Consider the following 114,046-nt stretch of genomic DNA (forward strand, 5'->3'; position numbering starts at 1 on the left):
TGGCCAGGTAGTCGCCGCGCAACTTGAGCGTCGGCGCCCCGAGCAAGGCGCCAAACAGGGCCGCCACCAGCGCCGCCAGCGGCACGATCGCCCATACCGACAGGTGGATGCCGTTCTGCCGGATCTCCTCGCCGAACAGCGTCGCCAGCCCTTCCCCGAGTGCAGGATAGTTGTAGACCAGCGATTCGAGCAGGGCCGCGAATTGCGGCGAGGCGAACAGCCCGGTCAGATAGGCGCCGACAGCGAAGAAGGCAATGTAGCCGAGGTCGAGCAGGCCGGCGAAGCCGACCACGATGTTCAGGCCCAGCGCCAGCATGATGTACAGCAGCGCCAGGTCGATGATGCGCACCCAGGAGTTGCCGTACTGCGAAGCAAAGAAGGGAAAGGCGATCATCAGGGCCAGCAGCAGGGCCATGTTGATGCGCGCCCGCTGCGGCTGGTGCTGGAGGTCGAAAGTGATCAGGGACATGTCGCCTCCTTACGCGCGGTCGGCAACGCGCTCGCCCATGATGCCGGACGGACGCACGGTGAGCACCAGGATCAGCACCACGAAGGCGAAGATGTCCTGGTAATGGCTGCCGAGGAAGCCGCCGGTCAGGTCGCCGATGTAGCCGGCGCCGAGCGCTTCGATGATGCCGAGCAGCAGGCCGCCGATCATGGCGCCGTAGATGTTGCCGATCCCGCCCAGCACGGCGGCGCAGAAGGCCTTCAGGCCCGGCAGCACGCCCATGGTGAAGGAAATCGTGGCGTAATTGGCGCCCCACATCACGCCGGCCACGGCCGCGAGTGCGGCGCCGATGGCGAAGGTGGCGACGATCACGCGGTTCGAATCGACGCCCATCAGCCCGGCGACGCGCGGGTTTTCCGCCACGGCGCGCATCGCCCGCCCCATCTTGGTGCGTTCGACCAGCAGCACGAGCGCAAACATCGCAATGGCCGCCAGCGCCAGCAGCAGCACCTGGGTCTGCGAAATCATGGCGCCGGCGATCATGATCGGCTCGGAAGGCAGCACTTGCGGGAACGGCAGCGGGTTGCGGCCCCAGAACGGCATGGCCATGACAAAGGTCTGCAACAGGATCGACACGCCGATGGCGGTGATCAAAGGCGCCAGGCGCGGCGCATTGCGCAGGCGGCGGTAGGCGATGCGTTCGATCAGCACGTTCACCAGCATGGCGACGGGAATCGCGCCGAGGATGGCAATCGCCAGCTGCAGGTAGCCCGGCAGGCCCGGAAAATGGCTTTCCAGCGCATGCAGGATCGACAGGCCGACCATGGCGCCGATCATCAGCACGTCGCCGTGGGCAAAGTTAATGAGGTTCAGCACCCCGTAGACCATCGTGTACCCGAGCGCGACCAGTGCGTACATGCTGCCTAGCACCAGCCCGTTGAGTATCTGCTGGACAAAAGTCTCCATCGTTTCGCTGCCTTTTTTCTTTCGATAACAAAAACGGCACTTCGAGATTCCCGAAGTGCCGCTCCATGGCTTGACGTCGTTTCACCTGGCAAGGAAGCTTGCAAGCTCCGTGCCAGTAGGGCTAACGCGACGGTGCGCCCCCTCCCCTCAGGGAAAAACAGTTGCCGCGACAAAAATTCCGAGCGTCGCCATCATAGCCAGCTTTTTGAAAAACCAACAACGGAAACTTGCCTTGGCCGCAGTGTTATCGAAAGAAAATCTTATGCCACCTCGGCGCGCACGCCGTCCAGGCCCTTCGGCAGCGGGAAGGTCACGTTCTCTTCCACGCCTTCGAGTGCGCGCACGCTGGCTGCGCCCAGGGCCTTCAGGCGGTCGATCACGGCCTGCACCAGCACCTCGGGCGCCGAGGCGCCGGCCGTGACGCCGATGCGCTTCTTGCCTTCGATCCAGGACGGGTCGATCCTGGATGCGTCGTCGACCATGTAGGCCGGCGTGCCCATCTTTTCCGCCACTTCGCGCAGGCGGTTCGAGTTCGAGCTGTTCGGGCTGCCGACCACGACCACGACTTCCACCTGCGGCGCCATGAACTTCACGGCTTCCTGGCGGTTGGTGGTGGCGTAGCAGATGTCGCCCTTCTTCGGCTCGATGATGTTCGGGAAACGCGCTTTCAGGGCGGTGATGATTTCCAGCGTATCGTCCACCGACAGCGTGGTTTGCGAGACATAGGCCAGCGCTTCCGGATTGGCCACCTGCAGCTTTTCCACGTCCTCGACGGTCTCGACCAGGTGCATGCCTTCTTCCGCCTGGCCCATGGTGCCTTCGACTTCCGGGTGGCCGTCGTGGCCGATCATGATGATCTCGGCGCCCTGCTTGCGCATCTTCGACACTTCCACGTGCACCTTGGTCACCAGCGGGCAGGTGGCATCAAAGATCTTCAGGCCGCGCGCCTCGGCTTCGGCGCGCACGGCTTTCGACACGCCGTGGGCCGAGAACACCAGGGTATTGCCGGCCGGGACGTCGTCGAGTTCCTCGATGAAGATCGCACCCTTGTTGCGCAAATCGGCCACGACGTAGGCGTTGTGGACGATCTCGTGGCGAACGTAGATGGGCGCGCCGAACTGCGCCAGGGCGCGTTCGACGATCTCGATGGCACGGTCGACGCCGGCGCAAAAGCCGCGCGGCTGGGCAAGCAGAATCTCGTTTTCCATGGTGTTTCCTTTTACAGGACCGAAATCAGTTTCACTTCGAATTGCAGGGACTGGCCGGCCAGCGGGTGGTTGAAGTCGAACAGCGCGGCATCGTCGCCCATCTCGCGCAGCATGCCGGCAAAGCGCCCGCCGCCCGGCGCGGCGAAGTCGACCAGGTCGCCGGCCTTGTAGTCGGCATCCGGCACCGAATTTTCGTCCAGCGTGGCCTTCGAGACCCACTGGATCAGCTCCGGGTTGCGCTCGCCGAAGGCGTCCGCCGCACTCAGGGTGAAGGTCTTGTGCTCGCCTTCCGCCATGCCGAGCAGGCGCTCTTCGAGGAAAGGCGCCAGCTGGCCCTGGTTCAGCATCAGGGTCGCAGGGTTGGTGCCGAAGGTGGTGACGATGTCGGTGCCATCGGCACTCGAAAGACGGTAGTGCAAGGTCAGGTAAGACGATTCGGTAACGACAGCCGGGGAAGCGTTGGACATGTTCTTTATTCTGGCAAGCAAAGCGCTATTGTAAGGCCTGACGCCCTTTCCTGCCTCGCGGCGCTGCTTTTTTTGGCAGCAAAGATGCGTCAGGAAATCGATCGGCGGTCGATTGTCGTGCCCACGCATCGGCATGATGACAAGCAAACATTTGAATTTCCGTGCGTTTGCGCGGAGCACCGGACCCGGCAACTGCTATCTTCTGGATGATTTCTATTAGGAAATTTCAACTATGGAGGAAGCGACATGACACCCAACGATGCGGAGATCGAGTATGCAGGATTCTGGCAGCGCTTCGGCGCCATGTTTCTCGACAGTCTGTTGATCTACATTCTCAGCCTGGTACTGCTGCTGGTTGTCTACGGCGGCATTTACCTGGACGACCCGACGGCCTATTGGGGGCCCGCCAGCCTGCTGATCTCGTATGGGCTGCCGCCTTGCCTGATCCTGAGTTTCTGGATCAACAAATCGGCGACACCGGGGAAAATGGCCGTCGCCGCCACCATTGTCGATGCGCGGACAGGCGGCAGGCCCACCACGAAACAATTCGTGATCCGCTATCTCGCCTACGGGCTGTCCACCCTGCCCTGCTTCCTCGGCTACCTGTGGATCGTCTTCGACCGGCGCAAGCAGGGCTGGCACGACAAGCTTGCAGATACGGTGGTCGTGCGGCGCAAAGCAGGCACGACGGCGCAGGTGCAGTTCGAGAAGCCGCTGAGCGAACCGGCAGCCTGAGCGCGCTGTGCCGGCGGCGGGACGCCATTGCCCCGTATTGCGTCCTGCCGCGCCGGATGCTACCGTTGCTCCGCGCGGCCGCCCGGCCGCTTTTCCTGGAGCCGGACAGTGGTCGATGAAACGCAGTATGAATACGCAGGCTTCTGGATCCGCGTTGCCGCGGCCGTGATCGATTCCATCCTGGTCATGTTCATCACGATTCCCTTGTTGCTGGCCGTGTATGGCCGCGACTACTGGGTGAGCGAACGCTTCATCCAGGGTCCGGCGGACTTTGTCATTTCCTATGTCTTGCCGGCGATCGCGGTGATCGCGTTCTGGATCGCGCGCGGCGCAACGCCGGGCAAGATGCTGCTCTCGACCCAGGTGGTCGATGCCAGGACGGGCGCCACACCCACGGCCGGCCAGTCGATCGGACGTTACTTCGGCTATTACGTCTCGACCATTCCGCTCGGCCTGGGGCTGCTATGGGTGGCCATCGATCCGAAAAAGCAGGGCTGGCACGACAAGCTCGCGGGCACGGTCGTGATCCGGCGCAAACAGACCACCCAGCCGGTGTCGTTCACGCGCCAGCCCTGAATGGCGGCGCACGCCGCCGACATCCGCGCCAGATCAGCACCGTCTTTTTCGCGCTGCCCATAATGCGTGGCGGCGAGCCCTGCCGCGCCAGCGCGCCGGCCGCCCTTCCCTTTTCTACAAGGCACAAGGAGCACCATGGGTATCAACGATTGGCCGGAACAGGACCGGCCGCGCGAACGGCTGGCGCGCGAAGGCGCGGTGGCGCTGTCGAATGCCGAGCTGCTGGCGATTTTCCTGCGCGTGGGCGTGCGCGGACGCAGTGCGGTCGAACTCGGCCAGCACATGCTGGAACACTTCGGCTCCTTGCAGCGCCTGCTGCATGCCACGCCTCAGGAATTTTCCGAAGTAAATGGCCTGGGTATGGCCAAGTACGCCCAGCTGCAGGCGGTGATGGAACTCTCGCGCCGGGCCATCGCCGAGCAATTCTTTCGCCAGGCCTTATGCTCGCCCGACGTGGTGAAGAACTATTTGCGCGGCAAGTTCGGGCTGCAAGCTTATGAATCCTTCGTCGTGCTGTTTGTCGACGTCAAGAACCGCCTCATCGATTCCCAAGAAATGTTTCGGGGAACCCTGACGCACACCAGCGTGTATCCGCGCGAAGTGGTCAAGGCGGCGCTGCGCCGGAATGCGGCCGGCGTGATGCTCGCGCATAACCACCCGTCCGGCGAGTGTACGCCCAGCGACGCCGACCTCAGCCTGACGCATTCCCTGGTGCAGGCGCTGGCCCTCATCGATGTGCGTGTACTCGACCATTTTGTGGTGGCCGGTACACAGGTGCATTCGTTTGCCGAGCACGGCCAGCTCTAGTGTTGTGTTCAGTTAACTGCGTGAAAACAAGGCGCTAGCCGCGTTTTTACAATTGTTAAATCAGAGAAGTAGATCAAGACACCATTGTTTTTCGCAAGTGATTGATTTGCCGTCGCTTTTCACGCTATACTCTCGTTTTTCCGAATTCGGAAGTTTATTCTTAAGGAGTGCGCTATGGCACGTGTCTGCCAAGTTACTGGCAAGGGAGTTATGGTTGGCAACAACGTCTCCCACGCAAACAACAAAACGAAACGCCGTTTCCTGCCTAACCTGCAGAACCGTCGCATCTACGTCGAATCCGAAAACCGTTGGGTCTCGCTGCGTTTGTCGAACGCCGGCCTGCGCGTCATCGACAAGCTGGGCATCGACGCCGTTCTGGCCGACATGCGCGCTCGTGGCGAAAAAGTCTAATTAGGGAGCTATCATGGCAAAAACTGGCCGCGACAAAATCAAGCTGGAATCGACCGCAGGTACCGGTCACTTCTACACCACCACCAAAAACAAGCGCACGATGCCGGCGAAGATGGAAATCATCAAGTTCGACCCGAAAGCACGTAAGCACGTTCCTTACAAAGAAACCAAGATCAAGTAATCGATCCGGTTTCGGTAGTAAAAAGCCGCCCACGCAAGTGTGCGGCTTTTTTTATTGGTATCGCCCCGTCAGGAATACGCTGGGCAGGGGCGAAAAAAGAGCGGGCCATGCCCGCTCTTCTCTTTTAAAGCTGCAGCAGCTCAGGCCTTGTTGGCGCGCTTGCGTGCCACGACGCCGGCGCCCAGCATGGCGATGCCGAACAGGGCCAGCGAGCCTGGCTCAGGCACTTCTGCCGCCAGCTTGAACTGGCCGTTGTTCGACAGCAGGAAGTATTCGCCCGGCTTGTTGGCATAGGTGCCCTTGCCGCAGCCATTGCCCTTGAAGCCAGCGAATTCGCAGACCAGCTCAGGAACCAGGTTCTTGGCCGGCTTGGCGACGTTGTTGGCGTTGGTAAAGGCGAAGGACAGCAGCGATTCGGTGGACAGGTCCTTGCCTTTGCCATCGAAGAAGTAACCGGCTTTCAGGGCGCCCACGTCGGCCGATGCAATCACGCTGACCTGGCCGTTCGAGATTGGCAGGCCGCTGGCATCCACGATGCCGCCACCGCCGGCCAGCACATTGAACTTGGCAATCTCGGTTCCCTGGTTGGCGCCATAGATGCCGGTGGTCGAACCGTATTGGTTGACCGCGTTCTGGTAGATGCTGATGGTGCCGCCGGTGAAGGTGAAGGCGCCATTGAAGCTGCCGGTACCCGTGGCCTGGAAGACGGCGCTGATGTTGCCGCCAGCGAAGGTCAGCGGGAGCAGTTGGCCATTGCTGTCGGCCTGCACGATGTTGAAGACAGCGTGCTCGACAAACGAGAACGAAGTGGTGCTGGTCGGGGTCAACTGGATGAAGGCATTGCCGTTGACGTCGAGGTATTCGTTGATCACCTGGCCATTGGCAAAACCGCCGCCAGTCGGGTTGAAGACCCAGTCGTTCATGACTGCGCCGTTCACGGCGGCGTGGGCGTTGGCAAACGAGAAGGCCAGGGCAGCGGCGCAGGTCAGTTTCTTCAGGAATTTCATAATCTGCTCTTTATCGAAGGAAATCGGTTTTGCGGATACGAAATTGAAAGCAATTCCTGTGCCATAAATCTATTTACCATTGGAATCAATTACTTGCGGGAATCTCCAATATCTCAAGCGCAAGCTCTGTAAAGAAACTCGACAGTATCCATGCAGGCCGCATACGAAGCCGGGCCTGCCTCACAAACAACAACGGCTCCCGCAGGAGCCGTTATCGTTTAACGCCGGAAGCGCTTATGCGTAGCTACGCAGGCGCAGCGAGAAATCCTGCAGCGACTTGATGCCGGAGGCTTCGGCACGCGCGCACCAGTCCTGCAACTGCTGCAGCAGCTGGTCGCGGGTCGAGTGCGAACGTTCCCAGATGGCGCCGAGTTCCACGCGCATCTGGTGCATGGTTTCCAGGGCCTTGCTGTGCTTGAACAGTTCGATCAGCTGGGCCTTTTGCGACACTTCCAGCTTGCCCGGCTCGCGCTGCAGCAGCTTGCGCGAGGACTTCAGGAAGCGCGCTTCCAGTTCGGCCTTGTGCTTCAGGTGCTCGAATTCCTCGCGGAAGGCGTGCTTGACCGACTTGGCATATTTCGCCATCACGTCGTAGCGGTTGGTAATCACCGATTGCAGGGTTTCCAGGTCGGCGACAACCTTGTCCTTGGCCAGCTTCGGCTTCGGCGCGACTTTCTTCACCTTGGCCAGGCCAAGCATTTCCATGGCGCGAATATAAGCCCAGCCGAGGTCGACTTCATACCACTTGCTCGACAGCTTGGCCGAGGTGGCATAGGTGTGGTGGTTGTTGTGCAGTTCCTCGCCGCCGATCAGGATGCCCCAAGGGAAGATGTTGGTGGCCGCATCGTTGCAATCGTAGTTGCGGTAGCCCCACCAGTGGCCCAGGCCATTGATGATGCCGGCCGCGGTGATCGGAATCCACAGCATCTGGATGGCCCAGATGCTGATGCCGATCACGCCGAACAGCACAAAATTGATGACCAGCAGCGCCGAGACGCCGGCCCAGCTGTACGGGGTGTACACGTTGCGCTCGATCCAGTCGTCGGGCGTGCCGTGGCCGTATTTTTCCAGCGTTTCCTTGTTCTTGCTTTCAGCGCGGTACAGCTCGGCGCCTTCCAGCAGCACTTTCTTGATGCCGCGGGTTTGCGGGCTGTGCGGGTCTTCCTCGGTATCGCACTTGGCGTGGTGCTTGCGGTGGATCGCCGCCCATTCCTTGGTCACCTGGCCGGTGGTCATCCACAGCCAGAAGCGGAAGAAGTGGCTCGGGATCGCATGCAGTTCCAGTGCGCGGTGGGCCTGGTGGCGGTGCAGGTAGATGGTGACACCGGCGATGGTGATATGGGTCACCACCAGCGTGTAGATCACGACTTCCCAGGCGCTCAGGCCGATGAGACCGGTGGTCATGAATTCCAGCACCGAATGCAGGATAGTACTAAAGGTCATTACTGCTCCAAGTTAAGGTCAGACTGTGCTGCGCGCCGATCTTTCTGTGAGGCAGTCGCGCGAGGCAGCGCGAACGCGCCGGCCAAACAACCCCGCATTCTACGCACTTTCTCATGACGCACGGCACGGACAGCGCATATAAATGCGCTTCGTTGGCTATCGTGCGCCATTCCGTTAGCGGATATGCATCAAGTGGATGGCGGAAGCTGGGGCGGCAGGCCCAGGCGGATGGCGCCGGCATGCACCAGCGCATAGATATTCCGGTTCACGGCCGAGATCACGCCCCCGCTGCCCTTCTCCGGATCGACGATCGAAAAGCCCAGCTCGAGCTCGTAGCCATGCGGCCCGAAGGCGTTCAGCTGCACCGATGGCGCCGGCTCGGCCACCACGCGCTCGACTTCGTCAGCCTGGCGCGCCAGCAGCGTCATCACTTCGTTCAGGTCGCTGTCGTAGGCCACCGTGATCTTGGTGTTCAGGCGCACCGCCTTGTTGGTGCCGGACTGGTTCATCACGACGCCGGTGATCAGCATCTCGTTCGGCAGCAGGGTTTGCGTACCGTCGAGCGCCTGCAGCACCGTATAGCGGGTGTTGATGCGCGCCACACGGCCGGCATACTTGTCGACCGTGATCGGGTCGCCGATCGACAAGCTGCGCTCGAACAGGATGATGAAGCCAGACACATAGTTACTGGCAATACGCTGCATGCCGAGACCAAGGCCGACGCCGAGCGCGCCGCCGAACACCGACAAGACCGTCAGGTCGAGCCCGACCAGCCCAAGGCTGACCAGCACCGACACCAGGATCAGCACCGCGCGGCCCATGCGCGCCAGCACCACGCGCAGCGAGCTGTGCATGCCTTCGAGGCGCATCAGGCGTTCTTCCAGCGCGGCGCCGGCCCACAGGGCCAGCATCATCAGGACCACGACCGAGATGACGGCTTGCAGGATGTCGAGCAGGGGAACCGGCTTGCGGGTGCCAAGCGGCACCGTATGCGTTTCCAGGAAGCGGATGATGTCAGGCCATTGCCCGGTGAGATAGAGCGCGACGCCCACCCAGACCACCAGCGCCAGTATCTTCTCGAAGGTCTGCAGTGCCGTTCCAAGCGGGCCACGCCGTGCAAACACGCGTCGCAGCAGGAAGAATGCGATGCGGATCAACGCCATCGACGCGAACAGGGGCAAGGCCACGGCCAGCAGGTGCACGTTCTGGTAGCGGGCCAGGATGATCTTGGCCAGCCACACGCCGGCGGCGATCAGGAGCGGCGCCAGCACACGGCCGAAGCCTTCGACGCCGAGGCGGCGGATCGCCCCGGCGTTGTCGTCCTCGTGCAGCCAGCTGCGCCGGATCAGGCGCGCCAGCAGCAGGCCGGCCAGCACCGCGGCGACGATGGCCAGCGCCTGCCACAGGATGCGCGGGTTACTGATGTCCTCGAGCAGGTCCTGCAACAGGTCGGTCAGCGGCATCGTTTGCACGTTGTGATTTACTCCGCCTCGGCTTCAGGCGCGGCGGCCTTTGGCGCTTTCGCCGCCATCGGCTTACGCTCGAGCACGGCGGCGAAGAAGCCGTCGGTCTGGTGCTTGTGCGGCAGGAGCTTCAGGTAGTCGCCCATTTCCAGGTCGATTTTTTGCTCGGCCAGGACCTTGTTCATCGGCACCAGCTCGAAGTCCGGGTGCGAAGCCAGGAATTGCTCGACGATGACATCGTTCTCTTCGTTCAGCAGCGAGCAGGTGGCGTACACCAGGCGGCCGCCGCCCTTCAGCAGGCGCGCGGCGCCGTCCAGGATCGAAGCCTGCTTTTCCTGCATCTCGGCGACGGCGCCTTCCGGCTGGCGCCATTTCACGTCCGGGTTGCGGCGCAGGGTGCCCAGGCCCGAGCACGGCGCATCGACCAGCACGCGGTCGATCTTGCCGGCCAGGCGCTTGATCTTGGCGTCGCGCTCGTGTGCGATCAGCACCGGGTGCACGTTCGACAGACCGCTGCGCGCCAGGCGCGGCTTCAGCTTCGACAGGCGCTTTTCCGACACGTCGAAGGCGTACAGGCGGCCGGTGTTGCGCATGGTCGCGCCCAGGGCCAGGGTCTTGCCGCCGGCGCCGGCGCAGAAGTCGACCACCATCTCGCCGCGGCGTGCGGCCAGGATCTGGGCCAGCACCTGGCTGCCCTCGTCCTGCACTTCGATCGCGCCTTCCTTGAACAGCGGCAGGCCTTGCAGGTTCGGCTTTTTCTTGACGCGCAGGCCGAGCGGCGAATACGGGGTCGGTTCGGCCACGATCGGCGCCTCTGCCAGCTTGGCGATCACCTCGTCGCGATTGGCCTTGATGGCGTTCACGCGCAGGTCGAGCGGCGCCGGGGTGTTCAACACGGCGGCCAGCTCCTGGGCTTCGCCTTCGCCGAACTGGGCCACCAGCTTGTCGTACAGCCACTGCGGCATGTTGGCGCGCGCCAGCGGCGGCAGCAGAGCGCGGTCGATTTCCTTGATGCGGTTCAGGAAGGCGGTTTCGTCTTCCGTCAGGCCGCCGAGGGCATCGATGCCGACGGTTTCCGACAGGCCCAGCAGGGCCAGGCGGCGCATCGACGGCGTGCCGCCGGTGCCGCCGAAATCGGTGAAGAAGGTCTTGTTGCGCAGCACGGCGTACACCGCTTCGGCAACCACGCCGCGTTCGCGCGGTCCAAGGCGTTGGTGGTCCTTGAAGTAGCGCGACAGGGTGACGTCGGCCGGGGCCGTAAAGCGCAAGATCTCGCGCAGCACCTCTTCGGTGTTGCCGAGAATTGCTGGTGGCAATCTCATGAAATTCCTTGAATCAGATACGTATAAAAATCAGGCGGGCTGTGCGATGCGCACGTCGCCTTGTTCGATGCTCAGCCTGTCTTCGACGAACAGGCGAACGGCGTAGGGATACAGCTTGTGTTCTTCCAGCAGCACGCGGGCCGCCAGGGTGGCTTCGGTATCGCCGGGCAGCACCGGCACCCGCGCCTGGGCCACCATCGGGCCATGGTCCAGCTCGGCCGTGACGAAATGCACGGTCGCGCCGTGCTCGCCCTCGCCGGCTTCCAGGCACTTGCGGTGCGTATCGAGCCCGGGATGGGCCGGCAGCAACGACGGGTGGATGTTCAGCATGCGCCCTTCGTAATGCGCCACGAAAGGCGCCGTCAGGATGCGCATGAAGCCGGCCAGCACGACCAGGTCGGGCGCGAAGCGGTCGATTTCGCGCTGCAGGGCGGCGTCGAAACTGGCACGGTCCGGAAATTCCTTGCTTGGCACTACCGCGGTTGCGATGCCGTGCGCCTGGGCAAACGCCAGACCGGCCGCGTCAGGCTTGTTGCTGATGACTGCCGCCACCCGTGCCGGCCACCCTTCCGACCGGGCCGCCCGCACGACCGCTTCCATGTTGCTGCCGCGGCCGGAGATGAGGATGACGATGTTTTTCATAGCGCGCATTGTACCGTATGCGCGTGGCACAACTGTGGTATGGAAAAGCCGAAATTGGCCGCATCCGGACCACCAAGCGGCGATTACAGGCCAGTTGCGTCGATCTCGAAGGAATAGAATACGCGGAAAGGGACACGCTTTTCGGCCCAGAATTCGGCCGCGTCGCGGAACACATCGAGCAGGGTCTCGCGGGCTTCCTTGTCGAACTTCTGCGTGTTGGGCAATTGCTCCAGTACGACGAGAAAGCCCGGCTGGGGGCCGGCGCCGTGGATCGTCTCGGTCAGCGTGGTACGCAAGGCGTCGAAATTCTTGCTGGAAGGCTTGGGGAAATGGAAGTGCTCGCCGATGCGGGCGCACACCTGCTGCTTGGTCAACGTGTTGGCGCAGTGCGCATACAGGAAATGGTGGCCCATGCGCGCCGCCTCCGCCTGCAGTTCCGGCACCCGATAGGCCCGAATGGACTGCACAAGATTGGACGGCACTCTCATCAACAAACTCATTTTTCCCTCAAGTCGACCTGGTGTGGTGGTTCGAATCGCCGGGACTGCTCACCATGCACGCCCCGACGGCAACGCTGTTCTCCTAAATCGTTTCCACGCGCCAATAAACCCTATTTGTGTAAGGGTAACGTTTTGTAGTTACCGAAGCAACCCGAATGTGACTTTGCAGCAGAAAATTGAAAAAACCTGCCGCATTTGCGCCCGAATCGGCGGGATTTGACGTGTTTTGTCATTCTGGCGCGCCTCGGTTGCCCCGCCGTTCGCTGTTACATTTTGTTGCCACGTAGATTGGTTTTACGGTTCAAGCAGGATTAACATACAAGCGTGGATGAAAACGATCCCCCAACTAACCGCACCGAACGAACGAGGTTCAGCATGAACATGACAAGCAAACTGATGATTTCCGCCCTGGGCCTGGCCACGCTGCCGCTGGCCCAGGCTGCCGACTTCGAGGACTTCGGCCGCGTGGTGCGGGTCCAGCCACGCGTCGAACAAATTCGCCAGCCGCGCCAGGAATGCCGTACCGAATACGTGCAGGTGCCGGTGCAGCAGCAACGCGGCAGCGGCGGCTCGGTGGTCGGCGGCATCGCCGGCGCCCTGCTCGGCAGCCAGGTCGGCAGCGGCAACGGTAAAGTGGCGGCAGCCGCCGCCGGTGCGATCGCCGGCGCCATGGTCGGCGACCGTGTCGAAAACAACGGCCGCAACTACGACCAGGGCGTGCAGGAACAGGCCGTGCGCCAATGCCGCACCGTCGATTCCTTCGAATCGCGCACCACCGGCTATGACGTGACCTATGAATACCGCGGCCAGAACCACACCGCCTTCATGAGCCGCGATCCGGGCAACCGCATCCGCCTGCGCGTGTCGGTGGAGCCGGACCAGCAATACTAATCAGTTGGTTTGATTCGTTCAGTCAGCACTTCTTGCATCGGTTCGGAGAACGCCCCCTCCTTCTCCGCACCGCCTTACGATCCCGTTGCGCTTGCGCAGCGGGAACCCCTCCCCCGATAATAGGCCGATTCAACAGGTCGCCCTATGCTCATCAAACGTAAATCCATCGAACTCGCCGAATCCTCGCGCCGGCCAGCACGCAAACCGAAATTCGCGCCCGTGACGCTGTCCGAGCAGGACGGCGTGCGCTATCTCCACTTCGGCACCGAATGGGTGCAGGGCGCCATGCGCATCCGGAAACCGGATTGGCCGGAACTCGAATACGCCCAACAGATGATGGCCTGGATGCTGTTCATCGACTCGCCGCGCCGCATTGCCCAGCTGGGCCTGGGCGCCGCCACGCTGACCAAGTTCTGCTACCGCCAGTTTCCGCACGCCCTGGTGACCGCCGTCGAACTCAATCCGTCGGTGATCGCCATCTGTAACACCATGTTCAAACTGCCGCCCGAGGACGAGCGCTTCAAGGTGCTGGAAATGGACGCGCTCGATTTCGTCGAGGACCCGGAAAACCATGGCGCGTTCGACGTGCTGCAGTGCGATCTGTATGACGCCACCGCGAAGGGCCCGGTGCTCGACACGCCCGAGTTCTACCGCGCCTGCTACGATTGCCTGGCGCCGGGCGGCATCATGACGGTGAACCTGTTCGGCGACCATCCGAGCTACAACAAGAATCTGAAAGCGATGAAATTCGCTTTCGACAGGGTGATCTGCCTGCCCGAGGTCCACGACGGCAATGTGGTGGCGCTGTGCTTCAAGACCGCGCCGCAACTCGACAGCGCGGCGCTGGCCGCACGTGCGGCCCAGATCGTGGCGAGCACCAAGCTGCCGGCCAAATCCTGGTTAAAAGGTATTCAAGCAGGTATCGAAGCATCGCGCTGATCGCGCATTGAACAGAGGGATCAATGAACGCCAACGCACCGCAAACCGCTTCCCTCCCCCGCCCGTCCCAGCGGCCAAAGCGCCTGGATTTGCAGGCGATCTTTTCCTGGCTGCTGGCCGACGGCATCGTCGAGAAAGACAAGGTCAAGGCGCATTTCGCCCAGGCCCAGGGCATCCTGAAAAGCGCGGCCGGCTCGATGCATCCGCTCACGGCGGTGGCGCAATGCAAGCTGCTGTCGCACCAGCCGCCGCACCGCCTGCTGACCCTCGATATTCTCACCGAATGGTGCGCCGCCAAGGTCGGCCTGCCCTTCATTCGCATTGATCCGCTGAAAATCGACTTTACCCGCGTGGCGGACGTGATGTCGGCCAGCTATGCAGCGCGTTTCAATATCCTCCCGGTCGACATCAGCGCCACGACCCTGACCGTGGCCACGGCCGATCCATTTGCCATCGAATGGGAAAACGAGATCGCCCGGATTTCGCGCCGGCGCATCGAACTGGTGATGGCGAACCCGCTCGACATCGCCCAGTACATTTCGCAATTCTTCAGCCTGGCCAAATCGATCCGCGACGCCAGCAAGACGAATGCCCAGGATGTCGCACTGCGCAACAACTTCGAGCAACTAGTGGAACTCGGCAAGGCGAATAAACAGTTCGACGCCAACGACCAGCACATCGTCAACATCGTCGACTGGCTGTGGGGCTATGCCTTCGAACAGCGCGCATCCGATATTCACCTCGAGCCGAAACGCGAATTCGCTGCGGTCCGCTTCCGCATCGACGGCGTGCTGCACCAGGTGTACCAGGTGCCGGCGGCGGTGATGCTGGCGATGACCGCGCGCATCAAGCTGCTCGGCCGCATGGACGTGATCGAAAAGCGCCGCCCCCAGGATGGCCGCATCAAGACGCGCACCCACAGCGGCCAGGAAGTCGAACTGCGCCTGTCGACCATGCCGACCGCCTTCGGCGAAAAGCTGGTGATGCGGATTTTCGATCCGGAAGTGGTGGTCAAGACCTTGCCGGAACTCGGTTTTCCGCCATTGGATGCCCAGCGCTGGGATGCGCTGACTGCCCGGCCGCACGGCATCATCCTCGTCACCGGACCGACCGGCTCGGGCAAGACCACGACGCTGTACACCACGCTGAAGGCGCTGGCAACCAACGAGGTGAATGTGTGCACGGTGGAAGACCCGATCGAGATGGTCGAGGCCGCGTTCAACCAGATGCAGGTGCAGCCGGGCATCGACCTCTCGTTTGCCGACGGCGTGCGTGCGCTGATGCGGCAAGATCCCGACATCATCATGGTTGGCGAGATCCGCGACCTGGCCACCGCCGAGATGGCGATCCAGGCCGCGCTGACCGGTCACCTTGTCCTGTCGACCCTGCACACCAACGATGCGCCGTCCGCCATCATGCGTTTGCTGGAACTGGGCGTGCCGGATTACCTGCTGGAAGCGACCATGATCGGGGTGATGGCGCAGCGCCTGGTGCGGACCCTGTGTTCGGAGTGCAAAGCACCGGATGGCGAGCTCAGCGACGATGTCTGGCAAAGCATCGGCGGCTCGTGGAACCTTCCGAAGCCGGAAACGGTCTATCGGCCTATAGGATGTCCGGAATGCCGGCAGACCGGTTATCGTGGGCGGACCGGCTTGTACGAGTTGCTGACGGTGTCGGAAGCGTTCACGCAGCTGATCGGCGCGTCGGCGGACCTGACGGCCTTGCGCCAGCAGAGCGTACTCGATGGCATGAAGCCGCTGCGCATCGCCGGCGCCATGAAGATCATGGAGGGTGTGACCACGGCGGAAGAAGTGCTGAAGGTGACGTCGGCCCTGTCTGGCGGGTGATGTTACGTTACCTCTGGCGCAAATCGAAATCGCCGGCTATAATGCTGCCTCTTTCGGGTCGTTAGCTCAGCTGGTAGAGCAGCGGACTTTTAATCCGTTGGTCGCAGGTTCGAATCCCGCACGGCCTACCACGAATACAGCAGTAGCAAATGAAGGCATCATGAGTGATCATGATGCCTTTTTTGTTTGAAAATTTGACCGTCTTCCAGTGCCCATACGGGCTATCGAAAAACTAGCGTTCTCATCTGTGAGTATACAAGCAGCAAATTGCGTCTAGTTTTCGAATAAAATCCATTGCATACTCTATATAAGTTCTCTGTATAGCTGAGAAAAAAATATTACTCGCCGCCCGTGGTCCGTATCGAGCTTACTATTGAATCCCAAAGCTGTATTGCTTGCTCGTCGCTTAATGTTGTTCTTGTAGGCGTACCATCTTCAAGTGGTTGAGCAGAATCGAGCGTCACACTAAGTTTTGGGAATGTTCTTCCAGGCTTGTTACGCATCGTTTCCAGAACAAACTTTAATGTTTTAGCATCGTCGTCTTCGCTCAGCTTAGCCCAGCCTAGCCATTCCTGTGCACGCATTCCTACGACCAAGCGCTCATCTTTCCTGAGCACCTTGTGCTGCACATCGAATTTTTTCAGTAACGAGTCTGGACCTGACATTCTCTCTATCAGGGTCAAACGATCGTCAGGAATATAAGTATTAATATCCACATTCAGATGCATTCCTTTATGATTCCGAAAATCGTAGCTGGCATATTCGTATGAATAAACGCCACGCAACATGAGAGGACCCAAGCAAAAATTCAATGAACTTTCTTTCACGTTAGACTGATCAAGTTCATGAATGCGTGTCGCAAGTTGAACCAAGCGCTCTTCGGCCCTAACAAAGTTCCGACCATATGAATCCAAACGAATAAGAACCAGACTACCGCCGCGCAAAAATCTTATTTCGCTCTCATAAGCATCCTCTAATTTTCTTACTCGAAACATGATAGCATCGCCACCTAGGTCCTTTTCATATTCGAATACATCTACATTTTCAGAACTATTTTCTTGCAACTCGACGCGACGCTTACGAATCTCGCGATTAAACTCAGCTGTCGTCATCTTGGTTGAGTAAACAATAATATCAAACTTACTTTCCTCACCTGCCAAGCCAGCTTCTTTGAAAACACCATTCACCACAGTTGCCCCAGTGTACGAATCTGGCACTTTAATCAGATTTCTTCCGATGCAGTGTTCTACCCACGCTTCATTTTCTGACATCACTTCTTCCTCCCTACTTTCCGTACAACCAAAAGATATTGCACCCAGCAAGCATATCAAACCGATCTTGATCATGTTAGGTCAGCCAGTGCTGCCAATTTAGTGATAGCGTAATAGGTAACCACCTGCGCGCTTTGGTAATCACGATACGCTGGCTCATGCTCAATTCCTGCCAATTCAAATTGCTGTTTTATACTCATTACACCTGATCGACGGGGAGCTCGGCCAGACTGCACAGGAACAGTACCATCACCAGCACTATCATAGCTGGCGCAACGTATTTCCCATTCAGAAGTTTCAACCGTTCTGACAACCGATGAATCTCCTCTATCGGTCGTTCTTACAATACGCTCCCCACCCACATATAAGTTATTCGAGCCATCAGTCCTAATATCTTCATGCTCCAACGCCGGCAGTTGTGCAACATCAATGTTCCGACTTTGCGCGGGCGTTACTCCCTTTTTGGTAATCCAACGAATCTTTGAATAGCTTCCCAAATCCGCGCCCCCACCGTAAAACACATAAGTGTTATTGTGGTACTTTCCCGCGATTGACCTGTGAAATTCTCTTGCTATTTTTACATTTATGGAAAATTCTTTCCAGTTTATCGGCATTCCTTGGTTCGGATTTAACCACTCTTCTCTAACCAACCCCCACCAGCTTTCCTTCTGAAGATATATTTCTTCATATGGATCCTGCTGGGGTAGCGTCTTGATTACGCGCCCGACAGGATCGGTTATTTCAAGCCAGCTACTACCGTAAGTTTCAGATGGCAATAACTGCAGAGCACCTGGGGCCTGCGCAAAAACTGCAGTAACCTCTTGCCCATTCGAACCGATCACAAGACTCGCACCAAAAGATTCGTCTCGCATACCTATTTTGCATCGTCTATATGCCACTGCTGCGCCAGTTGCTGGCATCACGCCATGGACAATGCCAACTATTTTCTCCGTCATATCCGGCAATATGCTGCAAGCCCGTGCGACCAATCCCCCCATCGAATGCGTGACCAAGATAACTTGTGAGCACTTGACAGCACCGACGCTATTCTCATCAATTACTGCATTAATTCTTTTTTTCAGGGCTGTTGCGGCAGCTTTATTGGACTCAAGCCAGTTATAACCAAATGCGTAAATAGGAAACCGGGCCTTTGCACGCTTCAGCAAATCGTCGGATTTTATCGGTTCGACCGGATGGCCTTTCTCAGCATTTTCTGGAAGATTCACCATTTTCATGGTTAATCCTGCAGGTAATTTCAGGGCAAGCTTTTCTCCTATCGTCATATCACCTTTTAGCGAGGCTGCCGAAAAATCATTCCAAAACATCGGATTTTGTTCGCTATTCATTTTTCTTTCGAGCCACACCAGAAATTTGTGGTAACTCGCCTCAGAGACCTCCCCCCATCCTCGCTTGATATAATCTTGCGCATTTCCTATCGAACCAGCGCTTTCCTTCGGAACCGCGCCTAGTTTGTAAACTTGAGTACGACGTGGGTGCAGCAAGACCTGTCGCTCAGCTGCGGTTTTCTGAGACCAGTTGTACGCCAATCCAGCAGGAATGTCCTTAATGCTGTTGAGTAACCAAATAGGGGAGCCTCCTGAGTTCGCCAGATTCGACCCCATTATTCCGGGAACAAAAATGATCGGTATTACCCGAAGTGGAGGCATGGAAATTTTGACCAGATCGGCTAAGGCAGTATCCGTCAAAGTCCATTCGGTTTGAAACCGATTATTTTTGGTTGGATATAACTGTGCGTAACGCTGCGCTCTCAGATTTTTTGTTTCCAAAACACTCTCCTTCTATTTACCTAAACGTCCGAGTATTGCAATCAACAATCGTTCGGGAGCAAAGGCTTGTTGCAGCGAAATCATGCCATTATCATCCGTTACTCCTTCAACTCGGCCGCCATCAGGCTTCGTGATAGCGTATCTCATATTCTTGACAGGATCTCCAGCTACATCGACAAGCTGGAATTTTTCATCGAAACGCATGTCTCCACGCGGGAGAGCGGGCATTTGAAAATTGCTTAATGCAGGGGCGTCAAAGCTCTTCTTCCCCGCACGCACCACAATCTTCCCCGGGCACTGCACCGTAATATTCCCGCCCTCGATCGTGATATTCGCCCCACCCGCCGTCGACAAGCTGATCTTCTTCGCCGCCGCCCAATCGACATGCGCATGTGCACTGATCACATTCACCTCATCGCGCGCCTGCACCGTGAGCACATCTCCCTGCGCCTGAATATCGATATCGTCCTTCGCCGCAATCAGCTGCAATCCGACGCCGCCCTTCCCCGGCTTCACCGCGCCGCCCAGCACACCGATCGCCTGCCCGGTATGCACGCGCATCTGCCCGCCGCTCACAAACTGCGTGTCCTGCCCGCTCATCAGGGACACGGTTTCGCCATTCGACAGCTGCAGGCTCTGCCCGGCGCTTGCGCCGAACCCGTCCTTGGCTGCAATCGCGATCATCGCCGCGGTCGAGTGCGGCACCTTGTCCGCCCCGGCCGCGGTGTTGCGCGCGCTGACGTCGGCCAGCGCCTCCGGCAGGGACGCAGTCCCCACCATCCCGGACATCGCCGCTAGCAAAGCCTTCACCGGCGCCGACTGCTCGTCCAGCAAGCTCGCATTCGCCTTGTGCGCGCCAAGATGTGCCGCCAACCCGACCGTTTGATGCGTCACTGCAGCCGAACTGAAGCGTTCCGCCAGTTGCGCCGCTTGCTGCAGCAACCCAAGCGCGGCAGTGTTTTCTCCCATAGGATCGCGCGCCGCCGCCGTATGGCCGATCCCGTAGCTCGACACCAGCAAGCCCGCGCCCGCACGCACCGCCCCATACGCGTCGGTACGCAATTCCGCGCCCAGACCGCGGAAGCTGCCTCGATAGTTGTCCGCCGCATGGATCAGGTGCCCCAGGTTCAGCTCGGTCGCGGCATGCGTGCACTTCAGTTGCACCCACCCCTGGCCATCGGTATCGTCGAACAGCAACTGGCTATAGCCGCTGCCGCCGAACTCCTTGCTGCGAATGCCCCATTGCGCAGCCGCATTGCGATGGCCGGCGTCGGCGGGAGAGGCGCCATGCCATACCGGACTGTTGCCGCCGACGAGATTGCCCTGTGCTGAAGGCGAGTGGTCATTTGCCGACTTGAAAACGGCCGAGCGGTCGCCGGTATCGCGCCGGCCACCCGGCGTCGGGGCTATCCCGCCTTCACCCTGCCCGTTATAGAGCGCGCCGACGATGATCGGGCGGTCGATGTCGTTCTCCAGGAATTGCACAAGCACTTCCTGGCCGATGCGCGGCAGGAACTGGCTGCCCATGCCGCCGCCGGCCAGGCGTTGGGCGACGCGCACCCAGCAGCTGGCGTTGCCGCCGTCCTGCCAGTGGAAGCGAATGCGCACGCGCCCCAGGCGGTCGCAATACAGTTCGTCGGCGCCGTTCGGCTGGTCGCTGCCGTCGGCGCCGATCACGATGGCGCTTTGCGAACCGTGCGCTGTCGGCCTGGCCTTGCTGCGGCCATCGCCGCCAGGCAGTAGCGGGCGCCATGGAACATCGGCGGGGATGGCCTCGAAGCAGTTCGCATAACCGGTCTCGCGCGCCTGCGCGATGGCCAACATGACATCCTGCGGCCAGTCGCGCTGCACGCTTTCTTCAAGCAGCTCGGGAATCGGCCCGAACAGTTCGGCCAGCGCATGCTGGGCCGGCGGCGGCATGTTGTTGACGCCAACACTGAGCACGCGCGTGAGGGCAAATACCGGGTTGTTGCCGAGTGCACGCAGAGGCAAGCCGGTAACCGTCAGCCGTGTACCCGCGCGCAAGGTGCGCACAATCGATCGGCCCTGCCAGCGTTCGGCGCGTGCTTCCTTTCCTTCCATCTGCAAGTCGGCGTAGTGGCGCGCCTGCGCCAGCGTCGCAAAGGCGTCCTGCCCTGGCACGTCGAATGCTTCCAGTTCGGGAAGATTGCGCGGGCGTTTCAAGTGGCTCGGCGAACCGATGGCGACGATCTGCTTGGCCTTGTAGTCATAGCTCAGCAAGGTGGTGAGCGAAGATTGCAGGCGGCGCTGCGTTGTCAGCGCCTGTATCGTATCGTCCTGCTCGACGGCGCGCGCCGCGTGGTAGCGGATGCCGCCGCTTGCCGCGCTCGACAGATCCTGCGGCAAGGCGCGCGGGTGGCTGCTGTCGGCAAACAGCACCAGCATCGGACCGCCTGCGTCCTGCTCGATGCGCCAGCCGAGTCCCTCCTCGGCCAGGATACGGCGCACGAAATCGAGGTCGGACTCGCGGTATTGACAGCAATAGTTGCGTGGCGGGACGTCGCGCAGGAAGGTGTTGGTATCGATGCTCCAGCGCCAGCGCGCCAGCGGCCGGTAGCTTGAGAACACGGCGTCGACGATGTCGGTCACGCGCTTGTTTTGCCAGACGCGGCTGTTGCGTACCTGGCCCAGGCGCCAGATCCAGGGCGACAGGCGAATCCGGTAACGCGCCAGGCCGCCATCGCTGCCGAGCATGGCCAGTTCGCAGATCTCGCCGCCGAAGCGCTCCCGGCTGCCGTCGGCCAGGCAGACGTCGAGTGCGGCCGGTTCTCCCAGCAGGGAATCGAGATCGATATAGGCGCTGGTCGACAGTACGATGATGTCGCGTACGCCGACTTCCTGCAGTCCGTCAGAGGCGGTGAACGCTTCGACCAGCAGGCTGCCGGGCGGCGGCCCGGAGCGGCCTTCGTCGATGACGAGTTCGTAAAGCCGGCGTGTGCTCGAAAACTCGGACAATGCGGCAGCGATTCGCTGCGTCAGTGCCATGCTCATGACGGGATGGACTCCTCGGTAACCGATGCGGATAGATGACATCGTGCAAAAGTGCAGAAAGGCATCCGCCATGATGCCGCCCGAGTCCGGCATTACTTTGCGTCAAGTCATTGTTGAGCGAGATCACAGGAGGCTGTGACAGGAAACCCACAGGCAAGGGGCGCTTTGCGGAGGGATAGCTCGGGCAATAATTTCTAGACAGAAAGACCAGTCGAGTATTACACTCGACGCTGTCGTTTTGACAACCTCACCCAACAGGAAGACCTTGCATGAACGAACTCTCCCGGCAGTTCCGCCTCCTCGTCGCCATCCTCATGCTGGCACTCGCCCTGCCCGTCTTTGCCGGCGATGCGGCGCAAGGCCAGGACGAGCGGATGCCGTCGTCGGACTACATCGGCCAGACGCTCGACGGCAAGAAGGTGCTGTTGTCCGAGCATGCCGGAAAAGTCGTCGTGGTGTCGTTCTGGGCCACCTGGTGCCCCTACTGCCTGAAAGAGCTGCCGATCCTGAACGGCATGCAGAAGTTGGCCGGCAAGGAGCAAATGCATGTGGTCGCGATCAATACCGAGGAACGCGCCGTCTTCAGGAAGGTAGTGCGCGCACTCGACAAACTGGACTTGTCGTTTGCCTACGATCCAGACGACCGCGCGCAGAAGGCCTACAAGGTCAATGGTATCCCGCACATGATGATCATCGGACGCGACGGCAAGATTCTGCACGTCCACCGCGGCTACGACGACAGCATGCTCGACCAGATTGTCGCTGAAATCAACGCCGCCCTCGCTGCGCCGGCGATCCCACCGGCCGAGGCCGGCACCGAGACCATCCAGGCCGCAGTGCCCGCCCCGGCATCAAGCGCAGACGTTTGACGGTGCAGTCTGGCGCGCGCGTGCCAGATTGCAATGATGCTAAAGTGTTCACAAAATCGGAACACAAGGCACACCATGAAAGCGCTTCATAAACTCAGTACCGTCGGCTACGTTCTTGCCGCCCTGCTCTTCTTTACCTGCGGTTTCGCACTGATCGTGCTGGCCGGGATCGAAATCTGGACCGCCATCGCGCCCGGGGAAGACCACCCCGTCAAGGAACGCTTCCAGGTCATCCTCGAATGCGTCGGCCTGGTCACCATCGCGGTGGCCGCCCTCGAACTCGGGCAAACCGTGCTTGAGGAAGAAGTCCAGCGCACCGTGCACACCAGCGCGCCGACCCGCGTGCGGCGTTTCCTGTCGCGCTTCCTGATCGTGGTGGTGGTATCGCTCGCGGTCGAGTGCCTGATCGGGGTCTTCCAGTTCCTGCATACGAAACCGGACATGCTGCCCGAGGTCGCCTCGATCGGCATTGCCGCCGGCGTGCTGCTGGCAAGCTGGGGCTTCTTCATCCGCCTGAACGTCGACGCCGAGAAGCTGGAGCCGGAAGCGATGCACGAGGCCCAGGAAGAAGACAAGGAAGTCGAGACCTGAGCTATGCCTGGCGCCCCTTGCGGCTGAAGCGCAGCGGCACCAGGCGCCGCATCGGCGCGCCGACCACCGCGCGGAAGCGCGGGCTGTGCAGGCAGACGCCGCCCGCCAACCCGACCAGGCAGCCGAGCACGGTATCGACGAAGCGCGCGCCGATCAGGGCGGCGGCCGAACCCTGGCCGAGCACGGCGGCTTCGGCCAGCAGGATGGTCAGCGGCGTGATGAACACGGCGGCCAGCGCGTAATGGCGCACGATGATCGATTCGATGATGAAGGTCAGCGCCATCATCAAGAGCGCGATGCTCCATCCGTTCAAAGGCAGCAGCAGCAAGGCCCAGGCCAGCAGCAGGCCGACCGCCGTGCCGAGCGTGCGGTGCAGTTGCCGGCTCCAGACCGCGCGCAGCGACGCCCCCTGGATCACGGCCAGGCAACTGACCGGCACCCAGTACGGCTTTTCCAGTTGCAGCAGCTGGGCCAGGGCCAGCGCCAGCCCGACGAACACCCCGATCACGACCGAATCGAACACCACGAAATCGAAGGTGGCAGGCGGCAGCGGCGCCACCGGCAGCGGCGCGCGCCGGCGCAACATGAACAAGCTGTAGAAAAAGGCGATCAGGCAAGCCGACAAGGCGCCCAGGAAGATCAGCCCGACGCGCAATGGCAGCTCGGCCGGCTGGGCTGGCGTATAGGCGCCGATCTACGCGGCCATCACGAAGAACAGGCTGCCAGGGGGGATGACGCGGTAGAAGCGGCAGATCATGGTGACCAGGATGCTGATAAAGATCAGCATCGGCATTGTGGCTGCGGTCAGGAAATGGCTTAGCACACCGAGCGCATAGCAGGCGGACAGGCCGAAGGCGGCCGCCATCATCACCACCATGCGGTGCGACATGGGCGTGTTCGGCAGGTAGACAAAGACCAGGCCGCCCAGCGACGCGACCAGCCCGACGTCCATGCGCCCGAGCCAGGCGCCGAACAGGAGCGGCAGGCCGGTGCACAGCGCCGCGGCGAAGGGCATTTGCCAGGCGCGGTCGCTGGCCTGGAGCGTGGTGAGTCCGCGCAGCTCATCCTGCAGGAGCGCGCGCACCCGGGTGCGTGGGGGCGGTCGCGTCATGATGAACCGATTGTGGCATGACCGGCGTGGATGAGACGCACGCTCCCAAAGCATGAAAGATGCGGTGCCGTATTGCGATTTCTCACGATTTGCACGAAACCCTTGGCGTCTTGCCAGAGTCCGGCTATAATCTTGCCTTCTTCGGGTCGTTAGCTCAGCTGGTAGAGCAGCGGACTTTTAATCCGTTGGTCGCAGGTTCGAATCCCGCACGGCCTACCAAAGAATTTTAGTAGTAAAGCATCGACGAAAACGCCAACCAGCACGGTTGGCGTTTTTGTTTCTGCATTTCCGAACCCGATCCCGGCACAAGCATGCCCCAGACCATCCTCGCCCCCGTCCACCACGAACTGCTCATCAAGAAGAGCCGTTTCATTGCCTGCGTGCAGCCGATGGCCGATCGTGCCGGCGCGCAGCAGGTCGTGGCGGCGCTGCGTGCCCAGCATCCGGGCGCGGCCCATGTGTGCTGGTCCCTGCTGGCCGGCGGGCAATCGGCGGCGGTCGACGATGGCGAACCGAGCGGCACCGCCGGCCGCCCCATGCTCGACGTGCTGCGTCACCAGGACCTGGAAGGCGTACTCGCCACCGTCGTGCGCTACTTCGGCGGCGTGAAACTGGGCGCCGGCGGCCTGGTGCGCGCCTATACCGACAGCGTAGCCCAGGCCCTGCTGCAGGCGGAAAAGATCGCCATCATCCGCAAGACGGTCCTGCGTTGCAGCGCGCCCTACCCGTTGGAGGGCCTGGTGCGGCGCGAGATCGACGCCGCCGGCGCCGTCCTGCTGGAGGTCGCACACGGCAACGACGTCGTGTTTGCCTTCAGCCTACCCGAAGCCGAGGCCGCCGCCTTTGCCGCGCGCCTGAACGAAACCGGGCACGGCCGCATCGCCTGGCTGCGCGACGAAGACGAAAACGAAGGCGGGCGCGCCTGAAGCGGCGCCGCTATCAGCCATTCGCATACCAGACATCACGACACGAAAGCTGACTGGCCGGGCGCCAGCCGCTATAGTGGCCGACCACCTTCGACCGTCTGCAACGCGTCGCGGGCAACCTACAAGAAAAGAATCCGTATTTTGATGAAGAAAAGCCTGTTTCCCCTGGCCCTGGGCGGGTTCGGTATTGGCATGACCGAATTCGTGATGATGGGCATCCTTCCCGACATCGCCACTGGCCTGGACATTACCATTCCCCAGGCCGGCTATCTGATCTCCGCCTATGCGCTGGGCGTGGTGGTCGGCGCGCCGACCCTGGTGGCGCTGGTTGCCGGCCGTCCGCCGCGCAGCGTGCTGATCTGGTTCATGCTGATGTTCGCCGTGTTCAACGGCCTGTCGGCGCTGGCGCCGAACTTCGGCCTGATGATGGCCTCGCGCTTCCTGGCCGGCCTGCCGCATGGCGCCTTCTTCGGCGTCGGCGCCGTGGTGGCCAGCCGCCTGGCCGATCCGGGCAAGGTGGCGGCAGCACTGGCGACCATGTTCACCGGCCTGACCCTGGCCAACGTGCTCGGCGTGCCCTTCGGTACCTGGCTCGGGCACAACGTCAGCTGGCGCCTGGTGTTCCTGGTTGTGGCCGCGATCGGCCTGGTCACCGCCCTCAGTCTGAAGCAGCTGGTGCCTTATTTCGAGGCCACGCCTAGCGCCGGCCTGAAAAAGGACCTGAAGATCTTCCGCAAGCCGAGCCTGTGGCTGGCCCTTGCCATCACCTCGATCGGTACCGGCGGCTTCTTTGCCTGGTTCAGCTATATCGCGCCGCTGCTGACCGACATGGCCCGGTTTGCCCCAGGCCAGATTCCGCTGATTATGACCGTGGTCGGTGTCGGCATGACGGTGGGCGTGACTCTGGGCGGACGCCTGGCCGACCGCTTCGCACCCTTGCGCGCGGTGGCCCTGCTGCTCGCCAGCATGACGATCCTGCTGCTGTTGAACGGTTTGCTGGCCACCTCGCAGCCGGCGATGCTGGTGCTGGCCTTTGCCACCGGCGCGAACGCGCTGGCGCTCGGTCCGCCGATCCAGATGCTCCTGATCGGCCATTCGCGCGAAGCCGAGATGCTCGGCTCCTCGCTGGGCCAGTCGGGCTTCAATATCGGTAATGCCACTGGCGCCTTCCTCGGCGGCATTCCGCTGACCCTGGGCTACTCCTACGCTTCGCCGCAATGGGTGGCTGCCGGCATGGCCGTGGCCGGCGTCGGCCTGGCGCTGTGGATGCTGGCGCTGGAAGCCAGGCCTGCTCCTCAGGCCGCCTTGCGGCGATAAGCGAGGCCGGCCGCGATCAGGCCGGCGCAGACCAGGGCCAGCGAGCCCGGCTCGGGTACTTCGCCAAGCGGGTCGCCGCCCGGCGGCAGAGTGAAGCCGGGCACATCGACGTTCTGGAAGTAATGGTTCGAATTCACCTGGATCGTCGAGTTCCAGGTGTCCACGATCACAGTGCCGTTGATCACGCCCCAGTTGGCATTCACCGTGGCGTACGGCGCCAGCACGCTGCCGATCACGCCCTTCACGTTGACGTTCTTCGCTTCGTAGAAATTGAACAGCACGTTGTAGGCGCTCAGCGGCTCGAAGCTGATGCCGCCCTCGTTGAAGGTGCCGATGTCGCCGCTGATGTTGAAGATCAGGGTCTGTCCCGGCGTCAGCTTTTCCAGCGTCCAGCTGCTCGAGGTGCGGAACAGGTCGGACGAGACATTGAAGACCTCGACGCCGCCCGTACCGCTGCCGCTCACCTTGACGCCACTCCACAGGGGATTCACGGCGCCGGTGGCGTCCAGGCCGGCTATCGTCTGGGTCAGGGTCTTGTAGTATTGCTCGGTGGCTGCAAAGTCGACCGGATTGGTCGGCAAGGCCGTCGGCGTGGCCGCCGATTGCATGGTCGTGGTGCCGCCCACGTACACGCCGCCATGGTTGATCGAACCGCCGTTCACCGAGAGGTTGCCGCCGACGATCGCCGCGTAGTTATCGAAGGCCGGCCGGTTGTTCGCGTTGATCGAATAGCTCGACACCGTAACATTTCCACCTGCCACCACCGCGCCCTCGACGTCGCTCGACGGCGCCGTGAAATCGTGGATGGCATACAGGTTGGCGCCACCGATGATGCTGGTCAGGTCGATGACGCCGGCATGGGCGCTGGCGCCCAGGGTACAAGCAAGAACACTCACGACAAGCTTGGCAATGCGCATGGTGCATCCCTTTTGGAAATTTTTGTTTCCAAATGGTATCACTGAAATATTGCGAATTATCACATGCCTTCAATATTTTGTATTGACACGGAAACAAGCTACCCACGCCCTATCGCTTGACCTTGTCCATCAAGCTGCACAGCAGCTCCACCGGCAGCGGAAACACGATCGTCGTGGTCTTGTCTCCCGCGATGGTGGACAGGGTCTGCAAATAGCGCAGCTGCATCGCCCCGCTCTCGCGCGCCAGCACTTCGGCCGCCTGCATCAGTTTTTCCGACGCCTGCAACTCGCCTTCGGCATGGATGACCTTGGCGCGCCGTTCGCGTTCGGCCTCGGCCTGGCGCGCAATCGCGCGCACCATCGATTCGTCGAGGTCGACGTGCTTGATCTCGACGTTCGCCACCTTGATGCCCCAGGCGTCGGTCTGGGCGTCGAGCACCTGCTGGATGTCGATGTTCAGGCGCTCGCGCTCGGCCAGCATGTCGTCGAGCTCGTGCTTGCCGAGCACCGAACGCAGCGTGGTCTGGGCCAATTGACTGGTCGCTTCCATGAAGTTGGCCACCTGGATGATGGCGCGCTCGGGATCGATCACGCGGAAGTAGAGCACCGCATTCACCTTCACCGAAACGTTGTCGCGCGAGATGACGTCCTGCTTCGGCACGTCGAGCACCACGGTGCGCAAATCGACCCGCACCATTTGCTGCAACACCGGGATCAGCAGGATCAGTCCCGGCCCCTTCACGGCCCAGAAGCGCCCCAGCTGGAACACGACGCCGCGCTCGTACTCGCGCAGGATGCGCACCGACAGCGCGAACAGCATCGCCAGCAGGATCAGCAGGAAGCCGGCGCCGAAACCCAGTTCGAACAGCATCGCATTCTCCTCGCAGCGCTGGAAAAATCCCGTCCGCCCTCTACATGTTGCCGGCAGGCGGCGCCCGTGCGCTGTTCGACGCATCGAAAGGCACGACCCGCAATACCCGTCCGCTGCGCCCGACCACGCGCACCCGCTGCCGTTCGTGCAGCGGCGTGTCCGTGACCACGCGCCAGGTTTCGCCGCCCACATTCGCCCAGCCCTCGCGCACGGCGTCACCGAGCATCTCGGCGATGTCTCCTTCCAGCCCGGCGGTGACGCCCGGTGCGGGCCGGCGCCGCGTGCGCAGCGCGACCTGGGCAGTGGCGCCGACCAGCAGCGCCGCCGTGATGCCGACGCTCGCCACGAAGCCGAGCGGCATGCCGAAGCCGGGCGCGTCGCTGTCCATCAGCAGCAGCGCACCGATCACGAAGGCAAGCACGCCGCCGAGCCCGATCACGCCGAAGCTGGGCAGGAAGGCCTCGGCCACCATGCAGGCCAGGCCGAAGAGGATCAGCGCCAGCCCGGAGTAATTGATGGGCAGCAGCTGCATGCCATACAGCCCGAGCAGCAGGCAGATCGCGCCCACCACGCCAGGCAGCACCGCGCCCGGGCTCATGAACTCGAACAGCAGGCCGTACATGCCGACGGTCAGCAGGATCAGCGCCACGCTCGGGTTGGCGATCACGGCCAGGAAGCGCGTGCGCCAGTCGGGCGCGGCATCCAGCACGCCCGCGCCGGCCACCTGCACCGTCCAGTCGGCATTCCGGACGCGCACGACACGGCCATCGGCCAGCGCCAGCAGCTGCGCCACGTCGCGTGCGACCAGGTCGATGACGCCGGCGGCAAGCGCGTCGCCGGCCGACAGGCTGAGCGACTGGCGTACCGACTCTTCGGCCCAGTCCGCATTACGCCCGCGCAGTTGCGCCAGCCCGCGGATGTAGGCGGCGGCATCGTTGACGGCCTTGGCTTCCATGGCCGACGGCGCCTTGTTCTTGCCGGACTCGGGCGGGCCAGGACTGGCGGGACTGACCTGCACCGGCGTGGCCGCGCCCAGGTTGGTACCGGGCGCCATGGCCGCGATGTGGCAGGCATACAGGATGTAGGTGCCGGCGCTGGCCGCGCGTGCCCCGCTTGGCGCGACGAAGCAGGCCACCGGCAGCAGTGCAGCCAGGATGGCGCGGATGGTGCTGCGCATGGCGGTGTCGAGCCCGCCGGGCGTGTCGAGCTGGAGCACGACAAGGGAACGCCGCTGCCGGGCGGCGCGGGCGATGCCGCGTTCGACGTAGTCGGCGTAGGCGGGGCCGATCGGGCCGTCGATCGTGAGCAGGGAGACGGAAACAGCCGTCGAAGCGTCGACTGAAGGGGTGACGGAAGAGGCGACCGAAGCAGGCGCGGATGGGCGTGACTGCGCCTGCGCGCAAGCCGGCGCCAGCGCCAGCAGGCAGACCAGGCACAGCAACTGCAGGAATGACGACGCCGTCTTCCGACGGACCGCACGACCGGCCACGTTTCCTCCGCACGAGATGAACTCTCATGCGTTAGAACGGCTGGCCCCGTCCCTGGTTCCCGCCGCAACGCTGGGCTACATCAGACCAGCAGCGGCCCGCCCATGATCGCCTGGGTTTGCGCCGCTTCGGCGCGGATCTCGGCCAGCATCTCTTCGTCGAGCACGAAGTCGATGGCGCTGTCGCCGTGGGCCGGCGGCGCGGGCGGCGCCACGCCCAGCGGCGACGGCACCGGCGCGTACTGGTTCGCCAGCAGCAGAGTGTCGAGCAGGGTCGAAGGCGGCATGTTGATCCAGCCGCGGCGCAGTTCGCCGATGGCGTCGGCCACCGGGGCCGGCACCGACAACTTCTTCAGCACCTCGACGGCGACCACGTCCTCGCACAGCTCGCCCCACTTCTCGGGGTCGTCGTCGAGCAGGCCGGGGAATTCGTCGGCGCGCGAGAGCAGGTAAAAGCCGCCGACCTCGTGGATGATGCCGGCGAACAGGGCGGTGTCCGCGTTGACGAAGGTGACGCGCCGCGCCAGCGCCTGGGCCAGGGCCGCCACGTGCACCGTGTGCTCCCACAGCTGCTCGGCCTTGGCGCGCAGGCCGGGGTCCTTGATGCGGTTGCCGAACTGGCGCACCACCAGGCTGGCCACCAGGGCCTGCAGGCGGCGGTAGCCGATCCGGATCACGGCCGCGCGCACGTTGGTCACGGGCGGGCCGCCGCTGCCGGAAAACGCGGCCGAATTGGCCAGCGCCACGGTGCGCGCGGCCAGTTGCGGCTCGGCCAGCACCAGGCGGATGGCTTCGTCGAGCGGACAGTCGGGATCGTCGAGCGCCTGCTGCAGGCGCAGCACGGCGTTCACGCTGGTGGGAAAGGTAATGTCACCGCGGGCCGCCTGGGCCACGATGAATCCAAAGGCTTCGAGTTTATTCACCCGAAAATTATACTCTGCCACCCCGGTTGGGTAAGGGCCGAGCCGCCGTTGCCGCCTGGATTAGCCCCGGGCGAGGAAAAAATGCGACAGCGAGCGCCAACACGGCTGCCCCTGAGCGCGGCCGTGCCGGGCGCGGCGCAGCGTGGGCAGTCGGCCGCGCTGCGCATCATGCAAGCTGCCGTGCGGCGCTTACTTGACCTTGATCGCGCTCTTCACGTTCGTCACGCCATCGACTTCCTTGGCCACCTTGACGGCCTTGTCGGCCTCGGCCTTCGATTCGACGAAACCGCTCAGCATCACCACGCCCTTCTCGGTTTCGACGTGGATCGCCATCGATTTCAGGTCGGGTTCCTTGAAGATGTTGGCTTTCACCTTGGTCGTGATCGCGGTGTCGGACGCGGCCACGGCGGTGCCACGGGTAGCATCGCGCGCATTGTCGGCAACCTTGTCGGCGGCCTTGTCGGTCGCGCGGTCGGTGCGGTCCGCCACGGTGGACCCGGTATCGCGGGTTTTCTCGCCGGCGGTCTGCATCGCGTCCTTCGTGTTTTCCCTGGCGCTGGCAGCAGCCTGGCGGGTCTTGTCGCCGATGTTGTCGACCGCGCTTTCGGTCTTCTGGGCGATGGTCGAGCCGGCCGCGCGCAGGCGTTCGCCGGCGCCGTCCAGGCCGGTCTTCTCGGCCACGGTGGCAGCGGCGGCCTTGGTCTTGTCGACGGCGGTCGCAGCCACTTCCTTCGTCTTGTCGACAGCGTTCGAGGCAGCGGCGCGCGTGTTGTCGGCGGCGCGCTCGGTGGCGTTCTCGGCGCGCTTGGCCATGGTGGTCACGTTGCCCTTGCTGTCGACCAGGCAGCCGGCGGTCGCGCCGCCGGTGGCCTGCTCGCACTTGGCCACCGCTGCGGCCTTGGCCGGGTCCTTGGTGTCGGTGCTGGCGATCAGGCCGGCGCTGCCGCTGGCGCCCAGGGCGGTCGAGCCGTCGCGCCCGGCCTTGGCATCGGCCAGCGCGGCGGTGTGCACCGACTTGGCATTGTCCATGCAGCTGTCCTTGTCGGCGCCGCTCTTCGCATCGCATTTTTCCTTGGCGAGGTCGTAGTCGGCATCGGCGACCTTTTCGCGCGCATGGGAACGGGCCGATTCGCTGTTCTCGTGCCTGGCTACGGCCTGCGATTCGCCGCGTGCGCGGGCGACCTTGGCTTCGGCCATGCAGATGTCCTTGTCGTTGCCCTTCATGGCGTCGCACTTGGCGCTGGCCGTCTTGTAGTCGGCAGACACTTTCTGGACGGCGTCACGGTAACCCGCCGCGTCCTTCGTTTGCGCCTGGGCAGCGGGGGCAACGGCGAAGCTGGCGCCGACGGCGGTGGCGAGCAAGGTGGAAAGCAAGGCGTTCATGGCAGTGTCCCTCGTGTCGGTTGTTGTGATGGCGTCATTAAACGCCCCACCCCCTCCAACTTCTGTGCGACAGCGTACCGTTGCCGGAAAAACCATACATGCCCTGAGCCAGCGCAGCCGGACGCCGGCCAGCGCTACTCGGCGCTCAACAGGCCTTCGCGCCAGAGCGGCGCCGCATCGTCGAAAGGCGCGCCGGTGTCGGCCAGGCGGCTGGCGTCGCGCGCCAGCTCCACCCACAGGCGGGTGTCGTGGCCGCTGCGCGCCACCGGCTGCTCCCTGCGCACGGCCTCGAACCAGGCATGCACGCGGCCATAGGCTTCCGGGTTGCGCTGGCGGGTCCAGGCCAGGGCCGCCAGGTCGGCGTAGGCTTCCTCGCGCCGCGTCTCGCGCATCGCCTTCGAGGCGGCCAGCAAGGCGCTGCTGGCAGCGCGCTCCTCGCCCACTTCGACAAAGCCGGCCGGCAAGGCATTCCAGGCGCCGCGTGCATGGCGCCAGCAATGCGCCACCTCGTGCGCCGTCATGGCTTCGATCAGTTCGCCGCGCTGTTCTTCCGGTACGCCGTCGAGGATGGTTTCCGCCTGGGGATTGCCGCGCAGCGTCAGCACCAGCTTGCAGCGGCCGCCGTCGTAGCCCATCGCCAGCGGCACGTCGTTGGCGCGCGGCCGCGGCTGCACCACGATGTCGAGCGGCAGCCCCAGCTTTTGCGAGTAGGACAGGACCGGCGCCGCCGCCTGCAGCCAGCGCTGCTCGAGCGCGGTGAGTTCGGCGGACTGGGCGCAGGCGCCCGCAAACGCGTTGGCAGCCAGGACGGCTGCGGCGAAATGCTTGGACATGGAAGACTTCCGGCTGGATGAAATGCTCTAAGGCAATTCTAGGACCGAGAATATCTTCCCATTCAGAAATTTTTTGTCCGTGTTCAAACCGGCAACGCCAGCGCCCCTTTGTGCGGCGGCAACGCAACAGTTTGCCGTTCCGGCTGTGCCATTTTGAAGACACTCACCAGCTGCGCCAGGGCCGCTGCCTCGTCCTGCAGCGAATCGGCCGCCGCTTCGGCTTGTTCCACCAGGGTGGCGTTCTGGCGCGTGGCCTCGTCCATGCGGCCGATGGCAAGGTTCACCTGGCCGATGCCGGCGCTCTGCTCGGCGCTGGCGGCGCTGATCTCGGCCATGATGTCGGTCACCCGCTTCACGCTGCCGACGATCTCGTCCATCGTGCTGCCGGCCGCGTCGACCAGGCGCGCACCGGCGTCGACCCGTTCCACCGAACTGCCGATCAGGGCCTTGATTTCCTTGGCGGCAGCAGCCGAGCGCTGGGCCAGGTTGCGCACCTCGGTCGCCACCACCGCGAAGCCGCGCCCCTGCTCGCCCGCGCGCGCCGCTTCCACGGCCGCGTTCAGCGCCAGGATGTTCGTCTGGAAGGCGATGGTGTCGATCACGCCGATGATGTCGACGACCTGCTTCGACGATTCGTTGATCGAGGCCATGGTCTCGACCACCTGGGCGACCACGGCGCCGCCGCGCACCGCCACCTGCGAGGCCGACTCGGCCAGCACGTTGGCCTGGCGCGCATTGTCGGCGTTCTGGCGCACGGTGCCGGTCAGTTCTTCCATCGAGGCGGCGGTGTCCATCAGGGTGCGTGCCTGGCGCTCGGTGCGCTGCGCCAGGTCGTGGTTGCCGGCGGCGATCTCGGTCGAGGCATTCGCGATGGTCAGCGTCCCGGCGCGCACCTGCGACACGATGTCGACCAGGCTGTCGCGCATGCCCTGCATCGCGAACAGCAGGCTGGAGCGGTCGCCGGGCGCGGTGCGGATGCGCACGCCCAGTTCGCCGGCAGCGATCCGGCCGGCGATGTAGGCGGCGTAGCCCGGCTGGCCGCCGAGCTGGCGCAGCAGGCTGCGGCTGATGTACCAGGCGGCCAGCGCGCCGGCCGCCACGGCGAACGCACACAAGGCCAGCATCCAGGCAAAGAAACTGCCGGTCAGCGCACGCGCTTCGGCGGCGGAGTCCTTGTTCAACTGCTCCTCGAGGTCGATCAGGCGGTTCACGCCGGCCAGCCAGGCGACGAACGCCGGCGCCGCCTGCTGCGCCAGCACGGTGTGCGCACCGTCGACGTCGCCGCCCAGGCGCATGGCGATCACCTGCGCGATCAGCGGCTGGGCATGGCGCTCGTTTTCCTTGATCGCGGCCAGCGCCTCGCGTTCCTGCGGCAGGATGTCGGTGCGCGCGCTGAACATGGCGTCGAGCGCGACACCGGCTTGTTCGTAGTTGGCGGCGAGCTGGTCGATCTGGGCCAGGGCCGGACGGGCAGCGGCGGCATCGTCGGCCAGCACCACGTCGCGCAGGGCGATTGCCCGGTCGTGCACGCTGCCACGGAAATTGATGGCATGGCGCTGCTTGACGTTGTTGACGTCGTTGATGCGGTTGAGGGTGGCATCGATGGTGCCGACACGGCTGACCGCGAGCGCGGTCAGCAGCATCATGAGGGCCAGCACGGCACCGAAACCGAGCGTCAGGCGGGTGCCGATCGTCATTCTTGAAGAAAACATGAGAGTCTCGCTAGTCGTCCTGCGCAGCGCCAAAAAGGTGCGAGGCATTATTGCCCGCAGGAAATGGGCGCGACTATAGCAAACCGTTCTTCAAAAAATCGGCTGTTTTCTAATCGTGCGCAGCTTTTTGACAACAAACCATGTCAAAAACTGCGCACGAGCCGTTTTTACTTGCCGGCGCCGGTCAACGAGGCCGCCGTGACAAAGGCCGGACGGATATCGTTCGGCACCGCCTTCATCTTGTCGAGCGCCTTCTGCACGTCCGGACGGATGACGACATAGCGCGCCATCATTGCCTTGGCGCGCGCGTAGTCGCCGGTCGCTTCGATGGTCAGGAACTCGCGGTCGAGGTCGATCACCGCCTGTTTGATCTTCTTGAAGTCGACCGAGAAGGTGCCGTCGCCATGCGAGACAAAAGCGCCCTTGTCGAGCAGGTAGTTCACCTGGATCGCCATGCCGCGCGCGTGCGAATCGGTCAGGCCGAAGTGCAGCGTGCGGAAGCACGACGCGAGGAAGGTGTTGTACAGCTTGCGCTCGGCCGCCTCGCCCTGCCCCAGCGTGTCCTTCAACTGCCCCTTGTCCATCATGTAGGCCAGGGCCCAGAGGCCGGTGACGTCGGCCTTGGCTTCCTCGATGGTCGAGTAGGTCTCTTTCAAATCCTGGCGCGGCGTCGATTCCTTGCCGCCCTGCTTGGTCACGTGCGGTCCCAAGCCGTGGGTGATCTCGTGGGCCAGGATGTGGGTGAAGAAGGAATTGAAGTCGAGGTCCTTCTGGTCTTGCGGACGCAGCACCAGCTTGGTGATCGGCATCAAAGTCGATTCGAACTTCGCTTCCTGGATATTCTTCAGCATCACACGCTTGGAACCGCGCTCGCGGATGATGCGCTCGTCGTTCGGCAGGTTGTAGGCGGCGGTCTGCACGCCCATGTTGCCGTCGCCGGCGCCGTAGACCTGGTTCACGACCACCATCGGCGCCATCGCCCCGACCTTCGGGTTGCGGTACTGCTTGTCGATCGGCAGGTTGTCTTCCAGCTCCTGCATGTGCTTGCCGAAGAAGTTCAGCTTTTGCGTTTCCTGCGGATCGCGCACGCTCACATACGCCTCGAAGGCGGCCTTGTAGCCGAACAGTTCGTCGTTATAGGTCTCGTAGGGGCCGATGGTGATGTCGACCGGGCTGTCGAGGTCCATCCAGGCGAAGTCCGAGGCCAGGTAGTCGTTCGACAGGAAGGCGTCGGCGCGCAGGCTCAGGAATTTCTTCAGCGAGGCGTTGTCGGTGTGGGCGGCCGCTTCGCGCAGCAGCTTGGCCAGTTTTTCCAGCTCCGGCTTGTATTCCTCGGAATATTTTACGGTGCGGAATGTGCCGGCCTTGTCGCCGCGGATGACGGTGAAGTACCACTGGGCGGCTTCCTTGTCTTTCGCCGGCAGCGCGTTCATCCAGGCTTCCAGGGCTTCCTTGGTGGCCCCGGCTGGATAGAAGTTGGCGGCGTCGGGCTTGCGTGCGGGGATGCCGATGCCGGCGTACTCGGCGGGCATGAAGGAGCGGTTGCCGTCGATGATCGACCACGGTCCCTTGTTCAGCCAAAAGTAATCCTGGCGCGCCTTGCCGAGCGGGGAGTTGTCCTTTTGCAGGGCGGCCCACAGGGCTTCGTTGCTGGTCCAGCGCTGGCGCAGTTGCAGGGTGTCGACGATCTTCGCGGCTTCCACCAGCTTGGCGATGGCGGCGCGGTCGCCTTGCGAGAGTTTGGAGGTGTCGGCGCGCAGTTCGATCGGGGCGAAGCGTTTCGCCATGGTGTTCAGTTCGGCGACGCTGGCGGGGCCAGGTTTGGTGGCGGGTGCGTCGGCGGCGGTGACGGCGCCGGCGGCGGCCAAGGCCAGGACGAGTGGAGCGAGAAGGTATTTCATGTGTCCCCTGTTGGTGTAGGTGCAGCAGGAGATTGTAATACCGTTTGATTGCACCACCGACGTTGACCGTACGGTGGGGTGTTTGAAGCCGGGGGCTTCAAACACGAAGTGCCCACGCGGTTACGTGCTTATCCTTGCACCTGCTGCGGTGAAGCGTCGCTCGCGACATCGGCCAAGGCCAAAACGGTATGCATGGGTTTCGCCCATTGCATATTTCGCGAGCGAGTCGGTTCTGATACAGGTGCAAGGATATGCACGCAACCGCGTGGGCACTTCGTGTTTGAAGCCCCCGGCTTCAAACACCCCACCGTACGGGAAGGGGCGCAGGCCAGGGATATTTTTCTGGCCAGCTTACGATACTATTTACCGCACCGTCGCCAGCGCCGGCGCCTGGCTCCAACCACCACCCAGCGCACGCGCCACGGCCACCGACGCCAGCAAACGCTGGGTCCGGATCTGCGCCGCCGCGCGGTCGGCCGCCAGCGTGCTGCGCTGGGCGTCGATCACGTCGAGGTAGGTCGACACGCCGCGCTCGTAGCGCGCCTGCGCCACCAGCAGCGCGCGCGCCGCGGCTTCCTGGGCCTGGGCCTGGACGTCGCCCTGCTTCTGGCGCTGCTGCACGTCCGACAGCGCGTCTTCCACTTCGCGCAGCGCCGTCAGCAGGCGGTTCTCGTGGTTCGCCACCGCCTCTTCGTAGCGCGCCTGGTACAGCGCCAGATTCGCGCGGTTGCGGCCGCCGTCGAACACCGGCAAGGACAAGGCCAGCGGTCCCACCGAGAACTGGCGCGCACTGCCGCCGGCCAGGTCACGCAGGGATTCCGACGCATAGCCGAAGTTGCCGGTCAGGGTCAGCGAAGGATAGAACATGCCCTCGGCCACGCCCACCTGCGCGTTGGCCGCCTTCAAGTTCGCCACGCTCGCCGCCAGGTCGGGACGCTGGCCCAGCAGGCTGGCCGGCAGGCCGACCGGAATGGCGGGCGGCAGCGGCAGCGCGGTCTTGGCGGCGCTGGCCACCAGCGGCGTGCTCGGCGAGACGCCGACCAGGGTCGCCAGCGCGTGCTCGACCGCGTTGCGCTGGCGCTGCACTTCGTGCAGATCGGCTTCGGCATTCGCGCGCTCGATGCGGGCACGCGACACGTCCAGCTCGTTCGACAGGCCGGCATTGAAGCGCGCCTCGATCAGCTCCTGCGCTTCGCGGCGGGCGGCCAGGGCATCGACCAGGATCGCCTGCTCGGCATCCAGCCCGCGCAGCTGCCAGTAGCTCTGTGCCACCTGGCCGGTCAGCATCAGCAGCACGGCGTCGCGGTCGTCCTGGGCGGCCAGGGCCTGGGCGTCGGCCGCTTCCACGATACGGCGCACACGGCCCCAGATATCGAGCTCGTAGGACAGTGAGGCGCCGACCGTGTAGTTGTTACCTTCGATCGAACGGCCGCCGAGCGCCAGGCCCTGCGCCGTCTCGGCCGAGGTGCGCGAATTCGAGATGCCGGCGTTCACCGACACGTTCGGCGCCTGGCCGGCGCGCACCACGCCGAGCTGGGCTTGCGCCTGCAGCAGGCGCTGGCCGGCGGCTTTCGCGCCCGGGCTGTCGCGCAGGGCGCGCGCTTCCAGTTCGCTCAGGGTGGCGTCGTTGAAGACGGTCCACCAGTCGGCCGGCAGGCGCGCAGCATCGGCAGCGCCGACAGGGGCAGCGGCGGCATGGCGGAAGGCGGTTTCCTGCGCGCCTTTCGGGGCCACGAAGTCGGGACCGATCGTCGAGCAGCCGGACACCACTACAGCGGCGGCGATGGCAAGCGCCGCGCGGCGCGGGAGGTTCTTGGCAAAGGAATCGAACATCGTTTTTCTCTTCAATCGAATAGGGTTCAATGGCCACCGCCGCCGGCGCCGCCGGGGGACTTGACCTTGTCGGCGAGCCAGACCACGGCGATGCACGAGATCAGGATCAGGCCGACGATCCAGAAGCCGTCGTTGTAGGCCATCACATACGATTCGCGCCGCACGATGCGGTCGAGCGCGGCGAGCGCCTGGTTGGCGGCCGTGGCCGGGTCGATGCCGCTGGCCATGAAGGCTTGCGTCATCTGGTCCAGGCGCTCCTGGGTCGCCGGTGCGTAGGTCGACACCGACTCGCCGATGCGCGCCGAGTGGAAGTGCTCGCGGTTGGTCAGCGAGGTCGCCAGCAGCGCGATCCCGACCGAGCCGCCCAGGTTACGCGTCATGTTGAACAGGCTCGAGGCCGACGGCATGTCCTTCGGGGCGATGCCCTGCATGGCGAAGTTCGACAGCGTCAGCATCACGAAGGGCTGGCCGATGGCGCGGATGATCTGGGTGACCATCAGCTGGTCGTAGCCGGTGGTGGCGTCCATGAAGGCGTTCATCAGGCAGGAGCCGCCGAACAGCAGCAAGCCAAAGCTGCACATGATGCGGTTGTCGACCTTCGACGACAGGGCGGCGGCGAACGGCATCACGATCAACTGCGGCAGGCCGACCCAGGCGATCACTTCGCCGATCTGCATCGGCGTGTAGCCGGCGATCTGGCCCAGGTACAGCGGCAGCAGGTAGGACGACCCGTACAGGCCCATGCCGGTCACCGCCGACAGCGCGGTCGCGACCAGGAAGTTACGCTGGCCGTAGAGGCGCAGGTTCACGAACGACTGCTGGCGGACAAAACTGTTCGCTACCCAGCCGAGGATGCCGATCAGCGCCAGCGCGGCAAAGCTGATGATGAAGCTCGAATCGAACCAGTCCTTCGAATTGCCCTCTTCCAGGAAGATGGTCAAACAACCCAGGCCCATCGCCATCAGGAAGATGCCGAGCCAGTCGGCGTGCACCAATTGGCCGATCTGCGCCTTCTCTTTATCCAGTCCCCACATGATGCCGGCGATCAGCAGCACGCCCGGCACCCAGTTGATGTAGAAGATCGAGGGCCAGTTGTACAGCTCGGACAGGTAGCCGCCCAGGGTCGGGCCCATGGCCGGCGCCAGCGTGGCGGTAAGGCCGAAAATCGCCATGCCGACCGCGCGCTTCGACGACGGCAGGCGCGTCATCACGAGCGTCATCGCCATCGGGATCAGGGCGCCGCCGGTGAAGCCTTGCATCATGCGGAAAGCGATCATGCTTTCCAGGTTCCAGGCCGCGCCGCACAGGGTCGAGAAGACCAGGAACAGCGCGGTGGTGCCGATCATGTAGTTGCGCACCCCGAAGGCGCGCGCGAACAGCGCCGTCATCGGGATCACGACGATCTCGGCGCACAGGTAGGCGGTGGAAATCCAGGAACCCTCTTCCTGGGTCGCCGACAGCGTGCCCAGGATGTCGCGCAGCGACGAGTTGGTGATCTGGATGTCGAGCACCGCCATGAAGGCGCCGAGCATGCCGGCGGCGACCGCGATCCAGGTGCGCAACCCGATGGCGGCGCCGGCAGCCGGCGCGCCCGGGAAGGCGGCTGGCGCGGCCTTGGTCGTAGTGCTCATGGGTGGTCCTTGGCGTAGTGGCTCAAGCGATCAGGCTCAGGCGATTACTTGGCGGCCGCGCGCATTGGCTCGGCCTGGGTGGCTTCGGCCTTCTGGCGCAAATCGATCTCGGCAACCACCGACATACCCGGCACCAGGCGGCCGGACAGGCGTTGCACGTCCTTCTGGTCGAACACGATCTTCACCGGCACGCGCTGCACGATCTTGGTGAAGTTGCCGGTCGCGTTATCGGCCGGCAGCAGCGCGAACTGGTTGCCCGAGGCCGGCGAGAAGCTGTCCACGCGGCCGACCAGGTGCTCGTCCGGCAGCGCATCGACGGCGAGCTCCACTTCCTGGCCCGGCTTCAGGCCGGCCAGCTGGGTTTCCTTGAAGTTGGCGGTGACCCAGACCTTGTCCTCGACCACGGCGACGAGTTGCTGGCCCGGCTGCACGCGCGCACCCACTTCCACGCTGCGGCGGCCGATACGGCCGTCGACCGGCGCCACGATGCGGCTGTAGCCGACCTGCTGCTGCGCGTCCTTGAGTTGCGCCTGCAGCACCTTGATCTGCGCGTTCAGCACGTCGCGCGCCGAGCTGGCGGCGGCGATGTTGGCCTTGGCGGCGTTCGCGGTATCGCGGCGGGCGGCGACATCGGCGGTGGCGGCGGCGCGCGCGGCGTTCGCGGCGTCGACTTCGGCCTTCGAGACCGCCTTCATGGTGGTGTTGTACAGCTGGCCGAAGCGCTCGGCGTCCTGGCGCGCACGCACCAGCAGGGCCTGCGACTGGCCGACCTGGGCGGATGCGGCTTCGGCTTGCGCCTTCACCTGTGCGACCTGGGCGTCGGCCTGGATCACCTGCTGTTTCGCGCTGGCGATCTGCGCCTCGATCTGCTCGACGCGCACGTGCTGGTCGGCCGGGTCGAGTTCGGCGATCGGGTCGCCCGCCTTCACATGCTGGTTGTCTTCCACCAGCACGCGCGTGACCACGCCGGCGATGCGCGACGAGACCGGGTGCACGTGGCCGGCGACGTAGGCATTCTCGGTCTCGACGAAGTTATGGCTGCGGTACCACATGCGGCCGCCGGCGACGGCGGCTGCCAGGGCGATCAGGCCGACCACGACCAGCACGCGCTTGTTGGGCGGGGTCTTGCCGGCGGCGGCAGGTGCGTTGGAAGCGGCAGGAGGAACGGCACCGTGCGGGGCTGGCGCGCCGGAAGTCTGCGGTTGGGACATGAAGGCAACTCCGAAAAGGGAATAAGTGTTGTCCTACATTATTCGGCATCTTCCCAAGTTCGTCAAGAAATGAAACGGTTGCATTTCATTTGTTGGTGATTTACAGTGGCGGCATGAGCAAACCATCGCAAGCACTCGCATCCACTGAAGAAAGCCTGCCGGCAGAGATGCCGACGGCGGCCTGCCCGCGCAGCGCCGGGCGCCCGAAGGCAGGCGACGTCGAAGCCCGCACCCAGGACCTGATCGACGCCGCTGCCCGCCTGTTCCTGGCCAACGGCTACACCCGTACCAGCCTGGAAGCCATCGCCCGCGCCGCGCGCGTTGCGGTGCGCACCATCTATGTGAAGTTCGGCGGCAAGGCCGGCCTGCTGAATGCGGTGCTGATGGCGCGCCGCGACCAGTTCTTCCGCATGCGCGACATGGACAAGGACATGCGCCCCTTCCGCGAGGTGGTCGGCGACTTCGCGCACCAGTTCTTCGACCTGCTGTCCAAGGATCAATTGATTGCGATGCAGCGCGTGGTGATTGCCGAAGCGCCGGGCAACCCGGAACTGGCCGATACCTTCTATGGCGCCGGGCCGCGCCTGACGCGCGAAATGATCGACCGCTTCTTCGCCCGCGCCGACGTGCGTGCCCAGTTGCGCGACGACCTGCCCTTCCCCCAGCTGCCCGCTTTCCTGATCAGCATCATCGCCGGCGACAGCGTGCAGCGCTTCGTGTTTCCCGACGCCCAGCCCGAACCGGCCGAGGCGCACCGCCTGCTCGATGAGCGGTTGAACATGTTCTATCGTGCGGTCTTGCGATAGCGCCATTTCCTACCGATACTGCTGAGCAAATGTGCGTCAGCGCACCGAACGCAGGCATGCTTGTGTGAGAAGCTGATTCCCTTATCAAGGAGGATGTCATGGATCTCAACAAGAACATCACAGCGTTGAATCGCGGGGAGGCAGCATGAGCAAGACCTCCCGTTATGAATGGCGCGACCAGCAAGCCGCGCTGCACGAACGCATGAAGGGTTTCCTGCAAAACCCGGGCAACGAACAGCTGGAAGCCGTCGTCGCCGAAATGCGCGCCTATGCGAATGCGGCCAAGACCGGCCAGATCGATATTCCACAGACCTGGACCAGCTACAGTTGACTCTGACCGACAAGCGCTAACGCGCACGCCGCCCCACGCAAGTCGGGCGGCTTTTTTTTGTCGTCAAACAGCGGGGGTCAGCGCTGCTGGCGAATGCGCGACGGTGCGGGAGCGCATCTGCAGCAAGGTCAGTGCATAGGCTGCCACCACCACGACCGCCGATGCCGTTACCAGCTGTGCCGGAAACGCGAACCATACCGCGACAAGGCCGGCCGTGCGCAGCACGGCATGCTGGTAGCCAAGCGGGTGGGCAATAATCCACGAATACACCATCCAGTGCAGGCCCAGCCCGATTCCCAGGCTGAGCGGTACGAATTGCGGTGCATGCAGCAGCAGCGGAATATGCAGCGCCCACAACAGGTTGACCATCATTACGCACACGCCCATGAGCTTGGCGAGCGGGTTTGTGTTATCGATTAATTGCTCGCCACGCAGCCTTGCAATGGCAAGCGCGACCGGAAAGATAGCGCCGGTCGCGAACACCAGCGCCAGCACCGCCGTCTTCGGCGGCAGCAAGAGGCCAAGGGCGGCCACGACGGCCCATACGGCCATGCCGGCAAGCGGCATCGATAACGAACGCCTGGAACGGATATCGAAATCAATGCGAAGGTCTTCCAACGTCTGCATCAGTGCCCCTGGCTGGTTGTCAATACAGCAGCAAATCTAGCACGACACTTTCAAATTGCAAAGGAAAAGTAGGACAGGCATCGCGCAGGACAGCAAGGCGACCCGCCAGCGCGGCCGCGGCCTCCTGCTTCGAAACAAAAGCCTGGCCAAACCACGTGTCGTGCCAAGCCCGCTCCCGCTGTTTATTTACCCAGCAGGAAGACCAGCGGCGCCTCCAGACGCTCGGCCCAGGCTTTTTCGTTGTGGTCGTCGGCCGGATACACCTTGCTCAGGTAGTGGGCGTCGGTATAACCCTTGTCGCGCACGATCTGGTCGACGAGGGTCTGATACGGCGCATACAGCGCGTCGAGGCCGACGCCGCCATGGTCCTGGTACAGCTTGTGTCCCTGCGGCGGCGGCAGTTTGTGGTTCAGGTAGTTGTAGGCGGCCAGCGGCAGGGCGGCGTTGTGCCTGCCGGTGCCGGGCCAGTGCGTCGACAGGCCGGCCGCGCCGCCGAATACCTGCGGGTATTCGCTCATCGCGTACACCGAAATCAGGCCGCCCATGCTCGATCCCATGATAAAGGTGCCCGCCGCATCCGTGCGCGTGGCGTACCTGGCGTCGATGACCGGCTTCAGTTCCTGCACCAGGAAGCGCAGGTAATCGTCGGCTTCCGGCGCGTGCTTCAGGCCGTCGCGCACGAAGGCGGCGCGTGCTTCCGGCGTCATCTCGTCCAGGAATTTCTCGGGAAAGTATTCGAAGTAGCGGTTCTGCGCGATGTTGAAGACACCGACGATGATCGTGTCCTCGACCTTCCCTTCGCGCATCAAGCGCGCCAGGGTCTCGTGCACATGCCAGGCGGTCTTGTTCCAGGTGGTGGACGAATCGAACAGCATCTGGCCGTCGTGCATGTAGAGCACCTGGAAGCGCTTGCCGGCGCGCGCCTTCTCGGCATAATCGCCGGGAACCCACACTTCCACCGGACGCGCCTCGACGAACTTCGACGGCGCCAGCGCCAGGCGCTCGAGCTTGCCAACGGTAACGCGTGCGGCGGCCGGCGCAGCCGATGCCGATGGGGCAGGCGCGGCAGGTGCGGCCGATGCCGGCAAAACAGCGGACAACACGGACAGGCAAAGGCAGGTCTTGGCGAAGGACTTCACAGGGTCTCCCGATCATTATTGATGAGCTGACATTATGCCCACGTCCTCACTCAGCGCAAACGAAGCGCCGATATTGCGCGGCGTCTCGAACTGATTGCGTCCCGGCTCGCCACGCCCGGCGCGCCACATGTGACCAAACCATGGAATAGTTGTCCTCAGAGGCAGTGGTGCACACGAATGACGGCTCCCGGGCCAAAACACCAAATTTGTCTATACCGCACACCGTTGAAGATGTTAATTATTGTTTAGTTAAGATTCCGGTATGATGCAATACGAAATCATCAATTTCACACATCCACATTTGGCGGAGGAGTGCGCATGGGTACGCAAGCAGAAAGATTCGCCAGGTGCGAGATCGACAACCCGAAAGACATCGCGGGCGCGGAGCTGGACATGGTTCGCCAGGAACTCGAAGACCGGCTCGCCGCCCTGCTTGCCGACGCCGGCCCCAGCAGCGACCGGCTGGCCGCCGCCATGCGCAGCGCCGCCCTCGGTTCGGGCAAGCGCATGCGTCCGCTGCTGCTGATGCTGGTCGCGCGCGACCTCGGCTGCGATTCGCCGGCCCTGATCGACGTCGCCTGCGCCGTCGAGCTGGTGCACGCGGCCTCGCTGGTGCTCGACGACATGCCCTGCATGGACGACGCCCAGCTGCGCCGCGGCAAGCCCACGATCCACGTGCAGTACGGCGAAGACGTCGCCATCCTGGCTTCGATCGCCCTGCTCAGCCGCGCCTTCGGCATCCTCGGTTCGGCCCAGGACATCCCGCCGGCGGTGCGCGCGCGCCTGGTGGCGCGGCTATCGGAAACCATCGGCGCCCAGGGCCTGGTGCGCGGCCAGTTCCTCGACCTGCAGGCCAGCGCCCGCTCGGCCGAGGACATCGCCACCACCAACGAACTCAAAACCGGCGTGCTGCTCGGCGCGGCGGTCGACATGGCAGCCATCATTGCCGAAACTGACGACTGCGTGGCCCGCTCGCTGCGCGCCTTTGCCCTGGCCGCCGGCCACGCCTTCCAGCTGCGCGACGACTTCCAGGACGGCCCCGGCATGGATTCCAAGGTCACCGGCAAGGACACCGGCAAGGACGTCGGCAAGGCCACCTTCATCAACACGCTCGGCTTCGACGAAGCGCGCCGGCGCCTGATGGACCACCTGCACGAAGCCGACCGCTGCCTGACCGATGCCATCGGCAGCAAACAGGGCACGCGCCGCTTCGTCGACAGCCTGTTCGGCGGCGGCGCGGTGCGCCATGTCGCCAGCAAGCAGCCGGACTACGCCGTACACCACTGACATGGCCGCACGCGTCCCGTCGAATCAACCCGTGTAATCAAGGAATCAGGCATGGCCCACTTCGGCGTGGTCGCACCGGCGTTCTACAGCCACTACAACGCAATGGCGGCCCTGTCCGCCGAGCTGGCCGCGCGCGGCCACCGCATCACCTTCCTGCACCAGCAGGACGCCGGCGCCTACCTAAAGGACCCGCGCCTCGGCTTCCACGCGGTCGGCCGGGACACCCACCCGGCCGGCACCCTGGCCGCTTCCATCGAACGCGCCGCCAATCCGGGCGGGCCGCTGGGCCTGCGCCGCGTGATCCAGGACATGGCGCGCACCACCGATATGCTGTGCCGCGAACTGCCGCCCGCCATCGAGGCGCTCGGCATCGACGCCCTGCTGTGCGACCAGATGGAAGCGGCCGGCGGTTTGGTGGCCGAGAGCATGGGCCTGCCCTTCGCCTCGGTGGCGAACGCGCTGCCGGTGAACCGCGAACCCGGCATCCCGCTGCCGGTCATGCCCTTCGATTACGAGGACAGCGAGCGCGCCCGCCACATGGTCGAGGGCAGCACCCGCGTCTACGACTGGCTGATGGCGCCGCATGCCGAGGCCATCGCGGCGCAGGCGCGCAGGCTGGGGCTACGGCCGCGCAGCGCCATGCACGAATGCCTGTCGCCGCTGGTTCAGGTCAGCCAGACCACCTCCAGCTTCGACTTCCCGCGCAAGGAACTGCCGCCGCATTTCCACCACGTCGGCCCGCTGCGCTTCAGCCAGGGCACGCCCCCGCCCGGCGACGGCCGCCGCATGCCGGATGTGGCGCCCGACCGCCCCTTCGTGTTCGCTTCGCTCGGCACCCTGCAGGGCGGGCGCTTCGGCCTGTTCAAGCGCATCGTGCAGGCTTGCCGCAAGCAGGGCGTGCAGCTGCTGGTCGCCCACTGCGGCGGCCTCGACGAGCGCCAGGCCCAGGCCCTGCGCGCTGCCGGCGCCGACTGGGTGGTCGCCTTTGCACCGCAAGCAGAAGTCCTGGCGCGCGCCGACGTGGTGATCTCGCACGCCGGCTCGAACACGGTGATGGATGCGATTGCCGCCAGCACGCCGATCCTGGCGCTGCCGATCGCCTTCGACCAGCCGGGCGCCGCGGCGCGCATCCGCCATGCCGGCATCGGCCTGTCGGCCTCGCCGCGCTTCGCCAGCCCGGCGCAGATGGCGCGCCTGCTGCGCCGCCTGCTCGACGAACCCGGCTTCGCCCAGCGCATGGCGCCCCTCGCTGCCGACCTGGCGCGCGCCGGCGGCACGCCGCGTGCGGCCAGCCTGATCGAGGACGCGCTGGGCCTGCGGCACCGGCCTGTGCATGCCCACGCCCACGCCGGCCTGCCGGCGGATACGCAACCCAGCGTGGCCAGCCTTGGATAAACGGCCCATGGCAAGCGCCCCGGAATTCGACCTGATCCTTGTCGGCGGCGGCCTGGCCAACGGCCTGATCGCCTGGCGCCTGCACGCCCAGCGCCCGGCCCTGCGCATCCTGCTGCTGGAAGCGGCCGAGCGCATCGGCGGTAACCACACCTGGTCCTTCCACGACGGCGACCTGCCCCCAGGACAGCAGGAATGGATCGCGCCGCTGGTCGCCCGGCGCTGGCCGCGCTACGACGTGGTCTTTCCCGACTACGCGCGTACCCTCGGCAGCGGCTACGCCAGCGTCACGTCCGACGAGTTCGCGCGCGTCATCGCGGCGGCGCTCGGCCCCGCCTTGCGCACCGGCGTGCGGATCGCGTCGCTGACGCCAACCTCGGTCACGCTGGCCGACGGCAGCACCCTGCATGCACGCGCCGTGATCGACGGCCGCGGCGTGCGCGCCACCGAACGCCTGGCGCTCGGCTACCAGACCTTCCTCGGCCAGGAAGTGCGCCTGGCCGCGCCGCACGGCCTCACCGCCCCCATCATCATGGACGCCAGCGTCGAGCAGCAAGGCGGCTACCGCTTCGTCTACGTGCTGCCCTTCGACGCCCACACCCTGCTGATCGAGGACACCCATTACGTCGACACCGGCGCCTGGGAGCCGGAACGCCTGCGCGCGAACATCGCCGCCTATGCGCAGGCGCGCGGCTGGCAGGTCGCGGAGCTGCTGCGCGAGGAACACGGCTCGCTGCCCATCGTGCTGGCCGGCGACTTCGACGCCTACTGGCAGGAGCTCGATGGCCAGCCCTGCGCCGGCCTGCGCGCCGGCCTGTTCCACTCGACCACCGGCTATTCGCTGCCGCATGCGGTGCGCCTGGCCGAACGCATCGCCGGCCTGGCTGACCTGGACGCGCCGCAGCTGTTCGCCGCGATCCGCGACGAAGCGCACAAGGAATGGCGCGGCCAGCGCTTCTTCCGCCTGCTGAACCGCATGCTGTTCCTGGCCGGCAGTCCCGACAAACGCTGGCGCGTGATGGGGCGCTTCTACCGCCTGTCGCCGCGCCTGATCGCGCACTTCTACGCCGGCCGCCTGCGCCTGCGCGACAAGGCGCGCATCCTCAGCGGCAAACCACCCGTCCCCCTGCTGGCGGCCTTCGAGGCGGCCCGCAAGATCCACCCTCGTCAGATCAGGAAACCCGAATGAACCAACAACAAACCGCCGTCGTCATCGGCGCCGGATTCGGCGGCCTGGCCCTCGCCATCCGCCTGCAGGCGCGCGGCATCCAGACCACCCTGCTGGAAAAGCGCGACAAGCCGGGCGGCCGCGCCTACGTGTATGAAGACCAGGGCTTCGTGTTCGACGCCGGCCCCACCGTGATCACCGACCCGTCCTGCATCGAGGAGCTGTTCGAACTGGCCGGCAAGCGCATCGAGGACTACGTCGAGATGCTGCCGGTCGAGCCCTTCTACCGTTTGTGCTGGGAAGACGGCAGCCATTTCGATTACCTGAACAACCAGGAAGCCCTGGACCGCCAGATCCACGCGCGCAACCCGGCCGACGTCGAGGGCTACAAGCGCTTCCTGGCGTATTCGAAGGCGGTGTTCGAGGAAGGCTACATCAAGCTCGGCACCGTGCCCTTCCTGTCCTTCCGCGACATGATCCAGGCCGGCCCGCAACTGGCGCGCCTGCAGGCCTGGCGCAGCGTCTACGGCATGGTGTCGCGCTTCATCCAGGACGAGCATCTGCGCCAGGCCTTTTCCTTCCACTCGCTGCTGGTGGGCGGCAACCCCTTCGCCACGTCCTCGATCTACACCCTGATCCACGCGCTGGAACGGCGCTGGGGCGTGTGGTTCCCGCGCGGCGGCACCGGCGCACTGGTGAAGGGGCTGGTCAAGCTGTTCCAGGACATCGGCGGCCGCTTCGAGCTGAATGCGCCGGTCGCACGCATCGAAACGAGTAACGGCCGCGCCACCGGCGTGCGCCTGGAAGACGGGCGCCTGTTCGCGGCTGACGCCGTGGCCTCGAATGCCGACGTGGTGCACACCTATGCCAAGCTGCTCGGCCACGATGCGCGCGGCACGGCCGAAGCGGAAGCGCTGAAGAAGAAACGCTTCAGCAACTCCCTGTTCGTGCTCTACTTCGGGCTTGACCACCATCACGCGCAACTGCAGCACCACACGGTGTGCTTCGGCCCGCGCTACCGCGAACTGATCAAGGACATCTTCAACGGCGAATCGCTGGCCGACGATTTTTCGCTCTACCTGCACGCGCCCTGCGTCACCGACCCGTCGCTGGCGCCGCCCGGCTGCGGCAGCCATTACGTGCTGGCGCCGGTGCCGCACCTGGGCAATGCGCCGATCGACTGGGAAGTCGAAGGGCCGCTCTACCGCGACCGCATCTTCGCGTATCTGGAAAAACGCTACATGCCGGGCCTGCGCAGCCAGCTGGTCACCAGCCGCATCTTCACGCCGCTCGACTTCCGCGACCAGCTCAATGCCCACCACGGCTCGGCCTTCTCGCTCGAGCCGATCCTCACGCAAAGCGCCTGGTTCCGCCCGCACAACCGCGATGCCGAACTGGCGAATGTCTACCTGGTCGGCGCCGGCACCCACCCCGGCGCCGGCGTGCCGGGCGTGATCGGCTCGGCCAAGGCCACGGCCGGCCTGATGCTGGGCGAGGTGGCGGCATGAGCGAAGCGCTGATGCAGCATGCGACCCAGACCATCGAGGTCGGGTCGAAGAGCTTTGCGGCGGCGGCGAAACTGTTCGATGCCGAGACCCGGCGCGGCGTGCTGATGCTGTACGCCTGGTGCCGCCATTGCGACGACGTGGTCGACGGCCAGGAGCTGGGCTTCGTCCCGGCGGCCAGCGCACCGGCGCCGCACGACGCTGCCAGGGAGCTGGCCCTGCTGCGCGACCAGACCCGCCGCGCCTACGCCGGCGAAGCCATGCGCGACCCGGCCTTTGCCGCCTTCCAGGAAGTCGCGCTGAAGCACGGCATCGAGCCGCGCTACGCCTACGACCACCTGGCCGGCTTCGCCATGGATGTCGAGCAAGCGCGTTACGAGACCATCGAGGACACCCTGCGCTACTGCTACCACGTGGCCGGCGTAGTCGGGCTGATGATGGCCTCGATCATGGGCACGCGCGACCCGGCCGTGCTCGACCGCGCCTGCGACCTGGGCCTGGCCTTCCAGCTGACGAACATCGGGCGCGACATCGTCGACGATGCGCAGATTGGCCGCTGCTACCTGCCGGCCGCCTGGCTGCGCGAAGCCGGCATCCCGCAGGACGAGATCGCGCTGCCGCGCCACCGCGCGGCGCTGGCAAAGGTGGCCGCGCGCCTGGTCGACCATGCCGAACCGTATTACGACTCGGCCTGCGCCGGCCTGGCCGCGCTGCCGCTGCGCTCAGCCTGGGCGATCGCCACGGCGCGCCTGGTGTATCGCCAGATCGGGATCGTGGTCAAGCGGCGCGGGCCGCACGCCTGGGACGAGCGTGCCGGCACGGGCAAGCTCACCAAGCTCTGGCTGCTGCTGCGCGGCGGGCTGGATGCCCTCAGTTCACGGATTCGGACGACGATGACGCCGCGCCCTGCCCGGCTGTGGTCCCGTCCTGCTGCTGACTCTGCTGTTGCTGTTGCGCCGGCTGGCGGCGCTGCAGGCGGCCGCCATGCAGTGCGTGCAACTGCTGTTTGAGGCTGTCGGCCGAGGGCGCGTACAGGAAACCGAACGACACCGCGCCGTCCTTGCCGTCCACCGCGTGGTGCATGCGGTGGGCCTGGTAGAGGCGTTTGAAGTAGCCGCGTTTGGGCACGTAGCGGAAAGGCCAGCGATGGTGCACCAGGCCGTCGTGGGCGACGAAGTAGAGCAAGCCGTAGGCCGTCATGCCGGCGCCGATCCATTCGAGCGGATGGTAGCCGCGCGTGCCGGCGTAGATCAGGGCAATGGCGATGCCGGCGAAGACGACCGCGTACAGGTCGTTCTTCTCGAACCAGCCGGTACGGGGTTCGTGGTGCGACTTGTGCCAGCCCCAGCCGAAGCCATGCATGACGTACTTGTGCGCGACGATGGAGAAGACTTCCATGAACACGACTGTGAGCACGACGATGAGGGTATTGAGCAGCATGGTTTGACGGATAGACTGTAACGAAACGACAAGAAGCCGGGATACCCACAGCCTACCATGGCGCACACCGCGCACGGCTGGGGAATCGGCGCCACTTCCACATGAATAAAGGACGATACATGGTTTCCAGGATGGTTTTTGCTTGCTCCCTGTTTTTTGCGCTGACGGCGGGCGCCTCCGCCGCCACGGTCGAGGTCCGCGTATCGGGCGTGGCCGCCGGCAAGGGCAAGGTGAATGTCGCGCTGTGCGACAAGGAGCGCTTCCTCAAGCAATGCGGCTACAGCGGCTCGGCCCCGGCCAAGGGGGCGGAGACGGTGGTGACGCTGAAGGACATCCCGGCCGGCACCTGGGCCGTGCTGGCCTACCAGGACGAGAACGAAAACAATGAGCTCGACCGCAGCTTCATCGGCGTTCCGAAGGAGAACTACGGCTTCAGCCGCGACGCGCGCGGCAAGTTCGGGCCGCCGGGCTTCGAGGATGCCGCGATCGAGGTAAAGGACGGAACGACCGTGGCGCCGGTGAAGTTGAAGTAAGCCGTGACAATTGACGAGATTCCTGCCGCTCGCGCAATGCTAGAGTTTGCATTCACAAGCAAACCGTCTATCAAAGGGAGTCGAGAATGAGAAATCCGTGTCTGCTGGCCGGCGTGATCCTGCTGCTGGCCGCCTGCGCCACCCCATCCGACACCGAACCGGGCAAACAGTCGCGCAAGGAACGCGCGGCCGATGCCTATGCCCCGACCGGCACCCTGATTCCCCGCAAGAAGACGGAGCGCGGCGCAGTCAACACGAGCGAGGTCGACAAGCAGGCCTTCGAGAACGAGCGGATGAACAGCAACGGCACCAACAACGGCGTCGGACGCTAGGGCCGCCTAGGCCCACCTAGGCCCTATCGATCACCCGCATCAGGAAATGCATCTTGCGCGGCGCCCGGTGGCGCTCGTGGATCTCGCGCGTCAGCACTTCAACCCGCCTTGGCTGCAGCGCCAGCTGGCGCACGTCGATCGGCGCGCCGGCCGCCAGGTTGCCCGCGAACTGAGCCGCCAGCTGCTGCGACACCGTTCCGGTCAGCGTCACCGGCACGCCGTGCAGCGTCGTCTTCAGCTCGAAACTGCGCGATTCGGGCAGGACGAACACCGTCCCGACATATTCGTTGCCGTGCTCTTCCATGGTTGTCTCCACCAATGACCGTCGCATCTTCATCATAGCAAGCCGGCGGCGCAGTTCAACATCGGCAATGCTGCAACTCGCGCTCGCGTGATGCATCTGGCGCCCGCACCGCGGCCTTTCGTCGCATCCTGGAACCGCCTGCGATCCGCCCCGCTACAGTGGCCTCACCCTACAACGCCACTGGAGACCGCAATGACCACCCGCCGCCTCGCCCTCTGCCTCGCCGCCTTCTTCGCCGCCTGCACCGCCCACGCGGGCGATCTCACCATCACCGTCGACGGCGTCAAGAGCAACGACGGCCAGATCATGGTCGCACTCTACGATTCGGCCGACGGCTTCCTGAAACGCACGGTGAAGACCGGCGCCGCCCCGGCCGCCAACGGCAGCACCAGGCTCACGATCAAGGACGTGCCGGCCGGCAACTACGGCTTTGCCCTCTTCCACGACGCCAACAGCAACGGCAAGATGGACAAGAACATGATGGGCATCCCGTCCGAGGACTATGCCTTCAGCAACAATGCCCTCGGCAACATGGGACCGCCCTCGTTCGACCAGGCGCGCTTCGCCGTGCCGGCCGCCGGCGCCGCCATCACCGTTTCGCTGCGCTGAGGCCGCCATGGAGCGCCGCTCTTTCATCCAGGCCGGACTCGGCCTGGGCGCCCTCGCCCTCACCGGCAAGGCCCGCGCCGACGCCGCCACCTATGCCCGCTTCCACGCCGCCCTGGCGCGCGACAAGTCGCTCGCCGTCTACGCCGACCAGCAGGGCGAACAAGCCGGCCTGGCCGTCATCGAAGGCCGCCTGCCGAAGGACCTGCAAGGCAGCTTCTACCGCAACGGCCCGGGACGCTTCGAGCTCGGTGGGGAACGCTACCACCACTGGTTCGACGGCGACGGTTTCGCACAACGCTGGACGCTGCATGATGGCAAGGTGCGCCACCATGGACGCTTCGTCGAGACCAGGCGCTTCCGCGAAGAGTCGGAAGCCGGCCAGTTCCTGTATCCGGCCTTTGGCACCATGTTCACCCGCCGCGGTTTCCGCGACAACGACACCATGAACGCGGCCAACACCAACCTGTTGCCCTTCAACGGCCGCCTGTACGCGCTGTGGGAAGGCGGCTCGGCCACCGAGGTCGACCCGGAGTCCCTGGCCACGCTCGGCATCAAGACCTGGCGCGACGACGTCAAGTCCATGCCCTTCTCGGCCCACCCGAAACTCGATCCGGCAGGCGGCATGTGGAACTTCGGCGCCCTGCCCGGCGCCAACAAGCTGGCCTTGTACCGCATCGGCGCCGACGGTTCGCTGCTGAATACGAACGTGATCGCGGTCCCGCAACTGGCGATGGTGCACGACTTCGCCGTCAGCGCGAAGCACCTGATCTTCGTGGTGCCGCCCTACGACCTGCGCGACGACCGCAGCCTGAGCCTGGCCGAGCGCCACGTTTGGGCCGGCGCTACGCGTCCGACGCGCATCGTGGTGGTGGCCAAGGACACGCTGGCCCTGCGCCAGGTCTTCGAACTGCCGCCGCAGATGGTCTTCCACCTCGGGAACGCCTGGGACGACGGCGATTGCACCCGTTTCGACGTAGTGCTGCACGCGGGCGATGCCCTGGCCGGCCTCGGCAGCCTGATGATCGGCACGCGCCAGGACAATGCGCCTGGCCGCAGCCAGGCGGTGCAGGTGTGCCTCGACTATGCCAGCGGCCAGGCCTCCACGGCACGCCTGCTCGGCACCAGCGAGTTCCCGCGTGTGATGCCGCAGGTGGTCGGCATGCGCCACCGCCGCCTGGCCCTGCTCAGCTGCGACCGCGCCAACCGCGAGCTGGGGCTCGATACCGTGAACCTGGTCGATACGGACAACGGCAAGGTCGACAGCTACCGCTTCGGCGCCGGCTGGCAGGTCGAGGAACACGTGCTGGTCCCGCGCCGCAATGCGCGCCATGAGGCCGACGGCTACCTGGTCGGCGTGGCCCAGGACACCCGGCGCGGCGTTGGCGTGCTGACCGTGTTCGACGCGGCGAATGTCAAGGCCGGGCCGCTGGCCCTGGCCAGCTTGCCCTATCGCACACCGCACTGCTTTCATGGTAATTTCTTGGCTACTTGATCAGGTCTCTCATCATGTCTCCCGAACACATCGACACACCGCCACGTAGCGTGCATCCGCTCGAAGTTCTGGCGCCGCTGCGCCGCATCCGTCCCTCGCCGCAACGCGACCTGCTCTATACCCTGGTATGGAACTGCCTGATCGGCCTGGTGCTGACCGCTACCGATCAGTTATTTTCCACGCGTCCGCCTCCGCTCGGACGCAACCTGGCGGCGATGATGATCGGCGCCAACGTGGTCGGCTTCCTGATCCACGGCGCACTGTATGCACTACGCCGCTATGCGCCGGAAAAGCTGGCAGGTTCGCGCGTGCAGGCGCGTTCGGCGCAGATGGCGGTGTCCTGCCTGGGCGCCGTGGTCGGCATCGCGCTCACCAAGATGCTGCTGTCGCAGGCAAATCCGCTGCAAGTGCTGAAGATCGGGCCGATGGCGTCGGTTGCCATCTATGCCGTAATCACGGCCGTGATCATCCGGGTGATGCTGTTCATCGGCGAGCGCCGCATCGAACGCGAGACCCTGGCCGCGCGCCAGCAGGAGCAAATTGCCGCCGCCGGCCGCATGCTGGCCGAGGCAAGACTGCGCGCGCTGCAGGCCCAGATCGAACCGCACTTCCTGTACAACACGCTGGCCAACGTGGTCAGCCTGATCGACAGCCAGCCGGCGCAGGCGCGGCGCATGCTGGAGCGCTTCATCGACTACCTGCGCGCCAGCCTGGCCGCCAGCCGCGCCGACGCCGCCACGCTCGGCGGAGAGCTCGACCTGGTCCGCGCCTACCTCGACGTGCTGGGCGTGCGCATGGGCGCGCGCCTGCGCTACCGCATCGAGGCCGACTCGGATACGCGCCAGCTGCCGATCGCGCCGATGCTGCTGCAGCCGCTGGTGGAGAACGCCATCATGCACGGCATCGAACCGAAGCTGGAAGGCGGCGAGATCCTGGTGCGCGCGCAGGTGATCGACGACGCGCTGTGCGTGGAGGTGAGCGACAGCGGCATGGGTCTCGGGCATGCACCGCCACGTCCCGGCGGGGGTGTTGGCTTGTCGAACCTGCGCGAGCGGGTGCGCCAGCTGCACGGTGCAGGCGCTCAGCTACAATTAATCGAAAACCAAGCCTGCGGCGTGACTTCGCGCCTGCTGCTGCCACTCACGAAGGTGACACCATCGACTCCCCCCGCGCCCTGATCGCCGACGACGAACCGCATTTGCTGGACTACCTCGCCGCCCAACTGGCCCAGGCCTGGCCCGAACTGCGCGTGACCCGCGCCGCCAACGGCATCCAGGCGCTGGAGCTGATCGACGAGCTGGCGCCGGACGTCGTCTTCCTCGATATCCAGATGCCGGGGCTGACCGGCATCGAACTGGCGGCGCGGCTGTGCGCCGGCGGTCGTCCGCCACGGGTCGTGTTCACCACTGCGCACGAGCAGTATGCGGTGCACGCCTTCGAGCATGCGGCCTTCGATTATTTGTTGAAGCCGATCGGGCTGGAGCGGTTACAGCGCACCGTGGACAGGTTGCGCGAGGCCTTGCGTTCGTCGGCGCCAGCGCCGGCGGTGGCGCCGGATGCCTTGCAGGCGCTGCTGCGGCAATTGGGCGTTTCCGCGCCTGCGGCGTCGCCCGCACCGGCGCCGCTGCAGTGGATCCGCGCGGCGCAGGGGCAGGAAACGCGCTTGATCGCGGTCGACGAGGTGATCTACTTCCAGAGCAACGACAAGTACACCAGCGTATTCCTGGCAGATGGCGAGAGCTTGATCCGCACGCCGCTGGCGAAGCTGAAGGAGCAGCTCGATCCGCAGCAGTTCTGGCAGATTCATCGCGGGGTGATTGTGGCGGCGAAGCATGTCGCCGGGACGCGCACGGATTTTCGCGGGCGCTTGCACGTGAAGCTGAAGGGGCGCGAGGAGCAGCTGGTGGTGAGCCGGAATTACGTGGATTTGTTCCGGCAGATGTGACGCGGCGTATCCCGTACGGTGGGCACTCCGTGCCCACGCGGTTGCGTGCGTGTCCTTTGGCTCATGGCCGCGACTTATCGCTCGCCGACACAAACCATCATCGCGATCGTCGACCGGGTTTGACGTTCGCGGGCGATATGCTACTGGCGCAGGCCAAACGCATACGCACGTAACCGCGTGGGCACGGGGTGCCCACCGTACGGTTGGCGTCCCCACCGTCGAATCTGCCAACAATGGACATAAAAAAACGGGACCTTGCGGCCCCGTTTTCATTCCTGCGAACTGTCAGCTTAACGCTTGCGCGGCGGCGGCAAGTCCGTGCACACGCCTTCGTACGCCTCGGCCGCCATGCCGATCGACTCGCCCAAGGTCGGATGCGGGTGAATCGTCTTGCCGATGTCGATGCCATCCGCGCCCATCTCGATGGCGAGCGCGATCTCGCCGATCATGTCGCCGGCGTTCGTGCCGACGATGGTGCCGCCGATGATGCGGTGGGTCTCGGCGTCGAACAGCAACTTGGTGAAGCCTTCGGCGCGGCCGTTGGCCACGGCGCGGCCCGAAGCGGCCCATGGGAAGTGGCCCTTCTCGACCTGGATGCCCTTCTGCTTGGCTTCGTCCTCGGTGATGCCGGCCCATGCCACTTCCGGATCGGTGTAGGCCACCGACGGGATGATCTTCGCATCGAAATAGGCCTTCTCGCCGTGCGCGGCTTCGGCCGCGACGTGGGCTTCATGCACGGCCTTGTGCGCCAGCATCGGCTGGCCCACCAGGTCGCCGATGGCGAAGATGTGCGGCACGTTGGTGCGCATCTGGCCATCCACGCCGATGAAGCCGCGGTCGGTCACGGCCACGCCGGCCTTGTCGGCGGCGATCTTCTTGCCGTTCGGGCTTCGGCCGACGGCCACCAGCACCATGTCGTACAGCTGCGGTTCCGGTGCGGCGACGCCGGCTTCGGCCGATTCGAAGCTGACCTTGATTCCTTCCGGCAGCGCTTCCACGCCGACGGTCTTGGTCTTCAACATGATGTTGTCGAAGCGGTGGGCGTTGAACTTCTGCCAGACCTTGACGGCCTCGCGATCGGCGCCCTGCATCAGGCCATCCATCATCTCGACCACGTCGATGCGCGCACCGAGGGTCGAGTAGACGGTTGCCATTTCCAGGCCGATGATGCCGCCGCCGATGACCAGCATGCGCTTCGGTACCTGGCGCAGCTCCAGCGCGCCGGTCGAGTCGACGATGCGCGGGTCTTCCGGCACGAACGGCAGCTTCACGACCGCGGAGCCGGCGGCGATGATCGCTTTCGCGAACTTCACGACCTTCTTCGAACCATCAGCGGCGCTGACTTCGATGTGGTTCGGCGAGAGGAACTGGCCCACGCCCTGCACCACGTTCACCTTGCGCGCCTTGGCCATGCCGGCCAGGCCGCCGGTCATGGTCTTGATGACCTTGTCCTTGTGCGCGCGCAGCTTGTCGAGGTCTACGTCCGGCTTGGCAAAGGAGACGCCGAGGTCGGCCATGTGCGCGGTCTCGTCCATGATGTGCGCCACGTGCAGCAGCGCCTTCGACGGGATGCAGCCTACGTTCAGGCAAACGCCGCCCAGGGTGGCGTACTTCTCGACCAGCACCGTGTTCATGCCCAGGTCGGCCGAACGGAAGGCGGCCGAGTAGCCGCCGGGGCCGGCGCCCAGCACCATCATCTCGCATTCGATGTCGACCTGGCCGCTGTAGCTGGCCGCGTTCGGCGCAGGCACGGCGTTCGGGGCGGCGGCGTCGGCTTTATGGGCCGGTGCGTACGAGTCGGTCGGGCCGGCGGCAGCGGTCGGCGCAGCGGCTTGCGCGCCGATCTGCGCGTCCGGCTTGGACGATTCGGCAGGCTTTTCGGCTGGAGCCGCAGCGGCAGGCGCCGCAGCACCCGCGCCGCTTTCCTCGATCATCAGCAGCAGCGAACCTTCGTTCACCTTGTCGCCGACCTTGACCTTCAGTTCCTGCACCACGCCGGCGTGGGTCGACGGGATCTCCATCGAGGCCTTGTCCGATTCCACGGTGACCAGCGACTGGTCGACCTTGATCGTGTCGCCGGGCTTGACCATCAGTTCGATGATCTCGACGTCCTTGAAATCGCCGATGTTCGGGACTTTTACTTCAACAGTACTCATGCTCGGCGCTCCTTACAGAAGGGTCTTGCGCAGGTCGGCCAGCACTTCGGCCAGGTAGGCGGCGAAGCGGGCAGCGCCGGCGCCGTCGATGACGCGGTGGTCGTACGACAGCGACAGCGGCAGCATCAGGCGCGGCTGGAAGGTGGAACCGTCCCAGACCGGCTTCATCGCCGACTTCGACAGGCCGAGGATGGCCACTTCAGGCGCGTTGATGATCGGCGTGAAGGCCGTACCGCCAATGCCGCCCAGCGACGAAATCGTGAAGCTCGCGCCCTGCATGTTGGCCGGCGACAGCTTGCCTTCGCGCGCCTGTGCGGACAGCTCGCCCATCTCGGTGGCGATCTGCGACACGGTCTTCTTGTCGGCTTCCTTCACGACCGGGACCACCAGGCCGTTCGGGGTGTCGGCCGCAAAGCCGATGTTGTAGTACTGCTTGACGATGAGTGCCGAACCGTCTTCGCTGATCGACGAATTGAATTGCGGGTACTTCTTCAGCGCGGCAACCGAGGCCTTGATCACGAAAGCCAGCATGGTCAGCTTGACGGCGGACTTCTGCTTGGCCAGTGCGGCGTTCGAATCGACGCGGAACTGTTCCAGGTCGGTGACGTCGGCTTCGTCGAACTGCGTCACGTGCGGGATCATGACCCAGTTGCGGTGCAGGTTCGGGCCGCTGATCTTCTTGATGCGCGAGAGCGGCACGGTTTCGGTGGCGCCGAACTTCGAGAAGTCGAGCGACGGCCATGGCAGCAGGTCCAGGCCCACGCCGGAACCGCCCTTGGCGGCTGGTGCGGCGGCTGGGCCGGCGGCCATCACGCCCTTGACGAAGTTCTGCACGTCCTGCTGGGTGATGCGGTTCTTCGGACCGGTGCCCGGCACGCGCGACAGGTCGACGCCGAGTTCGCGCGCGAACTTGCGGATCGATGGGGAGGCGTGGGCTTTGCTGGCGTCGCCGGCTGGGGCGGCGGCAGGTGCAGGCGCTGCGGCTGGAGCTGGCGCAGGCGCAGGAGCAGCAGCGGGTGCAGGGGCAGCAGCCGGTGCTGGTGCAGGCGCGGCAGCAGGAGCCGGTGCAGCTTCAGCAGCCGGAGCCGCCGGCGCAGCAGCACCACCTTCGGCTTCCTCGAGCATCAGCACGAGCGAACCTTCGGCAACCTTGTCGCCGACCTTGACCTTGATTTCCTTGACCACGCCGGCATGGCTCGACGGGATCTCCATCGACGCCTTGTCGGATTCGACGGTCACCAGCGACTGGTCGACCTTGATCGTGTCGCCCGGCTTGACCATCAGTTCGATGACTTCGACTTCCTTGAAGTCGCCGATGTCCGGTACTTTGACTTCCACAATGCTCATCGTATTAGCTCCGTTATTTTTGATATGGGTGCACTGGCATGCGCCAGCCACAAGGACTGACGCACGCCATGAGCATTACTGGGTGACCGGATTCGGCTTGTTCGCATCGATGCCGTACTTGGCGATCGCCTGGGCCACGACGGCCTTGTCGATCTTGCCTTCGTCGGCCAGGGCGCGCAGGGCGGCAACCGTCACGTAGTAGCGGTTCACCTCGAAGAACTCGCGCAGCTTGACGCGCGAATCCGAGCGGCCGAAGCCGTCGGTGCCGAGGACCTTGTAGGTGCGGTCTTTCGGCATGTAGGCGCGGATCTGCTCTGCGAACATGCGCATGTAGTCGGTGGTCGCGACGATCGGGCCGCTCGTGTTCTGCATCAGCGAGGTCACGTACGGCACGCGCTGCTCGGCTTCCGGGTTCACCATGTTCCAGCGCTCGGCGTCCTGGCCGTCGCGGGCCAGCAGCGTCAGCGAAGGCGCGGACCAGATGTCGGCGGCGACGCCCCAGTCGTTCTTCAGCAGTTCGGCAGCAAAAATCGATTCGCGCAGGATGGTGCCCGAGCCGATCAGCTGGACGCGGTTCTGCGCCTCTTTATCGCCTTCCTGGAACAGGTACATGCCCTTCAGGATGCCCTCTTCCTGGCCTGGCTTCAGGCCCGGCTGCTCGTAGTTCTCGTTCATGATGGTGATGTAGTAGAACACGTCTTCCTGTTCTTCCACCATGCGGCGCAGGCCGTCACGGATGATCACCGCCACTTCGTGACCGAAGGTCGGGTCGTACGGCAGGCAGTTCGGCACGGTGGCCGCGATGATGTGGCTGTGGCCGTCCTCGTGCTGCAGGCCTTCGCCGTTCAGCGTGGTGCGGCCGGCGGTGCCGCCCATCAGGAAGCCGCGCGCACGGATGTCGCCCGCCAGCCAGACCAGGTCGCCCACACGCTGCATCCCGAACATCGAGTAGAAGGTGTAGAACGGGATCATGGTGCGGTTGTTCGACGAGTACGAGGTCGCCGCGGCGATCCACGAGCTCATGCCGCCCGCTTCGTTGATCCCTTCTTGCAGGATCTGGCCGGCTTTGTCCTCGCGGTAGTACATGACCTGGTCTTTATCCACCGGCTCGTACAGCTGGCCCTGCTGGTTGAAGATACCGATCTGGCGGAACAGGCCTTCCATGCCGAAGGTACGCGATTCGTCGACCAGGATCGGGACGATGCGCTGGCCCAGGCTCGAATCCTTCAGCAGGCTGGTGAGCACGCGCACATACGATTGCGTGGTCGAGATCTCGCGGCCAGGCGCGGTCGGTTCCAGCACGGCCTTGAACGACTCCAGCGGCGGCACGGTCAGCTGCTCGTCGGCCTTCTGGCGGCGCGACGGCAGGTAGCCGCCGAGGGCCGCGCGGCGCTCGTGCAGGTACTTCATTTCAGGCGCGTCGTCGGACGGCTTGAAGAACGGGATCTCGGCCAGCTTGTCGTCCGGGATCGGGATCGCGAAGCGGTCGCGCATTTCGCGGATCGCCTCATCATCCAGCTTCTTCGTCTGGTGCGCGGTGTTGCGCGCTTCGCCCGACTTGCCCATGCCGAAGCCCTTGACGGTCTTCACCAGCAGCACGGTCGGGGTGCCCTTGTTCTCTTGCGCGTTCTTGAAGGCGGCGTAGATCTTGTGCGGATCGTGGCCGCCGCGGGTCAGGCGCCAGATGTCGTCGTCGCTCATGTTGGCGACCATCTTCAGCAGCTCGGGGTGCTTGCCGAAGAAGTGCTTGCGCACGTAGGCGCCGTCCTTGGCCTTGTAGTTCTGGTATTCGCCGTCGACGGTTTCCATCATCACGCGCTGCAGGATGCCGTCCTTGTCCTTGGCCAGCAAGTTATCCCAGCCCGGGCCCCACACGACCTTGACGACGTTCCAGCCGGCGCCGCGGAAATCGGCTTCGAGTTCCTGGATGATCTTGCCGTTGCCGCGCACAGGGCCGTCGAGGCGCTGCAGGTTGCAGTTGACGACCATGACCAGGTTGTCGAGCTTCTCGCGCGCGGCCATGCCGATCGCGCCCATCGATTCCGGCTCGTCCATCTCGCCGTCGCCGCAGAAGACCCAGACCTTGCGCTCGGCCGTGTCGGCGATGCCGCGGGCGTGCAGGTACTTCAGGAAGCGCGCCTGGTAGATCGCCATCAGCGGGCCCAGGCCCATCGAGACGGTCGGGAACTGCCAGAAGTCCGGCATCAGTTTCGGGTGCGGATACGAGGACAGGCCCTTGCCGTCGACTTCGCGGCGGAAGTTCAGCAGCTGCTCTTCGCTGATACGGCCTTCCAGGAAGGCGCGCGCGTAGATGCCCGGCGAGGAGTGGCCCTGGATGTACAGCAGATCGCCGCCGTGGTTGTCCGACGGGGCTTTCCAGAAGTGGTTGAAGCCGATGCCCAGCATGTTGGCGAGCGAGGCGAAGGACGAGATGTGGCCGCCCAGGTCGCCGTCGGCGCGGTTCGCCTTGACGACCATCGCCATCGCGTTCCAGCGCATCCACGAGCGCAGGCGCTCTTCGTATTCGAGGTTGCCGGGGCAGTGTTCTTCCAGGTGCGCCGGGATGGTGTTGACGTAGGCGGTGTTGCTGGAGAACGGGATGTGGGCGCCGCGGCGGCGCGCCAGGTCGACCAGGCGCTCCATCAGGTAGTGGGCGCGGTCGGTACCTTCGTTTTCGATGACCGCCTCAAGCGCCTCGAGCCATTCCTTGGTTTCGAGGGCGTCCGGGTCATTGGCGGCCTGGGCCGTCAATTGGTCGAGTTGAGCTGACATGGTAGTGCGTCTCCTTTTGTGGCCCCACCCCGATCCCCAGATCGCCGGCGGCGGATTTGATGAACAGTTAACGTAATTTAAGCCATCGGATTTTACCAGTGAAGATGGGATTTTTCAAAATACGATATATCATTTCATAATATGGAATTGCGTAGGGTGGACGGGTTTTCCCGTCCACGCGTTCAACCGGCGTGGAATGTCTCGGAAGACAAACTTCCCTCCGATAACCATCGTGGAATGTACCCGTGCGTTGAACGCGTGGGCGGCGCACACGGCACGTTGATTCAAACCTTACGGTGGAGCCGACCACCCTACGAATATGACAACGAAGCGCGGTGCGCGGCGCGCGATACCCGGTGGGCCTTATAATTTCATCTTTGTCCAGTGATGAGTCCCACCATGCCAGCCCAACTGATCGACGGAGTCAAACTTTCCCAGCAACTGCGTGCCGAAATCGCCGAGCGCGCCGCCAAACTCACCGCCACCGGCCAGAAGCCCGGCCTGGCCGTGATCCTGGTCGGCGAAGACCCGGCCAGCCAGGTCTACGTACGCAACAAGGTCAAGGCCTGCGGCGACGTGGGTTTCCACTCGGTCCTGGAAAAATACGATGCGGATCTCACCGAGGCCGCCCTGCTGGCGCGCATCGCCGCCCTGAACGAAGACCCGAGCATCCACGGCATCCTGGTGCAAATGCCCCTGCCCAAGCACATCAGCCCGAACAAGGTCATCGAAGCCATTGCCACCAGCAAGGACGTGGACGGCTACTCGGTGCTGTCGGCCGGCGAGCTGGTCGCCAACCTGCCGGGCTTCCGCCCTTGCACCCCGTACGGCTGCATGAAGCTGATCGAATCCACCGGCTACGATTTGCGCGGCAAGCATGCGGTCGTCATTGGACGCTCGAACACCGTCGGCAAGCCAATGGCGCTGTTGCTCTTGCAAGCGAATGCCACTGTCACCATCTGCCATAGCGCGACGCCGGACCTGGGCTACCACACCCGCCAGGCCGATGTGGTCGTGGCCGCCGTCGGCCGCCGCAACACCGTTACCGCCGACATGGTGAAGCCGGGCGCGATCGTGATCGACGTCGGCATGAACCGCGACGACAACGGCAAGCTGTGCGGCGACGTGGATACCGCCGCCGTGGCCGAAGTCGCTGCTCACATCACGCCGGTGCCGGGCGGTGTCGGCCCGATGACGATCACGATGCTCTTGATGAACACCGTCGAGTCCGCCGAACGCGTGCTCGGCAAGCAACAGGAACGGCTTGCGCCGGCCGCGGGGATGGTCCCCGCGCCGGGCGTCGCATGAACGGAGGAAGGAACCTTATGAACACCAGCAATCCCCTTCTCGATTTCTCGGGCCTGCCGCGTTTCGACCTGTTCCGTCCGGAACACGTCACGCCTGCCATCGAACAATTGATCGCAGAAGCCACCGAGGTCGTCGGCAAGCTCGAAGCGCCGTCGGATAACGTGACCTGGGACAACTTCGTCGTCCCGCTCGAGGAAGCGACCGAGCGTCTGGGCCGCGCCTGGGGCATCGTGAACCACCTGAACCATGTGGCCGACACGCCGGAACTGCGCGCGACCTACAACGAGAACCAGCCGAAAGTCACCGAGTTCTGGACCACCCTGGGCCAGAATGAAGTGCTGTTCGACAAATACAAGGCGATCCGCGCCGGCGCCGAGTACGCCAATTTGTCGCCGGCGCGCAAACGCATCGTCGAGAACGCCCTGCGCGACTTCCGCCTGGGCGGCGCCGAACTGCCGCAGGACAAGAAAGAACGCTTCGGCGACATCCAGGAACAGCACGCCGCCATCTCGACGCGCTTCTCGCAGAACGTGCTGGATGCGACCAACGACTACAAATACGTGGTCGAGAACGAGGCTGAGCTGGCCGGCATCCCGGACGATGCGAAAGCCGCCGCCCGTGCCGCCGCCGAAGCAGAGGGCAAGAGCGGCTGGCAATTCACGCTGCACTTCCCTTCCTACTTCCCGGTCCTGCAATTCGCCGACAACCGGTCCTTGCGCGAAACGATCTACCGCGCCAGCGCCACCAAGGCGTCGGACGCCGGCACCGTGTTCAGCGAACTCGAGAAATGGGACAACACCTCGAACATCGCCCAGCTGCTGAAGCTGCGCGACGAGGAAGCCAAGCTGCTGGATTACCGCAACTTCGCCGAAGTGTCGCTGGTGCCGAAGATGGCCGAGAGCCCCGAGCACGTGATCAGCTTCCTGGAAGACCTGGCGCGCCGCGCGCGTCCGTTCGCCGAGGAAGACCTGGCCGAACTGCGCGCCTTTGCCAAGGACGAGCTCGGCATCGAGGACATGCAAGCCTGGGACGTGGCCTATGCCTCGGAAAAGCTGCGCGAGAAGCGCTACGCGTTCTCGGCCCAGGAAGTGAAGGAATACTTCCCCGAGCACAAGGTCATCGAAGGGCTGTTCAAGGTGGTGCAAAACCTGTTCTCGGTCACGATCAAGCCGGACGACGCCCCTGTGTGGCATCCGGACGTGCGCTTCTATCGCATCGAACGCGATGGCGAGCTGGTCGGCCAGTTCTACTTCGATTTGTACGCGCGCGCCGGCAAGGGCCAGGGCGCCTGGATGGACGATGCGCGCGGACGCCGCATGACGACCGGCGGCATCCTGCAAACGCCGGTGGCCTACCTCACCTGCAACTTCACGCCGCCGGCCACCGTCGACGGCAAGCTGCAGCCTTCGCTGTTCACGCACGATGAGGTGACGACCCTGTTCCACGAATTCGGCCACGGCCTGCACCACATGCTGACCGAAGTCGAGGAATTGTCGGTGTCGGGCATCTCGGGCGTGGAATGGGATGCGGTCGAGCTGCCGTCGCAGTTCATGGAAAACTTCTGCTGGGAGTGGGATGTGCTGCAAGGCATGACCGCCCACGTGAAGACCGGCGAACCGCTGCCGCGTGCGCTGTACGACAAGATGCTGGCCGCGAAAAACTTCCAGTCGGGCATGCAGACCCTGCGCCAGGTGGAATTCTCGCTGATCGACATGCACTTGCACTACGACTTCGATCCGAACAGCCAGCAGACCGTGCAGCAGTTGATCGACGACGTGCGCCAGAAGTTCTCGGTGATGATTCCGCCGTCGTTCAACCGCTTCCAGCATTCGTTCGGGCACATCTTTGCGGGTGGCTACGCCGCCGGGTACTACAGCTACAAGTGGGCCGAGGTGTTGTCGGCGGATGCGTACGCGGCCTTCGAAGAGGCGGTCGAGGCCGGCGGTGGCGAGATCTCGGTGGAGACCGGGCGCCGCTTCCAGCGCGAGATTTTGGCGGTGGGCGGCTCGCGTCCGGCGCTGGAGTCGTTCAAGGCATTCCGGGGGCGGGAGCCGTCGATCGATGCCTTGCTGCGTCACAATGGCATGAACGCCTAAGAAGCACTCCAGCGCATCCCGTACGGTGGGCACTCCGTGCCCACGCGAATGCCTGCATGGTGTTGGCGCTGATCGATCATGCGACGGCGAAATATCGCCAACGTATCAAATGATCATTTGGAAACGCCAGCTCATAGCGGGATGTTCGATTCAAAATCTGCCAACACTGTGCGCAATTCCGCGTGGGCACTTCGTGTTTGAGGCCCCCGGCCTCAAACACCCCACCGTACGGGACATTTTGCCGACCCTTCGCCTTTCTCGATCGACGCAAACTCACCATCCCCTGCTGCGCCGGTTTACAATCCCATCCATGACCCGGATCGACTTCCACACCAACATCCCCGACAAGCTGATCTATGCCTGCCGCCTGGCGCGCAAGGCCTGGTCGACGCGCGCCAAGGTCGTGCTGCTCGCCGAAGACGCAGCCCAGGCCGCCGCCCTGAACGACGCGCTGTGGACGCTGTCGGAGACGGATTTCATCCCCCACGTGCTGGCCGGCGACCCGCTCGCCGCCGAGACCCCGATCATCGTCACCGACCGCGAAGACGTCGACCTGCCGCACCACGAAATGCTGGTCAACCTCACGCGCCGCACGCCGGCCACGTTTGCCGAGTTTGCCCGCGTGTTCGAGATCATCTCGACTGACGAGGCGGACGCGGCAGCCGGCCGCCAGCGCTACGTTGCCTACAAGAAGCAGTCCTACCCGCTGACCCACTTCGTCGCCAACCAATCATGAACAAGAATCCAGCCTTCGATAGCAGCATTCCCGTGTTGACTGAAGTTGTGCTGGAGCCGTTCGTACTGGATCCGGTGCCGCCAGCCAGGCCTGAACCCGCGCCCGAGGAACCGGCCGTCGAGGCGGCGCCGATTCCCGCGCTGGAGCCGGCGGCCGATGCGGCGCCGGCGGAAACGGAACCGGTGTTCGAACCCGAGCCGGCAGCCGAGCCCGCACCGCTTGCCGAGTCGATTCCGCAGGCAGCGCCGATGCCCGCCTCGGAGACCACGCCGGAGCCGGCTGCCGAGGCCGCTCCAGCGCCCGCTGCCGAACCCGACTGGGACGAACTCGAACGCCGCATCGCCGAACGCGTGCTGCAGCAGCTGCAAACCCAGATCGACGCCATCGTCCGCACCGCCTTGTCCTCGGCCAACGACCAGATCCAGCAAGGCGTGCGCCAGGCTGTCGAGCAGGTCGTCGCCCAGCAGGTCGCCTCCGTCCAGTTCGGCCGTTCGTAGGGTGGGTACTCGTACCCACCGGTGCGGTTCGAATAAATAAGCATCCTGCTGGTGGGTTCGAGAACCCACCCTACGCGCCCATTCAGGGCAGACACGCCATCTTTTTGCGCACCGCGTTCCTCCCCCGCCCCACCGCCGGGCAGCCCCTCTTTATTGCTTTCCCAAGCCTGTAAATTGTTGTACCTTTTGCTCTGCATTTATCCAAAACAGGCGCATGCTGGCGGTTCGCACGCTGACGCCAATCCACCTATCGGAGACCGTATGACCACGAAGTGCATTCCGTTTGCCGTCGCGTTGCTGGTTGCCGGGAGCGCCAGCGCCCAGCAGGTTGTGAAGATCGGCCACGTCAGCCCGACCTCGGGTCCGGTGTCCCACCTCGGCAAGGACATGGAAAACGCCGCGCGCATGGCGGTCGAGGAACTGAATGCCAAGAACATCGTCATCAACGGCCAGAAGATCACCTTCCAGCTGGTGGCCGAGGACGACGCCTCCGATCCGAAGCAAGGCACGGCCGTGGCCCAGAAGCTGGTCGACGCCAAGGTGAAAGGCGTGATCGGGCACCTGGCGTCTGGCACCTCGATTCCGGCTTCGAAGATCTACAACGACGCGGGGATTCCGCAGATTTCGCCGGCCTCCACGTCGCCGCTGTACACGCGCCAGCGCTATGCCGGCGCCTTCCGCGTGGTGGCCGACGATGCCAAACTGGGCGGCACGCTGGCGCGCTATGCGGTCGATACGCTGAAGGCGAAGAACATCGCCGTCATCGACGACCGCACCACCTATGGCCAGGGAGTGGCCTCGGAGTTCGCGAAGAACGCCAGGGGCACCGGCGTGAAAATCGTCGGCAAGGAATTCACCAGCGCCACCGCCACCGACTACACGGCGATCCTGACCTCGATCCGCGCCAAGAAGCCCGACTTGATCTTCTTCGGCGGCATGGACGCGGTGGCGGGACCGATGCTCAAGCAGATGAAGAACCTGGGCATCACCGCGAAATTCATGGGCGGCGACGGCATCTGCACCGATGCCCTGGGCCGGCTGGCAGGCGACGCGGTTGGCGCCGAAGGCAAGGTGATCTGCGCCGAAGCCGGCGGCGTGACCGGCGCCGCGCAGGAAAAGAACATGACCGACTTCCGCGCCCGCTTCAGGCAGAAGACCGGGCAGGACGTGCAGCTGTATGCGCCGTATGTGTACGACGCGGTGATGGTGATGGCGACCGCCATGCAGAATGCGAAGTCGGTCGAGCCGTCGAAGTATTTGCCGGAGCTGAAGAAGATCAGCTACAAGGGCGTGACGGGGGATATCAAGTTCGACAGCAAGGGCGATATCGAGAATGGGGCGCTGACCTTGTTCACGTATCAGGGTGGGAAGAAGAGCAAGCTGGATGTGATTCGTTGATCAAAGCCGTTACCCGTCGAATGGTCGGCCTTGCACCGGACTCGTACATTCAACCGTACGGTGGGCACTCCGTGCCCACGCGGTTACGTGCGACTCCGTTCTACGTTGGCGGTGGCGTTTCGCTCGCGGAGTGTGCAAGAGGCCCGCGGCTTCGGCTTGGGGTTACGAGCGACATATCGCCGCAGGCGGTGCAAGGATGAGCACGTAACCGCGTGGGCACTTCGTGTTTGAGGCCCCGCCTCAAACACCCCACCGTACGGGTCGAGCCAACAATTTTGACGACGGCCCGATAACTCATCGGACGAAAAAAACGCGCCTGGCTCACGCCGGCGCGCTTCATCGCGATGCTTCTGAAATTACTTGGTCGCCAACACCCACTTCACCAGGCTGCGCGCTTCCGCTTCGCTCACCTGCGGGTTAGCCGGCATCGGCACCGGGCCCCATGCGCCCGAGCCGCCCTTCATGACCTTGGCCACCAGCTTGTCTTCGGCGCCCTTCTGGCCGGCGTATTTCGCGGCCACGTCCTTGTAGGCCGGACCCACCAGCTTGGTTGCCGCGGCGTGGCAAGCCATGCAGTTCTTCGCTTTCGCCAGGTCGGCTTGCGCGAACGCGCTCGAGGATGCGAGGGCCGACAACACTACGCACAACATCAGGGACCGTTTCATCTAGGACTCTCCATGGTTAATGCCCGCATTTTACCGCGTTTCCCAGCGGGGATAAGTCATCGTCACACTCTGTAACGACGCTTACGTTTTGAGGGAGGCGTTTCCGCCACACCCGATTATTTTGCCACAGAGCACTGAAAACGCTTGTAAGATGGCCGCATTCCGGAGGAACCCGCCATGCCACTGATCCTGTTGATTCTTGCTCTCGTCGTCCTGCGCTTCTTCGACGTCTGGCGCTTTGCCGAGCTGTCCTGGTGGTGGATCGTCGGCCTGATGGTGTTCGCCTTCATCTGGTTCGAGTACATCGAAAAGATGCTCGGCTGGGACAAGAAGAAAGCCCACGACGAAGACGAAAAGCGCCGCCAGGCACGCGTGAAGAAGTCCTTCGACAAGCGCAAATAACAACCGGGGAATCGTCCCCGGCCGTCGTTCACATCAACCTGTTACCGCGCCCTTGCTCGCACTCGATGCCAGTTTGGCAAACTTGGCCAGCACGCCACGCGTATAACGCGGCGCCGGCTGGGTCCACGCGGCGCGGCGGCGCGCGATCTCGTCGTCCGGCACGTTCAGCTGGATCAGCAACTGGTTCGCATCGATCGTCACCGAATCGCCTTCCCGCACCAGCGCGATCGTCCCGCCCTCGAAGGCTTCCGGCGACACGTGGCCGACCACCATGCCCCAGGTGCCGCCAGAGAAGCGTCCATCGGTAATCAGGCCGACCGATTCGCCCAGCCCCTTGCCGATCAGCGCCCCGGTCGGCGCCAGCATTTCCGGCATGCCCGGGCCGCCTTTCGGGCCGAGGTAGCGCAGCACCAGCACGTCGCCGGCATTGATCTGGTCGCCGAGGATGGCGTCCATTGCAGAATACTCGTCGTCGAACACGCGCGCCGGGCCGGTAATCGCCGGGTTTTTCAGGCCGGTGATCTTCGCCACTGCCCCTTCCGGCGACAGATTGCCCTTCAAGATGGCCAGGTGGCCCTGGGCGTACAGCGCCTGATCGATCGTGCGGATTACGTCCTGGTCGGCGCGCGGGACGGATGGCACCTCGGCCAGTTCCTCGGCCAGGGTGCGGCCGGTGATGGTAATGCAGTCGCCGTGCATCAACCCGGCGTCGAGCAGCAGCTTCATCACCTGCGGCACGCCGCCCGCCTTGTGCAGGTCGGTCGCCACATACTGGCCGGATGGCTTCAGGTTGCAGATCACCGGCACCTTGCGGCGCACGCGCTCGAAATCGTCCAGCGTCCATTCGACGTCGGCGGCGTGGGCAATGGCGAGGTAGTGCAGCACGGCGTTGGTCGAGCCGCCGGTGGCCATGATCAGCGACACCGCGTTCTCGATCGACTTGCGGGTGATGATGTCGCGCGGCTTCAGGTCGCGCTTCACGGCTTCCACCAGCACGCGCGCCGATTCGGCCGCCGAGCCGACCTTTTCGTCGTCCGGGTTCGCCATCGTCGACGAATACATCAGCGACATGCCCAGCGCCTCGAACGAGGACGACATGGTGTTGGCCGTGTACATGCCGCCGCAGGAACCGGACGACGGGCAGGCGTTGGTCTCGATGCCCTCGAAGTCTTCCTGCTTCATGCGCCCGGCCGTGAATTCGCCCACCGCCTCGAACACCGACACAATCGTCAGGTCCTTCCCCTTCCAGTTGCCCGGCTTGATCGTGCCGCCGTAGACATAGATGCCCGGGACGTTGGCGCGGGCCAGTGCGATCATCCCGCCCGGCATGTTCTTGTCGCAGCCGCCGATGACGACCACGCCATCCATCCACTGGCCATTCACGCAGGTTTCGATACAGTCGGCGATCACCTCGCGCGAAATCAGCGAGAACTTCATGCCTTCGGTGCCCATCGACATGCCGTCGGAGATGGTCGGGGTGCCGAACACCTGCGGATTGCCGCCGGCTTCCTTCACCGCGCCAATCGCCACGTCGGCCAGCTTTTGCAGGCCCGAGTTGCAGGGCGTGATGGTGGAATGGCCGTTGGCGATGCCGATCATCGGCTTGTCGAAATCGTCCTTTTGATAGCCCATCGCGTAGTACATCGAACGGTTCGGCGCGCGGGCCACGCCTTCGGTGATATTGCTGGATCGGCGGTTGTAGCGCGGTGGGTTGGCCATGGCAAGACTCCTTGAAAACAGTCTCGAGAGAATGCCTTGCGCACCACGGGGCGTCAAATATAAGATTTGCCGGGCTGTGATATGCAAAACGTATCAGTCATAGTCAAAACCATGGAAATACATATCGATGAACCTTGAACTGCGCCAGCTGCGCTATTTCGTCACCGTGGCCGAAGAGCTGCATTTCGGCCGTGCCGCCCAGCGCCTGCACATGACCCAGCCGCCGTTGTCGCAAACGATTGCCGCGCTGGAGGACACGCTGGGCGCGCCGCTGTTCCTGCGCACCCGCCGCCAGGTCGAGCTCACGCCGGCCGGCGCCGCCCTGCTGCCCGAAGCGCGCCGCCTGCTGGAGCAAGCCGCCGCCATGCCGGAACTGGTGCGCCGCGCCGCCGCCGGCGAATCAGGGCGCCTGGCCCTGTCCTTCGTCACGCCGGCCGACTACAGCGTGCTGCCGCCCCTGCTGCGCGACTACAGCACGGCGTTTCCGAAGGTCGAACTGGTGCTGCAGGAAGCGACCACCGACGTGCAGATCGACGACCTGCTGCACGGCCGCATCGACGCCGGGCTCCTGATTCCGCCGCTGCCCGACAAGGCGCAGGCGCTGCTCGACTATGCCAGCGTGCTGGAAGAACCGCTGGTGCTGTGCGCGCCCACCGGCCTGCTGCCGGCGGACGGCGGGCCGGTCGACCTGCGCGCCCTGCCCCATCTGCCATTAATCATTTTCCCGCGCAAAAGTGCGCCGGCCCTCTACGACGCCATCCTCAGCTGCTTCCACGACGCCGGCATCACGCCATCGATCGGCCAGGAAGCGATCCAGATGCAGACCATCGTCAGCCTCGTGTCTGCGGGCATGGGCTTGGCACTTGTGCCACAATCCGTGTCGAACCTGCAGCGTCCCGGCGTAGAATACCGTGCCCTTGCCAATCCGACACCGCTGGTGGAACTCGGAGTGGCCTGGCGCCGCGACAATGCCTCGCCGGTGTTGCGGGGCTTTTTGGAATTACTGAGGAAAGAATAATATGCTGGTACACCCGAATCCGGACCCGATCGCGTTTTCGGTCGGCCCCGTGGACATCCACTGGTACGGCCTGATGTACGTGCTTGCGTTCGCGATGTTCATCATCCTGGGACGCGTGCGCATCAAGCAGCCGCACATCGCCGCGCAGGGCTGGAAGCCGGAAGACCTGGACGACATGCTGTTCTACGGCATGCTCGGTGTCGTACTCGGCGGGCGCCTGGGCGAAGTGCTGTTCTACCAGCCAGGCTATTTCTTCGAAAACCCGCTGGAAATCTTCAAGGTCTGGAAGGGCGGCATGTCCTTCCACGGCGGCTTCCTGGGCGTGCTGATCGCGATGGCGCTGTGGGCCCGTAAATCGAAGCGCAACATCCTCGACGTCTACGACTTCATCGCGCCGATGGTGCCGCTGGGTTACGCCGCTGGACGCCTGGGCAATTTCATCAACCATGAACTGCCGGGCCGCATCGCCGACCCCAGCCTGCCATGGGCGATGCTGTGGCCGAACCCGAACGGCATCGGCTTCCTGGATACCCCGCGCCACCCGTCGCCGCTGTACCAGATGCTGATCGACGGCATCCTGGTGTTCCTGATCCTGTGGCCGTTCGCACGCAAGGCGCGTCCGCGTTTGGCGGTGGGCGCGATGTTCACCCTGCTGTACGGCTGCGCGCGCTTCTTCACCGAATGGTTCCGCGTGCCGGACTGGGAAACCACGGTCATGGGCCTGCCGATCACCTCGGGACAAGTGCTGTCGCTGCCGATGATCGTCGCGGCGCTGGTCATGCTGGCCTGGGCGTATTCGCGGGATGGGAAGCAACCGCTGCGGGCATAGGACATAGGTGAAATCGGCGCTGCGGCGCCGATTTTTCTGTGCGATATCCCGGGTGCCGTTCAATTGTTAGCGTATCCCGTACGGTGGGCACCCCGTGCCCACGCGGGGACGTGCGTGTCCATTCACCGTTAGCGGTGAGGCATCGCTCGCTGGCTCCAAGCGGAGCCAGACAACATGCCAACGCTTTCGTCCATCGCATATTTCGCGAGCGGAACATCACCGCCAAAGGTGCAAGGAGACGCACGTAACCGCGTGGGCACAGCGTGCCCACCGTACGGTTCAAAGCCGCAGGCCCTGGTCAGGTCGCGGCTTTGTAGAACATGTACGCCGCCAGCGAATACAGGATCACCGCAAACACCCGCTGCAGCTGCTTCACCGGCATCCGGTGCGCGGTACGCGCTCCCACCGGTGCCATCACCACGCTGGCCGCGACGATGATCAATAAAGCCGGCACATAGATGAACCCGAGCGAATAGTCCGGCAAGCCCGGCTCGCCCCAGCCATACACGATGTTCGCCAGCGTGCCCGCCAGCGCGATCGGAAACCCGAGCGCCGCGCTGGTGGCCACCGCGTTGTGGATGCGCACGCCGCACCAGGTCATGAAGGGCACGGAGACAAAACCACCGCCCGCCCCCACCAGCCCGGCCAGCACGCCGATCACACCGCCCGCCGCGAACATGCCCGGGGCCTTTGGCAAATCGCGTGCGGCCGCCGGCTTCTTGTTGACCAGCATTTGCGTGGCCGAGAACGCGACAAAGACGCCGAAGAACATCGACAGCGTCGCCGTGTTCATCTGCTTGCCGATCCACGGCCCGACCGTCGAGCCGATCAGGATGCCCGGCGCCAGCAGCTTCACGATGCGCCAGACCACCGCGCCATGCTTGTGGTGTGCGCGCACCGAGGACAATGAGGTGAACATGATGGTGCCGAGCGAGGTGGCAATCGCCATGTGCACCACCAGCTCGTCGGGCACGCCGCGCGCCGTCAGGATCATGGTCATGAAGGGCACCAGGATCATGCCGCCGCCAACGCCGAGCAGGCCGGCGGCGAAACCGCCGAAGCAGCCCATGGCCAGCAGGGCCAGGATGATCAACGGGTCCATCGCGCCTCCCCGGGAATTGGCATGGCCGTCCTCATGCGCCGTAGCATTTTGCGTCGATGGCTGCATCCTTGCCGCCCGCACGCAGGCGGTACCAGATGCTGCCCATCCATTCATACAAGGCATAGCGCGAACGGCGCATGCCTTCGGGACCGGGCACCCAGGAATGCGGGCCCTGCGCCTGCTCGCTGAAGAACATGGTCGGCGCATTCACGACATCCAGCCCGGCGCGCTCGAAGGCGGCGCAGGAGCGCGGCATGTGCATGGCGTCGGTCACCAGCAGGATGCGCTTGACGCCATCGGCACGCAGCAGCGCCGCGCTGTCGATGGCGTTTTCGTTGGTATCGCGCGCGTGGCGCTCGACCCAGCGCACCGGCACGCCGAAGTCCTCGCGCAGTGCGGTGGCCATGGCGTCGGCTTTCACATAGGCGCGGTCGTGCGCGGGCGGATCGATGCCGCTGGCGCCATTGCCGCCGGTGACCAGCACGGGCAGCCCGGTGCGCCGCTGCAGGTGCGCCGCATAGCGCACGCGCGCCAGGGCGATGTAGTCGGGGATGTCGCGGTCGCCGTATTCGGGGGCATCCTGCAGGCGCCCCGAGGTCAGCACGACGATGGCCTGGGCGCCCGCCGCTTCCGGCGCCCGCAGCGGCTGGCTCATCGCCTCCAGCGGCGCGACCAGCAGGCGCGCGCCGCCGGTGGTGGACAGGAAGGCCATCAGCGCCAGGCTGGCGCCGGCGAGGATGGTGCCGGTACGCGGCCAGCGGCGCCGGATCAGGAGACCGATGACGATCAGCAGGAACAGGTTGGCGGGCGGAAGGATCCAGTCGCGTGGGATGAGGTTGATCAGGTCGAGCAAGGGTTGCAAGGTCATCGATGGGGGTTGTCAGGCCGATGTCAATCCGCCGGCAGCGTTTTCCGCGCCGGTTTCAGCCACGGTGCATAAGCGCGCGCAATGGATAGGCAAAGATATCGAATCAGTACGTTTCCAGAAGGATCTTAATAATATACTGATTGTTGCATTTAAATTATTCCCTCTTGGAGAAAACATGCTTGACCGTACTTTGTTCGTCCGCGCATCCAGCACCGCCGCTCTCCTGCTGGCGGCGCTGTCCCCGGCACATGCCCAGACCCCGACCCAGGCCTATTACGACATGTGCCTGAAGGCGGTCGACTTCCCGGCGCCATTCGGCGAATCGGACCTGAAAGGCAATGCCAAGCTGCCGGATTACTGCAAATGCTTCGCCCCAGCCTTTGCGGCGCGCGCCGAGAAAGCCGCACAGTACATGCGGGCCAATCCGGGCAAGCCACCGGCGCACACGCTGGAGCAATCGAATGCCGAGGAACTGGCCCTGCGTAACACCTGCCGCAAGCAAACCGGCTTGCCGGCTGCCGTGGATCCCAACGGGGCGGCGCCTGCTGCCGGCCAGCAGATACCGGGCCTGAAGCGCAAGTAAATCGCGGGCGCACGGCGCCTGGACGGCGCCGGCAACTGCAGATTGCTAGCCCCCGCTTTCCACCGGCAAGCCGGCGCCGACCCAGCCGGTGATCCCGGCCGACATCACGCGCACGTCCGCGTAGCCCAGCTTTTCCGCCTTGCGCGCCGCCTGCGGCGCCTTGCGGCACAGCGGATTCGAGCAATAAAACACCAGCGGCGCGGCGCGGTCCGCCGGCATCATGGCTGCCTCGAACTCCGGCGGCAAATTGATCGCACCCGGCACGCGCGCCTTCAGCCAGGAGTGGCGCGCATTCACGTCGACCACGGTCGTCGCGCCCTGCCCGCTGTGCTCCTGCAGCGCGTGCAACTCGCGCGGCGCAATCGACTTCAAGCCCATCAGCATCGCAAACATGGCCGCCTCCTCAACCGCGTGCAGCAGGCGAACCCACGCCGTAGCAGCGCAGGGCCGCCGCCAGCAGTGACGCGCCCAGCAGGCTGCCACCGACCAGGTGCATCGCTCCCAGCGGCGCGAAGAGCGCGGCAAGCATGTAGCCGATGCCGCCCAGCACCAGGCTCCAGCCGGCGAAGCGGCGTGCGGCCTGTTCGCGTTCGGGCGAGCAGCGCAGTTGCGCCAGCGCCGTCAGCGATTTCGGAATGGCGTTGGCGTAGATCACCACCACCGCACCCAGCAAGGCGGCCACGAGCCGGCGCTTCAACTCGTCGCTGATGTATTCGGGCGAGGCCCAGGCCAGCGCGCCCGATACGGCAAGAATCAGCGCCGCGCCAAGCAGCGGCCGGCCAAACGATGGGGCAGATTTCATGGTGTCTCCTGTTTCGATGTCGTTGTGGGATGGCCGTTTTCCGGCCGGGTGACCTGCAAACCAAACGTTTGCGCAAACGCCAGCAGCGCCTCCTCGAGCACGGACAGCTTGAGGCGGTAAGTGATGTTGCGCCCTTCTTTTTCGGCGTCGATCAGGCCGGCATTGACGAGCACCGCGAAGTGCGCCGACATGGTGGGCTTGGAGACGTCGAACATATCCGCGAGTTCGCCCGCGCCGATGGGACCCTGCTGCAGCAGTTGCAGGACTTTGCGGCGGGTCGGGTCGGACAAGGCTTTGAATACAGTGTTCATGGTTTGATTGTTAGCCAATCATCGAATTATTGCAAGAAAATATTTATGATGTTGCATGCCGACGTCGCGGCTCGGCCGGAACTGATTATTTCTCAATGCTTTAGAAAAGCATTTCGAATTGCTAGTACATAGCAATTATTATGCTATTCTTGTTTCAATTTGCTGCCTCATCGATGACATTGTCGTTTCTGATTTGCCCACCGCGTATCAACACCTGCCAACCCAGAGGAAAACATGAAAAGAAAATGGATGCTCATACCGGCTTTGCTGACATTGACGATGGCAGGCGCAATCGCCGGCGCGCCGCCGACTGGCGAGATAGATGGGGCCACCCGATCTGAGGTTATCGATGCCCTGGTTGCCAAGCTCAATGCCAATTATGTTTTTCCAGACAAGGCAAAACAGGCCGAGGCGCTCCTGCGCCAGCGCCAGCGCGAAGGCAAGTACGATGGCATCACGGACGGCAAACAGCTGGCCAAACAGCTGTCGGAGGACATCGAGGGCGTCGTCCACGACAAGCATATGCAGGTCGATTTCAGCGCCCGCCCGGTGCCGTCCGAAGAGTCGATGCCGCCGCCACCCCAAACGCGGGCGGAATGGGAAAAACAGGTGCCGCCCGCAGTGCTCGAACGGGTCCGCGCGTCCAACCTTGGCATTGAAAAGGTCGATCGTCTGGTCCCGAATATCGGCTACCTGCAGATCTCCATGTTCGGGCCGGTTTTCCTCGTCTCAGAAAAAATCGCTTCGTCGATGAATGCACTCGCCGACACCGATGGCCTCATTATCGATCTGCGCAACAACGGCGGCGGCGGGGGCGATTCGGTGGCGCTGCTGATCAGCTATTTTGTCGACGAGCGCACCCGCCTCAACGACACCTGGGAGCGTTCCACCAACGTCACGACGCAATACTGGACCCAAGATAAACTAGACGGCAAACGCTATGGCGGCAAAAGGCCGGTCTTGATCCTGACAGACGCCAAAACCAAGTCCGCGGCGGAAGCATTCGTGTACACGATGCAGGCGCTGAAACGCGCCACGGTCATCGGCGAGCGGACCTGGGGCGGCGCCCACGCCTCGCGCCCCTATCGCCTGGGCGCGCATTTTTATGCCGTGATCCCCAGCCGGCGCACCATCAGCCCCATTACCGGAACCAACTGGGAGGGCACGGGCGTTATCCCGGACGTCGCGGCAGCGCCGGACGATGCGCTTGCGGTAGCCAAGGACCTGCTGCAGCGCCGATTGCAAGGCAGCGCTTCGCCTGGCACCGCGGGACAGTGATCGACGTCGCTGGCGCCTGCAAATGCGCTCGCCTGCTCCCTTAGCCGGGAGCGGGCGATATCAGCAGGTCGGCAACGACCTCACCCCCGATTGGGCCGTCTACCAGTTCGGCGCATTCACGCATCCGGTTTCGCAGCGCGATCATGCGTGCAGTCGGTTCGGGCTGTGTCGCCCAGGCGCGTTCGGACGGCCATTGGGCGTACGCAAAATAATGGCCGTCGGTGCACCGATGCAGGCGCGATCCAAGGCCGCCGTGCGTATCGCGTATCAAAGCGGTGAGTTCCAGCCAGGCGTGCTCGAAGTCTGCTTCACGGCCGGGCGCTACTTTCCATCTGAAATAAATCGCGTGCATAACATCTTGTTTGGTTGTGGCCGATTGCGGATCTATTGTCATGGCCGCAATCGCCCCATTCCGGACATTCATCGAATTACTAACTCACTGCAAAGAAGTCAGCACTTTCGAAAATTTTGGCAGGCGTAAGTCGATTGATTTCTGTTGGAACTCGAACTCGGTGAGCGGACCTATGACCACCTTAGTCGGATCGGCAAGGTCCGTATCGTTTCTCGAGTCGACTATAAAGTAGTTGGTGTTACTTCGATCATTGTTTGGGTGCTGTTTCGCTACCAAGTAACGACCATCCCATCCCACAGCGAATACAGTGCTACCAACACGTTCTATCGAATTACCGTCCCCAAGGTCACGGCCAATCGAAGTATTTTCTGCAGTATCTATCCGTACAAGTGCGTACGGTCCTCCCTGCCACTCCACTCCAGAGTCGAATAGCGAACATGAAATCATGAGTCCGGCCACCGTGAGAATGACGAAGTAACGAAGTCGTTGAGCCATATATCTTGCTATTGTCATTGCAGCCATTTCATCCCGTTAAGTGGGTCTACTTCTGGGCCGATAGCAGACTGTCTGTATGGCTCAGTGTACGAACTCATCGTTGACAAGACAAGTTGCAGCGCCCTGCTGCCGCGCAAGGATTCAAGCGCGGATCGATTCGAGGATTTTATTCCACTGCCCCGGCGTCACCGGCGAAATGGACAGGCGGCTGCCTTTTTGCAGCAAGACCATGTCTTCCAATTCGGGAACCATGCGCATTTCCGACAGCGGCAGATAACGCCCCTGCTCTTTCGCTTTCACGTCGACCGAAATCCAGCGTGGTTGTTCCGGCGTGGCTTTCGGATCGAAGTAATGGCCGTCGCGATCGAATTGGGAAGCATCGGGATAAGGCCCGCTCGCCACTTCGGCAATGCCGGCAACACCAGGCACCGCGCAGCTGGAGTGATAAAACAGGATGCCGTCGCCGACCTGCATGGCGTCGCGCATGAAGTTGCGGGCCTGGTAATTGCGTACGCCGAACCAGGCGACCGTTTGCCCCGGCGCTGCAAGAACATCGTCGAAACTGACTTCATCCGGCTCGGATTTCATCAACCAGTAGCGCATCTGCGTACCTCTCGCCCAATAAAAACGCACGCAAAGGAAAGCGTGCGCGCATGAAAAAAACGGCTGCAAGCACAATGCCCGCAACCGTCTTTTGGAATATAGCCCCGCCTGTGCCGTATATGCCGGCATCCCAGAACCTGACGGCTCAAGGTGGTCGCAGTTAGCGCAATTTCGGGTTCGTCGAACTAGCGACGCTCACGCCCATCGCACATAATCCCGCAACCTATGCATACAAATGGTTCAAGGAATATATGGCAATCTCGAACACCGCAGGGTGCCTCGCAGTTTACTCGCTTGAACCGGGAAGTCAAACGTATTTGGACCCTTACGGCAAATTTTCTTGCGGGGCCAGGGCCTGGTCGAGCACGCTGTGCATGACTTCGAGCTTTTGTTTCACTTCTAGCATTGTCATATCGGAAAGTGGGCCTTGCGGCGACTTGACCGACAGGAATTCGGCGGCGACGCTGAGCGCGGCCATGACGGCGATGCGGTCGTTGCCCTTCACCTTGCCGGAATCGCGCAGCGCGGTCATCTTGCCGTCGAGGTAGCGCACGGCGTCGCGCAGGGTGGCCTGCTCGCCTTCCTTGCAGGCCAGGCGGTAGGGCTGGCCCATGATCGTGACATCCAGGTAAATCATTCGCGGGCCTCGGCGTTGGTGGGTGCTTCTTCCTCTTCGGCCGGTGCGGGCAATTGCTCGATGACGGCCTCGATCCGATGCTGGGCCTCGACCAGGCGCTCGAGGAGCGCCGTGTTCACTTCATTGAGCAGCACGTTGGTCTGGCGCAGTTGCGCATTTTCGCTGCGCAGCGATCCGACCAGCGCGGCGAGGCGCTCGATCTTGTCGGATAGGTCTTGGAATTCGGAAATCATTCGTAACTATAGGTCTGATAAGGTTTGACAGTCAACAAGAGAGCGTGGCAGTTGCTAGCTCAGCTCTTCCAGGAGTGCCTTCAGCATGGCCGTGCGCTGCTGGGTGAAATAGGCGCGCCAGGCGTGCGCCGGGACAGCAGGATACCTGAGCTTGCCGAATTCCACCCACGCGTCGCGGTAGGTCAGCCAGATGCGCTGGGTCGCCTGGATGTCGGCCATCTTGATGGTCGTGTATTCCTGGGCCGGCAGGCGCCGCAATTGTCCGTACACCGTATTCAGTTCGCGATCGAAGGCCTGGTCCTGGGCGGCGCTGAAGCGCGGCAGCTTGCCGCGCTCGAAGGCTTGCAGCGCAGCCAGGAAGGCATCCTTCTGCGCGTCTTCTTCCTCGACAACCATCGCACCGCGCGCCGTGCCGCTGAGGTCGACCTCGTTGCCGCCGCGCGCCTCGACGAAGCGCGACAGGCTGTTCAGCAGGCGCGAGAAAGCGGCCCGTTCGTTCGGCTTGAATGTGGCGGCGATCGCAGCCAGCGCTCCCTCGCGCTTGACGTCGTCCTGGGCCGCACCCAGCGAAGCGCAATAGCCCATCATCATGCCGCTGGTGACGTCTTCGCAGAAGTCGATGGTCTGGCCGGCTGCGCTTTTGCCTGGCGCCATGTCATTCAAGTGGGTCAGCCGTCCGCTCAGTTCGGCCGGCGCGCCGCCGGCCGCGCAGGCCGCCTTCTTCGCCAGTTGCAGGTTACGTGCGACGCCCTGCCCGTTCGCGTACAGCATCATCAGCACGCCCGCCTTTTTCGAGAACACATCGTCGTCCTTGTCCGGCGTGAAGGCGCAGTGGCGTGCCTTGACGAAGTCGCGCGGCTGGCGGATGCCGTAGTAGAGCGCAGGCGCGTCGCAGCTTGCCAATGCCGCCTGTTGCGCGGCGCTCGGCCGGTCGACGGCGGGATAAGCCAGTTTGCCGAGCGCGGCGCACTCGGCCTCGGGCGCATTCGGCCCGGCGGCATGGACACTGCCGGCAGCGAGCGCGGCAAGCAGGAGGCAGGAAAGGTGTCGACGCACAGGCAACTCTCGGAAAGACGCGGCAGAGCACGGATTGCACGAATTGTAAGCTCATCCGCTGAAGTCCACCGTTCGGCTGTCGTCAAGGTGCGGTTTGGTCGAGTTTGATCTATGTCATTACCAGCCAAGAGTGCGGCGAGTAGCGCCGAATCAATGCTAACCTCCGCGTTTATGCTTTTCGCCACACCTTCGCTGGACGCCTGCATGCATCGTGACGTCTGGCCCACTTTGATCCGGATCAACCAGGCACAGCCAAATTCGCAACATGGCAACTTGAAATGCCGAATTATCGTCCCTATAATTAGCACTCGTTAGTTGAGAGTGCTAACAACTCTTTCCCGCCGCAGCGTTCAGGTCCCACCGGGCGATGCGGCAACCAACGCAGATTAACAGCTAGTCCACACACTGAATAAGGAGTTTTGCATGAACCTTCGCCCTCTGCACGATCGCGTTATCGTGAAGCGTCTCGACCAGGAAACCAAGACCGCCTCGGGTCTGATCATCCCTGATGCCGCGGCTGAAAAGCCAGACCAGGGCGAGATCCTGGCTGTCGGCGCCGGCAAGGTCCAGGACAACGGCCAGCTGCGCGCACTGGAAGTCAAGGTCGGCGACCGCGTCCTGTTCGGCAAGTACTCGGGCCAGGCCGTCAAGGTCGATGGTCAGGAACTGCTGGTGATGCGCGAAGAAGACATCATGGCCGTCCTGGTCTCGTAATCCTCCCCACAGAACATCTACCGAATAAACGGAGAAACAGAAAATGGCAGCTAAAGAAGTAGTATTCGGCGACGCAGCGCGCGCCAAGATGGTCGAAGGCGTCAACATCCTCGCCAACGCAGTCAAAGTCACCCTGGGCCCGAAAGGCCGCAACGTCGTGCTCGACCGCTCGTTCGGCGCACCGACCGTCACCAAGGACGGCGTCTCGGTCGCGAAAGAGATCGAACTGAAAGACAAGCTCATGAACATGGGCGCGCAGATGGTCAAGGAAGTCGCCTCTAAAACCAGCGACAACGCCGGCGACGGCACCACCACCGCGACCGTGCTGGCACAAGCCATCGTGCGCGAAGGCATGAAGTTCGTTGCCGCCGGCATGAACCCGATGGACCTGAAGCGCGGCATCGACAAGGCAGTGGCTGCCACCGTCGAAGAGCTGGCCAAGATCGCCAAGCCATGCACCACCTCGAAAGAAATCGCCCAGGTCGGCGCGATCTCGGCCAACTCGGACTACTCGATCGGCGAGCGCATCGCTGAAGCGATGGAAAAGGTCGGCAAGGAAGGCGTCATCACCGTCGAAGACGGCAAGTCGCTGAACGACGAGCTGGACATCGTCGAAGGCATGCAGTTCGACCGCGGCTACCTGTCGCCTTACTTCATCAACAACCCGGACAAGCAAGTCGCGATCCACGACAACCCGTTCGTCCTGCTGTGCGACAAGAAGATCTCGAACATCCGTGACCTGCTGCCGGTGCTGGAGCAAGTTGCCAAGGCTGGCCGTCCGCTGGTCATCATCGCCGAAGACATCGAAGGCGAAGCGCTGGCGACCCTGGTCGTCAACAACATCCGCGGCATCCTGAAGACCGTTGCAGTGAAAGCCCCTGGCTTTGGCGACCGTCGCAAGGCCATGCTGGAAGACATCGCTGTCCTGACCGGCGGCCAGGTCATCGCCGAAGAAGTCGGCCTGACCCTGGAAAAGGTCACCCTGGCCGAACTGGGCCAAGCCAAGCGCGTCGAAGTCGGCAAGGAAAACACCATCATCATCGACGGTGCAGGTTCGGCTGAAAACATCGAAGCGCGCGTCAAGCAAGTGCGTATCCAGATCGAAGAAGCGACCTCGGACTACGACCGCGAGAAGCTGCAAGAGCGCGTGGCCAAGCTGGCCGGCGGCGTTGCCGTGATCAAGGTTGGCGCTGCCACCGAAGTCGAAATGAAAGAGAAGAAAGCACGCGTGGAAGACGCGCTGCACGCGACCCGCGCTGCGGTGGAAGAAGGCATCGTGCCAGGCGGCGGCGTCGCCCTGCTGCGTGCCCGCGCCAACCTGCAAGTGCAAGGCGACAATCCTGACCAGGAAGCTGGCATCAAGATCGTCCTGCGCGCCATGGAAGAGCCGCTGCGCATGATCGTCCAGAACGCCGGCGAAGAAGCATCGGTCGTGGTCTCGGGCGTCCTGGCTGGCCAGGGCAACTACGGCTACAACGCTGCCAACGGCACCTACGGCGACATGGTCGAAATGGGCGTGCTGGATCCAGCCAAGGTCACCCGCTCGGCCCTGCAGAACGCAGCGTCGATCGCCGGCCTGATGCTGACCACCGACTGCATGGTTTCGGAAATCGCCGAAGACAAGCCAGCCGGCGGTATGGGCGGCATGGGTGGTATGGGCGGCATGGGCGGCATGGACGGCATGATGTAATGCCCGGCGCCGGTTCGCCGGCGCTATGCTGTTGTATGCTGAAGGCCCGCGGGGTTTGCGCCCTGCGGGCTTTTTGTTTTAGGAGAATAGTTTGGTTACAGTAAATGCAGATGAACTCGAGGACGCGGTCCTGACCGTGTCGGACCCGGACACCCCGGATGAGGGCTGGGTCTGCCTCGACACGGGCGCGGTGTACCTGCGTTCGGACGCGCTGGACGAGGAGCTGGCGCCGCTGCCGGAAGACATCGACACCTCGAACCGCTATGTGCCGGTGCCGCGCGTGGGCAGCCTGGCGCTAGGGCTGGAGCTGGTGTTCGATTTCGCCGACGCCGCGCTGCCCGACAATGCGGAACGCGTGCGCGCCATGTTCAAGCGCGCGGGCGGCTATCGTGAGTTCAGCGAGCTGGTCGAGCAGAAGGGGCTGAGCGGGCACTGGCATGTGTTCCGCGAAGCGCAGACGCGCGCGGTGCTGGGGGCCTGGTGCGAGCAGCATGGCCTGCAGCTTGCGGAAGCAGAACTGCCGAATTGAACGATCGAGCCTGCAAGGTGTGCGCCTTGCAGGCTTGTTTTATTTCGGCGCGCGGTTGCGGAAGCGCTGCAGTTCTTCCTTCAGGTAGCTTGCGCTGGCGACGGGTTTGCCGCTGCCGCATTTCACCTGGTAGGGCTTGCCGCTCATGCTGCTTTCGGTGGCGGCCCTGGCGATGAAGGATTCGGCGTCGGTGACCAGTTTGCGTTTGACGAGGTAGTCGTATTTCTGCTGCAGGTGGCTGCGCGCCTCGGCGCCGGCGTGCCAGCTGCCGTTGCGGTCGAATTGGCAGCCGGGGGTGGCCACGTAGTCGAGCAGGTGGGCGATTTCGGCCTGGGCGCGGGGGTCGGGGGCGGCGTGGGCGGTGGTGTGCAGGGTCAAGGCCAGCAGCATGGCGCCGGCGAGTGGTCGTATGAACGTCATGCGATCTCCTGTTATCGGGGCTGTTGCCTGTCATGGTATCGGAATGCATCGTCCGCGTGGGCACAAGTGCCCACCCTACGGGATACGCTGCGTATCCGGGTTTCGTATGATCTCGCTGCCAACGGTGATCGCTCGGGTTTCATATGATCTCGCCGATAATGGTGACCGTAGGGTGGGCACCCGTGCCCACGCGGATCATGCACACCATTAACAGAACAGGCAACAGCGCCCACCAAGCCTGCCGACCAAATACCAATTCATCCGCCAACCCACACAATCTGATCGCGTTACCGCACTGAGCGCGCAACCTAACAGACGCGCCTATCATGCCGGCCTATGGTCTTCGATCCACCTTCAACCGGAGCGAACATGATCAAGGTCACTGGCTACGCGGCCAAGCACTCTTTCAGCCGCCTGAAACCCTACGAATTCGAACGTGACGACCCCAGCGCGCACGAGGTCGAAATCGACGTCCTGTACTGCGGCGTCTGCCACTCGGACATCCACCAGGTGAAAAACGAATGGTCGAACACGGTCTACCCCTGCGTGCCCGGCCACGAGATCGTCGGCCGCGTCACCAAGGTCGGCGCCGCCGTGAAGCGCCATGCCGTGGGCGACCTGGTCGGCGTGGGCTGCATGATCGACAGCTGCGGCACCTGCCCGGCCTGCCAGGACGGCGACCAGAACTACTGCGGCGGCCCGAACAGCTGGTTGGCCACCTACAACGGCCCGATGAAGCCGAAAGCGAAAGCCGGCGGCAAGAACATCTACGGCCGCGACAACACCTTCGGCGGCTACTCGAACATCGTGGTCGTAAAGGAAGATTTCGTGCTGAAGATCCCGGCCAACCTGCGTCCCGAAGTGGCCGCACCGATCCTGTGCGCGGGCGTGACTACGTGGTCGCCGCTGCGCCGCTGGGGCGTGAAGGCCGGCGACAAGGTCGGCGTGATCGGCATGGGCGGCCTCGGTCACATGGCGGCGAAACTGGCGAAAGCCCTGGGCGCCGAAGTCACCCTGTTCACCACCACCAAGGACAAGATCGAGGAAGCGCAGAAGCTGGGCTTCAAGGCCGTGCTGGAAAAGGACAAGGACGCCTTCGAGGAACTCGAAACAAGCTTCGACTTCATCCTCTCGACCGTGCCCGAGAAGCACGACCTGAACCCCTTCACCGCCCTGCTGAAACAGGACGCCGTGCTGTGCGTGGTCGGCGCGCTGGAACCGCTGGCGCCGCTGGACAACATGCAGCTGGCGCAGATGCGCCGCTCGGTGGCCGGCTCGCTGATCGGCAACCTGGCCGAGACCCAGGACGTGCTCGACTTCTGCGCCGAGCACAATATCGGACCGGAGATCGAGATGATCCGCATCCAGGACATCAACGACGCCTACAAGAAGGTCGAAAAGGGCGACGTGCGCTTCCGCTACGTGATCGACATGGCCTCGCTCAAGGAAGAGATCGCCGGCGAGGCCTGAGTCTTCAGCTGATCGCCGGCGTCAAGCCAGCAAGGGACGCAGCGGCTGGGCGGCACGGGCACCACGGCCCTGCTGCGGCGGCTGCGCGTTGTCGCTCAGCTTGAACACGCTGACCGCCTCCAGCAGCTGGCCGGCCTGCTCGTGCATCGCGTTCGACGCGGCCGCCGCCTGCTCGACCAGGGCGGCGTTCTGCTGGGTCACCTGGTCCATCTGCGTGATGGCCTCGTTGATCTGGCCGATGCCGACCGTCTGCTCGCCGGTGGCGGCGGTGATCTCGCCGATGATGTCGGTCACGCGCTGCACGCTGCCGACGATTTCCGTCATGGTGGCGCCGGCCTGGTCGACCAGGCGCGCGCCATCGTCGACCTTGGTCACCGAGTCGTCGATCAGGTCCTTGATTTCCTTGGCCGCATTCGCCGAGCGGTGCGCCAGGTTGCGCACTTCGGTGGCCACCACGGCAAAGCCGCGGCCCTGCTCGCCGGCGCGCGCCGCTTCCACGGCCGCGTTCAGCGCCAGGATGTTCGTCTGGAAGGCGATGCTGTCGATCACGCCGATGATGTCGGCGATCTTTTTCGACGATTCGTTGATCGACGCCATGGTCTGCACCACCTGTTCCACTACTACGCCGCCGCGTCCCGCCACTTCGCTGGCCGAGATCGCCAGCATGCTGGCCTGGCGCGCATTGTCGGCGTTCTGGGAGACGGTCGAATTCAGTTCTTCCATCGAGCTGGCCGTTTCCTCCAGCGAGCTGGCCTGCTGCTCGGTACGCGACGACAGATCGAGGTTGCCGGCCGCGATTTCCGACGAGGCGGTAGCGATCGCATGCGAGCCGCCGCGGATCTCGGTCACCAGGCCGTGCAACTTGGCATTCATGTCGGCCAGCGTGTCTTGCAGCACGCCGATCTCGTCCTTCGTACAGGCTTCGCTGCGGCTGGTCAGGTCGCCGGCGGCCACGCGCCGGGCCAGCGCCACGGCCGACTGCACCGGACGGGTGATCGAACGGGTCAGCCACCAGGCGCACAGGCTGCCGAAGGCCACGCTGAGGGCGCCCAGCAGCAGCATGGTGCGGCGGCTGTCGTTGCGGGTGAAGCGGATTTCGTCACGCAGGTCGTCGACCTGCTTGCGCTGCAGCGCTACCAGGGCCTGGATATTCGCCTGGTAGGCCTGGGCCGCCGGAATGTAGACCTTGTCGTGGACCTGCATGGCTTCTTCCACCTTGCCTTCGCTCTTCAGGCGCACGGCTTCCTTGCGTCCGCCGGCATAACCGTCGCGCAGCGCCATCATCTTCTCGAAGATCGCCTTTTCTTCCGGCGTGGTGAGAAGCGCCTCGACGTCTCTCAGGTAACCCGTGGCCTTGGCATTCGTTTCTTCGATGTTCCTGGCAAAGAAATCGGTCAGCGAAGGATCGCTGCTCTTGATGATGGCCGAGGTACGGATCACGGCCACGGCAATGTTGCTGGCCCAGTCGCCGATCAGGCGCTCCTTCTTGATGGGTTGGGCCAGCATCTGCTCGGCGGCTTCGGCCACGGTGTTGAGTTTGACGATACTGATGGCCGTGACCAGGATGGACAGGGCCAGGACAAGGGCAAAACCGAGCGCCAGACGGTGCCCGATTTTCATATTCGATAAGAATGTCATAGGAGAAAAGATTCCAAGAAGGCCACACGGCATGTGCTCTGTGCGATATCAGGAATATCAATTGTTGGGGTCAATTCCATCAATTTTACGCATGAATTCATTTGTTGGCTTACGGCAACAATTGGTGAGAATTGCTTATGCTGCAAAACTCACGCGCCTACGCCGGCATTTGTCCATGGTCCACACATCGGCTAGTATGGCCCCACGTTTTTTGACAAGGTTCGATCATGATTGCACGCGGCTCCCTGTCCGCCCCTTCCCGTTTATTCAGCGCTTGCGTCCTTGCCGCTGCCGCCCTGGCCGGCTGCAAGGACAAGCAGGAACCGCCGCCGGCGCCGCCCGCCCCGCCGAAGGTGGAGAAGCCGGCCGAGCCGATCGTGACGCTCGACCAGGCCACAGCGGCCTTGCTGGCCCTGCCCGAGGTGAAGGAATGGTCGCGCGACATCGAGAAGCGCTCGCACGGCAAGGCGCATGGGGCGATCATCGAAGACGACCCCAAGCCGCGCACGCTCAACGGGCGGCAGTACTGGCAGCTGAGTTTTGTCGAGAACCGCGCCGACCGGGTGCTGCGGCGCGAGAGTTTCCTGGTGGCCCAGACGGGGAATGACATCCTGGTAGAAGATGCCGAGAACGACACGGTGATGTCGCTGGACGATTGGCGGCGCGGGGTACACAAGATCCGGCTGAAGTCGGCGGATTGAAGCCTCCAGTCCAGCACGATTGAGCTGAATCAAACTCGGCGGGTAGGTGCGGATTATCTTGGGGGTGCTGCCGGCCGATTCACCAGCGTTTCGCGGTAGACGCGTGGTGACTCCTCCCACGGTCGGCGGCACCTTCTTCCGTATGTCGGGGCGCGGGGATGGTGGTTGGGGATGGTGGTTGGGAATGGTGGTTGGGGATGGTGGTTGGGGATGGTGGTTGGGGATGGTGGGTTCAAGAACCCACCCTACGAACAGCACGCTACCGGGATGTGGTTAGGAATGGTGGGTTCGAGAACCCACCCTACGACCGCAGATGTAGGGTGGGTTCTTGAACCCACCAGATTCCAGGTCCCTAACTTCCCATGTGTGAAATCAACAAGCGCCCCACTTCCGACTGCGCCGCTTCCTTCTCGCGCCCATTGTGCGCATCAATCGATAAGCCCACCGCCATGATATCGATGAGCAGCAACTGCAGGATCCGCGAAATCATCGACAGGAAGCTGGTGCTGTCCTCGGCATGGTCCACCGCCAGGCACACGGTCGCCCTGCGCGCCAACGGCGACTGTCCGCTGCCGATCGCAATCACGTCCGCCCCGGCCGCACGCGCGATGTCCACCGCGCGCAGCAGCTCCGGCAACTGCCCCGACTTCGAGATCGCAATCACCACGTCGCCCGGCCCCAGCAAATCCGCCGCCAGCGCGAACAAATGCGCGTCGCCGTACAGCGCGGTTGGAATCCGGAAGCGGAAGAACTTGTGCTGCCCATCCAGCGCCACCACGCGCGAATTCCCGAGCGCGTAGAACTCGACCCGCCTGGCCTTGCTCACCAGCTCGATGGCGCGGTCGAGCGAGCGCACGTCCAGCTGGTCGCGGAATTTCAAAATGGCCGACACCGTGTTGTCGATCACCTTGGCCGACAGGTCATGCGTGCTGTCGCTGTTGCGCACCTGGCTGTGGCGCACCGGAATGGCGCCGGTCAGGCTGCTGGCGAACTTCAGCTTGAAATCGGCCAGCCCCAAAAAGCCGAGCGAACGGCAGAAGCGGATCACGGTCGGCTGGCTCACTTCGGCCAGGCGCGCGATGTCCGCGATCGGTTCGTTCAGCACCAGGCGCGGCTGCTCCAGCACCAGGGCGGCGACGCGCCCCTCGGCCGGCGTGAGTTCCTGCCGCAGGTGCTTGATGCGCTCCATCAGCGTGTTGGCGCCGCTGCGGCCGCGCAGGTGTTCCGACAAAATCGTCGCCACGCCGTGGAAGGCCGGATTCGGCGTGGTGATGACGTAGGTGGGAATGCTCGACAAATAGCTTGAAAAGCGGCCCTTGGCCTCGAAGCGCGCACGGAAGGGAGAGTGCATGAACCACTCGCCCATCCGCGGCACGATGCCGCCGCCGATGTACACGCCGCCGAATGCGCCCAGCGTCACCGCCAGGTTGGCGGCGGCCCCGCCCAGCATGCCGCAAAAGACTTCCAGCACCTCGAAGCAGAGCGCATCGCCCTCGTCCAGGGCGCCGGCGATGATGCGGGCCGCGCTGCGCGCCGGCGCATCCTGGATGCCGTTGCGCTGTGCGAGCGCGCGGTAGGTCAGCTCCATGCCCGGCCCCGAGATCAGGCGCTCGTTCGACACGTGCTGCCACTCGCGCCAGGCGAACTGCAGGATCGCGAACTCGCGCTCGTCGCTTGGCGCGAAGTTCATGTGGCCGCCCTCGCTGCCGAGGGTGACGAAACCGTCGGCGGTCGGGATCACGCCCGACACACCGAGACCGGTGCCCGGCCCCAGCACGCCGATCACCGCGTTCGATGCGGGCGCGCCGCCACCCACTTGCAGCAGGTCGTTCGGCGCCAGCACCGGAATCGCCATGGCCAGCGCCGTGAAGTCGTTCACCACCAGCAGCGTCGACAGGCCCAGCTCGCGCCGCAGCGCCTCGGTCGAGAATTCCCAGGCGCGGTTGGTCATGCGCACCTGGTCGCCGTTGACGGGATTGGCCACCGCAAAGGCGGCGTGGTGCAGGGTCAGGTCCGCATGCTCGCGCAGGTAGTGCTGCAAAAGCGGCACGATGCCGTCGAAATCCTCGCAGCGCAGCACCGCCACCGAACGGAAGGTGCCCGGTGCCGTCTGCAAGGCGAAGCGCGCGTGCGTTGCGCCGATGTCGGCCAGCAGGCGCGGGCCATCGGCAAACGCGGTGCGCGCGAACTTTTCTGGCTCGTGCCCGCCCCCCATCAGGCGACAGTACCGAACCAGGCGCCGTAGGCCGGCAGGGTCACGCGGCCGTTCGCCGCCTCGCCCGGCAGGCCGTGGCCTTCCAGGTCCTGCGCCTGCACGGTCTCGGCCCAGTCGAAGCTCACCGGCTGGCCCGACAGGTTGAAGGCGGCCAGGATGGTCGGCTCGCCATCGAGCGTGCGGCGCAGCGCCAGCACCGGCTCCGGCGCTTCGAAGAAGGAGATGCCGCCGCGGGTCAGCTGCGGCAGGCTTTGGCGCCAGTGAATGATGCGGCGTGCGGCGCTCAGGCTCGAGGCCGGGTCCTTGTCCTGCACCGACACGGCAGCGATGCGGTGCGGCTCGGCCACCGGCAGCCATGGCTTGCCTTCGGTGAAACCGGCGTTCGGCGCCGCATCGGTCCACGGCATCGGCGTGCGGCAGCCGTCGCGGCCCTTGAACTCGGGCCAGAAGGTGATGCCGTACGGGTCTTGCAGCAGCTCGAAGGGCACGTCGGCTTCCGGCAGCGCCAGTTCATCGCCCTGGTACAGGCAAGGCGTGCCTTTCAGCGACAGCTGCATCGCCAGCACCATCGCCGCAAAGTCGACCGGCGCATCCTCGCCGCGCCAGCGCGTGACCACGCGGATCGCGTCGTGGTTACCGACCGACCAGGAAGCCCAGCCGCCCTGCACGCGCGCCTCGAATTCCTCGACCTGGGTGCGGATGTGCCTGGCCGTAAATTCCGGCGTCAGCAAATTGAAGCTGTAGGCCATGTGCAGCTTGTCGCCGTCGGCCGTGTACTCGGCCATGCATGCCAGGGCGTCGTCGGCGCCGACTTCGCCGATCGACACGGCGCCGTATTCGTTCAGCAGCGCGCGGATCTTGCACAGGAAGGCCAGGTTTTCCGGACGCGTCTTGTCGTAGATGTGGGACTGCATGCCGTAGGGGTTGACGTCGGTGACCGAGGCGGTGTCGCGCTTGGTGGCCGGCGGATTGCTGCGCAATTCGGTGTCGTGGAAGTGGTAGTTGCAGGCATCCATGCGCACGCCGTCGACGCCGCGCTCGAGCCAGAAGCGCAGCGCGTCCAGGTGGGCCTTCTGCACGTCGGGGTTATGGAAGTTCAGCTGCGGCTGGCTGACCAGGAAGTTGTGCATGTAGTACTGCTTGCGGCGCGTGTCCCACTGCCATGCCGAACCGCCGAAGACGGCCATCCAGTTGTTCGGCGGGTTGCCGTCCGGGGCGGCGTCGGCCCAGACGTACCAGTCCGACTTCGGATTGTCGCGGCTGGCGCGGCTTTCGACGAACCACGGGTGGGCGTCGGCGGTGTGCGCCATGACCTGGTCGATCATGATCTTCAGGCCGAGCGAGTGCGCCTTGGCGACCATCGCGTCGAAGTCGGCCAGGGTGCCGAACAGCGGGTCGACGTCGCAGTAGTCGGAGATGTCGTAGCCGAAGTCCTTCATCGGCGACTTGAAGTAGGGCGAGAGCCAGACGATGTTCACGCCCAGGCTGGCGATGTAGTCGAGCTTCGCGGTGATGCCCGGAATATCGCCCACGCCGTCGCCATTCGTGTCGAGATAGCTGCGCGGGTAGACCTGGTAGATGATGGCTTCGCGCCACCAGTCGTTCGTTTGCTTGGTAGTCTGGGTCATGACGTGGGGAGTCCGGTTGGGTTGCTGATTTTTACGTAATATACAGCAACTTTTGCAACATTACAATCTTCGAAAACGCTGCCGATCCATGCAAATATTCTTTGCATTCAAAGGCTTACTTGCAAATACTATTTGCATGGCGTGAAACAAAAGTAGCTAAACTACGGTTCAGTGATGTCAACATCAATTTTCCGGTTGCCAAGACCGCAAGGGCGTCATAGCATCCCGGGTTAATTCACTCACAGGACGAGTCCATGAACCAGCCGACCACGCCCTCCAGCGGACGCATGCCCCGCCAGATCCCGTACATCATCGCCAACGAAGGTTGCGAGCGCTTCAGCTTCTACGGGATGCGCAACATCCTGACGCCCTTCCTGATCTCGACGCTGCTGCTGTTCCTGCCGGAGTCCGAGCGTACCGGCGAAGCCAAGCACGTGTTCCACACCTTCGTGATCGGCGTGTACTTCTTCCCGCTGCTGGGTGGCTGGCTGGCCGACCGTTTCTTCGGCAAGTACAACACGGTGTTCTGGCTCAGCCTCGTCTACTGCGCCGGCCACGCCTGCCTCGCCATCTTCGAGGACAACGTGAAAGGCTTCTACCTCGGCCTGGGCCTGATCGCGCTCGGCTCGGGCGGCATCAAGCCGCTGGTGTCGAGTTTTGTCGGCGACCAGTTCGACCAGACGAACAAGGACAAGGCGAAGATCGTGTTCGACGCCTTCTACTGGATCATCAACTTCGGCTCCTTCTTCGCATCGCTCCTGATGCCGCTGTTCCTGAAGAACTACGGGCCGGCGGTCGCCTTCGGCATCCCCGGCATCATGATGTTCATCGCGACCATGGTGTTCTGGAGCGGGAAGAAGAAGTACGTGCACGTGCCGCCCGCCGCGCCGAACCCGCACTCGTTCTCGCGCGTGGCGCGCACCGCGCTGTCCACCAACGGCGCCGGCCGCACCGTCGCCATGGTCGGTTTGTTCGGCGCGATCGCCTCGCTGCTGATGTCGCCAAGCTGGGGCTTCGTGATCGCGGCCTGCACGGCGCTGGTGCTGCTGCTGGCCTTTGTCGGCATGGGGATCTCGATGCAGCTGGAACGCGCACGCGGCCACCACCCCGACGATGCGGTGGACGGCGTGCGCGCGGTGCTGCGCATCCTGGTGGTGTTCGCGCTGGTCACGCCGTTCTGGTCGCTGTTCGATCAGAAGGCCTCGACCTGGATCGTCCAGGCGAACTCGATGATCACCACCTTCTCGGTATTCGGCAACGAGTTCACCCTGCTGCCGGCCCAGATGCAGGCGCTGAACCCGCTGCTGGTGATGCTGCTGATCCCCTTCAATAACCTGGTGCTGTTCCCTATGCTGCAAAAGATCGGCATCACGCCGACGCCGCTGCGCCGCATGACCTCGGGCATCGCCTTCTCGGCCTTGTCGTGGCTGGTGATCGGCGCGATCCAGGTGTCGATGGACGCCGGCACGCCAACCTCGATGGCCTGGCAGATCCTGCCCTACGCGCTGCTGACCATGGGCGAGGTGCTGGTCTCGGCCACGGGCCTGGAGTTCGCCTACAGCCAGGCGCCGGCCTCGATGAAGGGCGCGATCATGGCGCTGTGGAGCCTCGCGGTCACGGTGGGCAACCTGTGGGTGCTAGTGGTGAATGCGGCGGTGAAGAACGACGCGGTGGTCAATTCCATCGCCGGGTCGGGCCTGAGCGTGATCGCGTTCCAGATGTTCTTCTTTGCCGGCTTCGCGGCGCTGGCGGCGGTGGCGTTCGGGTTGTATGCGAAGCGGTACAAGATGGTGGATCACTATCGCAGCCTGGATTCGTCGAAGTCGCCGTCGGCGGCGAAGGTCTAGGCGCTTGGTGTTTCCGGCTTCGATTTCGGGCCGGGTCGCTTATCGCTAACTATCAACGCGTGGGCACGGGGCGCCCACCCTACCTATTCGCAGCCGCAGACGTTTGCATGCGTAGGGTGGGCGCCCCGTGCCCACGCGTTCAAATCACGCTCGCATTCACGCGCGTCACCACAACCGACAACATGATCCGAACTGTCCCCTTCGCTCTCGCCACCGCCCTCGCCTCCTCCGCTCACGCCGCAATTTCCCTGGACGCCTGCAACGGCCCCGCCACCACCACGCTGGCCGCCGCCCCGCATGCACTGGAAGCCCGCGCCGTCTGGCTGAACCGCGCGCTGGCGAAGTGGCCCGGCTCGCCGAGCGACGGCAAGTTCAAACTCCACCACTCCCCCACGGCAGCCATCGAAACCATCGTCGGCCGCAAGGTCAAGGGCGCCGCCGGCGCACTCGACCTGGAGAGCACCAACGCCGTTCCAAAAGACGCTGCCGAGCGCTTCCAGTACCTCGCCGCCGGCCCCGTCCTGAAGCTGGCCGACAAGGACCTCGCCCGCCTCCCTGCCCTGCACCGCGAACAGCTCGTGCTGACACGGGAAGCCCCCGACGGCACCGTGCTCGCCGCGACCCGCCTGCAAGCCGCCGGCGCCCTCGACGATCTGTACGCCGCCGCCGAGCAGGTCCCCGACCTCGGCGCCACGCCTGCCAGGAAGCGCACCGGCTTCAAGCTCTGGGCCCCCACCGCGCAGCAGGCCGCCGTCTGCGTCTTCGACAGCGGCAGCAGCCGCGCCGGCGCCGTGCACCAGCTGGCACTGGACCCCGCCACCGGCGTCTGGAACGCCCAGGCCCCGGCCGACCTCTCGGGCCGCTACTACACCTACGCCGTCGACGTGGTCAGCGAACAGGCCGGCCTGGTGCGCAACCTGGTCACCGACCCGTATTCGGTCAGCCTGAGCACGGATTCGCAGCGCAGCTACATCGCCGACCTCGACGCCGCCAAGCTCAAGCCTGCCGGCTGGGACAAGGAACGCGCCCCGCAAACGGTGAGGTCGCCGGTCGACATGGCCGTGTATGAACTGCACGTGCGCGACTTCTCGCGCGACGACGAGACCGTGCCGCCCGCGAAGCGCGGCAAGTACACCGCCTTTGGCGAATCGGACTCGAACGGCATGCGCCACCTGAAGGCCCTGGCGCAGGCCGGCATGACCGACATCCACCTGCTGCCCGTCTACGACATCGCCAGCATCCCGGAAAAGAACTGCGCCCGGCCCCAGCCCACCGGCGCACCCGACGGCGACACCCAGCAGGCATTGATCCGCAAGACCGCCCACACCGACTGCTACAACTGGGGCTACGACCCCTGGCACTACAACGCCCCGGAAGGCAGCTACGCCAGCGACCCGGCCGACGGCGCGCGCCGCATCGTCGAGTTCCGCGAGATGGTGATGCATTTGCACCGCGCCGGCCTGCGCGTGGGCCTGGACGTGGTCTACAACCACACCTTCGTGGCCGGGCAAGACGGCAAGTCGGTGCTGGACCGCGTCGTCCCCGGCTACTACCACCGCCTGAACGCCAAGGGCGCCATCGAGCGCTCGACCTGCTGCGACAACACCGCCACCGAAAACCGCATGATGGGCAAGCTCATGATCGACTCGGCGGTGCTGTGGGCCAGGCACTACAAGATCGATTCCTTCCGTTTCGACCTGATGGGCCACCAGCCGCGCGCGGCGATGGAGCGCCTGCAAGGCGCGGTGGACAAGGCCACCGGCCGCAGCGTGCAGCTGCTGGGCGAAGGCTGGAACTTCGGCGAAGTGGCGAATGGCGCGCGCTTCGTGCAGGCCTCGCAGCTGTCGCTGAACGGCAGCGGCATCGGCACCTTCAGCGACCGCGCGCGCGATGCCGTGCGTGGCGGCGGCGCCGGCGATTCGGGCGAGGCGCTGGTGAGCCGCCAGGGCTGGATCAACGGCCTGGTCTACGACCCGAATGCGAAAGCCGGCGCACGCCCGGCCACGGAACTGCTGCGCGCCGCCGACATGGTGCGCATCGGCCTGGCCGGCACCCTGCGCAGCTACCCGCTCGCCACGTTCGAGGGCAGCACGCGCAAGCTGGAAGACATCGACTACAGCGGCCAGCCGGCCGGTTACGCCAGCGAGCCGGGCGAGACCGTCAACTATGTGGAGAACCACGACAACCAGACCCTGTACGACAACAACGCGTTGAAGCTGCCGCTGGAGACCAGCAGCGCCGACCGCGCGCGCGTGCAGGTACTGGGCCTGGCGATTACCGCCTTCAGCCAGGGCATCGCCTATTACCACGCCGGCTCGGACATCCTGCGCTCCAAGTCCCTGGACCGCAACAGCTTCAACTCGGGCGACTGGTTCAATCGTCTCGACTGGACTTACCAGACCAACCATTTCGGCACCGGCCTGCCGCCTGCGGACGACAATGCGAAGGACTGGCCGCTGTTCAAGCCGCTGCTGGCGAATGCCGCCCTGCGCGCGCAGCCGGCGGACATCGCCTTTGCGCGCGACGCCTTCCGCGACCTGCTCGCGATCCGCGCCAGCACCACGCTGCTGCGCATGCGCACGGCCGAGGATGTGGCGCAGCGCCTGCGCTTCTTCAACACCGGGCCGCGGCAGGAGCCGACGGTGGTCGCGGCCACCATCGACGGCAAGGGTTATGCCGGCGCGCGCTTCGGTAGCCTGACTTACCTGATCAACGCCGACAAGGTGGCGCACGTGGTCACCGACGCAGGGCTGCGCGGCAGGCAGCTGCGTTTGCATCCGGTGCACACGGCCGCCGGCGCAGGCGACAAGCGCGCTGCCACTGCGGGCTATGACAGCGTCAATGGGACGTTCAGCATTCCGCCGCGGACGGCGGTGGTGTTTGTGGAGGATTGAAGGCGGGCGGATGTGGGGCTGTTGCCTGATACGGTGTGGGTGTGCATGATCCGCGTGGGCACGGAGTGCCCACCCTACGGGAGATGTTATCGGCAAGTTCGAGCAAATCCCGTTGGTTTTCGGATGAGCTCGCCCGAAACGCTTCCCGTACGGTGGGCACCCTGTGCCCACGCGGATCAAACACACCACTACCGCCTCAGGCAACAGCCCCAATCCCGCAAGCAAACCCACCCCACCAGCCACGCTCCGGCAATGTTCGCGCTATCCTACCGCGCCCGATTCGAACGAGCCTCCCCCCGGCGCCGGGCCGGCGCCAGCACCCGCCAGGCCAGCACGCAGCCCGTGCTGCACAGCACCAGTCCCAGCACACACAAGCCGAGCAGCAGCGAAACACGCAACAGCGGCCGCGCCAGCAGCGGCGCGAAGTCGAAGCTGTGCAGGCCGTTGTACAGCACGCGCTGCCACGGCGTGCCGCTATCTGCGCGCAGCAGCAGGCGCGCCGATGCGGGATCGGCATACAAGGTCACGCCATCGGCCCATGCGGCGCGCCAGACCGGCAGCGGCCGGGTATGGGTGCCGGCCTCCCCCGCCGGCTCGCGCGAATAATACAAACCATCGTACTGCGCCAGCCGCGTCAGCACCGGCGCGCCCGCCCCCGCCTCGTCGACACGCAGCGTGGACAAGGCGGCCGTGACGGCGGCGCGCGGCAAGGCCGGCAGCACGGCTTCATTGGCACGGTCCGCGCTCACCAGCACCTGGTCGGCCGGGCCCGCCGCGCCGCGCAGGCGATACCAGCTGCGGCCCTGCAGCTGCACCAGGTCGATCTCGCGCGTTGCCGGCCGCGCGGCCAGTGCCAGCGCCTGCGCCGGGTTGACGCGGAGCGCGGCCGGCTCGCCAATCCAGGCCGTGCGCTCGCCCGGCGTCGCACCGCGCGGCGAAAACACCCCGAAGGGATTCATCGACAACAGACCGGAGAATATCCAGGTCACGCAGGCCACGCCCGCGGCCAGCCCCACGATATGGTGCCAGCGCATCCAGAACTTCCGATACGGAATCCACCGGCTGCGGTTCAGGTACAGCTGCCAGACGCCCAGCGCCAGGCCGCTCGCGGCCAGCAAGACGCCCGGCAGCGACAGCCACACCACCACCCCGTTCCACAATTCCGGCCAGCGCCGCAGCTGGGTGAAGTACAGCCAGTGTGGCACCGCGCCGACCCAGTTCCAGGCGCGCTCGGCGCGGCGCGTGTCGAGCACCACCTCGGCGGCGCCGGGCGAGACATACAGTTCCAGCCCGTCGGCGCCGGCCATCGCCACGCGCACCAGCGGCCGGTGCGGGTTGTAGCCCTGCGCGACCGTCCACTGGTCGCGTTCCAGGCGTTCGGCATGCAGGGCGCGGCGGCCGCTGAAGCGCTCCGCCACCTGCGCCGCCTCGGCGTCGGACAGGGCCGCCAGCGCCGCGCCGTCGCGCGCATCGAGGGTGAGCCAGCGCTTGTCGCTGCTTAGTATGCGCCACACCGGCACCACGCCGTGCATGCCCAGGCGCGCCTCGCTGAAGGCGACATCGGCGCGCGCCGCAGCCTCCTGCGCGCCCAGGCAGCAGCCGTCCAGGCGCAGCGGCGCCGTCCCGGCCAGGCGCTCGTCCACGCCCAGGGCGGGAAACGGCACGTAGACCATCACGATGCCGCTGGCGAACCACATCAAAAATAGCAGCGCCAGGCCCACGCCCAGCCATTTGTGCAGGAAGATCAGCGCCTTTTTCATCGGCGCGTCAGAAGCTGGAGCGCGCCGTCAGCTGCACGGTGCGCGGCGCGCCCAGCAGCCAGCGCAGGCCACCGCTGCCGGACAAGGCATAGTCGCGGTCGGCCAGGTTCTTGACGGCCAGCGTCAGGGTCAGCGCAGGCGACTGGCGCCAGGCCAGGGAGGCGTCGAGCACGGTGTATGCCGGCAGGCTGACCGTGTTCGCCGCATTCGATTCGCGCAGGCCGACGTAGCGCGCACCCAGGCCGGCATCCCACTGCGGCAGGAAGCGGTAGCGGGTCCAGACGCTGGCGGTACGTTCCGGCACGCCGGCCGGGGTATTGCCGTCGCGCGAGACCGCCTGGCCGGCCACGACCTCCTTGAAATCGTCGTAGCGGGCGCGCAGCACGGCGGCGTTCGCGTCGATCGTCCAGCCGCGCAGGAGCTCGGCGGCAAAGGCGACTTCGAGCCCGGTCGAGGATTGCTGGCCGATCTGCTGGGCCACGCCCGGGTTGTCCGGATCGCGCGACAGCAAATTGCGCTTCTCGATGCGGTAGGCGGCCAGCGTCCACTCGCCTTTCAGCGCCGGCAGCGCGCCCTTGGCGCCGAACTCGAGCTGGCGGCCGCGGGTCAGGTCGAAGCTCACCGAGCCGTTCGGCAGCGCCAGCGCGCCGCTCAATGGATCGGTGGCGGTGCCGAACTGGCCGTAGACCGACACCTGCGCATTCGGCGACCACACCGCGCCCAGACGTCCGGTGACCGGCGCATACTTCTTGCCCAGGGCGACCCCGCTGCGCAAATCGCGGTGATCGAAATCCATGGCGTCGCGGCGCAGGCCGGCCACCATCTTCCAGCCGGGGGCGATGTCGAGCATGTCTTCGGCATACAGCGCGCGCGTTTCCAGTTCGGCGCGGCGGCCGGGGATGGTCGGCACCGGGCTCACGAACAGTCCCGGCGCGAAGTCGTAAGGGTCGACCGTGCTGGCGCCGCCATACGGCGCGTTATTGCTGTGCACCAGGCGCGTGCGGTACCAGTCGAAGCCGACCACCACCCGGTTCGCCAGGCCGCCGATGCGGCCGTCGACGACCGCGTCGAAGCGGTTGCCATACTGCTCCTGGTCGTGCAGGATTTCCAGGTAGTCGCCACGGTTCACCATGGTGCCGGCGGCGTTCAGGGTATAGGTTTCGGCGTTACGCCAGTGGCGCTTGCTGGTCAGGTAGTAGCTCTCGTTACGCAGGCGCACTCCCGGTGCGGCGCGGTAATCCAGGCGCAGGCGGCCGATGCGGTCGTTGTAGCGCACCAGGGCGTCGTCGACGTTGAAGCTGATGCGGCGCAGGCTGGGGTCGGGTTTTCCATTACGCAGCGGCGTGCCGAAGTAGCGCGCGTCGTCGTTGCGGCCCGCGTCCAGGCTCAGGGTCGCGCTCAGGTCGGCGTTGACGCGCCAGGCCAGCGCGCCCGATACATTCTGGCGCTCGTAGCCGTTGTCGCGCCGGTAGCCGTCGCTCTTTTCCGCGTCGGCGTACAGCGAGTAGGCCAGGCTGTCGTCGATCGGTCCGCTGAAGCCGACGCCGGCCTGCCAGGTGCCGTACGAGCCGGCGCCGAACAGGGCTTCGCGGCGGCTGCGCCCGAACTGCGGCTGCTTCGTCACGTAGTTCACGGCCGCGCCGATGGCGCCGTCGCCATACAGCACCGATGCCGGGCCGCGCAGCACTTCCACCGCTTCGAGCGGCCAGGTGGAGAACGGGTAGCTGATGGTGCCGGCGGCAACCACCAGGCGCGTGCCGTCCACCAGCTGGGCCACCGAATTGTGGCCGCCGAAGCCGCGCGCCGACAGGCTGCTGCCGCCATTGCCCGGCGCCGGCGCCTCGCTCATGCCGGGCATGCGAATGGCCACGTCCTGGGCGCGCGTGAGGCTGCGTTCGGCGATGTCGGCGGCGCCCAGCGTGCTGACGCTGGCCGGCGTCTCGCGTGCGCTCAGGCCCAGGCGCGAGCCGGTGCCGTTGCTGTCGTCGAGCGACAGGCCGGCCGGCGCCTGGCGCGACTCGGTGATGTGGACGGTGGCGAGGGGCTGCTCTTCGGCCTTGCCGTGGGCAGAAGCGGCGAGCGCGAGCGAAGCGGCGGCCCACGCCGCCTTTTTCAAGCGAAGGTTCATGACGATCCCGGAAAGTGACCGGTGCGCGCCGGTTTCCTTCTACGGACGCGCCGGGGCCTGCGAAACCGCGCGCGCAAGAAAGCGGCGCATGCGTCCGCACGCCATGCACAAGCCAAAGCCGGAAAAACAACGCACACCCAACAGACAAGACCACACCCCGGGTCTTGCACAATCAATGTGAACGGCCGGTCTTCTGGCTCGCCGTCGTCCTCCCCGGTTCCTGCCTTCCCGCGCTGGTAGTCCCAGATGCAGTGGCGTTGAACCGGTTCGTCAGGCTTACAGCAGCGGGGGCTGCGCCGGAATGGCGGGGATGGCTATCCCGCGCGTCACCGGCTTCCCGTTTCACCCTTCCATCGGTCGATGGAAGGACACCGTTCACTCAAGCGGGGGATTGTACCGTCAAGTGTCGAGGCTTGTCATCGGATAAAGAGGCGCATGCCGCTAGAATGAAAGCCCATTGGCCCGATGCGGAGCGTCGACATGAAAAACCGCCCCTACCTGTCCGAAGTCAGCCTCAAGCCGTCGGCCGCCGCGCACGCGGGCGCGTTTCCGTTTTCCCTGCCCGTGGTGCGTTCGCTCGGCCGCTTGCCCATGCATCCGCAGGTGACCTTTTTCGTTGGTGAAAACGGCTCGGGCAAGTCGACGCTGCTGGAAGCGATCGCGGTGGCGATGGGGCTGAATGCCGAAGGCGGCAGCCGCAATTTCAATTTCACGACGCGCGCCTCGCACTCGGCCCTGCACGAACACCTGCGCCTGGTACGCGGCATCTCGCTACCGCGCGACGCCTACTTCCTGCGCGCCGAAAGCTTCTTCAACGTCAGTACCGAGATCGACAGGCTGGACCGCGAACCCGGCGGATCGGGCCTCATCGATTCCTACGGCGGCAAGTCGCTGCACGAGCAATCGCACGGCGAAGCCTTCCTCACCCTGTTCATGGAACGCTTCGGCGGCAGAAGCTTCTTCGTCCTCGACGAACCCGAGGCCGCCCTCTCGCCGCAGCGCCAGCTCGCCATGCTGAGCCGCCTGCACGACCTGGTGCGCGAGGGCAGCCAGTTCCTGGTCGCGACCCATTCGCCGATCCTGATGGCCTACCCGGACGCCATCATCTACGAGTGCGGCGCCGGCGGCATCCGCAAGGTGGCCTACGAAGACACCGAACACTACCGCGTGATGCACGACTTCATCGCCAACCCGCAGCGCATGCTGAAGGTGCTGCTGGAGGATTGAACCCTTCCCGTCATCGACCGGCTCCCTCGAGCGCGCTGGAGATGGCCTGGGCCAACGCCGCCAGCGTGTAGGGTTTGCGCAGGAACTGGACCTGCAGCGACGCCAGCCGGCCCGGATCGACCAGGTAGCCGCTGGTCAGCACCACCGGCAGGCCGGGGTGGCGGCTGGCGAGCCAGTGCACCAGGCCGATGCCATCCATACTGCCCGGCATCATCACATCCGACAGGACCAGGTCGATCTCGCTGAAGTCGGCCTCGATGGCGGCGTCGGCGCTGTCGACCAGCACGATCTCGGCGTCGAGCACGGACAGCAGCGACGACATGGTTTCCGCCACGACCGGGTTGTCCTCGACGCACAGGATACGCGCGCCGGCCAGCGCATGCGCGGACACCTCGGTTGCGGCGGCCTGGCTCGCCTGGGCCTCGCCGGCGCCGCGTGGCAGCAGCATGCCCACCGTGGTGCCGCGCCGTTCGCGCCGGATAAAGGCAAGGCCGTGGCTCTGGCTGGCAAAGCCATGGACCTGGGACAGGCCCAGGCCGGTTCCCTTGCCGACCGACTTGGTCGTGAAGAAGGGCTCGAAGGCCTGGCGCGCGGTTTCTTCGGACATGCCTGCGCCGTCGTCGGTGAGGGTAATGCAGACGTAGTCGCCGTCCAGATCCTCGCCTTCCGGCCAGGCCGGATCGGGTAAAGACATGTTCCGGGCCGCCAGCACCAGGCGGCCGCCCTCGGGCATGGCATCGCGCGCATTGCCGGCGATGTTCAGGAGGGCCGCGTCGAGCTGGGCGGGATCGACCGATACCGGCCACAAGGCATGCATGAGGAGCAGCTCCAGGGCGACTGCGGGACCGCCCGCCGCGCGCAGCATGTCGGCCGCGGCATGCAGGTACAGCGACAAGTCCAGGGTGACGTTGTTCAGGGGCTGGCGCCGCGCATAGGCGAGCAGCTGCTGGGTGAGCGCCGCGCCGTGTCCCGCCGCGCGCCGGATGCTGTCGAGCGCCCGCCCGGTACGTTCGTTGGCGTCCTTGGCAAGCAGCATGCGCAGCAGGGTCTCCGAGCCCGAGATCACTTGCAGGATGTTGTTGAAATCGTGGGCCACGCCGCCCGTCAGGCGCCCCAGCGACTCCAGCCGGCGCGCCTCGGCCAGCGCGCGCTCGGCGCGGCGGCGCTCGCCGATCTCGCGCTCCAGCGAAGCGGTGCGTTCCTCCACGGCCGCTTCGAGCGTACTGGCATGCCGCTCGAGCGCCTGCCAGTGCGCGCGCACGGCGAACTGCAGGCGGCGCGTGCGCAGGGCCGCGCGGATCGACATCAGCAGCACTTCGCGCGCCGTCGGCCGTTCGAGCAGGGTGATGTTGCCGATGCGCGCCAGACGCGCGAAGCGCTGGCTGTCGATCTTTGCCAGGTCGGGTCCGGCCAGGGCCAGGAATGGCAGGTCGGACCATGCCGGCTGGCGCCGCAGGGCGGCGTCGAGATCGTCCAGCGCGCAGCGTGCCAGTCCCTCCTCGGTGACGACGGCGCACCATGCCTGTTCGTCCAGGCTGGCGTAGAAGCTCGCGGCATCGGCGCAGGCGCGCACGGCCACGCCTTCGGCTTCCAGCATCCCGCGCAGCGCCGCCGCGTCGCCCTCGACCGGCGCGAAGACGACGGCGCTGGCGGCGCCGGGGGCGCTTTCGTCAGGACTCAAGATTCGCCACCCCGATCTCGTCGACCGGCACCGCGACGCGGCCGCCGATCTCGATGCCTGCATCGGTCAGGTGCAGTTCGCACACGTCGTGCTCGTGCCGACCGTCGCGCCGCTTCAGGGCGCAGATCGCCTTGTGCACGACGTTCTCGTGCTCGTAGTAGCGCAGCGAGATGATGTTGTCGGTGATGATGCTCAGCGCATCCGGCTCCTTCGAGGTATCCAGCCGGGCCGAATGCGCGCCGATGATGATCGACGTCACGTTCATGTTGCTCAGGTAGGAAAACAGTTCGTTCATCTGCAGCAGCAGCGACTTTTCCTCGCGGATGACGTCGAGGTAGGAGTTGATGCAGTCGATGATGACCAGGCGCGCACCGCGGTCCTCGACGATGCGCCGCACTTTCCAGATGAATTCTCCCGGCGAGATGCGCGAGGGATTGACGCGCTGCAGGTGGAAGCGGCGCTGCTCGTCGGTCGCGGCATCCTGGTGCATGTGCGCGACCATGCGCGAACGCAGCGTGCTTTCGGATTCGTCGAAGCTGAAGTAACCGACATGGCAGCCGCTTTCCACCGCCGCCAGCGCATATTGCAGGGCCACGGTGGACTTGCCGGAGCCGGAAGGGCCGACGATCATGGTGGAGCTGCCGGCGCTCAGGGCGCCGCCGACAAGCCGGTCGAGGCTCTCGACATTGCTGGACATGTCGCGCACGCCGTCCTCGCGCCGGTGCTCCTGTGCGATCAGGCTGGGGAAGACCAGGATCTCGCTCTTCTGGATCGCGTAATCGTGCCAGCCGCTCTGGAAGTCGCCGCCGCGCAGTTTGACGACGCGCAGGCGGCGCCGCGCCGCGCCGAAGCTGCGCTCCAGCTGCTCCAGCGTCACCACACCGTGCACCGCGCTCTGCAGCTCGTATTCGCGGCCGTCGGAGGTCAGGTCGTCGAGCATCATGACCGTGGCATCGAGCCCGGCCAGGCGCTGGCGCAGGTCGATGATCTGGCGTCGGTAATGCGGACTGTCGCGGGCCAGCAGGCGTACCTCGACCATCGAATCGATGACCACGCGCTCGGCCCCGCTTTCGGCAATCCGGTCGGCGATCCGGCCCACCAGGGCCGACAGTTCGGTGTCGGTCGGCAGCAAGATGGTCTGCGCCGAGGCCGTCTCCGGCGGCAGGGGCATGATTTCCTCGACCGCGATCCCGTCCAGCAACCAGCCGTGGCTGCGCGCGGTGGCCAGCAGTTCTTCGCGGCTTTCGGACAGGGTCAGGTAAAGGCAGCGCTGGCCGGTGGAGGCGCCGTGGATCAGGTAGCGCAGGCCGAGCGTGGTCTTGCCGGTGCCGGGCCGGCCTTCGATCAGGTGCACGCGTTGGCGGATCAGGCCGCCGCGCAGGACAGCATCCAGTTCGGGAATGCCGGTAGGAATTCTTTCGATATCGTGGTGCATGGCTGTCTTTGGAGAAAAAAATAAATGCCGCAGCGAAGAATTAACACTGTCTTGACATTCTAGACCATGCAGCGGACATATTATTTTTATCACAACAATGGAGTGCGGCAATATTCTTGCCGGTGCCGGATGCCGCCGCCGTCAGTGCAGGCGGATCTCCGCCACCATCTCGTGGTTGCAGTCGATCCCGATCTCGACGAAGCCGAAGCTTTTATAAAAGGCGCTGGCGCGCTCGTTGTGCGGGTGGTAGCAGATGTTGATGAGCCGGACGTCCGGCCGGGCCTTGATCTCGTCGAGCAGCAGTGCCATCGCACGCCGCCCGATGCCCTGCGACTGCAGCGGGAAGTCGACCATGAAGCGGTAGATGCCGTAGCAGCCGGGCCGGCCGTCGTCCTCGCGGTTGTACAGCGCGAAGCCGACCGGCCGCTCGTCCTGGTAGATCGCGCGCGGCACCAGCACGTCGTAGAACTTCGCCTGGGCGATCGAATAGGCATTGGTGTGCAGCAGGTCGCGCTGGTGCGCGGGCAGCTCCATGTCCATCAGCGCCTCGAAGTTTTCCTCGGTCACGTCACGCAAGGTGATCGTCATGGTCATACATCCAGGTGCGAAATCAGCAGCTTGCGCTTCTCGATGTCGCCGTTCTCGCCGGCCTGGTCGCCCAGCGAAATCCCGACCGCCATGATGTCGATCAGGAGCAGCTGCAGGATGCGCGAGATCATCGACAGGAAGGTCGTGCTGTCCTCGGTGTGGTCGACCGCCAGGCAGACGTTCGCCTTTTTCGCCAGCGCCGATTTGCTGCTGGTGATGGCGATCACGCTGGCGCCGGCCTTGCGCGCCGCGTCCACCGCGCCCAGCAGTTCGGGGGCCTGGCCGGCGGTGGAAATGGCTACCACCACGTCGCCCGGCTGCAGCAGTTCGGCCGCCAGCTGGAACAGGTGGGCGTCGCCGTGCGCCGTGGTCGGGATGCGGAAGCGGAAGAATTTATGCTGGCCGTCCAGCGCCACCACGCGCGCATTGCCCATCGCGTAGAACTCGACCTTGTTGGCGCGCCGCAGCAGCTCGATGGCGCGGTCGATTGCATGCACGTCCAGCCCGTCGCGGAACTTCAGGATCGCCGACACGGTGTTGTCGATCACCTTGGCTGACAGGTCATGGGTGCTGTCGCTCATGCGCACCTGGCTGTGGCGCACCGGGATCGAGCCGGTCAGGCTGCCGGCGAATTTCAATTTGAATTCGGCCAGGCCCTGGAAGCCGAGCGAGCGGCAGAAGCGGATCACGGTCGGCTGGCTGACGTCCGCCAGGCGCGCGATCTCGGCGATCGGCTCGGACAGCACTTTGCGCGGATGCTCCAGCACCAGGCTTGCTACGCGCTGTTCGGCCGGCGACAGTTCGTGCTGCAGGTGCTGCACGCGCTCCATCAGCGTGTTGGCGCCGCTGCGCCCGCGCAGGTGTTCCGACAAAATCGTCGACACGCCGCGCAGCGCCGGATTCGGCGTCATGATGACGTAGGTCGGGATCTGCGCCAGGTAGTCGGTGAAGCGCCCTTTCGCTTCGAAGCGTGCGCGGAACGGCGACGTGGCAAACCAGGGCGCGATGCGCGGCACGATGCCGCCGCCGATGAAGATGCCGCCAAAGGCGCCCAGCGTCACCGCCAGGTTGGCGGCCGCGCCGCCCAGCATGCCGGCGAAGCATTCCAGCACTTCGAGACAGAGCGGTTCGTTTTCCTCGAGTGCGCAGCTGACGATCTCCGCCGCCGTGCGGACCGGCGCCGTGGCCTGCACGCCGTTGCGTTCGGCCAGCGCCCGGTAGACCAGCTCCATGCCGGGACCGGACAGGATACGTTCGTTCGACACGTGCGGCCATTCGCGCCAGGCGTACTGCAGGATCGCGAACTCGCGCTCGTCGGCCGGGGCGAAGTTCACGTGGCCGCCTTCGCTGCCGAGGGTGATGAAGCCGTCGGCGGTCGGGATCACGCCCGACACGCCCAGGCCGGTGCCGGCGCCAAGCACGCCCGCCACCGCATGCGGCGCCGGCTTGCCGCCGCCAATCTGCAGCACGTCGTTGGCGCCGAGGCCGGGCAGCGCCATCGCCAGCGCCGTGAAGTCGTTGACGATCAGGAGGGTCGACCAGCCCATCGTCCGCCGCACCTCGTCGGTGGAGAACTGCCAGTCGCGGTTGGTCATGCGCACCAGGTCGCCGCTGATCGGGTTCGCCATCGCAAAGGCCGCGTGCGCGATGCGCTCGCCGCCATGCGCATGGAGATAGGCGTTCAGCAGCGGCACGATGCCGCTGAATTCGTCGCAGCGCAGCACCGCGGTCTGGCGCAGCACGCCGGGCGCCGTCTCGAGCGCAAAGCGGGCATGGGTGGCGCCGATGTCGGCCAGCAGGCGCGGACCATCGGCGTAGGAAGCACGGCTGGATTTTTGTTCGTTGTCTGGTACGGTGCTCATTTGCTCTACGGCTGGGATACCTCTGGAGCCGCACAGGATAGCATTGATTCATTGCTACCAAAACAAGTCTGGTGAAGTTTACAACGTGTGCCGTTTAATGATACCCGCGCTGCTATTTGCATCACACGTCCGCCAGGACGTTGGGCCTCTTCAGTCAGCACGCACCCATTTACGTCGTGTTTATGCCGCTTGAGCGACATTTACTCCTTCAGGCATGATGGCACCAGTTCAAACATGAGGCGAATATGGGACGACCAACCTTCAAAATCGACCAGCACCGGCTTCGCGCACTACGCGAAGAGAAGAATCTGACGCAAGCAGCGCTCGCCTTTTTAGTGGCGCAACATTTGGGTACACCAGAAACCGAAACCCTTTCGCGCCACTACCAACGCATCGAGGAAAACGGACAAACCAGCATTCGATATGCAAACGCACTTGCGGCATTGCTGGGAGTATCGATGGCGGTACTTCAAGGCATCGACGATCCAGACCCCTCCGCTTATCTCGACCATATCGAGAAGTTGATCGGGGACCAACTTTCGACCGGCACCAATCATGCATTGCAAGACATGCTGGCAAAGCAAGCCAGCCGGGATGAGACAAGCGCGCTGCGCTATTTGGCTGAAGACATCGCCGAAGCGATCGAGGGAGCCTTGTTGGTCCGAAACCCAGTCAAGATTGCCGAACTTCTTCGGCTAACGCGGCTCTCTGAAGCAGAGTTACTGGCACCGGCAAATGTCAGGGGCTTCTGGTTCATTTCAGTGCGTTCGCGGACTATCAACTGCACGGAAGTCGTCGATGCCGTCTCGTCCGTCAACTATCGTATAGGCGAGATCATGCGGGAATTCCTTAGCCACCATCCTCACGACAGCAGCGTACGCATGTGGCGCGATCGACCATGGGTCCGTCTCGAAATCTACCGGCCGCGAACCAGGGACCGGATGCACGTCGATTTCACGCGCTTCCAGCCACATGCAGGAGGCCTGAAATGGATTGACTCCTCCTGGCGCGACGATTTCTTTTTAGAGCCGGGCATCACCGAACACGCTTTCGCGAACGCCGATGTGGTCACCGGGTTTTCCGGCCACACTGTCCCAGGCGACCTGCACCGTCTGCGCCTGATCGTTACCGAACACGACGGACATTACGACAAGGTCCTGCGCAGAATGGTGATTCGCGGGGATATTGACAACTTGCCGGAGACAGTCGAAGACAACTTTGCCGCCGAATGCCTGAGCCGCGTGCTGTTCGTGAACTGGCTGACAGCAGGATTAAGGATGGCGCTGATGCCGTATCTTGCCCGGCGTCCGGCGCCCGATTGGCACGTTACCAGCGATGCTGTGGGGGTGAATATCACGCTCGAGAACCCGCGTTTTCCTGGCCCTGTGCTAGCGGATTTGCGATACCGCATCCATCTGGTAGAGGAAACCATGCCTAGTGAATTCGTCCACGTTCCGGTACGCGAAAAAGACAATGTTGACTTGCAGACCAAGATCAAGGAATGGCTGGCTGAAGGATATGACAGGATCGACACCGCCGATTCTGTGCCGGAATTCGAACCCATTTAGTACGGCTTGCCCCGAGCTGTACGCTCTACTCATCCGGGGAAATAAAGGAGAACGACCATGTTTGCACGACTTGAAAACGCACCAAGTAAAACCGGCAACCCTTCGGGAGGTGGACGCGGCAACAACAACCCAAAAGGCAAGTAAAAAAGACGGCGGGGCTTCTGGATTACCCGGGTAGACCTGCCTTGTCGACGCCAATCTCAGCGGGGATATAAAAAAGCCGACCTGAGTATCCATCGGTAGTGGTTTGCCGGCTCTCCGAGCATCAAACGCTGTGAAGGCGCTGCTCCGCCATCGCACGGCGCGCATTCCCATGGTGACGCACGCCGATAACACAAGCAGCACCCAGCAGGCTATCAGGAGGAATCCGCCGAAGAGCGTTTGGCCCGCCGATCCGAGTGTCCATGCGTAGACGAAGAATCCCGCACATGGCGCCGCCGCGACGAGCAGCACGGCCTGCTTCATATCCGACATATGCCAGGTCGACAAAGGCAGAAAGAAGACCAGCGCCGAAATCGCCACGCCGGCTAAACCGTTGACGACCTGTCCTTTGCCGATGTCCGTCAACGCCCCGTTCGTAAAACCGGCTCCAACGAAACTGTATTCCTTGGTGACCGCTTTCCCGTCTTCCTCCACTACGGAATCGCACTGGGACAGCGGAAGCACGAAGCAAAGCGCGATCAGGAGCGACGAACAACGACGCACCAGGTGCAGCCACCAATTGGTTTGCATGATTATTCTCCGGAGAAGCGTTCGTATGGCGGAAAACGCCCCAGTACTGCCCTCCACGCCGCATCCGCCGTGCCGGCGGCTATGCCCTTACTCCTTCCTGTTGCAGGAGTGGGTGCTGCCTTCCGCGTTCGTCGCCATCAGGCCGGTCAGCGTGCCGGCGCCGTCGTAGGTCATGGCAATCGTACGCTTGTCGGGCATTCCCACGCCGAGCGTCACGTTGGCGCCGTTGTCGTCGAACGCGATCGACTCGAAGGCCGCGCTATTCATATCGAACGCGTCGCCGCCGATCTTGACGACGGCATCGTCGATCTCGACGTCGAGATCGCGCCGCACCAGAAGGTTCTTGGTGTCGAGGCAGCTGACGGTCTGCTTCTTCCTGTTGAAGAATTTCGCCATGGACTTGTGGAACGGCTCGGCGTTGATTTTATCGACACCGCTCACGTCGCTGCACGTCAGGCTGACGTCATCGCCGCTGAAGATAATGCTGCCCTTGCCAGTCTCTCCGGAATGCAGGGTCAGCAGGCCAGCCTTCTCGGGCTCCATGGCAAAGATCGCGGTGGTTGCGTACTCGCCCTTGTCGTTAGCGACACGCATCAGCGAGGTCTTCCTGGCTTCGCGAAAATCGATGTCGATGCCGCCGGCAGCCGCCTTGCCGTCGGCGCCGAGCGCAACCGAGCCGTCCATCTTGCGCCCGTCCGGCATGCGCACGCAGGCGCCGCCATAGTTGCCGGCCACGAGCGGACCGACGGCCGGCCAGTAATCCATCTTCGGCGGCGGTGGCGGCGGTGCTTCGTCGGCCGGCGGATTGCCCTCCTGCGCCTCGCTGGCGGCCTGGGCCTGCGCATCCTCGCCGGCGGTGTCGTCGTTCTTCTTGCTGCAGGCAGACAGCAGCAGGCTCAGGGTCAGGAAGGACAGCAATGCGGTGCGACGAATCATGCAAGCTCCATGCAAAAAGAAGCGTACGCTAGCATAAAAATGTTGCAAGTTGTTGTTTGAAAAGACGTACGGGATTTGCTGCCAACCCTTGCCACGGCAGTCAAGCTAGTACTATTGAGAGGGGTTGAAACTTGAGCTGCGGGCCGTGATGAAATATTATAAATTTGCTACATCATCGGCTTTTTATCGACCGTTCGCCAAGGGGACCCGCATGAACCGCATGAAGCAACTGGCAGTAATAGCACTGGTGTTCGGCGCCGCGCAGGCGGCATGTGCGCATGAAAGCGGCGCGGGCACCCAGGCGGCGCCTGCCGCCAGCGCGCAAACCGCCGCGCAGGTGCCGGCAGGAGCCACAAGCCGCGAGCTTGTCGTGGACGTCAAACGTACCAGTCAGCTCGTCAAGAGTGCCGGCGGCAGCGCGCAAATCAACACCGACGCTTACTCCACGACCACCGAATACATTTATGTCACGACCATCTTTGCCTATAACCTGGCCGGCGAACTGGTCGACATGAAGTCTTCCGAGATCCGCACCCCGCGCAATTGAGACCGCGTTCGATGCCGCTTTAGCGCGGATAGGTGAACCCGGTCCGGATATCCATCGGCAGCAGCCTGCTCCCCTCGCGTACCATCAGGCGCTGCGGCGGTTCCTCGCCCGCCAGCGCGCGCCAGATGACGGGCAGGCCTTCGCCCTTGCGCAGCAATTCGTCGCAGCGCTCGTAGACGTTGTTGCAGCCGGTCGCCTTGATCAGCGCCTGCACGATCGCCACCTTCCACAAGTCGACGCCGCCGGAATTGAACTGGCACACCAGGTAGCCGTCGGCGCCGCCATAGCCGTGCGCCAGCAGGCCCGGCAAGCCGTCCTTTTCGCCATCGACCAGCTGCACCAGTGCCTGCGGATCGGCGTCGCGCAGCGCCTGCGCGCGGCGTTCGACGGCGGCCTGCACGCGGCGCTTGATCAGCGCGTGGTCGATCGGTTCTTCCTCGCGCAGGGTCCAGACACGGGCCGCGATCTGCGACTTGGCGTTGTAGGCGGCGCGCGCCAAAAACTTGCGCGACGAGGATTGCACGATGGCGGTGCTGCCCGGCTTGTTGCGCTCCTGCGGCTTGCCGTCGACTTTCTCGATGGCGGAAACGTAGATCCAGGGGTCGCCGGCAAGGATGGACTTTTCCTTGCCCTGTTTGATGGTGATGATGAGCATGTGCGGCTTTCGTATTCAGGGGCGGGATGATACAGCAAGCCGCCGCCCCTGCCCTCCCCTTACCTTGGCGCGGCCAGGCCCTTCAGCAGTGCTTCATGGAAGGCCTTCGGGTCCTGCATCTGCGGCGCGTGGCCCATTTCGGGGAAAGTGACCAGGGTCGCCTTCGGAATCGCCTTGACGGTCTTCTGCGCCAGTTCCGGGTAATTGCCCAGCTTCGGACGCAGGGCTTCCGGCGCCGCATCCTTGCCGATGGCGGTGGTGTCCTTCAGGCCGATCAGCAGCAGGGTCGGCATCTTCAGCAGCGGGAATTCGTAGACCACCGGCTGGGTGTAGATCATGTCGTACAGCAGGGCCGAATTCCAGGCCACGATTTCCTTGCCTTTGCCGCGGTACATCCCGGCCAGCATCTGCACCCAGGGCTCGTATTCCGGCTTCCAGGTGTTCACATAATAGGTCGACTTCTCGTAGTTGCGGATCTTCTCGGCCGTGGTCTGCAGCTCGCGCTGATACCATTTATCCACGCCGAGCGACGGCACGCCGAGCGTCTTCCAGTCTTCCAGGCCGATCGGATTGACCAGCACCAGCTGCTCGGTCAGCTGCGGGAACATCAGGCCATAACGCGTGGCCAGCATGCCGCCGGTCGAATGGCCGAGGATGGTGGCGTTCTTCACGCCGATCGATTCCAGCAGCGCGCGCGTGTTTTCGGCCAGCTGCTGGAAGCTGTACTGGTAATGCTGGGGTTTGCTCGACTTGCAAAAGCCGACCTGGTCCGGCACCACCACGCGGTAGCCGGCGCCGCTCAGGGCGTCCATGCTCGCTTTCCAGGTCGCACCGCAGAAGTTCTTGCCGTGCATGAGGACGACGGTGCGGCCGTTCGCCTTGGCTTTCGGCGCGATGTCCATGTAGGCCATGTGCAGCTTTACGCCCTGCGAGGTGAAGTTGAACTGCTTGACCGGCGCCGGGTAGTCGAAGCCTTCGAGTTCCGGGCCGTAGGCCGGCTCGCTGGCGGGCGCGGCCGCATGGGCGCCGGCGGCGAACACGGATAGCGCGGCGGCGCAGGCAAGATAGGCAAGACGGTGGGAGAAGGCAGGCGTCATGGCGGTCCTCATATGGTCGAATAGGCAAAGTCTAGTCGAGATTCCGGATGCGCGCGTTCCGCCGCGCTAGCGTGCCGGCCCTGTCATCCAGCCGTCACATGCGCCGATTACCATGACCGGTCGCCCACTTTTGCTCTCCGCCCCATGCGTGCATCGACCTTCTTCGCCAGGCGCCTGCTGGCCCTTCCCCTGCTTGCGGCAGCGACCGTTCATGCCGCACCCGCCGCCGAGAAAGCGGCGCCGAAACTGGTGCTGGTGCTGGTCGTGGATGGCCTGCCGGCCGAGCAGGTACAGCGCTACCGCGGCCAGTTCGGCCAGGGCGGCTTGCGGCGCCTGCTGGACGAAGGCGCCACCTTCAGCAATGCGCACCAGGCCCACGGCGTGACGGTGACGGCGGTCGGCCACGCCAGCATCCTGTCCGGCGCCTACCCTTACCAGCACGGCGTGATCGGGAATAACTGGATCGACCCCGT

Annotated in this window: 103 protein-coding genes, 2 tRNA genes, 1 other RNA gene, 1 pseudogene and 1 riboswitch (2 of these 108 only partly in view); of the genes and pseudogenes, 48 read left to right on the plus strand and 59 right to left on the minus strand. The window is 64.2% G+C overall.

Going from position 1 to position 114,046, the window contains the following annotated elements; genetic code table 11:
* The 4 genes from QPK31_RS04265 to QPK31_RS04280 all read right to left on the minus strand — a co-directional run.
* A protein-coding gene (locus QPK31_RS04265; RefSeq protein WP_290421704.1) for an ABC transporter ATP-binding protein crosses the window boundary here: on the minus strand, positions 1-469 show its start. The gene continues 740 nt to the left of window position 1, outside the view; the window shows 469 of its 1,209 coding nt (coding positions 1-469); the start codon lies at positions 467-469; its stop codon lies beyond the left edge, outside the window.
* Positions 470-478: 9 nt separating this feature from the next.
* On the minus strand, positions 479-1,414 hold the full coding sequence (locus tag QPK31_RS04270; RefSeq protein ID WP_290421705.1) for a branched-chain amino acid ABC transporter permease: 936 nt from the start codon (positions 1,412-1,414) through the stop codon (positions 479-481).
* Between the two features lie 260 nt (positions 1,415-1,674).
* Positions 1,675-2,622, minus strand: coding sequence for a 4-hydroxy-3-methylbut-2-enyl diphosphate reductase (gene ispH / locus QPK31_RS04275; protein ID WP_290421706.1), 948 nt, complete (start codon positions 2,620-2,622; stop codon positions 1,675-1,677).
* Positions 2,623-2,633: 11 nt separating this feature from the next.
* Positions 2,634-3,089: a peptidylprolyl isomerase gene (locus QPK31_RS04280; protein WP_290421707.1), complete on the minus strand. Its 456-nt coding sequence runs from the start codon at positions 3,087-3,089 to the stop codon at positions 2,634-2,636.
* 246 nt (positions 3,090-3,335) lie between these two features.
* Between QPK31_RS04280 and QPK31_RS04285 the strand changes: the two genes are divergently transcribed.
* The 5 genes from QPK31_RS04285 (at position 3,336) to rpmG (ending at position 5,799) form a co-directional block, all read left to right on the plus strand.
* Positions 3,336-3,824 carry an RDD family protein gene (locus QPK31_RS04285; protein WP_290421708.1) on the plus strand — a complete coding sequence of 163 codons (489 nt, stop codon included), beginning with the start codon at positions 3,336-3,338 and terminating at the stop codon, positions 3,822-3,824.
* Positions 3,825-3,932: 108 nt separating this feature from the next.
* The gene (locus QPK31_RS04290; protein ID WP_290421709.1) at positions 3,933-4,400 is read left to right on the plus strand and encodes an RDD family protein; all 468 of its coding nucleotides are present in this window, start codon (positions 3,933-3,935) and stop codon (positions 4,398-4,400) included.
* A gap of 135 nt (positions 4,401-4,535) precedes the next feature.
* Complete coding sequence (gene radC, locus QPK31_RS04295; protein ID WP_290421710.1) at positions 4,536-5,207, plus strand: DNA repair protein RadC; 672 nt, start codon at positions 4,536-4,538, stop codon at positions 5,205-5,207.
* Between the two features lie 174 nt (positions 5,208-5,381).
* Positions 5,382-5,618, plus strand: coding sequence for a 50S ribosomal protein L28 (gene rpmB, locus QPK31_RS04300; RefSeq protein WP_005665737.1), 237 nt, complete (start codon positions 5,382-5,384; stop codon positions 5,616-5,618).
* Between the two features lie 10 nt (positions 5,619-5,628).
* Entirely contained in the window at positions 5,629-5,799 is a 171-nt protein-coding gene (gene rpmG / locus QPK31_RS04305; RefSeq protein WP_182991897.1) for a 50S ribosomal protein L33, read from the plus strand.
* 140 nt (positions 5,800-5,939) lie between these two features.
* Here the strand turns inward: rpmG and pepA are convergent, their stop codons facing one another.
* The 6 genes from pepA to QPK31_RS04335 all read right to left on the minus strand — a co-directional run bounded on the left by pepA (position 5,940) and on the right by QPK31_RS04335 (position 12,176).
* Positions 5,940-6,806 carry a flocculation-associated PEP-CTERM protein PepA gene (gene pepA / locus QPK31_RS04310; RefSeq protein WP_290421711.1) on the minus strand — a complete coding sequence of 289 codons (867 nt, stop codon included), beginning with the start codon at positions 6,804-6,806 and terminating at the stop codon, positions 5,940-5,942.
* Between the two features lie 234 nt (positions 6,807-7,040).
* On the minus strand, positions 7,041-8,249 hold the full coding sequence (locus tag QPK31_RS04315; RefSeq protein ID WP_290421712.1) for a fatty acid desaturase: 1,209 nt from the start codon (positions 8,247-8,249) through the stop codon (positions 7,041-7,043).
* Positions 8,250-8,437: 188 nt separating this feature from the next.
* Positions 8,438-9,712: a mechanosensitive ion channel family protein gene (locus QPK31_RS04320; protein ID WP_290421862.1), complete on the minus strand. Its 1,275-nt coding sequence runs from the start codon at positions 9,710-9,712 to the stop codon at positions 8,438-8,440.
* A gap of 17 nt (positions 9,713-9,729) precedes the next feature.
* The gene (locus QPK31_RS04325; protein ID WP_290421713.1) at positions 9,730-11,034 is read right to left on the minus strand and encodes an RsmB/NOP family class I SAM-dependent RNA methyltransferase; all 1,305 of its coding nucleotides are present in this window, start codon (positions 11,032-11,034) and stop codon (positions 9,730-9,732) included.
* A 30-nt stretch (positions 11,035-11,064) separates the two neighbouring features.
* Positions 11,065-11,676, minus strand: a complete 612-nt coding sequence (gene purN / locus QPK31_RS04330; RefSeq protein ID WP_290421863.1) for a phosphoribosylglycinamide formyltransferase — start codon at positions 11,674-11,676, stop codon at positions 11,065-11,067.
* Between the two features lie 83 nt (positions 11,677-11,759).
* Positions 11,760-12,176, minus strand: coding sequence for a barstar family protein (locus QPK31_RS04335; RefSeq protein WP_290421714.1), 417 nt, complete (start codon positions 12,174-12,176; stop codon positions 11,760-11,762).
* A 375-nt stretch (positions 12,177-12,551) separates the two neighbouring features.
* On the opposite strand from QPK31_RS04335, the gene QPK31_RS04340 reads away from it, so the two are divergent.
* The 4 genes from QPK31_RS04340 (at position 12,552) to QPK31_RS04355 (ending at position 15,984) form a co-directional block, all read left to right on the plus strand.
* Positions 12,552-13,067, plus strand: a complete 516-nt coding sequence (locus QPK31_RS04340) for a glycine zipper 2TM domain-containing protein (RefSeq protein WP_290421715.1) — start codon at positions 12,552-12,554, stop codon at positions 13,065-13,067.
* Between the two features lie 144 nt (positions 13,068-13,211).
* Entirely contained in the window at positions 13,212-14,006 is a 795-nt protein-coding gene (locus QPK31_RS04345) for a spermidine synthase (RefSeq protein WP_290421716.1), read from the plus strand.
* A 23-nt stretch (positions 14,007-14,029) separates the two neighbouring features.
* Positions 14,030-15,853, plus strand: a complete 1,824-nt coding sequence (locus tag QPK31_RS04350; RefSeq protein WP_290421717.1) for a GspE/PulE family protein — start codon at positions 14,030-14,032, stop codon at positions 15,851-15,853.
* 55 nt (positions 15,854-15,908) lie between these two features.
* Positions 15,909-15,984 (plus strand) — tRNA-Lys (locus tag QPK31_RS04355).
* A gap of 207 nt (positions 15,985-16,191) precedes the next feature.
* Here the strand turns inward: QPK31_RS04355 and QPK31_RS04360 are convergent.
* Genes QPK31_RS04360 through QPK31_RS04370 form a run of 3 tightly spaced genes read right to left on the minus strand, consistent with a single transcriptional unit; the run spans position 16,192 to position 21,923 of the window.
* Positions 16,192-17,199: a T6SS immunity protein Tli4 family protein gene (locus tag QPK31_RS04360; protein WP_290421718.1), complete on the minus strand. Its 1,008-nt coding sequence runs from the start codon at positions 17,197-17,199 to the stop codon at positions 16,192-16,194.
* The gene (locus QPK31_RS04365) at positions 17,196-18,911 is read right to left on the minus strand and encodes a triacylglycerol lipase (RefSeq protein WP_290421719.1); all 1,716 of its coding nucleotides are present in this window, start codon (positions 18,909-18,911) and stop codon (positions 17,196-17,198) included. Before QPK31_RS04365 ends, QPK31_RS04360 begins: the two co-directional genes overlap by 4 nt.
* Positions 18,912-18,923: 12 nt before the next feature.
* The gene (locus QPK31_RS04370) at positions 18,924-21,923 is read right to left on the minus strand and encodes a type VI secretion system Vgr family protein (RefSeq protein ID WP_290421864.1); all 3,000 of its coding nucleotides are present in this window, start codon (positions 21,921-21,923) and stop codon (positions 18,924-18,926) included.
* Positions 21,924-22,192: 269 nt separating this feature from the next.
* Between QPK31_RS04370 and QPK31_RS04375 the strand changes: the two genes are divergently transcribed.
* Positions 22,193-22,792 carry a TlpA disulfide reductase family protein gene (locus QPK31_RS04375; RefSeq protein ID WP_290421720.1) on the plus strand — a complete coding sequence of 200 codons (600 nt, stop codon included), beginning with the start codon at positions 22,193-22,195 and terminating at the stop codon, positions 22,790-22,792.
* A gap of 75 nt (positions 22,793-22,867) precedes the next feature.
* Positions 22,868-23,383, plus strand: coding sequence for a hypothetical protein (locus QPK31_RS04380; protein ID WP_290421721.1), 516 nt, complete (start codon positions 22,868-22,870; stop codon positions 23,381-23,383).
* A 1-nt stretch (position 23,384) separates the two neighbouring features.
* On the opposite strand, the gene QPK31_RS04385 is transcribed toward QPK31_RS04380, so the two are convergent.
* Both QPK31_RS04385 and QPK31_RS04390 read right to left on the minus strand, forming a co-directional pair.
* Entirely contained in the window at positions 23,385-24,038 is a 654-nt protein-coding gene (locus QPK31_RS04385) for an FUSC family protein (RefSeq protein ID WP_290421722.1), read from the minus strand.
* Between the two features lie 39 nt (positions 24,039-24,077).
* Entirely contained in the window at positions 24,078-24,494 is a 417-nt protein-coding gene (locus QPK31_RS04390) for a hypothetical protein (RefSeq protein WP_290421723.1), read from the minus strand.
* A gap of 143 nt (positions 24,495-24,637) precedes the next feature.
* Between QPK31_RS04390 and QPK31_RS04395 the strand changes: the two genes are divergently transcribed.
* The 3 genes from QPK31_RS04395 (at position 24,638) to QPK31_RS04405 (ending at position 26,737) form a co-directional block, all read left to right on the plus strand.
* Positions 24,638-24,713 (plus strand) — tRNA-Lys (locus QPK31_RS04395).
* 92 nt (positions 24,714-24,805) lie between these two features.
* Complete coding sequence (locus tag QPK31_RS04400) at positions 24,806-25,420, plus strand: YigZ family protein (RefSeq protein ID WP_290421724.1); 615 nt, start codon at positions 24,806-24,808, stop codon at positions 25,418-25,420.
* A gap of 144 nt (positions 25,421-25,564) precedes the next feature.
* Positions 25,565-26,737, plus strand: coding sequence for an MFS transporter (locus tag QPK31_RS04405; RefSeq protein WP_290421725.1), 1,173 nt, complete (start codon positions 25,565-25,567; stop codon positions 26,735-26,737).
* Here QPK31_RS04405 and QPK31_RS04410 read toward each other — a convergent pair.
* The 11 genes from QPK31_RS04410 to QPK31_RS04460 form a co-directional block, all read right to left on the minus strand.
* On the minus strand, positions 26,716-27,654 hold the full coding sequence (locus tag QPK31_RS04410) for a choice-of-anchor A family protein (RefSeq protein ID WP_290421726.1): 939 nt from the start codon (positions 27,652-27,654) through the stop codon (positions 26,716-26,718). The two genes, QPK31_RS04405 and QPK31_RS04410, sit on opposite strands and share 22 nt — an antisense overlap.
* Before the next feature lie 109 nt (positions 27,655-27,763).
* The gene (locus QPK31_RS04415; RefSeq protein ID WP_290421727.1) at positions 27,764-28,525 is read right to left on the minus strand and encodes a slipin family protein; all 762 of its coding nucleotides are present in this window, start codon (positions 28,523-28,525) and stop codon (positions 27,764-27,766) included.
* Positions 28,526-28,565: 40 nt separating this feature from the next.
* The gene (locus tag QPK31_RS04420; protein ID WP_290421728.1) at positions 28,566-30,014 is read right to left on the minus strand and encodes a nodulation protein NfeD; all 1,449 of its coding nucleotides are present in this window, start codon (positions 30,012-30,014) and stop codon (positions 28,566-28,568) included.
* Between the two features lie 80 nt (positions 30,015-30,094).
* The gene (locus QPK31_RS04425) at positions 30,095-30,934 is read right to left on the minus strand and encodes an HDOD domain-containing protein (RefSeq protein WP_290421729.1); all 840 of its coding nucleotides are present in this window, start codon (positions 30,932-30,934) and stop codon (positions 30,095-30,097) included.
* Positions 30,935-31,123: 189 nt separating this feature from the next.
* A complete protein-coding gene (locus QPK31_RS04430) occupies positions 31,124-32,317 on the minus strand; it encodes a BON domain-containing protein (RefSeq protein ID WP_290421730.1) in 1,194 nt (397 codons plus the stop codon).
* A 134-nt stretch (positions 32,318-32,451) separates the two neighbouring features.
* Positions 32,452-33,150 (minus strand): hypothetical protein, encoded by a 699-nt coding sequence (locus tag QPK31_RS04435; RefSeq protein WP_290421731.1) that lies wholly within the window; start codon positions 33,148-33,150, stop codon positions 32,452-32,454.
* Positions 33,151-33,233: 83 nt separating this feature from the next.
* Entirely contained in the window at positions 33,234-34,847 is a 1,614-nt protein-coding gene (locus tag QPK31_RS04440) for a methyl-accepting chemotaxis protein (protein ID WP_290421732.1), read from the minus strand.
* A 182-nt stretch (positions 34,848-35,029) separates the two neighbouring features.
* The gene (locus QPK31_RS04445) at positions 35,030-36,763 is read right to left on the minus strand and encodes a hypothetical protein (protein WP_290421733.1); all 1,734 of its coding nucleotides are present in this window, start codon (positions 36,761-36,763) and stop codon (positions 35,030-35,032) included.
* 363 nt (positions 36,764-37,126) lie between these two features.
* Positions 37,127-38,596 carry an efflux transporter outer membrane subunit gene (locus tag QPK31_RS04450; protein WP_290421734.1) on the minus strand — a complete coding sequence of 490 codons (1,470 nt, stop codon included), beginning with the start codon at positions 38,594-38,596 and terminating at the stop codon, positions 37,127-37,129.
* Positions 38,597-38,622: 26 nt separating this feature from the next.
* Positions 38,623-40,227, minus strand: coding sequence for a DHA2 family efflux MFS transporter permease subunit (locus QPK31_RS04455; RefSeq protein WP_290421735.1), 1,605 nt, complete (start codon positions 40,225-40,227; stop codon positions 38,623-38,625).
* 44 nt (positions 40,228-40,271) lie between these two features.
* A complete protein-coding gene (locus tag QPK31_RS04460) occupies positions 40,272-41,438 on the minus strand; it encodes an HlyD family secretion protein (protein ID WP_290421736.1) in 1,167 nt (388 codons plus the stop codon).
* A gap of 113 nt (positions 41,439-41,551) precedes the next feature.
* On the opposite strand from QPK31_RS04460, the gene QPK31_RS04465 reads away from it, so the two are divergent.
* Both QPK31_RS04465 and QPK31_RS04470 read left to right on the plus strand, forming a co-directional pair.
* Positions 41,552-42,244 carry a TetR/AcrR family transcriptional regulator gene (locus QPK31_RS04465; protein WP_290421737.1) on the plus strand — a complete coding sequence of 231 codons (693 nt, stop codon included), beginning with the start codon at positions 41,552-41,554 and terminating at the stop codon, positions 42,242-42,244.
* Between the two features lie 145 nt (positions 42,245-42,389).
* Positions 42,390-42,575, plus strand: coding sequence for a hypothetical protein (locus tag QPK31_RS04470; RefSeq protein WP_229438241.1), 186 nt, complete (start codon positions 42,390-42,392; stop codon positions 42,573-42,575).
* Between the two features lie 63 nt (positions 42,576-42,638).
* On the opposite strand, the gene QPK31_RS04475 is transcribed toward QPK31_RS04470, so the two are convergent.
* Together QPK31_RS04475 and QPK31_RS04480 are read right to left on the minus strand one after the other, a co-directional pair.
* Positions 42,639-43,202, minus strand: coding sequence for a hypothetical protein (locus QPK31_RS04475; protein WP_290421738.1), 564 nt, complete (start codon positions 43,200-43,202; stop codon positions 42,639-42,641).
* Positions 43,203-43,384: 182 nt separating this feature from the next.
* The gene (locus QPK31_RS04480) at positions 43,385-44,341 is read right to left on the minus strand and encodes an alpha/beta hydrolase-fold protein (RefSeq protein WP_290421739.1); all 957 of its coding nucleotides are present in this window, start codon (positions 44,339-44,341) and stop codon (positions 43,385-43,387) included.
* A gap of 318 nt (positions 44,342-44,659) precedes the next feature.
* Here QPK31_RS04480 and QPK31_RS04485 point away from each other — a divergent pair, with 318 nt between their 5' ends.
* The 5 genes from QPK31_RS04485 to crtB are packed head-to-tail and all read left to right on the plus strand — an operon-like array spanning position 44,660 to position 50,703.
* Positions 44,660-45,628 (plus strand): polyprenyl synthetase family protein, encoded by a 969-nt coding sequence (locus tag QPK31_RS04485; protein ID WP_290421740.1) that lies wholly within the window; start codon positions 44,660-44,662, stop codon positions 45,626-45,628.
* Between the two features lie 51 nt (positions 45,629-45,679).
* A complete protein-coding gene (locus tag QPK31_RS04490) occupies positions 45,680-47,023 on the plus strand; it encodes a glycosyltransferase (protein ID WP_290421741.1) in 1,344 nt (447 codons plus the stop codon).
* Positions 47,024-47,030: 7 nt separating this feature from the next.
* Positions 47,031-48,209, plus strand: a complete 1,179-nt coding sequence (gene crtY / locus QPK31_RS04495; protein ID WP_290421742.1) for a lycopene beta-cyclase CrtY — start codon at positions 47,031-47,033, stop codon at positions 48,207-48,209.
* Positions 48,206-49,696, plus strand: a complete 1,491-nt coding sequence (locus QPK31_RS04500; protein WP_290421743.1) for a phytoene desaturase — start codon at positions 48,206-48,208, stop codon at positions 49,694-49,696. Before crtY ends, QPK31_RS04500 begins: the two co-directional genes overlap by 4 nt.
* Entirely contained in the window at positions 49,693-50,703 is a 1,011-nt protein-coding gene (crtB, locus tag QPK31_RS04505; protein ID WP_290421744.1) for a 15-cis-phytoene synthase CrtB, read from the plus strand. The genes QPK31_RS04500 and crtB overlap by 4 nt, the downstream gene beginning before the upstream one ends.
* A 37-nt stretch (positions 50,704-50,740) precedes the next feature.
* Here crtB and QPK31_RS04510 read toward each other — a convergent pair.
* Positions 50,741-51,133: pseudogene (locus tag QPK31_RS04510) on the minus strand (sterol desaturase family protein); the annotation flags it as partial.
* 119 nt (positions 51,134-51,252) lie between these two features.
* Between QPK31_RS04510 and QPK31_RS04515 the strand changes: the two are divergent.
* Positions 51,253-51,666, plus strand: a complete 414-nt coding sequence (locus QPK31_RS04515; protein WP_290421745.1) for a DUF2141 domain-containing protein — start codon at positions 51,253-51,255, stop codon at positions 51,664-51,666.
* An 86-nt stretch (positions 51,667-51,752) separates the two neighbouring features.
* On the plus strand, positions 51,753-51,998 hold the full coding sequence (locus QPK31_RS04520) for a hypothetical protein (RefSeq protein WP_290421746.1): 246 nt from the start codon (positions 51,753-51,755) through the stop codon (positions 51,996-51,998).
* 16 nt (positions 51,999-52,014) lie between these two features.
* Here QPK31_RS04520 and QPK31_RS04525 read toward each other — a convergent pair whose 3' ends face one another.
* Positions 52,015-52,302, minus strand: a complete 288-nt coding sequence (locus QPK31_RS04525) for a hypothetical protein (RefSeq protein WP_290421747.1) — start codon at positions 52,300-52,302, stop codon at positions 52,015-52,017.
* A 192-nt stretch (positions 52,303-52,494) separates the two neighbouring features.
* Here QPK31_RS04525 and QPK31_RS04530 point away from each other — a divergent pair, with 192 nt between their 5' ends.
* Genes QPK31_RS04530 through QPK31_RS04545 form a run of 4 tightly spaced genes read left to right on the plus strand, consistent with a single transcriptional unit; the run spans position 52,495 to position 56,348 of the window.
* Positions 52,495-52,911, plus strand: a complete 417-nt coding sequence (locus QPK31_RS04530; protein WP_290421748.1) for a DUF2141 domain-containing protein — start codon at positions 52,495-52,497, stop codon at positions 52,909-52,911.
* 7 nt (positions 52,912-52,918) lie between these two features.
* Positions 52,919-54,403, plus strand: coding sequence for a carotenoid oxygenase family protein (locus tag QPK31_RS04535; RefSeq protein ID WP_290421749.1), 1,485 nt, complete (start codon positions 52,919-52,921; stop codon positions 54,401-54,403).
* Between the two features lie 14 nt (positions 54,404-54,417).
* Entirely contained in the window at positions 54,418-55,581 is a 1,164-nt protein-coding gene (locus QPK31_RS04540; RefSeq protein ID WP_290421750.1) for a sensor histidine kinase, read from the plus strand.
* Positions 55,582-55,601: 20 nt separating this feature from the next.
* A complete protein-coding gene (locus tag QPK31_RS04545; RefSeq protein WP_290421751.1) occupies positions 55,602-56,348 on the plus strand; it encodes a LytTR family DNA-binding domain-containing protein in 747 nt (248 codons plus the stop codon).
* A gap of 290 nt (positions 56,349-56,638) precedes the next feature.
* On the opposite strand, the gene lpdA is transcribed toward QPK31_RS04545, so the two are convergent.
* From lpdA to aceE, 3 genes are all read right to left on the minus strand, one after another.
* Complete coding sequence (gene lpdA, locus QPK31_RS04550; RefSeq protein ID WP_290421752.1) at positions 56,639-58,504, minus strand: dihydrolipoyl dehydrogenase; 1,866 nt, start codon at positions 58,502-58,504, stop codon at positions 56,639-56,641.
* A 12-nt stretch (positions 58,505-58,516) separates the two neighbouring features.
* Positions 58,517-59,851: a dihydrolipoyllysine-residue acetyltransferase gene (aceF, locus tag QPK31_RS04555; RefSeq protein WP_290421753.1), complete on the minus strand. Its 1,335-nt coding sequence runs from the start codon at positions 59,849-59,851 to the stop codon at positions 58,517-58,519.
* A 75-nt stretch (positions 59,852-59,926) separates the two neighbouring features.
* Entirely contained in the window at positions 59,927-62,623 is a 2,697-nt protein-coding gene (aceE, locus tag QPK31_RS04560) for a pyruvate dehydrogenase (acetyl-transferring), homodimeric type (protein ID WP_290421754.1), read from the minus strand.
* A 399-nt stretch (positions 62,624-63,022) separates the two neighbouring features.
* Between aceE and folD the strand changes: the two genes are divergently transcribed.
* The 5 genes from folD to QPK31_RS04585 all read left to right on the plus strand — a co-directional run bounded on the left by folD (position 63,023) and on the right by QPK31_RS04585 (position 68,658).
* Positions 63,023-63,931: a bifunctional methylenetetrahydrofolate dehydrogenase/methenyltetrahydrofolate cyclohydrolase FolD gene (gene folD, locus QPK31_RS04565; RefSeq protein ID WP_290421755.1), complete on the plus strand. Its 909-nt coding sequence runs from the start codon at positions 63,023-63,025 to the stop codon at positions 63,929-63,931.
* Positions 63,932-63,948: 17 nt separating this feature from the next.
* Positions 63,949-66,027, plus strand: a complete 2,079-nt coding sequence (locus QPK31_RS04570) for a M3 family metallopeptidase (protein WP_290421756.1) — start codon at positions 63,949-63,951, stop codon at positions 66,025-66,027.
* A gap of 310 nt (positions 66,028-66,337) precedes the next feature.
* On the plus strand, positions 66,338-66,763 hold the full coding sequence (locus QPK31_RS04575) for a DNA polymerase III subunit chi (protein WP_290421757.1): 426 nt from the start codon (positions 66,338-66,340) through the stop codon (positions 66,761-66,763).
* Positions 66,760-67,260 (plus strand): hypothetical protein, encoded by a 501-nt coding sequence (locus QPK31_RS04580; protein ID WP_290421758.1) that lies wholly within the window; start codon positions 66,760-66,762, stop codon positions 67,258-67,260. Before QPK31_RS04575 ends, QPK31_RS04580 begins: the two co-directional genes overlap by 4 nt.
* Positions 67,261-67,521: 261 nt before the next feature.
* Complete coding sequence (locus QPK31_RS04585) at positions 67,522-68,658, plus strand: branched-chain amino acid ABC transporter substrate-binding protein (protein WP_290421759.1); 1,137 nt, start codon at positions 67,522-67,524, stop codon at positions 68,656-68,658.
* Positions 68,659-69,014: 356 nt separating this feature from the next.
* Here the strand turns inward: QPK31_RS04585 and QPK31_RS04590 are convergent, their stop codons facing one another.
* Positions 69,015-69,323 (minus strand): c-type cytochrome, encoded by a 309-nt coding sequence (locus QPK31_RS04590; protein ID WP_290421760.1) that lies wholly within the window; start codon positions 69,321-69,323, stop codon positions 69,015-69,017.
* A 177-nt stretch (positions 69,324-69,500) separates the two neighbouring features.
* On the opposite strand from QPK31_RS04590, the gene QPK31_RS04595 reads away from it, so the two are divergent.
* The gene (locus QPK31_RS04595) at positions 69,501-69,725 is read left to right on the plus strand and encodes a TIGR04438 family Trp-rich protein (protein WP_290421761.1); all 225 of its coding nucleotides are present in this window, start codon (positions 69,501-69,503) and stop codon (positions 69,723-69,725) included.
* A gap of 33 nt (positions 69,726-69,758) precedes the next feature.
* Here QPK31_RS04595 and ilvD read toward each other — a convergent pair whose 3' ends face one another.
* Entirely contained in the window at positions 69,759-71,444 is a 1,686-nt protein-coding gene (ilvD, locus tag QPK31_RS04600; RefSeq protein WP_290421762.1) for a dihydroxy-acid dehydratase, read from the minus strand.
* Between the two features lie 127 nt (positions 71,445-71,571).
* Here ilvD and QPK31_RS04605 point away from each other — a divergent pair, with 127 nt between their 5' ends.
* On the plus strand, positions 71,572-72,462 hold the full coding sequence (locus tag QPK31_RS04605) for a LysR family transcriptional regulator (protein WP_290421763.1): 891 nt from the start codon (positions 71,572-71,574) through the stop codon (positions 72,460-72,462).
* Between the two features lies 1 nt (position 72,463).
* A complete protein-coding gene (lgt, locus tag QPK31_RS04610; protein WP_290421764.1) occupies positions 72,464-73,291 on the plus strand; it encodes a prolipoprotein diacylglyceryl transferase in 828 nt (275 codons plus the stop codon).
* 298 nt (positions 73,292-73,589) lie between these two features.
* Here the strand turns inward: lgt and QPK31_RS04615 are convergent, their stop codons facing one another.
* Both QPK31_RS04615 and QPK31_RS04620 read right to left on the minus strand, forming a co-directional pair.
* A complete protein-coding gene (locus QPK31_RS04615) occupies positions 73,590-74,393 on the minus strand; it encodes a sulfite exporter TauE/SafE family protein (protein WP_290421765.1) in 804 nt (267 codons plus the stop codon).
* A gap of 31 nt (positions 74,394-74,424) precedes the next feature.
* Positions 74,425-75,261 (minus strand): YdcF family protein, encoded by an 837-nt coding sequence (locus QPK31_RS04620; protein ID WP_290421766.1) that lies wholly within the window; start codon positions 75,259-75,261, stop codon positions 74,425-74,427.
* Positions 75,262-75,436: 175 nt separating this feature from the next.
* Between QPK31_RS04620 and QPK31_RS04625 the strand changes: the two genes are divergently transcribed.
* Positions 75,437-75,844 (plus strand): hypothetical protein, encoded by a 408-nt coding sequence (locus QPK31_RS04625; RefSeq protein WP_290421767.1) that lies wholly within the window; start codon positions 75,437-75,439, stop codon positions 75,842-75,844.
* Between the two features lie 45 nt (positions 75,845-75,889).
* Here the strand turns inward: QPK31_RS04625 and QPK31_RS04630 are convergent, their stop codons facing one another.
* Genes QPK31_RS04630 through QPK31_RS04640 form a run of 3 tightly spaced genes read right to left on the minus strand, consistent with a single transcriptional unit; the run spans position 75,890 to position 76,957 of the window.
* Complete coding sequence (locus tag QPK31_RS04630; protein ID WP_290421768.1) at positions 75,890-76,237, minus strand: rhodanese-like domain-containing protein; 348 nt, start codon at positions 76,235-76,237, stop codon at positions 75,890-75,892.
* A gap of 10 nt (positions 76,238-76,247) precedes the next feature.
* The gene (locus QPK31_RS04635; protein WP_290421769.1) at positions 76,248-76,646 is read right to left on the minus strand and encodes a hypothetical protein; all 399 of its coding nucleotides are present in this window, start codon (positions 76,644-76,646) and stop codon (positions 76,248-76,250) included.
* The gene (locus QPK31_RS04640) at positions 76,643-76,957 is read right to left on the minus strand and encodes an autorepressor SdpR family transcription factor (RefSeq protein WP_290421770.1); all 315 of its coding nucleotides are present in this window, start codon (positions 76,955-76,957) and stop codon (positions 76,643-76,645) included. The genes QPK31_RS04635 and QPK31_RS04640 overlap by 4 nt, the downstream gene beginning before the upstream one ends.
* Before the next feature lie 234 nt (positions 76,958-77,191).
* On the opposite strand from QPK31_RS04640, the gene QPK31_RS04645 reads away from it, so the two are divergent.
* Positions 77,192-78,235, plus strand: a complete 1,044-nt coding sequence (locus QPK31_RS04645) for a S41 family peptidase (protein WP_290421771.1) — start codon at positions 77,192-77,194, stop codon at positions 78,233-78,235.
* A 40-nt stretch (positions 78,236-78,275) separates the two neighbouring features.
* On the opposite strand, the gene QPK31_RS04650 is transcribed toward QPK31_RS04645, so the two are convergent.
* The 6 genes from QPK31_RS04650 to QPK31_RS04675 form a co-directional block, all read right to left on the minus strand.
* Positions 78,276-78,629: an antibiotic biosynthesis monooxygenase gene (locus tag QPK31_RS04650; protein WP_290421772.1), complete on the minus strand. Its 354-nt coding sequence runs from the start codon at positions 78,627-78,629 to the stop codon at positions 78,276-78,278.
* 594 nt (positions 78,630-79,223) lie between these two features.
* Positions 79,224-79,685, minus strand: coding sequence for an EVE domain-containing protein (locus tag QPK31_RS04655; RefSeq protein WP_290421865.1), 462 nt, complete (start codon positions 79,683-79,685; stop codon positions 79,224-79,226).
* A 97-nt stretch (positions 79,686-79,782) separates the two neighbouring features.
* Positions 79,783-79,964: non-coding RNA, 6S RNA (gene ssrS, locus QPK31_RS04660), on the minus strand.
* A 46-nt stretch (positions 79,965-80,010) separates the two neighbouring features.
* Positions 80,011-80,322: a cell division protein ZapA gene (locus QPK31_RS04665; protein ID WP_192049165.1), complete on the minus strand. Its 312-nt coding sequence runs from the start codon at positions 80,320-80,322 to the stop codon at positions 80,011-80,013.
* Positions 80,319-80,555, minus strand: coding sequence for a hypothetical protein (locus tag QPK31_RS04670; RefSeq protein WP_290421773.1), 237 nt, complete (start codon positions 80,553-80,555; stop codon positions 80,319-80,321). The genes QPK31_RS04665 and QPK31_RS04670 overlap by 4 nt, the downstream gene beginning before the upstream one ends.
* Positions 80,556-80,609: 54 nt before the next feature.
* Complete coding sequence (locus tag QPK31_RS04675; RefSeq protein ID WP_290421774.1) at positions 80,610-81,611, minus strand: lysozyme inhibitor LprI family protein; 1,002 nt, start codon at positions 81,609-81,611, stop codon at positions 80,610-80,612.
* A 423-nt stretch (positions 81,612-82,034) separates the two neighbouring features.
* Between QPK31_RS04675 and groES the strand changes: the two genes are divergently transcribed.
* The 3 genes from groES to QPK31_RS04690 all read left to right on the plus strand — a co-directional run bounded on the left by groES (position 82,035) and on the right by QPK31_RS04690 (position 84,544).
* Complete coding sequence (groES, locus tag QPK31_RS04680; protein WP_229440121.1) at positions 82,035-82,325, plus strand: co-chaperone GroES; 291 nt, start codon at positions 82,035-82,037, stop codon at positions 82,323-82,325.
* A gap of 43 nt (positions 82,326-82,368) precedes the next feature.
* Positions 82,369-84,015 carry a chaperonin GroEL gene (gene groL / locus QPK31_RS04685; RefSeq protein WP_290421775.1) on the plus strand — a complete coding sequence of 549 codons (1,647 nt, stop codon included), beginning with the start codon at positions 82,369-82,371 and terminating at the stop codon, positions 84,013-84,015.
* Positions 84,016-84,106: 91 nt separating this feature from the next.
* On the plus strand, positions 84,107-84,544 hold the full coding sequence (locus QPK31_RS04690; RefSeq protein WP_290421776.1) for a hypothetical protein: 438 nt from the start codon (positions 84,107-84,109) through the stop codon (positions 84,542-84,544).
* Between the two features lie 39 nt (positions 84,545-84,583).
* On the opposite strand, the gene QPK31_RS04695 is transcribed toward QPK31_RS04690, so the two are convergent.
* Complete coding sequence (locus QPK31_RS04695; protein ID WP_290421777.1) at positions 84,584-84,964, minus strand: DUF5329 domain-containing protein; 381 nt, start codon at positions 84,962-84,964, stop codon at positions 84,584-84,586.
* A 369-nt stretch (positions 84,965-85,333) separates the two neighbouring features.
* Between QPK31_RS04695 and QPK31_RS04700 the strand changes: the two genes are divergently transcribed.
* Positions 85,334-86,434, plus strand: a complete 1,101-nt coding sequence (locus QPK31_RS04700) for an NAD(P)-dependent alcohol dehydrogenase (RefSeq protein ID WP_290421778.1) — start codon at positions 85,334-85,336, stop codon at positions 86,432-86,434.
* Between the two features lie 21 nt (positions 86,435-86,455).
* Here QPK31_RS04700 and QPK31_RS04705 read toward each other — a convergent pair whose 3' ends face one another.
* Positions 86,456-88,054, minus strand: a complete 1,599-nt coding sequence (locus QPK31_RS04705; RefSeq protein ID WP_290421779.1) for a methyl-accepting chemotaxis protein — start codon at positions 88,052-88,054, stop codon at positions 86,456-86,458.
* Positions 88,055-88,299: 245 nt separating this feature from the next.
* On the opposite strand from QPK31_RS04705, the gene QPK31_RS04710 reads away from it, so the two are divergent.
* A complete protein-coding gene (locus tag QPK31_RS04710; protein ID WP_290421780.1) occupies positions 88,300-88,773 on the plus strand; it encodes a hypothetical protein in 474 nt (157 codons plus the stop codon).
* A 352-nt stretch (positions 88,774-89,125) separates the two neighbouring features.
* Here QPK31_RS04710 and QPK31_RS04715 read toward each other — a convergent pair whose 3' ends face one another.
* Positions 89,126-90,988, minus strand: coding sequence for a glucokinase (locus QPK31_RS04715; RefSeq protein WP_290421781.1), 1,863 nt, complete (start codon positions 90,986-90,988; stop codon positions 89,126-89,128).
* On the minus strand, positions 90,988-92,616 hold the full coding sequence (locus QPK31_RS04720; protein ID WP_290421782.1) for an alpha-glucosidase family protein: 1,629 nt from the start codon (positions 92,614-92,616) through the stop codon (positions 90,988-90,990). Before QPK31_RS04720 ends, QPK31_RS04715 begins: the two co-directional genes overlap by 1 nt.
* A 254-nt stretch (positions 92,617-92,870) precedes the next feature.
* Here QPK31_RS04720 and QPK31_RS04725 point away from each other — a divergent pair, with 254 nt between their 5' ends.
* Both QPK31_RS04725 and QPK31_RS04730 read left to right on the plus strand, forming a co-directional pair.
* Positions 92,871-94,463 (plus strand): oligopeptide:H+ symporter, encoded by a 1,593-nt coding sequence (locus QPK31_RS04725; protein ID WP_290421783.1) that lies wholly within the window; start codon positions 92,871-92,873, stop codon positions 94,461-94,463.
* A gap of 182 nt (positions 94,464-94,645) precedes the next feature.
* Complete coding sequence (locus tag QPK31_RS04730; protein WP_290421784.1) at positions 94,646-97,357, plus strand: alpha-1,6-glucosidase domain-containing protein; 2,712 nt, start codon at positions 94,646-94,648, stop codon at positions 97,355-97,357.
* 266 nt (positions 97,358-97,623) lie between these two features.
* Here QPK31_RS04730 and QPK31_RS04735 read toward each other — a convergent pair whose 3' ends face one another.
* Positions 97,624-99,117 (minus strand): hypothetical protein, encoded by a 1,494-nt coding sequence (locus QPK31_RS04735; RefSeq protein WP_290421785.1) that lies wholly within the window; start codon positions 99,115-99,117, stop codon positions 97,624-97,626.
* A gap of 7 nt (positions 99,118-99,124) precedes the next feature.
* Complete coding sequence (locus tag QPK31_RS04740; protein WP_290421786.1) at positions 99,125-101,245, minus strand: TonB-dependent siderophore receptor; 2,121 nt, start codon at positions 101,243-101,245, stop codon at positions 99,125-99,127.
* 165 nt (positions 101,246-101,410) lie between these two features.
* Positions 101,411-101,636: riboswitch (cobalamin riboswitch) on the minus strand.
* 89 nt (positions 101,637-101,725) lie between these two features.
* Between QPK31_RS04740 and QPK31_RS04745 the strand changes: the two genes are divergently transcribed.
* On the plus strand, positions 101,726-102,472 hold the full coding sequence (locus QPK31_RS04745; protein WP_290421787.1) for an AAA family ATPase: 747 nt from the start codon (positions 101,726-101,728) through the stop codon (positions 102,470-102,472).
* Positions 102,473-102,482: 10 nt separating this feature from the next.
* Here QPK31_RS04745 and QPK31_RS04750 read toward each other — a convergent pair whose 3' ends face one another.
* From QPK31_RS04750 to QPK31_RS04765, 4 genes are all read right to left on the minus strand, one after another.
* A complete protein-coding gene (locus tag QPK31_RS04750; protein ID WP_290421788.1) occupies positions 102,483-104,153 on the minus strand; it encodes a response regulator in 1,671 nt (556 codons plus the stop codon).
* Positions 104,143-105,588, minus strand: a complete 1,446-nt coding sequence (locus tag QPK31_RS04755) for an ATPase domain-containing protein (protein ID WP_290421789.1) — start codon at positions 105,586-105,588, stop codon at positions 104,143-104,145. Before QPK31_RS04755 ends, QPK31_RS04750 begins: the two co-directional genes overlap by 11 nt.
* 141 nt (positions 105,589-105,729) lie before the next feature.
* On the minus strand, positions 105,730-106,176 hold the full coding sequence (locus tag QPK31_RS04760; RefSeq protein WP_290421790.1) for a GNAT family N-acetyltransferase: 447 nt from the start codon (positions 106,174-106,176) through the stop codon (positions 105,730-105,732).
* Between the two features lie 2 nt (positions 106,177-106,178).
* Positions 106,179-108,038, minus strand: a complete 1,860-nt coding sequence (locus QPK31_RS04765; RefSeq protein ID WP_290421791.1) for a glucokinase — start codon at positions 108,036-108,038, stop codon at positions 106,179-106,181.
* Positions 108,039-108,283: 245 nt separating this feature from the next.
* On the opposite strand from QPK31_RS04765, the gene QPK31_RS04770 reads away from it, so the two are divergent.
* Positions 108,284-109,606 carry a helix-turn-helix domain-containing protein gene (locus QPK31_RS04770; protein ID WP_290421792.1) on the plus strand — a complete coding sequence of 441 codons (1,323 nt, stop codon included), beginning with the start codon at positions 108,284-108,286 and terminating at the stop codon, positions 109,604-109,606.
* Positions 109,607-110,425: 819 nt separating this feature from the next.
* On the opposite strand, the gene QPK31_RS04775 is transcribed toward QPK31_RS04770, so the two are convergent.
* Positions 110,426-111,274, minus strand: a complete 849-nt coding sequence (locus QPK31_RS04775) for a hypothetical protein (protein WP_290421793.1) — start codon at positions 111,272-111,274, stop codon at positions 110,426-110,428.
* Positions 111,275-111,398: 124 nt separating this feature from the next.
* On the opposite strand from QPK31_RS04775, the gene QPK31_RS04780 reads away from it, so the two are divergent.
* Positions 111,399-111,821: a hypothetical protein gene (locus tag QPK31_RS04780; RefSeq protein WP_290421794.1), complete on the plus strand. Its 423-nt coding sequence runs from the start codon at positions 111,399-111,401 to the stop codon at positions 111,819-111,821.
* Positions 111,822-111,840: 19 nt separating this feature from the next.
* Here the strand turns inward: QPK31_RS04780 and QPK31_RS04785 are convergent, their stop codons facing one another.
* Positions 111,841-112,476 (minus strand): SAM-dependent methyltransferase, encoded by a 636-nt coding sequence (locus QPK31_RS04785; protein WP_290421795.1) that lies wholly within the window; start codon positions 112,474-112,476, stop codon positions 111,841-111,843.
* A 59-nt stretch (positions 112,477-112,535) separates the two neighbouring features.
* Positions 112,536-113,573, minus strand: a complete 1,038-nt coding sequence (locus tag QPK31_RS04790) for an alpha/beta fold hydrolase (protein WP_290421796.1) — start codon at positions 113,571-113,573, stop codon at positions 112,536-112,538.
* Between the two features lie 144 nt (positions 113,574-113,717).
* Between QPK31_RS04790 and QPK31_RS04795 the strand changes: the two genes are divergently transcribed.
* Positions 113,718-114,046, plus strand: partial view of an alkaline phosphatase family protein gene (locus QPK31_RS04795; protein WP_290421797.1) — the 5' portion only. Its footprint extends 1,336 nt past the window's final position; 329 of the gene's 1,665 nt are visible here — the first part of the coding sequence; its start codon is at positions 113,718-113,720; its stop codon lies off the right edge, out of view.

It is taken from the genome of Massilia sp. YIM B02769, from assembly GCF_030411995.1.
Taxonomy (GTDB): Bacteria; Pseudomonadota; Gammaproteobacteria; order Burkholderiales; family Burkholderiaceae_D; genus Telluria.

Coding starts and splice junctions, on each gene's coding strand:
- QPK31_RS04270 (WP_290421705.1), bottom strand. CDS start 1,414: ATGGAGACTTTTGTCCAGCAGATACTCAACGGGCTGGTGCTAGGCAGC.
- ispH (WP_290421706.1), bottom strand. CDS start 2,622: ATGGAAAACGAGATTCTGCTTGCCCAGCCGCGCGGCTTTTGCGCCGGC.
- QPK31_RS04280 (WP_290421707.1), bottom strand. CDS start 3,089: ATGTCCAACGCTTCCCCGGCTGTCGTTACCGAATCGTCTTACCTGACC.
- QPK31_RS04285 (WP_290421708.1), top strand. CDS start 3,336: ATGACACCCAACGATGCGGAGATCGAGTATGCAGGATTCTGGCAGCGC.
- radC (WP_290421710.1), top strand. CDS start 4,536: ATGGGTATCAACGATTGGCCGGAACAGGACCGGCCGCGCGAACGGCTG.
- rpmB (WP_005665737.1), top strand. CDS start 5,382: ATGGCACGTGTCTGCCAAGTTACTGGCAAGGGAGTTATGGTTGGCAAC.
- pepA (WP_290421711.1), bottom strand. CDS start 6,806: ATGAAATTCCTGAAGAAACTGACCTGCGCCGCTGCCCTGGCCTTCTCG.
- QPK31_RS04315 (WP_290421712.1), bottom strand. CDS start 8,249: ATGACCTTTAGTACTATCCTGCATTCGGTGCTGGAATTCATGACCACC.
- QPK31_RS04320 (WP_290421862.1), bottom strand. CDS start 9,712: ATGCCGCTGACCGACCTGTTGCAGGACCTGCTCGAGGACATCAGTAAC.
- QPK31_RS04325 (WP_290421713.1), bottom strand. CDS start 11,034: ATGAGATTGCCACCAGCAATTCTCGGCAACACCGAAGAGGTGCTGCGC.
- purN (WP_290421863.1), bottom strand. CDS start 11,676: ATGAAAAACATCGTCATCCTCATCTCCGGCCGCGGCAGCAACATGGAA.
- QPK31_RS04335 (WP_290421714.1), bottom strand. CDS start 12,176: ATGAGTTTGTTGATGAGAGTGCCGTCCAATCTTGTGCAGTCCATTCGG.
- QPK31_RS04340 (WP_290421715.1), top strand. CDS start 12,552: ATGAACATGACAAGCAAACTGATGATTTCCGCCCTGGGCCTGGCCACG.
- QPK31_RS04345 (WP_290421716.1), top strand. CDS start 13,212: ATGCTCATCAAACGTAAATCCATCGAACTCGCCGAATCCTCGCGCCGG.
- QPK31_RS04350 (WP_290421717.1), top strand. CDS start 14,030: ATGAACGCCAACGCACCGCAAACCGCTTCCCTCCCCCGCCCGTCCCAG.
- QPK31_RS04360 (WP_290421718.1), bottom strand. CDS start 17,199: ATGATCAAGATCGGTTTGATATGCTTGCTGGGTGCAATATCTTTTGGT.
- QPK31_RS04370 (WP_290421864.1), bottom strand. CDS start 21,923: ATGAGCATGGCACTGACGCAGCGAATCGCTGCCGCATTGTCCGAGTTT.
- QPK31_RS04375 (WP_290421720.1), top strand. CDS start 22,193: ATGAACGAACTCTCCCGGCAGTTCCGCCTCCTCGTCGCCATCCTCATG.
- QPK31_RS04380 (WP_290421721.1), top strand. CDS start 22,868: ATGAAAGCGCTTCATAAACTCAGTACCGTCGGCTACGTTCTTGCCGCC.
- QPK31_RS04390 (WP_290421723.1), bottom strand. CDS start 24,494: ATGACGCGACCGCCCCCACGCACCCGGGTGCGCGCGCTCCTGCAGGAT.
- QPK31_RS04400 (WP_290421724.1), top strand. CDS start 24,806: ATGCCCCAGACCATCCTCGCCCCCGTCCACCACGAACTGCTCATCAAG.
- QPK31_RS04405 (WP_290421725.1), top strand. CDS start 25,565: ATGAAGAAAAGCCTGTTTCCCCTGGCCCTGGGCGGGTTCGGTATTGGC.
- QPK31_RS04410 (WP_290421726.1), bottom strand. CDS start 27,654: ATGCGCATTGCCAAGCTTGTCGTGAGTGTTCTTGCTTGTACCCTGGGC.
- QPK31_RS04415 (WP_290421727.1), bottom strand. CDS start 28,525: ATGCTGTTCGAACTGGGTTTCGGCGCCGGCTTCCTGCTGATCCTGCTG.
- QPK31_RS04430 (WP_290421730.1), bottom strand. CDS start 32,317: ATGAACGCCTTGCTTTCCACCTTGCTCGCCACCGCCGTCGGCGCCAGC.
- QPK31_RS04435 (WP_290421731.1), bottom strand. CDS start 33,150: ATGTCCAAGCATTTCGCCGCAGCCGTCCTGGCTGCCAACGCGTTTGCG.
- QPK31_RS04440 (WP_290421732.1), bottom strand. CDS start 34,847: ATGACGATCGGCACCCGCCTGACGCTCGGTTTCGGTGCCGTGCTGGCC.
- QPK31_RS04445 (WP_290421733.1), bottom strand. CDS start 36,763: ATGAAATACCTTCTCGCTCCACTCGTCCTGGCCTTGGCCGCCGCCGGC.
- QPK31_RS04450 (WP_290421734.1), bottom strand. CDS start 38,596: ATGTTCGATTCCTTTGCCAAGAACCTCCCGCGCCGCGCGGCGCTTGCC.
- QPK31_RS04455 (WP_290421735.1), bottom strand. CDS start 40,227: ATGAGCACTACGACCAAGGCCGCGCCAGCCGCCTTCCCGGGCGCGCCG.
- QPK31_RS04460 (WP_290421736.1), bottom strand. CDS start 41,438: ATGTCCCAACCGCAGACTTCCGGCGCGCCAGCCCCGCACGGTGCCGTT.
- QPK31_RS04465 (WP_290421737.1), top strand. CDS start 41,552: ATGAGCAAACCATCGCAAGCACTCGCATCCACTGAAGAAAGCCTGCCG.
- QPK31_RS04470 (WP_229438241.1), top strand. CDS start 42,390: ATGAGCAAGACCTCCCGTTATGAATGGCGCGACCAGCAAGCCGCGCTG.
- QPK31_RS04475 (WP_290421738.1), bottom strand. CDS start 43,202: ATGCAGACGTTGGAAGACCTTCGCATTGATTTCGATATCCGTTCCAGG.
- QPK31_RS04485 (WP_290421740.1), top strand. CDS start 44,660: ATGGGTACGCAAGCAGAAAGATTCGCCAGGTGCGAGATCGACAACCCG.
- QPK31_RS04490 (WP_290421741.1), top strand. CDS start 45,680: ATGGCCCACTTCGGCGTGGTCGCACCGGCGTTCTACAGCCACTACAAC.
- crtY (WP_290421742.1), top strand. CDS start 47,031: ATGGCAAGCGCCCCGGAATTCGACCTGATCCTTGTCGGCGGCGGCCTG.
- QPK31_RS04500 (WP_290421743.1), top strand. CDS start 48,206: ATGAACCAACAACAAACCGCCGTCGTCATCGGCGCCGGATTCGGCGGC.
- crtB (WP_290421744.1), top strand. CDS start 49,693: ATGAGCGAAGCGCTGATGCAGCATGCGACCCAGACCATCGAGGTCGGG.
- QPK31_RS04515 (WP_290421745.1), top strand. CDS start 51,253: ATGGTTTCCAGGATGGTTTTTGCTTGCTCCCTGTTTTTTGCGCTGACG.
- QPK31_RS04520 (WP_290421746.1), top strand. CDS start 51,753: ATGAGAAATCCGTGTCTGCTGGCCGGCGTGATCCTGCTGCTGGCCGCC.
- QPK31_RS04525 (WP_290421747.1), bottom strand. CDS start 52,302: ATGGAAGAGCACGGCAACGAATATGTCGGGACGGTGTTCGTCCTGCCC.
- QPK31_RS04530 (WP_290421748.1), top strand. CDS start 52,495: ATGACCACCCGCCGCCTCGCCCTCTGCCTCGCCGCCTTCTTCGCCGCC.
- QPK31_RS04535 (WP_290421749.1), top strand. CDS start 52,919: ATGGAGCGCCGCTCTTTCATCCAGGCCGGACTCGGCCTGGGCGCCCTC.
- QPK31_RS04540 (WP_290421750.1), top strand. CDS start 54,418: ATGTCTCCCGAACACATCGACACACCGCCACGTAGCGTGCATCCGCTC.
- lpdA (WP_290421752.1), bottom strand. CDS start 58,504: ATGAGTACTGTTGAAGTAAAAGTCCCGAACATCGGCGATTTCAAGGAC.
- aceF (WP_290421753.1), bottom strand. CDS start 59,851: ATGAGCATTGTGGAAGTCAAAGTACCGGACATCGGCGACTTCAAGGAA.
- aceE (WP_290421754.1), bottom strand. CDS start 62,623: ATGTCAGCTCAACTCGACCAATTGACGGCCCAGGCCGCCAATGACCCG.
- folD (WP_290421755.1), top strand. CDS start 63,023: ATGCCAGCCCAACTGATCGACGGAGTCAAACTTTCCCAGCAACTGCGT.
- QPK31_RS04570 (WP_290421756.1), top strand. CDS start 63,949: ATGAACACCAGCAATCCCCTTCTCGATTTCTCGGGCCTGCCGCGTTTC.
- QPK31_RS04575 (WP_290421757.1), top strand. CDS start 66,338: ATGACCCGGATCGACTTCCACACCAACATCCCCGACAAGCTGATCTAT.
- QPK31_RS04580 (WP_290421758.1), top strand. CDS start 66,760: ATGAACAAGAATCCAGCCTTCGATAGCAGCATTCCCGTGTTGACTGAA.
- QPK31_RS04585 (WP_290421759.1), top strand. CDS start 67,522: ATGACCACGAAGTGCATTCCGTTTGCCGTCGCGTTGCTGGTTGCCGGG.
- QPK31_RS04590 (WP_290421760.1), bottom strand. CDS start 69,323: ATGAAACGGTCCCTGATGTTGTGCGTAGTGTTGTCGGCCCTCGCATCC.
- QPK31_RS04595 (WP_290421761.1), top strand. CDS start 69,501: ATGCCACTGATCCTGTTGATTCTTGCTCTCGTCGTCCTGCGCTTCTTC.
- ilvD (WP_290421762.1), bottom strand. CDS start 71,444: ATGGCCAACCCACCGCGCTACAACCGCCGATCCAGCAATATCACCGAA.
- QPK31_RS04605 (WP_290421763.1), top strand. CDS start 71,572: ATGAACCTTGAACTGCGCCAGCTGCGCTATTTCGTCACCGTGGCCGAA.
- lgt (WP_290421764.1), top strand. CDS start 72,464: ATGCTGGTACACCCGAATCCGGACCCGATCGCGTTTTCGGTCGGCCCC.
- QPK31_RS04615 (WP_290421765.1), bottom strand. CDS start 74,393: ATGGACCCGTTGATCATCCTGGCCCTGCTGGCCATGGGCTGCTTCGGC.
- QPK31_RS04620 (WP_290421766.1), bottom strand. CDS start 75,261: ATGACCTTGCAACCCTTGCTCGACCTGATCAACCTCATCCCACGCGAC.
- QPK31_RS04625 (WP_290421767.1), top strand. CDS start 75,437: ATGCTTGACCGTACTTTGTTCGTCCGCGCATCCAGCACCGCCGCTCTC.
- QPK31_RS04630 (WP_290421768.1), bottom strand. CDS start 76,237: ATGTTTGCGATGCTGATGGGCTTGAAGTCGATTGCGCCGCGCGAGTTG.
- QPK31_RS04635 (WP_290421769.1), bottom strand. CDS start 76,646: ATGAAATCTGCCCCATCGTTTGGCCGGCCGCTGCTTGGCGCGGCGCTG.
- QPK31_RS04640 (WP_290421770.1), bottom strand. CDS start 76,957: ATGAACACTGTATTCAAAGCCTTGTCCGACCCGACCCGCCGCAAAGTC.
- QPK31_RS04645 (WP_290421771.1), top strand. CDS start 77,192: ATGAAAAGAAAATGGATGCTCATACCGGCTTTGCTGACATTGACGATG.
- QPK31_RS04650 (WP_290421772.1), bottom strand. CDS start 78,629: ATGACAATAGATCCGCAATCGGCCACAACCAAACAAGATGTTATGCAC.
- QPK31_RS04655 (WP_290421865.1), bottom strand. CDS start 79,685: ATGCGCTACTGGTTGATGAAATCCGAGCCGGATGAAGTCAGTTTCGAC.
- QPK31_RS04665 (WP_192049165.1), bottom strand. CDS start 80,322: ATGATTTACCTGGATGTCACGATCATGGGCCAGCCCTACCGCCTGGCC.
- QPK31_RS04670 (WP_290421773.1), bottom strand. CDS start 80,555: ATGATTTCCGAATTCCAAGACCTATCCGACAAGATCGAGCGCCTCGCC.
- groES (WP_229440121.1), top strand. CDS start 82,035: ATGAACCTTCGCCCTCTGCACGATCGCGTTATCGTGAAGCGTCTCGAC.
- groL (WP_290421775.1), top strand. CDS start 82,369: ATGGCAGCTAAAGAAGTAGTATTCGGCGACGCAGCGCGCGCCAAGATG.
- QPK31_RS04695 (WP_290421777.1), bottom strand. CDS start 84,964: ATGACGTTCATACGACCACTCGCCGGCGCCATGCTGCTGGCCTTGACC.
- QPK31_RS04700 (WP_290421778.1), top strand. CDS start 85,334: ATGATCAAGGTCACTGGCTACGCGGCCAAGCACTCTTTCAGCCGCCTG.
- QPK31_RS04705 (WP_290421779.1), bottom strand. CDS start 88,054: ATGAAAATCGGGCACCGTCTGGCGCTCGGTTTTGCCCTTGTCCTGGCC.
- QPK31_RS04710 (WP_290421780.1), top strand. CDS start 88,300: ATGATTGCACGCGGCTCCCTGTCCGCCCCTTCCCGTTTATTCAGCGCT.
- QPK31_RS04715 (WP_290421781.1), bottom strand. CDS start 90,988: ATGGGGGGCGGGCACGAGCCAGAAAAGTTCGCGCGCACCGCGTTTGCC.
- QPK31_RS04720 (WP_290421782.1), bottom strand. CDS start 92,616: ATGACCCAGACTACCAAGCAAACGAACGACTGGTGGCGCGAAGCCATC.
- QPK31_RS04725 (WP_290421783.1), top strand. CDS start 92,871: ATGAACCAGCCGACCACGCCCTCCAGCGGACGCATGCCCCGCCAGATC.
- QPK31_RS04730 (WP_290421784.1), top strand. CDS start 94,646: ATGATCCGAACTGTCCCCTTCGCTCTCGCCACCGCCCTCGCCTCCTCC.
- QPK31_RS04735 (WP_290421785.1), bottom strand. CDS start 99,117: ATGAAAAAGGCGCTGATCTTCCTGCACAAATGGCTGGGCGTGGGCCTG.
- QPK31_RS04740 (WP_290421786.1), bottom strand. CDS start 101,245: ATGAACCTTCGCTTGAAAAAGGCGGCGTGGGCCGCCGCTTCGCTCGCG.
- QPK31_RS04745 (WP_290421787.1), top strand. CDS start 101,726: ATGAAAAACCGCCCCTACCTGTCCGAAGTCAGCCTCAAGCCGTCGGCC.
- QPK31_RS04755 (WP_290421789.1), bottom strand. CDS start 105,588: ATGCACCACGATATCGAAAGAATTCCTACCGGCATTCCCGAACTGGAT.
- QPK31_RS04760 (WP_290421790.1), bottom strand. CDS start 106,176: ATGACGATCACCTTGCGTGACGTGACCGAGGAAAACTTCGAGGCGCTG.
- QPK31_RS04765 (WP_290421791.1), bottom strand. CDS start 108,038: ATGAGCACCGTACCAGACAACGAACAAAAATCCAGCCGTGCTTCCTAC.
- QPK31_RS04770 (WP_290421792.1), top strand. CDS start 108,284: ATGGGACGACCAACCTTCAAAATCGACCAGCACCGGCTTCGCGCACTA.
- QPK31_RS04775 (WP_290421793.1), bottom strand. CDS start 111,274: ATGATTCGTCGCACCGCATTGCTGTCCTTCCTGACCCTGAGCCTGCTG.
- QPK31_RS04785 (WP_290421795.1), bottom strand. CDS start 112,476: ATGCTCATCATCACCATCAAACAGGGCAAGGAAAAGTCCATCCTTGCC.
- QPK31_RS04790 (WP_290421796.1), bottom strand. CDS start 113,573: ATGACGCCTGCCTTCTCCCACCGTCTTGCCTATCTTGCCTGCGCCGCC.